94 protein-coding genes and 1 pseudogene (2 of these 95 only partly in view) are annotated in these 115,343 nt (G+C 42.2%); 39 read left to right on the forward strand and 56 right to left on the reverse strand.

All coding sequences use genetic code 11. The annotated features are described in order from the left end of the window. Nucleotides 1-206, forward strand: the 3' portion of a protein-coding gene (locus FD724_RS10725) for a two-component system response regulator (RefSeq protein ID WP_179072614.1). It extends 250 nt beyond the left edge of the window; the window shows 206 of its 456 coding nt (coding positions 251-456); the start codon falls outside the window, past its left edge; its stop codon occupies nucleotides 204-206. Between the two features lie 31 nt (nucleotides 207-237). Here the strand turns inward: FD724_RS10725 and FD724_RS10730 are convergent, their stop codons facing one another. Continuing rightward, nucleotides 238-1,455 (reverse strand): ABC transporter permease, encoded by a 1,218-nt coding sequence (locus tag FD724_RS10730; protein ID WP_179072615.1) that lies wholly within the window; start codon nucleotides 1,453-1,455, stop codon nucleotides 238-240. Between the two features lie 10 nt (nucleotides 1,456-1,465). Further along, on the reverse strand, nucleotides 1,466-2,932 hold the full coding sequence (locus FD724_RS10735; protein ID WP_179072616.1) for an efflux RND transporter periplasmic adaptor subunit: 1,467 nt from the start codon (nucleotides 2,930-2,932) through the stop codon (nucleotides 1,466-1,468). A gap of 545 nt (nucleotides 2,933-3,477) precedes the next feature. Between FD724_RS10735 and FD724_RS10740 the strand changes: the two genes are divergently transcribed. Continuing rightward, the gene (locus tag FD724_RS10740; RefSeq protein ID WP_179072617.1) at nucleotides 3,478-4,611 is read left to right on the forward strand and encodes a cyclopropane-fatty-acyl-phospholipid synthase family protein; all 1,134 of its coding nucleotides are present in this window, start codon (nucleotides 3,478-3,480) and stop codon (nucleotides 4,609-4,611) included. A gap of 288 nt (nucleotides 4,612-4,899) precedes the next feature. Here FD724_RS10740 and FD724_RS10745 read toward each other — a convergent pair whose 3' ends face one another. After that, nucleotides 4,900-5,850, reverse strand: a complete 951-nt coding sequence (locus FD724_RS10745) for an acyl-CoA desaturase (RefSeq protein ID WP_306297095.1) — start codon at nucleotides 5,848-5,850, stop codon at nucleotides 4,900-4,902. Further along, entirely contained in the window at nucleotides 5,822-6,274 is a 453-nt protein-coding gene (locus FD724_RS10750) for a hypothetical protein (RefSeq protein WP_179072619.1), read from the reverse strand. Before FD724_RS10750 ends, FD724_RS10745 begins: the two co-directional genes overlap by 29 nt. 44 nt (nucleotides 6,275-6,318) lie before the next feature. Between FD724_RS10750 and trpS the strand changes: the two genes are divergently transcribed. The 3 genes from trpS (at nucleotide 6,319) to FD724_RS10765 (ending at nucleotide 9,285) form a co-directional block, all read left to right on the forward strand. Beyond that, entirely contained in the window at nucleotides 6,319-7,329 is a 1,011-nt protein-coding gene (gene trpS / locus FD724_RS10755; protein ID WP_179072620.1) for a tryptophan--tRNA ligase, read from the forward strand. A 58-nt stretch (nucleotides 7,330-7,387) separates the two neighbouring features. After that, entirely contained in the window at nucleotides 7,388-8,308 is a 921-nt protein-coding gene (locus FD724_RS10760) for a methylenetetrahydrofolate reductase (protein WP_179072621.1), read from the forward strand. Between the two features lie 128 nt (nucleotides 8,309-8,436). Further along, nucleotides 8,437-9,285, forward strand: a complete 849-nt coding sequence (locus tag FD724_RS10765; protein ID WP_179072622.1) for an Rpn family recombination-promoting nuclease/putative transposase — start codon at nucleotides 8,437-8,439, stop codon at nucleotides 9,283-9,285. Nucleotides 9,286-9,382: 97 nt separating this feature from the next. On the opposite strand, the gene FD724_RS10770 is transcribed toward FD724_RS10765, so the two are convergent. Beyond that, the gene (locus tag FD724_RS10770; RefSeq protein ID WP_179072623.1) at nucleotides 9,383-9,622 is read right to left on the reverse strand and encodes a hypothetical protein; all 240 of its coding nucleotides are present in this window, start codon (nucleotides 9,620-9,622) and stop codon (nucleotides 9,383-9,385) included. Between the two features lie 90 nt (nucleotides 9,623-9,712). Between FD724_RS10770 and FD724_RS10775 the strand changes: the two genes are divergently transcribed. Further along, a complete protein-coding gene (locus tag FD724_RS10775) occupies nucleotides 9,713-10,180 on the forward strand; it encodes a hypothetical protein (RefSeq protein WP_179071339.1) in 468 nt (155 codons plus the stop codon). Beyond that, complete coding sequence (locus tag FD724_RS10780; protein WP_179071338.1) at nucleotides 10,177-10,905, forward strand: transposase; 729 nt, start codon at nucleotides 10,177-10,179, stop codon at nucleotides 10,903-10,905. The genes FD724_RS10775 and FD724_RS10780 overlap by 4 nt, the downstream gene beginning before the upstream one ends. A gap of 648 nt (nucleotides 10,906-11,553) precedes the next feature. Here FD724_RS10780 and FD724_RS10785 read toward each other — a convergent pair. Beyond that, nucleotides 11,554-12,102 carry a phosphate-starvation-inducible PsiE family protein gene (locus FD724_RS10785; protein WP_179072624.1) on the reverse strand — a complete coding sequence of 183 codons (549 nt, stop codon included), beginning with the start codon at nucleotides 12,100-12,102 and terminating at the stop codon, nucleotides 11,554-11,556. 87 nt (nucleotides 12,103-12,189) lie between these two features. Then, nucleotides 12,190-13,113, reverse strand: coding sequence for a lipopolysaccharide assembly protein LapB (locus FD724_RS10790; protein ID WP_179072625.1), 924 nt, complete (start codon nucleotides 13,111-13,113; stop codon nucleotides 12,190-12,192). Nucleotides 13,114-13,553: 440 nt separating this feature from the next. Between FD724_RS10790 and FD724_RS10795 the strand changes: the two genes are divergently transcribed. After that, nucleotides 13,554-15,602 (forward strand): elongation factor G, encoded by a 2,049-nt coding sequence (locus FD724_RS10795; RefSeq protein ID WP_179072626.1) that lies wholly within the window; start codon nucleotides 13,554-13,556, stop codon nucleotides 15,600-15,602. Between the two features lie 53 nt (nucleotides 15,603-15,655). Here FD724_RS10795 and FD724_RS10800 read toward each other — a convergent pair whose 3' ends face one another. Beyond that, on the reverse strand, nucleotides 15,656-16,132 hold the full coding sequence (locus FD724_RS10800) for a hypothetical protein (RefSeq protein ID WP_179072627.1): 477 nt from the start codon (nucleotides 16,130-16,132) through the stop codon (nucleotides 15,656-15,658). A 189-nt stretch (nucleotides 16,133-16,321) separates the two neighbouring features. On the opposite strand from FD724_RS10800, the gene FD724_RS10805 reads away from it, so the two are divergent. Next, nucleotides 16,322-16,972 carry a Uma2 family endonuclease gene (locus tag FD724_RS10805; protein ID WP_179072628.1) on the forward strand — a complete coding sequence of 217 codons (651 nt, stop codon included), beginning with the start codon at nucleotides 16,322-16,324 and terminating at the stop codon, nucleotides 16,970-16,972. Here FD724_RS10805 and FD724_RS10810 read toward each other — a convergent pair. Next, a complete protein-coding gene (locus FD724_RS10810; RefSeq protein ID WP_179072629.1) occupies nucleotides 16,969-17,754 on the reverse strand; it encodes a DUF4058 family protein in 786 nt (261 codons plus the stop codon). The genes FD724_RS10805 and FD724_RS10810 overlap by 4 nt on opposite strands. Before the next feature lie 385 nt (nucleotides 17,755-18,139). Here FD724_RS10810 and FD724_RS10815 point away from each other — a divergent pair, with 385 nt between their 5' ends. Both FD724_RS10815 and FD724_RS10820 read left to right on the forward strand, forming a co-directional pair. Further along, nucleotides 18,140-19,036, forward strand: a complete 897-nt coding sequence (locus FD724_RS10815; protein WP_179075475.1) for a prohibitin family protein — start codon at nucleotides 18,140-18,142, stop codon at nucleotides 19,034-19,036. 116 nt (nucleotides 19,037-19,152) lie between these two features. Continuing rightward, nucleotides 19,153-19,545 carry a nuclease A inhibitor family protein gene (locus tag FD724_RS10820; protein WP_179072630.1) on the forward strand — a complete coding sequence of 131 codons (393 nt, stop codon included), beginning with the start codon at nucleotides 19,153-19,155 and terminating at the stop codon, nucleotides 19,543-19,545. A 219-nt stretch (nucleotides 19,546-19,764) separates the two neighbouring features. Here the strand turns inward: FD724_RS10820 and FD724_RS10825 are convergent, their stop codons facing one another. Both FD724_RS10825 and FD724_RS10830 read right to left on the reverse strand, forming a co-directional pair. Next, nucleotides 19,765-20,604, reverse strand: a complete 840-nt coding sequence (locus FD724_RS10825) for a DNA/RNA non-specific endonuclease (protein ID WP_179072631.1) — start codon at nucleotides 20,602-20,604, stop codon at nucleotides 19,765-19,767. A 336-nt stretch (nucleotides 20,605-20,940) separates the two neighbouring features. After that, nucleotides 20,941-21,438 carry a DUF6174 domain-containing protein gene (locus tag FD724_RS10830; protein ID WP_114082578.1) on the reverse strand — a complete coding sequence of 166 codons (498 nt, stop codon included), beginning with the start codon at nucleotides 21,436-21,438 and terminating at the stop codon, nucleotides 20,941-20,943. Between the two features lie 422 nt (nucleotides 21,439-21,860). On the opposite strand from FD724_RS10830, the gene FD724_RS10835 reads away from it, so the two are divergent. Next, nucleotides 21,861-22,055, forward strand: a complete 195-nt coding sequence (locus tag FD724_RS10835; RefSeq protein WP_179072632.1) for a transposase — start codon at nucleotides 21,861-21,863, stop codon at nucleotides 22,053-22,055. Between the two features lie 78 nt (nucleotides 22,056-22,133). Here the strand turns inward: FD724_RS10835 and ctpC are convergent, their stop codons facing one another. The 3 genes from ctpC to FD724_RS10850 all read right to left on the reverse strand — a co-directional run bounded on the left by ctpC (nucleotide 22,134) and on the right by FD724_RS10850 (nucleotide 25,268). Beyond that, on the reverse strand, nucleotides 22,134-23,417 hold the full coding sequence (gene ctpC / locus FD724_RS10840) for a carboxyl-terminal processing protease CtpC (RefSeq protein ID WP_114082576.1): 1,284 nt from the start codon (nucleotides 23,415-23,417) through the stop codon (nucleotides 22,134-22,136). A 285-nt stretch (nucleotides 23,418-23,702) separates the two neighbouring features. Then, entirely contained in the window at nucleotides 23,703-24,929 is a 1,227-nt protein-coding gene (gene ispG, locus FD724_RS10845; RefSeq protein WP_179072633.1) for a (E)-4-hydroxy-3-methylbut-2-enyl-diphosphate synthase, read from the reverse strand. A gap of 168 nt (nucleotides 24,930-25,097) precedes the next feature. Next, nucleotides 25,098-25,268, reverse strand: a complete 171-nt coding sequence (locus FD724_RS10850) for a hypothetical protein (protein ID WP_159402477.1) — start codon at nucleotides 25,266-25,268, stop codon at nucleotides 25,098-25,100. 273 nt (nucleotides 25,269-25,541) lie between these two features. On the opposite strand from FD724_RS10850, the gene FD724_RS10860 reads away from it, so the two are divergent. The 4 genes from FD724_RS10860 (at nucleotide 25,542) to FD724_RS10875 (ending at nucleotide 29,253) form a co-directional block, all read left to right on the forward strand. Then, a complete protein-coding gene (locus FD724_RS10860) occupies nucleotides 25,542-25,826 on the forward strand; it encodes a HAMP domain-containing histidine kinase (RefSeq protein ID WP_179072634.1) in 285 nt (94 codons plus the stop codon). Beyond that, complete coding sequence (locus tag FD724_RS10865) at nucleotides 25,819-28,035, forward strand: PAS domain S-box protein (protein WP_179072635.1); 2,217 nt, start codon at nucleotides 25,819-25,821, stop codon at nucleotides 28,033-28,035. Before FD724_RS10860 ends, FD724_RS10865 begins: the two co-directional genes overlap by 8 nt. Nucleotides 28,036-28,408: 373 nt before the next feature. Continuing rightward, a complete protein-coding gene (locus tag FD724_RS10870; protein ID WP_179072636.1) occupies nucleotides 28,409-28,729 on the forward strand; it encodes a hypothetical protein in 321 nt (106 codons plus the stop codon). Between the two features lie 74 nt (nucleotides 28,730-28,803). Next, on the forward strand, nucleotides 28,804-29,253 hold the full coding sequence (locus FD724_RS10875) for a hypothetical protein (protein ID WP_179072637.1): 450 nt from the start codon (nucleotides 28,804-28,806) through the stop codon (nucleotides 29,251-29,253). Between the two features lie 242 nt (nucleotides 29,254-29,495). On the opposite strand, the gene FD724_RS10880 is transcribed toward FD724_RS10875, so the two are convergent. From FD724_RS10880 to FD724_RS10895, 4 genes are all read right to left on the reverse strand, one after another. Then, entirely contained in the window at nucleotides 29,496-32,435 is a 2,940-nt protein-coding gene (locus FD724_RS10880; RefSeq protein WP_179072638.1) for an NHLP bacteriocin export ABC transporter permease/ATPase subunit, read from the reverse strand. Nucleotides 32,436-32,442: 7 nt separating this feature from the next. Continuing rightward, complete coding sequence (locus tag FD724_RS10885) at nucleotides 32,443-34,659, reverse strand: NHLP family bacteriocin export ABC transporter peptidase/permease/ATPase subunit (RefSeq protein WP_179072639.1); 2,217 nt, start codon at nucleotides 34,657-34,659, stop codon at nucleotides 32,443-32,445. Then, entirely contained in the window at nucleotides 34,625-35,026 is a 402-nt protein-coding gene (locus tag FD724_RS10890) for a hypothetical protein (protein ID WP_179072640.1), read from the reverse strand. The genes FD724_RS10885 and FD724_RS10890 overlap by 35 nt, the downstream gene beginning before the upstream one ends. 101 nt (nucleotides 35,027-35,127) lie before the next feature. Then, nucleotides 35,128-36,567 carry an NHLP bacteriocin system secretion protein gene (locus tag FD724_RS10895; protein ID WP_179072641.1) on the reverse strand — a complete coding sequence of 480 codons (1,440 nt, stop codon included), beginning with the start codon at nucleotides 36,565-36,567 and terminating at the stop codon, nucleotides 35,128-35,130. Between the two features lie 722 nt (nucleotides 36,568-37,289). Between FD724_RS10895 and FD724_RS10900 the strand changes: the two genes are divergently transcribed. Together FD724_RS10900 and FD724_RS10905 are read left to right on the forward strand one after the other, a co-directional pair. Next, nucleotides 37,290-38,837: a hypothetical protein gene (locus FD724_RS10900; protein ID WP_179072642.1), complete on the forward strand. Its 1,548-nt coding sequence runs from the start codon at nucleotides 37,290-37,292 to the stop codon at nucleotides 38,835-38,837. Nucleotides 38,838-39,073: 236 nt separating this feature from the next. Continuing rightward, nucleotides 39,074-39,529: a hypothetical protein gene (locus tag FD724_RS10905; protein WP_179072643.1), complete on the forward strand. Its 456-nt coding sequence runs from the start codon at nucleotides 39,074-39,076 to the stop codon at nucleotides 39,527-39,529. Nucleotides 39,530-39,789: 260 nt separating this feature from the next. On the opposite strand, the gene FD724_RS10910 is transcribed toward FD724_RS10905, so the two are convergent. From FD724_RS10910 to FD724_RS10930, 5 genes are all read right to left on the reverse strand, one after another. Beyond that, on the reverse strand, nucleotides 39,790-43,098 hold the full coding sequence (locus tag FD724_RS10910) for a type 2 lanthipeptide synthetase LanM family protein (RefSeq protein ID WP_256874522.1): 3,309 nt from the start codon (nucleotides 43,096-43,098) through the stop codon (nucleotides 39,790-39,792). Between the two features lie 461 nt (nucleotides 43,099-43,559). Then, nucleotides 43,560-43,850, reverse strand: a complete 291-nt coding sequence (locus FD724_RS10915; RefSeq protein WP_179072645.1) for a Nif11-like leader peptide family natural product precursor — start codon at nucleotides 43,848-43,850, stop codon at nucleotides 43,560-43,562. A 240-nt stretch (nucleotides 43,851-44,090) separates the two neighbouring features. After that, nucleotides 44,091-44,372, reverse strand: a complete 282-nt coding sequence (locus FD724_RS10920) for a Nif11-like leader peptide family RiPP precursor (RefSeq protein ID WP_179072646.1) — start codon at nucleotides 44,370-44,372, stop codon at nucleotides 44,091-44,093. Between the two features lie 466 nt (nucleotides 44,373-44,838). Next, nucleotides 44,839-45,213, reverse strand: coding sequence for a response regulator (locus FD724_RS10925; protein ID WP_114082561.1), 375 nt, complete (start codon nucleotides 45,211-45,213; stop codon nucleotides 44,839-44,841). Between the two features lie 106 nt (nucleotides 45,214-45,319). After that, on the reverse strand, nucleotides 45,320-46,855 hold the full coding sequence (locus FD724_RS10930; RefSeq protein WP_179072647.1) for an ATP-binding protein: 1,536 nt from the start codon (nucleotides 46,853-46,855) through the stop codon (nucleotides 45,320-45,322). A gap of 205 nt (nucleotides 46,856-47,060) precedes the next feature. Here FD724_RS10930 and FD724_RS10935 point away from each other — a divergent pair, with 205 nt between their 5' ends. The 3 genes from FD724_RS10935 to FD724_RS10945 all read left to right on the forward strand — a co-directional run bounded on the left by FD724_RS10935 (nucleotide 47,061) and on the right by FD724_RS10945 (nucleotide 48,836). After that, nucleotides 47,061-47,513, forward strand: a complete 453-nt coding sequence (locus tag FD724_RS10935) for a cupin domain-containing protein (RefSeq protein WP_179072648.1) — start codon at nucleotides 47,061-47,063, stop codon at nucleotides 47,511-47,513. Between the two features lie 116 nt (nucleotides 47,514-47,629). Then, nucleotides 47,630-48,172: a hypothetical protein gene (locus tag FD724_RS10940; RefSeq protein WP_179072649.1), complete on the forward strand. Its 543-nt coding sequence runs from the start codon at nucleotides 47,630-47,632 to the stop codon at nucleotides 48,170-48,172. A 181-nt stretch (nucleotides 48,173-48,353) separates the two neighbouring features. Further along, complete coding sequence (locus tag FD724_RS10945; protein WP_163936003.1) at nucleotides 48,354-48,836, forward strand: hypothetical protein; 483 nt, start codon at nucleotides 48,354-48,356, stop codon at nucleotides 48,834-48,836. Between the two features lie 42 nt (nucleotides 48,837-48,878). Here the strand turns inward: FD724_RS10945 and FD724_RS10950 are convergent, their stop codons facing one another. From FD724_RS10950 to FD724_RS10970, 5 genes are all read right to left on the reverse strand, one after another. Then, nucleotides 48,879-49,130 carry a hypothetical protein gene (locus FD724_RS10950; protein ID WP_179072650.1) on the reverse strand — a complete coding sequence of 84 codons (252 nt, stop codon included), beginning with the start codon at nucleotides 49,128-49,130 and terminating at the stop codon, nucleotides 48,879-48,881. A gap of 250 nt (nucleotides 49,131-49,380) precedes the next feature. Continuing rightward, nucleotides 49,381-54,981 carry a PAS domain S-box protein gene (locus tag FD724_RS10955; protein WP_179072651.1) on the reverse strand — a complete coding sequence of 1,867 codons (5,601 nt, stop codon included), beginning with the start codon at nucleotides 54,979-54,981 and terminating at the stop codon, nucleotides 49,381-49,383. 217 nt (nucleotides 54,982-55,198) lie between these two features. After that, nucleotides 55,199-57,541, reverse strand: coding sequence for a response regulator (locus FD724_RS10960; RefSeq protein WP_179072652.1), 2,343 nt, complete (start codon nucleotides 57,539-57,541; stop codon nucleotides 55,199-55,201). Between the two features lie 308 nt (nucleotides 57,542-57,849). Then, entirely contained in the window at nucleotides 57,850-58,992 is a 1,143-nt protein-coding gene (locus tag FD724_RS10965) for an XdhC/CoxI family protein (protein WP_179072653.1), read from the reverse strand. Between the two features lie 525 nt (nucleotides 58,993-59,517). Then, nucleotides 59,518-60,204, reverse strand: coding sequence for a DUF4142 domain-containing protein (locus tag FD724_RS10970; protein ID WP_179072654.1), 687 nt, complete (start codon nucleotides 60,202-60,204; stop codon nucleotides 59,518-59,520). A gap of 632 nt (nucleotides 60,205-60,836) precedes the next feature. Between FD724_RS10970 and FD724_RS10975 the strand changes: the two genes are divergently transcribed. Beyond that, nucleotides 60,837-61,208 (forward strand): hypothetical protein, encoded by a 372-nt coding sequence (locus FD724_RS10975; protein ID WP_114082552.1) that lies wholly within the window; start codon nucleotides 60,837-60,839, stop codon nucleotides 61,206-61,208. 110 nt (nucleotides 61,209-61,318) lie between these two features. Here FD724_RS10975 and FD724_RS10980 read toward each other — a convergent pair whose 3' ends face one another. Genes FD724_RS10980 through FD724_RS10990 form a run of 3 tightly spaced genes read right to left on the reverse strand, consistent with a single transcriptional unit; the run spans nucleotide 61,319 to nucleotide 65,122 of the window. Continuing rightward, nucleotides 61,319-63,532 carry a xanthine dehydrogenase family protein molybdopterin-binding subunit gene (locus FD724_RS10980; RefSeq protein ID WP_179072655.1) on the reverse strand — a complete coding sequence of 738 codons (2,214 nt, stop codon included), beginning with the start codon at nucleotides 63,530-63,532 and terminating at the stop codon, nucleotides 61,319-61,321. Further along, nucleotides 63,529-64,512 (reverse strand): xanthine dehydrogenase family protein subunit M, encoded by a 984-nt coding sequence (locus tag FD724_RS10985; protein ID WP_179072656.1) that lies wholly within the window; start codon nucleotides 64,510-64,512, stop codon nucleotides 63,529-63,531. Before FD724_RS10985 ends, FD724_RS10980 begins: the two co-directional genes overlap by 4 nt. After that, nucleotides 64,499-65,122 carry a (2Fe-2S)-binding protein gene (locus FD724_RS10990; protein WP_179072657.1) on the reverse strand — a complete coding sequence of 208 codons (624 nt, stop codon included), beginning with the start codon at nucleotides 65,120-65,122 and terminating at the stop codon, nucleotides 64,499-64,501. Before FD724_RS10990 ends, FD724_RS10985 begins: the two co-directional genes overlap by 14 nt. Before the next feature lie 478 nt (nucleotides 65,123-65,600). On the opposite strand from FD724_RS10990, the gene FD724_RS10995 reads away from it, so the two are divergent. Beyond that, complete coding sequence (locus tag FD724_RS10995) at nucleotides 65,601-66,629, forward strand: cysteine hydrolase family protein (protein WP_179072658.1); 1,029 nt, start codon at nucleotides 65,601-65,603, stop codon at nucleotides 66,627-66,629. Nucleotides 66,630-66,779: 150 nt separating this feature from the next. Here FD724_RS10995 and FD724_RS11000 read toward each other — a convergent pair whose 3' ends face one another. Beyond that, nucleotides 66,780-67,673: a M23 family metallopeptidase gene (locus FD724_RS11000; RefSeq protein ID WP_179072659.1), complete on the reverse strand. Its 894-nt coding sequence runs from the start codon at nucleotides 67,671-67,673 to the stop codon at nucleotides 66,780-66,782. 282 nt (nucleotides 67,674-67,955) lie between these two features. Between FD724_RS11000 and FD724_RS11005 the strand changes: the two genes are divergently transcribed. After that, entirely contained in the window at nucleotides 67,956-69,164 is a 1,209-nt protein-coding gene (locus tag FD724_RS11005) for an HhoA/HhoB/HtrA family serine endopeptidase (protein WP_114082546.1), read from the forward strand. Nucleotides 69,165-69,419: 255 nt separating this feature from the next. Here the strand turns inward: FD724_RS11005 and FD724_RS11010 are convergent, their stop codons facing one another. From FD724_RS11010 to ispD, 3 genes are all read right to left on the reverse strand, one after another. Continuing rightward, a complete protein-coding gene (locus FD724_RS11010; RefSeq protein ID WP_012411319.1) occupies nucleotides 69,420-69,767 on the reverse strand; it encodes a DUF760 domain-containing protein in 348 nt (115 codons plus the stop codon). 186 nt (nucleotides 69,768-69,953) lie between these two features. Beyond that, nucleotides 69,954-70,496, reverse strand: a complete 543-nt coding sequence (scpB, locus tag FD724_RS11015; protein WP_114082545.1) for an SMC-Scp complex subunit ScpB — start codon at nucleotides 70,494-70,496, stop codon at nucleotides 69,954-69,956. A 213-nt stretch (nucleotides 70,497-70,709) separates the two neighbouring features. Continuing rightward, nucleotides 70,710-71,393, reverse strand: a complete 684-nt coding sequence (ispD, locus tag FD724_RS11020; RefSeq protein ID WP_179072660.1) for a 2-C-methyl-D-erythritol 4-phosphate cytidylyltransferase — start codon at nucleotides 71,391-71,393, stop codon at nucleotides 70,710-70,712. A 70-nt stretch (nucleotides 71,394-71,463) separates the two neighbouring features. Between ispD and FD724_RS11025 the strand changes: the two genes are divergently transcribed. Beyond that, nucleotides 71,464-72,423: a glycosyltransferase family 9 protein gene (locus FD724_RS11025; protein WP_179072661.1), complete on the forward strand. Its 960-nt coding sequence runs from the start codon at nucleotides 71,464-71,466 to the stop codon at nucleotides 72,421-72,423. A 266-nt stretch (nucleotides 72,424-72,689) separates the two neighbouring features. Here the strand turns inward: FD724_RS11025 and FD724_RS11030 are convergent, their stop codons facing one another. Next, on the reverse strand, nucleotides 72,690-73,175 hold the full coding sequence (locus FD724_RS11030) for a CRR6 family NdhI maturation factor (RefSeq protein WP_179072662.1): 486 nt from the start codon (nucleotides 73,173-73,175) through the stop codon (nucleotides 72,690-72,692). Between the two features lie 461 nt (nucleotides 73,176-73,636). On the opposite strand from FD724_RS11030, the gene FD724_RS11035 reads away from it, so the two are divergent. Continuing rightward, nucleotides 73,637-74,083: a Fur family transcriptional regulator gene (locus FD724_RS11035; protein ID WP_114082541.1), complete on the forward strand. Its 447-nt coding sequence runs from the start codon at nucleotides 73,637-73,639 to the stop codon at nucleotides 74,081-74,083. 106 nt (nucleotides 74,084-74,189) lie between these two features. Here FD724_RS11035 and FD724_RS11040 read toward each other — a convergent pair whose 3' ends face one another. Continuing rightward, nucleotides 74,190-77,198, reverse strand: a complete 3,009-nt coding sequence (locus FD724_RS11040; protein ID WP_179072663.1) for a pentapeptide repeat-containing protein — start codon at nucleotides 77,196-77,198, stop codon at nucleotides 74,190-74,192. Between the two features lie 145 nt (nucleotides 77,199-77,343). Between FD724_RS11040 and FD724_RS11045 the strand changes: the two genes are divergently transcribed. Together FD724_RS11045 and FD724_RS11050 are read left to right on the forward strand one after the other, a co-directional pair. Then, nucleotides 77,344-79,119: a DUF3685 domain-containing protein gene (locus tag FD724_RS11045; protein ID WP_179072664.1), complete on the forward strand. Its 1,776-nt coding sequence runs from the start codon at nucleotides 77,344-77,346 to the stop codon at nucleotides 79,117-79,119. A 155-nt stretch (nucleotides 79,120-79,274) separates the two neighbouring features. Continuing rightward, entirely contained in the window at nucleotides 79,275-79,994 is a 720-nt protein-coding gene (locus FD724_RS11050) for a diacylglycerol/polyprenol kinase family protein (RefSeq protein WP_179072665.1), read from the forward strand. Nucleotides 79,995-79,999: 5 nt separating this feature from the next. On the opposite strand, the gene FD724_RS11055 is transcribed toward FD724_RS11050, so the two are convergent. From FD724_RS11055 to pilM, 8 genes are all read right to left on the reverse strand, one after another. After that, the gene (locus FD724_RS11055) at nucleotides 80,000-80,245 is read right to left on the reverse strand and encodes a hypothetical protein (protein ID WP_179072666.1); all 246 of its coding nucleotides are present in this window, start codon (nucleotides 80,243-80,245) and stop codon (nucleotides 80,000-80,002) included. A 28-nt stretch (nucleotides 80,246-80,273) separates the two neighbouring features. Beyond that, nucleotides 80,274-81,728, reverse strand: a complete 1,455-nt coding sequence (locus tag FD724_RS11060) for an NAD(P)/FAD-dependent oxidoreductase (protein ID WP_179072667.1) — start codon at nucleotides 81,726-81,728, stop codon at nucleotides 80,274-80,276. 152 nt (nucleotides 81,729-81,880) lie between these two features. Continuing rightward, nucleotides 81,881-82,939, reverse strand: a complete 1,059-nt coding sequence (gene cobD, locus FD724_RS11065; protein WP_179072668.1) for a threonine-phosphate decarboxylase CobD — start codon at nucleotides 82,937-82,939, stop codon at nucleotides 81,881-81,883. A 26-nt stretch (nucleotides 82,940-82,965) separates the two neighbouring features. Beyond that, entirely contained in the window at nucleotides 82,966-83,250 is a 285-nt protein-coding gene (locus FD724_RS11070; protein ID WP_010998076.1) for an HU family DNA-binding protein, read from the reverse strand. A 697-nt stretch (nucleotides 83,251-83,947) separates the two neighbouring features. After that, a complete protein-coding gene (locus FD724_RS11075) occupies nucleotides 83,948-86,383 on the reverse strand; it encodes a type IV pilus secretin family protein (RefSeq protein WP_179072669.1) in 2,436 nt (811 codons plus the stop codon). 157 nt (nucleotides 86,384-86,540) lie between these two features. After that, nucleotides 86,541-87,317 carry a pilus assembly protein PilO gene (locus FD724_RS11080; protein ID WP_114085262.1) on the reverse strand — a complete coding sequence of 259 codons (777 nt, stop codon included), beginning with the start codon at nucleotides 87,315-87,317 and terminating at the stop codon, nucleotides 86,541-86,543. After that, nucleotides 87,314-88,090 (reverse strand): PilN domain-containing protein, encoded by a 777-nt coding sequence (locus tag FD724_RS11085; RefSeq protein ID WP_179072670.1) that lies wholly within the window; start codon nucleotides 88,088-88,090, stop codon nucleotides 87,314-87,316. Before FD724_RS11085 ends, FD724_RS11080 begins: the two co-directional genes overlap by 4 nt. Nucleotides 88,091-88,183: 93 nt before the next feature. Next, nucleotides 88,184-89,290 (reverse strand): type IV pilus assembly protein PilM, encoded by a 1,107-nt coding sequence (pilM, locus tag FD724_RS11090; protein WP_114085264.1) that lies wholly within the window; start codon nucleotides 89,288-89,290, stop codon nucleotides 88,184-88,186. 153 nt (nucleotides 89,291-89,443) lie between these two features. On the opposite strand from pilM, the gene FD724_RS11095 reads away from it, so the two are divergent. Further along, complete coding sequence (locus tag FD724_RS11095; RefSeq protein ID WP_179072671.1) at nucleotides 89,444-90,742, forward strand: sugar ABC transporter substrate-binding protein; 1,299 nt, start codon at nucleotides 89,444-89,446, stop codon at nucleotides 90,740-90,742. A 165-nt stretch (nucleotides 90,743-90,907) separates the two neighbouring features. On the opposite strand, the gene FD724_RS11100 is transcribed toward FD724_RS11095, so the two are convergent. The 3 genes from FD724_RS11100 to FD724_RS11110 all read right to left on the reverse strand — a co-directional run bounded on the left by FD724_RS11100 (nucleotide 90,908) and on the right by FD724_RS11110 (nucleotide 93,246). After that, nucleotides 90,908-92,191, reverse strand: coding sequence for a folylpolyglutamate synthase/dihydrofolate synthase family protein (locus FD724_RS11100; protein ID WP_179072672.1), 1,284 nt, complete (start codon nucleotides 92,189-92,191; stop codon nucleotides 90,908-90,910). 114 nt (nucleotides 92,192-92,305) lie between these two features. Further along, on the reverse strand, nucleotides 92,306-92,431 hold the full coding sequence (locus tag FD724_RS11105) for a photosystem II protein Y (RefSeq protein ID WP_012411301.1): 126 nt from the start codon (nucleotides 92,429-92,431) through the stop codon (nucleotides 92,306-92,308). Nucleotides 92,432-92,715: 284 nt separating this feature from the next. Beyond that, nucleotides 92,716-93,246 (reverse strand): gamma carbonic anhydrase family protein, encoded by a 531-nt coding sequence (locus FD724_RS11110; RefSeq protein ID WP_179072673.1) that lies wholly within the window; start codon nucleotides 93,244-93,246, stop codon nucleotides 92,716-92,718. Between the two features lie 240 nt (nucleotides 93,247-93,486). Here FD724_RS11110 and FD724_RS11115 point away from each other — a divergent pair, with 240 nt between their 5' ends. From FD724_RS11115 to map, 5 genes are all read left to right on the forward strand, one after another. Next, nucleotides 93,487-93,999 (forward strand): TIGR02652 family protein, encoded by a 513-nt coding sequence (locus FD724_RS11115; RefSeq protein WP_114085268.1) that lies wholly within the window; start codon nucleotides 93,487-93,489, stop codon nucleotides 93,997-93,999. A 274-nt stretch (nucleotides 94,000-94,273) separates the two neighbouring features. After that, nucleotides 94,274-94,720, forward strand: coding sequence for a VOC family protein (locus FD724_RS11120; protein ID WP_114085269.1), 447 nt, complete (start codon nucleotides 94,274-94,276; stop codon nucleotides 94,718-94,720). 142 nt (nucleotides 94,721-94,862) lie between these two features. Further along, nucleotides 94,863-97,703, forward strand: coding sequence for a pitrilysin family protein (locus tag FD724_RS11125; protein WP_179072674.1), 2,841 nt, complete (start codon nucleotides 94,863-94,865; stop codon nucleotides 97,701-97,703). A gap of 101 nt (nucleotides 97,704-97,804) precedes the next feature. Continuing rightward, nucleotides 97,805-98,329 (forward strand): cupredoxin domain-containing protein, encoded by a 525-nt coding sequence (locus FD724_RS11130; protein WP_256874523.1) that lies wholly within the window; start codon nucleotides 97,805-97,807, stop codon nucleotides 98,327-98,329. A 279-nt stretch (nucleotides 98,330-98,608) separates the two neighbouring features. Beyond that, nucleotides 98,609-99,436: a type I methionyl aminopeptidase gene (gene map, locus FD724_RS11135; RefSeq protein WP_094333161.1), complete on the forward strand. Its 828-nt coding sequence runs from the start codon at nucleotides 98,609-98,611 to the stop codon at nucleotides 99,434-99,436. A 149-nt stretch (nucleotides 99,437-99,585) separates the two neighbouring features. On the opposite strand, the gene FD724_RS11140 is transcribed toward map, so the two are convergent. Then, nucleotides 99,586-100,497, reverse strand: a complete 912-nt coding sequence (locus FD724_RS11140; RefSeq protein WP_179072675.1) for a fatty acid desaturase — start codon at nucleotides 100,495-100,497, stop codon at nucleotides 99,586-99,588. A 628-nt stretch (nucleotides 100,498-101,125) separates the two neighbouring features. Further along, on the reverse strand, nucleotides 101,126-102,523 hold the full coding sequence (locus FD724_RS11145) for a hypothetical protein (protein ID WP_256874524.1): 1,398 nt from the start codon (nucleotides 102,521-102,523) through the stop codon (nucleotides 101,126-101,128). A 285-nt stretch (nucleotides 102,524-102,808) separates the two neighbouring features. Between FD724_RS11145 and FD724_RS11150 the strand changes: the two genes are divergently transcribed. Beyond that, complete coding sequence (locus FD724_RS11150; RefSeq protein WP_179072677.1) at nucleotides 102,809-104,212, forward strand: amidase; 1,404 nt, start codon at nucleotides 102,809-102,811, stop codon at nucleotides 104,210-104,212. Nucleotides 104,213-104,214: 2 nt separating this feature from the next. Continuing rightward, a complete protein-coding gene (locus FD724_RS11155; protein WP_179072678.1) occupies nucleotides 104,215-104,916 on the forward strand; it encodes a Crp/Fnr family transcriptional regulator in 702 nt (233 codons plus the stop codon). A 461-nt stretch (nucleotides 104,917-105,377) separates the two neighbouring features. On the opposite strand, the gene FD724_RS11160 is transcribed toward FD724_RS11155, so the two are convergent. Further along, nucleotides 105,378-105,752, reverse strand: a complete 375-nt coding sequence (locus FD724_RS11160; protein ID WP_114085276.1) for a cytochrome c — start codon at nucleotides 105,750-105,752, stop codon at nucleotides 105,378-105,380. Nucleotides 105,753-105,962: 210 nt separating this feature from the next. On the opposite strand from FD724_RS11160, the gene petG reads away from it, so the two are divergent. Continuing rightward, nucleotides 105,963-106,076 (forward strand): cytochrome b6-f complex subunit V, encoded by a 114-nt coding sequence (gene petG / locus FD724_RS11165; protein WP_063721252.1) that lies wholly within the window; start codon nucleotides 105,963-105,965, stop codon nucleotides 106,074-106,076. Nucleotides 106,077-106,232: 156 nt separating this feature from the next. Here petG and rsmD read toward each other — a convergent pair whose 3' ends face one another. Both rsmD and hisH read right to left on the reverse strand, forming a co-directional pair. Next, the gene (gene rsmD, locus FD724_RS11170) at nucleotides 106,233-106,781 is read right to left on the reverse strand and encodes a 16S rRNA (guanine(966)-N(2))-methyltransferase RsmD (RefSeq protein ID WP_012411290.1); all 549 of its coding nucleotides are present in this window, start codon (nucleotides 106,779-106,781) and stop codon (nucleotides 106,233-106,235) included. Nucleotides 106,782-106,888: 107 nt separating this feature from the next. Beyond that, nucleotides 106,889-107,524 (reverse strand): imidazole glycerol phosphate synthase subunit HisH, encoded by a 636-nt coding sequence (gene hisH, locus FD724_RS11175; RefSeq protein WP_012411289.1) that lies wholly within the window; start codon nucleotides 107,522-107,524, stop codon nucleotides 106,889-106,891. A 592-nt stretch (nucleotides 107,525-108,116) separates the two neighbouring features. Here hisH and FD724_RS11180 point away from each other — a divergent pair. Beyond that, complete coding sequence (locus tag FD724_RS11180) at nucleotides 108,117-109,484, forward strand: DUF3370 domain-containing protein (protein ID WP_179072679.1); 1,368 nt, start codon at nucleotides 108,117-108,119, stop codon at nucleotides 109,482-109,484. Nucleotides 109,485-109,748: 264 nt separating this feature from the next. On the opposite strand, the gene FD724_RS11185 is transcribed toward FD724_RS11180, so the two are convergent. After that, a complete protein-coding gene (locus tag FD724_RS11185; protein WP_179072680.1) occupies nucleotides 109,749-111,083 on the reverse strand; it encodes a reverse transcriptase domain-containing protein in 1,335 nt (444 codons plus the stop codon). A 374-nt stretch (nucleotides 111,084-111,457) separates the two neighbouring features. Between FD724_RS11185 and FD724_RS11190 the strand changes: the two genes are divergently transcribed. Beyond that, nucleotides 111,458-113,503, forward strand: a complete 2,046-nt coding sequence (locus FD724_RS11190) for a recombinase family protein (RefSeq protein WP_179072681.1) — start codon at nucleotides 111,458-111,460, stop codon at nucleotides 113,501-113,503. Nucleotides 113,504-113,520: 17 nt separating this feature from the next. Here the strand turns inward: FD724_RS11190 and FD724_RS11195 are convergent, their stop codons facing one another. Then, entirely contained in the window at nucleotides 113,521-114,090 is a 570-nt protein-coding gene (locus tag FD724_RS11195; RefSeq protein ID WP_218651516.1) for a reverse transcriptase N-terminal domain-containing protein, read from the reverse strand. A gap of 634 nt (nucleotides 114,091-114,724) precedes the next feature. Then, nucleotides 114,725-115,343, reverse strand: a pseudogene (locus FD724_RS11200) (IS1 family transposase); it runs 97 nt beyond the window's last position.

Genomic DNA, 115,343 nt, shown 5'->3' on the forward strand with positions numbered 1-115,343 from the left:
CTATGGAAGCAGACAATGGAAAGCATATCCCAATTATTGTGACTTCAACATCTACCACAGATACTCATGACCTAATTCCAAATGTGGAGTTTGAAGAATATTTACTTAAACCATTCGACCTTGACAAATTTGTTTCTATGATTAGAAATCAAGTACAGGAAGATGTGTCACAAAACTTTTGCCCCGATGTATTAGTTTTACACTAGTACACTGTAGCGGAAGCGTATTGCCCGATTACTAAGCACTTCTCAAAGCCACAATTGGGTCGAGTTTAGCAGCGCGACGGGCGGGAACAACACCAAAAAATAAACCAATACCACCAGAGACACCAACTGCCATAGTAATTGCTACAGGCGAAAGACTTGCTTCTAAGGGAGTCAAGGCTCCCACTAATAGAATGCCACTGATGCCAACCGCAGTCCCAACTAAACCACCAGCTGCGGAAACTATTACTGCCTCAATGATGAACTGTAGCAAAATATCTTGCTCAGTTGCCCCGATCGCTTTTCTCAATCCGATTTCTTGGGTGCGTTCGGTGACGGAAACCAGCATAATATTCATAATCCCTATGCCGCCGACAAACAATGATATCCCTGCGATCGCTGCTAGCATAATTGTCAATGCACCTGTGATTTGACCGACAGTTTGCAAAGCATCCTTTTGAGAGCGGATAGTAAAGTCATCTTCACCATTAATTTTGTGCCGCAGACGCAGCAAATTAGCAATTTGAAATTCTGCTGCATCCACGCTCTCTGAATCACGAGCGGCAGCAACGAGATAATCTAAAGCAATACCATAAGGAGAATTCTTTCCCACAAGTCGGTTTGCTGAGGTTGTGATTGGTATGAGCGCTGCATCATCATAATCTGCTCCCACGCTGGAACCTTTGGCTATTAATATCCCAATCACTTGAAAGCTAGTATTTCCGATTCGCAATTGCTGACCAATAGCGTTACTATTACCGAATAGTTTTTCTGCCAAGTCTCCACCTAAGACAACGACTTGGTTATTTCGCTTGATGTCTACCTCACTAAAAAATCTGCCTTTAGCAGTTTCAAAATCCCGCACTAATAAAAAGCTGGGAGTTGTACCAATGATGTTGACATCAGTGTTTCGGTTGCTATATGTAACTACCTGTCTCCTGTTTAACTCTGGCGCAACTCCTACTACTGTTGGTACTTGAGAAGCGATCGCATCGGCATCTTGTAACACCAGAGTTTTTGGCACTTCAAAGGAGATACGCTGAGTTTCTTGATTACCTGGCAGTATAAACAGCACATTTGGCCCTAATGACTCTAGCTGTTTATTCACGTACTTTTGCCCACCTTCGCCAATACCAATCATGGCAATTACTGAGGCATTACCAATAACGATACCCAACATCGTCAGGGCACTACGCAGCTTATTTGACAGCAGGGTTTTACCCGCCATTTGGACACTTTCTAAAAAATTCATGTCTTAATAATTACGAATTACTCTTTTCTTTCGCCTTCTCGATTTTGTAGTCTTTGGGTGGATTAACAAAAACGCGATCGCCTTCTTTAACTCCCCCTAATATCTGAGTTTGGTCTTGAATCTGTGCCCCAACTGTAATTTCGCGGAACTGGGGTTTATTCTTTGCATCTGGTACAAGTACGCCAGTTTGACCCTTTTCAGTGACAATTGACACCGTTGGTAGCACTAAGGCATTATTGACGCGATCGCCTAAAAAAGTCAGATCCACATTTAAGCCAGAACGCAGTTTATCTGTACCAGTATCCAAAGCAACCCGCACCTGGAAGGATGTCACACCTTGTTCCACCACTGCTTCTGGAGCAATTAGGCGCACATGACCTTTAAAAACTTGATCAGGATAAGCATCAGCGACAATTTCCACCTGCTGTCCCGGTTTAATTCTGCCAATATCGGCTTCAGGAACTTGAGCTAATATTTCTAACCCACGTGCTACGGCGACAATTGAACTAGAAGTTGCCGATGCGCTAGTAGAAGCAGAAGTGGTGGGTGTCACAAACGCGCCCGGTTCGGCATACTTTTGGGTAACAATTCCCGAAAGCGGAGCGCGAATAATTGTATCTTCCAACTGCACTTGCACACCCTTCAATTGAGCTTCAGCACTGGCTACAGCCGCTTGGCGCTGGACAATTTCCTCAGAACGAGTACCATCTTGTAACAGTACCAATGCTGCCCGTGTTTCGTTAACAGCCGCTTGGCGTTGGTCGATTTCCTCAGTCCGACTACCACTTTGGACTAACGACAATCTTTTTTTAGCTTCTTCTAAATTCGCTCTAGCACTTTTGTCTTCGCTGAGAGCTTGATCGAATAATTGTTTTTTCTCTGCTCCCTCTTTATATAGGTATTGATAACGCTTTACCTGTTCATTGGTGTAATTCACCTTTGCTTGAGCCGCATCCACTTGGGATTGAGATTGAGCAATCTCTTGGGGACGATTACCAGCCCTAGCTTGGGCTAACTGGGCTTGAGCTTGTGCTAACCGCGCTTTTGCTTGAGCGATTTCTTGAGGACGACTACCAGCAAGGGCTTCGGCTAATTGCGCTTGACTTTGGGCTAAGTTAGCACGATACTGACTCCTTTGAGCCTCAATACCTGCACTATCCATGCGGGCAAGGATTTGCCCTTGTTGAATGCGATCGCCTTGTTGTACATATAATTGCGATAGCACTCCGGGGTTTTTCGGACTAATATTTACGCTCTGAATCGGTACGACTTTACCGCTAGCTGTAATTCTCAATGTGACGTTTTTCGCCGCCACTGGCACAGTTAATTGAGCAATATCTTCTTTTTTCCCTTGATTCATCAGGGTGTAGGTTGTGATAGTACCAACAACCAAAACACCCCCTGTTATCAGCCCCATCAACCAGCGAAATGGATACTTAACTTTGCCAATAACAGGAATTTCTATGTGCGTAGCCATATCTAAAAGCCTAATTAATCTTGCTTTATGGGAGTAGCCTGTAGTTAAAGGGCGAGTACAGGAATGGGTAATTGTTAAAATTTTTCGATTAAATCTTTATTAATAAGCTAACAACTAGACGCATAATTAGCTTTATAGTTGCTTAATATTACTTCATGATAGGTGTTACATCTCTGTATGCCTTCACCTGAATGGGTGACTTTATACCATTTCTGTTTAAAATAGGTGGGGTGAAGGCTTTGCGTAACCCAACATATATAAGAATAGCGATCGCAACCAACTGCCACTACAAACGGAAATGAGTTGAGCGAACAACATCCTGATGTCAAATAATTATGAGAAATAAACGCAGTTAATGCCAAGTTATAGGACGTTTGCCTTTGCTACGCTTACCTTTTATCAAGTTAAAGTGGCATCAGGTGTGTTGGAGATAAATATTCCTAAATGTATGTTACAACTTCTTACGTTTTGGTACTAAAAAGCTAAAAAAATTTAACTATTGTACTCATGTAGCATTAATTTTAATGCTTGTTAGGAGTATGAGTATGACTGCTAGTACCCTGCTGGAAGAAATAGAAAAGTATCTACCTATTGTGGGAGATATAAATATTAAGAGTCCATTTGCATATCAAGTAACTCGTGGGGCGGTTGAGGTAGTTAACACAGTCCAGATGGCAGTAGCAGAAGCTTATATCAACGGATTAGAAGTTCCTGATTCCGTTCTAGAATCGCTTTTCGATACCTGTATGCCAATTTTCTTTCAATATTTCCCATCCCTACTAGCACCGTATGAATGGGTATTAAAAGAAACTGATCATCTTGCCGAAGGATCGCGGGAATTAATGAAAATTCAGTACGACTTGCCTCAAGCCATGCTGAATACTATGTTGGGGGACGGGAAACTCATTTATCCTAAGTACAGCATGGGATTGTGGGAAAAAGGAGCATTAAACCTTGAGCAATCCCAGATGCAGATGATTGATGATGTGATTGAAAAACTAGACATCAAGGATGGAGACAATATCTTAGACTTTGGATGTGGGTGGGGATGTGTTCCTAATTACATTCTTTCTAAGTTCCCCAATGTCAGATTTACGGGTCTTAATTTGAGCCACGAGCAATGCGAATATATGCGCCGCAAAATGCAAGATCCTGAGAGTTATCTCAGTTCAGATCGGTTTACCCTATATGAAGGTGATTTGAATAATGCAAATTTCGAGACGAAGTTTGATAAAATTCTCTCGATTGGGGTTTTTTGTCATGTTGGTAACTTAACAGTAGCTTTTAAAAAATTAGCTTCGTTTTTGAAGGATGATGGCAAAGTTTTCATTCACATTATCACAGTCCGCATCCCTAACAATATGTCTAGCGTTTACACCCACAAATATATTTTTCCACACGGTCGGTACTGGAATTACGATGCAGTTCCAAGCCATAAAGAAGACTTGAAAACAATTCAAAAATGGTATCTCAATGGCTCTAATTACTCTAAAACACTAGCTAACTGGTTACAAAATTTTGACGACAATCAGGCAACAATAAAAACATTAAACTATGGCATAGACTATGCCAAGTTTCGCCGGATATGGAGGTTTTATTTGATATGGTTTATTCGTAATTTTGCTAGTTGTGATGGAGAATATAATGGTAATGGTCAATTTTTAATGGTTCATGCTTAACCGGACAAAGCTAGTGTTTTCCCTCATCGGGGATGAACATCCTGCCTTTCCTTATTTAACTAGCTGAAGATGCTTTCTTCACAAAAACATCTTCAGCCAGTTAAATCCTTAGATTCTTGACTGAGACGGCAAGGAACAGACTTTTCACAGCATCTGGAAAACCTCTCTCTAAATCTCTCTCCTAAAAGGAGAGAGACTTTGAATTTTCCCCCTTCCCGCATCGGGAAGGGGGTTAGGAGGTTAGGTTTTTAGTGGACTTTTTTCCTGAGCCATCTGTCAACCAAAATATCAGACGGATGTCTTTTCTTTTGCCTTGAACACTGAGTTTTGAAAGTTGCGGTTTCTGGCGCGAACAATAAGTTCTGGTTCAGAAGGCACTCTAATCTTTGACGCTAGCTTCAGGAACTCAAGGATTTTAATGAACCAAAATGTTGGGTCTGGAAGATAGACAACCTGGCCTCCTCGCACGGTTATGCCATGCCGGGCTGACCACTGGAATGCGTGATGAAGATTATGCCAGCCTTCACCCAAGGTTAGAAATGCTACGAGCCAATGATTCCGACTGTGATCATTGGTTATGAACGGTTGCTCGCCCAGGATGTGGCTGAGTGAATTGACGGTGGCGACACAGTGGAAGAGGACAGTCGTGCTGAGGAAAAAAGCGCCGAGATATTCAACTCCACCAATGTAGTATGAGAGCGCAGCAAGAGCAACGGTGGGAATGAAGTGCAAACGGTCAATAATCTTTAAAACCACATTACTCTCAACATCGCTGGGAAGGTTGGAGGGGAAAAACTGTGGGGAGAATAGCCATCCAGCTTGAGACCACCAGAATCCTTTGATAGCCTTGAAAGGCATATAGGGAGAATGAGGATCTTTTTCCTGATCTGAGTATTGATGATGCTCGATATGGTGAGCTTTCCACCAACTTGGCCCCATCTGTCCGGCTGAAGCAGCCACTATACTTCCAACGCATAGAACTGAGGTTGGAGCCTGGTAGCTCTTGTGGGTGAGTAGCCTATGATAGATGCCAGTAGTTGCAAGCATTCGTATTACATATAACAACACGGCCCACAAAACAGCACCCCACGATAAGCCAGTAACAATAATCAGTAATGATCCTAAATGACTCACCACGATCAAAGTAGGGCCTAATATGTAAGAAATAATCGTGAGATGAGAGTACTGCTTCATTAGTCTTCTAACGTCCTTAAGCTTCAAAATAAAAATGCACCACATCTTCGCCGCAGTAAAGCTTGCGGACAGCACGCCCACCCTTGTCAGCGTTAGTACATACACGCATATCTTGGCACAATTCGCTTGGAATATAAAAAGCAGTTTCAAACACAAGCGATGGCAAAAAACCAGTAAACCTTGATTTCTCACTTGTGAGCGGTTGAGGAGTGTGGGAGGATGGGGAAGAAATCTGACCCCGCACACTCCCCACACTCCCCACGCTCCCCACACTCCCCACGCTCCCCACACTCCTCTGCCTACAGTATCGTGAGAAATCCGGGTAAAGAGTTTCTATAGCAATCGGATTTGAGTTAAAATCTTTAATCCCGTAACAGCGAGTTGCACTGGAAAATGTCAAAATTAAATGAGTTTTGCGTAGGCGCATTCGCGCAGCGTCTCCAAAGAGTTGCGACTTTTCACCAGACATCGCCACTTTATTAGCGCAGATTTGAGATAACTTAGTTGAAATTTATGGGCAAGCAACGTGTTCTTTCTGGAGTTCAACCAACAGGCAATTACCATCTAGGTAACTACTTAGGAGCCATTCGCAACTGGGTAGAAGGTCAGAGTGAATACGAAAATTACCTCTTTGTAGCCGATTTGCACGCGATCACAGTACCACACGACCCGAAACAGTTGGCAGCTGATACCTACACTCTTGCTGCTCTGTATCTAGCTTGTGGTCTTGATTTAAATCACTCCACCATCTTTGTACAATCTCACGTTTCAGCCCACAGTGAACTCACCTGGTTGCTCAACTGCATTACACCGCTAAACTGGCTGCAAGACATGATCCAGTTTAAGGAAAAAGCTGTTAAACAGGGAGAAAATGTGAGTGCAGGTTTGTTGGATTACCCAGTCTTGATGGCGGCTGATATTTTGCTTTACCAAGCGGATAAAGTACCAGTGGGTGAAGACCAAAAGCAACACTTGGAATTGACAAGGGATATTGCAGCTAGGTTAAATCACCAATTTGGTAAACCAGATCAGCCAGTTCTAAAGTTACCAGACCCTTTGATTCGTAAGGAAGGGGCAAGGGTGATGAGTTTAGCCGATGGTACACGCAAAATGTCGAAGTCCGATCCTTCGGAGTTAAGCCGAATCAGTTTGCTAGATTCACCCGAACAGGTTCAATACAAGATTAAGCGTTGTAAAACCGATCCGATTCGTGGGCTGACTTTCGACGATCCAGCGCGTCCAGAGTGTAATAATTTGTTGACGCTGTATACATTGCTGTCTGGGAAGAGAAAGGAAGATGTAGCAGTTGAGTGCCAGGATATGGGCTGGGGACAATTCAAGCCATTGTTGACAGACACAATTATTGAGTCGCTGAAACCAATTCAAGAAAAATATCAGGCGGTAACGGCAGATAAAAGTTATTTGGAGTCTGTGTTACGGGATGGAGGGGAAAAAGCTAGAGCGATCGCAAATCAAACTTTATCACAAGTAAAAGCTGCTTTAGGCTACTCGCTTCCTCTTTAAGCTTTCGCTTTTAGGTGTGATTTGCTATACCATTTAAGAAATTGAAATTCTTAATTTTATGTATCACACCCATAGCCACACAGCCTTTCGCAGAGCTGTACAAGCAGGTGAATTTCTAGTTACCGCCGAGGTAGCACCCCCGAAAGGGGGAAATCCAGCGCACATGATTCAAATGGCGGCGACTCTTAAGGGAAGGGTTCATGCTGTCAATGTTACTGATGGTAGCCGCGCAGTGTTACGGATGTCTTCGTTAATCGCGTCGGTGATTTTGTCACAAAATGGTGTAGAGCCAATTTGTCAAGTTGCTTGCCGCGATCGCAACCGCATTGCTTTACAAGCTGATTTAATGGGCGCTCATGCTTTAGGTATCCGTAATATTTTAGCTTTGACTGGCGACCCAGTAAAAGCAGGCGATCATCCAGATGCTAAAGCAGTGTTTGACTTAGAAGCGGTGCGACTGCTGCAACTAATTCGAAAGATGAATCAAGGCGTTGATTACAACGAAAAACCTTTGACTGATGGAGCGCTAGATTTATTTGTTGGTGCAGCAGTAGATCCGCAATGTAAAAGTTGGTCGGGTTTACAAAGTCGATTTGAACGAAAAATCGAAGCCGGAGCGCAATTTTTTCAAAGTCAGTTGATTACCGATTTTGAATGCCTAGAAAAGTTTATGGATACCATTGCCTCTGGCTATAAAAAACCGATTTTGGCAGGAATTTTTCTGTTGAAATCGGCAAAAAATGCCCAGTTTATTAATAGATGTGTTCCGGGTGTCAATATTCCCCAACATATTATTGATAGATTGGCAAAAGCCAAAGAGCCTTTTGAGGAAGGGATAAAAATTGCCGCAGAACAAGTGCAGATAGCACGGCAATTGTGTCAAGGTGTCCATCTGATGGCAGTAAAGCGGGAAGATGCGATCGCACCAATTTTGGATTTGGCTGGGATTTCTCCAGTTAATCAGTTGGTATCTAAGTAAATGAGATAATGGATTTTTTTATTAAAGCAGATGATTGTGACTATCTGCTTTTTTTGATGCGTAATCAGACGTGCATACACGATTTTTGATAAACTTTGAATATCCAATTTCCGCTTGACTAAATCCAAGTGCAAACTGACAAAATATTTTATAGCTTATTTCAATCTTTCCCTAGCATATTTTTTGCAATAATTGGCGATAATACTGTCAACGTCAACGCATATCAATTTGTTTCAGTCGAACTAAAAGAAACGGCTTTTAGGATTGATGGGGTATTCATGCCCACAAGTGAAACCACAAATCAACCACTCTATTTTGTTGAAGTCCAGTTTCAATTATACCCGACTTTTTATAGACGCTTCTTTGCCGAAATCTTTCTTTATTTGCGTCAAAACGAATCAGTCAATTTTTGGCGTGCTGTCGTCATCTATCCACAACGAAGTTTAGATCCAAGCGATCAACTACCGTATCAATCGCTGCTAAACAGTTCACAAGTGCAACGCATTTATCTAGATGAATTGGATACGGCGGAGAACTCACTTCAAGTTGCGATCGTTAAATTAATCATCGAAAGGGAAGAGACAGCCGTTGACAAAGGTAGAGAATTAATTTTACAAGCAAGGCAACAGCTAGCGGATGAAGCAACCAGGAAGCAAATTGTAGAATTGATAGAGACTATCCTGTTGTACAAATTTACCCGGTTAAGCCGAGAGGAGTTAGCAGAAATGTTGGGTATAGACGACGAATTCAAAAAAACAAGGATGTATCAATCTATCAAGCAAGATGGCTTGGAGGAAGGTAGACAAGAAGGTAGACAGGAAGGTAGACAGGAAGGTAGACAGGAAGGTAAACAGGAAGCTAAGTTAGAAGCTATTCCCCGGTTATTGGCATTGGGGTTGAGTGTGGAACAAGTGGCGGTGGCTCTCGATTTAACGGTGGCGCAAGTACAGCAAGTAGCCCAGAATCAGTCTGGCTGATAGTGGGCGATTGTCTGAGTATTGCGCTTTATCTCTGGAAACACCGTGCTATATATTTCTTAAGCAAAGTGTGCAAGATATCAGTTAAAAAACTGGGTTACATCTTACCGTGTTGCAGCACTTGTTGTAGATGTTGGCGAATCTCTTGTGCGTGTTCAATATCAGATTGGCGCAATTTTTGGAACAACTCTACACAAGGCTGAGAACCTACTTGCTCTGCATCTTTGATGTAGGCATCGTAGGCTTTAACGGCTTCAGCTTTGTTGTGCAAAACGGTGACAAAATCATACTCCAAGTCGCTAATCGCTGTTTGAGACTGTCCGTTAGGGGCTTGCAAGAAAATAAAATACCAGTCATTCTAGAAGAATAGGAGGCGCGGATCTGCCCGCGTTTGCTCTGAATTTCTAGAATTGGAATCACAGGGTTCATGCTTACCGACACCATAAAATCTACCTTCAAAGATGCAGCCAAGAAACTAACTGGCAGCTGTAAAAGAGACTTCATGGCAAAAGTTACTGAAGATTACTTCGATAGTTCAGCACGCATTGCAGAAACAGTTTTAGGATGGAATCGCTCCTGTGTACAACTTGGCTTGCATGAACGGCGGACAGGGATAGTCTGTGTGGATAACTATCATGCAAGGGGACGACATAATAGTGTTGAGATTCTGCCCAATTTAGAAGCAGATATTTGTTCTTTGGTAGATGCTCAAGCCCAAGCTCCAAAATTTCAATCGACCTTTCTATATGCTCGTATCAGTGCCAGAGCGGTACGAGAAGCATTAATCAGTGAAATAGGTTATGACCACAGTCAATTGCCGTCTCGTCAAACTCTGGGGAAGATTCTTAATAGCTTGGGGTATCGCCTAAAAAAACACAAAAAACAAAGCCCTTGAAAAAGATTCCGCAAACAGATGCCATTTTCGACAATGTGTTTCAGGAAAATCAGGCATCGGATGAGAATCCCAAATCGTTGCGAGTCTCTATCGATACTAAAGCCAAGGTGAAGATTGGCAATCTTTCCAGAGGTGGTAAAGCTCGGACACTGGAAGCAAAAGCTGCGGATGACCACGATACACAGTGGGAGGCAGTCTTAGTTCCTTTTGGCATTCTCAACACACACAGTGAAAAGCTTACGATTTACTTAGGTCAGTCGGCTGAAACCAGTGATTTTATTGTCGATTGTTTAACTGCTTGGTGGTATGAGAATCAACACGATTACCAAGATTATGATGAATGGGTAATTGACCTTGATGGTGGTGCAGCAACTCGCAGTAACCGCACACAGTTTATCAAACGTATGGTTGAACTGTCTCAAGCAATTAATTTAAGAATCCGACTGATTTACTATCCTCCGTACCATAGCAAGTACAATCCCATAGAGAGGTGTTGGGCAGCCCTAGAGAACTATTGGAATGGCGCAATTCTGGATTCGATTGAAGTTGCCATCAAGTGGGCTTCCAATATGACTTGGAAAGGGATTGCACCCATTGTTCACCGTGTTGAAGCAACCTATGAAAAAGGAATCAAGGTTCTCTCACAAGAGTTAGAACACTACCAAACCTTCTGGCAACCTTCCGAAACTCTACCTAAATGGGATATCACAATTTTCCCCGTTTAATTGGTATCTTATTTTCTTGCAAATCCCTTACCTGTATTTGTAGCCATTGCTTGATCCTCTTTTAGAATTTCTAATTAACTTTATACTCACCCTTAAAGAGCGATTCATCTTCCAAAAAGAGTATATTTCAATACGTCGGAAGTACCTTGCGAGTGTAGGTTATAGTATTCAGTGCGTAGGCGTAGCCCGTCGTAGACATCGCTTTCCAATTACCTCAGCCTTATTCAATCTCGTTTTTCCTTTACTGGTACGCAAAAAATAAGATCCCTGACTTATTAAATAAGTCGGGGATCTGCGGGTTCCAATTCTCACCAATCAAATAGAATTGCTATACTGCTAAAGAATTAGATTTGAAACTCAGAAATAAGCAAGTCGTAAGCAGCAAGTTGGAGTTTTACTGGCTCTACACATCAGGGCAAACGCATCTAAAGTATAAGAATCCTTTAATAGCAAGGGTTTTGGCGTTTTTTAATTTAGCCTATTTTTTCATCAAGATCCTTGCCCAGCAAGGGTTTCAGAAATCCCGTGCGTTCGCCCTGCTCTACACATCTAAGAGGATATTTTATTAGTCAACATATAAATCAGGAGATAGGACAGACAAGGGAAAAAATTCTACCTCATCTCCCCACTCCCTATTTTCATTAGAATTTAGTCAAGCGGTTTATTTTCATCACATTGACGTGAATACTGGAATTCCAAATCATTTTGCCGTTCCCTACCTCCTCTATACACAACCGGACAAAACTTAGTGTTAGCGCTCATACAATCCATGTGTGGAGTTTTAGCACAGACTACGAGTAGTCCACCCAGAACAAATAACAAACCACAAATTGCAAGCGTATTAACCCAAGAAATTTCCAGCGCTCCATGAACTACTATTTCTCGTAGTAGGGATACAATTGTTACCTCAACTGCTACTCCCACAGAGATACTATGTTCTTGCAAGTAGACCATTAATAGCCGAAATAACTCGACTAAAATTAACACAAATAGTATTTTTGCAGTCACGTGTTTATAGTCTAGTGGCTGCGTGATGGCGATCGCTATCCCCCATAATTGGATCAGCATGACGGCGAATAAACCTAAACACAAGACAATCACAATTAAGTCTTGAAAGGCTTCCATGTTGCGAACAATTGAGTGCCGATCAAGCCAGCGATCGCTAAATAAAAATCGACTTTTCTGGCGCTTTTGCATGTACATTTTTCCAATCGGGACAAGTTCAGACAACACCAGCGAGTCAGCCCAATAGTTTTATGTTATGCAATATTAAGCGTTTGCGCCTCAGCGAGGTTTGTAATTTAAATTTTGTGCTTGTTGCAACAATTGCTCGGCATTTTTCGCCCACTGAGGATTCTTCTGAGTATTATATAAATCTCTAGCAAATTGCAATACTTGTACTGCATCCCCATATTGCTGTAACTGCATAAAAACTAACCCTGCACCATAATAAGCATTGGGATAGTTAGAGTTAGCTTCGGCTGATTTTCTAAAAGCCTCTAATGCTTCTTGTAACTTGTTTTGCTGAAACCAAATTGAACCGAGATTGTAGTAAGCTTCTGGATATTTCGGATTAATTTTTACTGCCTGATTAAAGGCATCCCTTGCTTGAGCGAGTTTGCCTTGTTGAAGATAACACATCCCTATATGGTAAGGAGGCTCCGGTGCATTTTTGCTATATTCTATGGCTTTTTTAAAAGATGCGATCGCTTTCTCACAATCTCCTTGTTGCTCTCTTACTAACCCAAAATTATAGTGGGCAAATCCCAATTTTGGATCGAGTTCTAACGCTCGTTGCAAATAATCGTTAGCTAACTGTAAATTATTGCCTTCTAATAGCGCACCACCTAAATTAGCAAAAGCTGGAGCAAATTTCGGATCGGCTTGCGTTGCTCGATAAAATGCGTCCGCGGAGGGTTGTAATTGTCCTGTTTGTCGGTATGCTAGCCCTAAATTATAGTACGCTGGTGCTAATGTTGGATCTAACTTGGCTGCTTGTTTAAAGGCTGCGATCGCATCTTTTACTTTGCCCGCCTGAATTGCCTGTAAACCTTGGTTTAGCCAGTCTATGGCTGTTTTCCCATTAGATTGTGCCAGCTTTGAAGGGACAGACCCAGAGAGAGAAAGAGAAGGGGAGGGAATGCTAACAACCAACAAAGTCAAACTGACTAACCCTGCTATGGGATATTTAGAAAATGATAATCTCATTGATTTTCTGATTCGCAACACTTTCAGTTAAATTTACTTCATAAAAAGTTATTTACAAAAATTTTAGATTCGCTATTAATCTTTACTAAGATTAACTTTTATTAAGCTAAATCTTACGACAGGCTACAATTTTTTTAACTTTCGATTAAAAGAAGGATAATAACAAATTAAAGAAGGGGTAATTTTGACTCCAGAGAACAATTTTTTTCAAATAGAATTCAGGAGTCAGGAGCCAGAATTCAGAATTCAGAATGAATTTTGTACGACTGGTGGATGAATAAATCGGTTTAAGACGTTCGCAGACTCGCTAATGTCAAGATTTATGAATCCTGTTAGCGGATAGCTAAGGTTTAGCCCATTCAGAATAGCTGGATTCTTCTTCAACCCTTGATATATACAGAATCATGCGGTTATAAAAGACTTACCGCAAGGAGGATTTTATGAACGAAAAAGTAAAATCGGGTTCGCGGAATGTTGCAATTGTCGGGCCTTATTTAAGTGGAAAAACCACTTTACTAGAAAGCTTGTTATTTGTCACAGGGGCAATTTCTCGTAAAGGCAGCGTTAAAGACAGCAATACAGTAGGAGATAGTTCTGCCGAGTCGCGCGATCGCCACATGAGTGTAGAAGTCAGCGCCGCTAGCACTGAGTATAACGGCATTTGCTTCACTTTTATTGACTGTCCGGGAAGCGTAGAATTTGCCCAAGAAACGTACAATGCTTTAATCGGAGTGGATGCGGCAATTGTAGTTTGCGAACCCATCCGCGATCGCGTCCTCACCCTCGCCCCTCTATTTAAATTCCTCGACGATTGGGAAATTCCCCACCTCGTCTTCGTCAACAAAATGGATCGGGCAAATATTCACGTTTTAGAAACGTTACACGCCCTCAAAGCAGTATCTAGCCGTCCCCTGGTAGCGCATCAATATCCCATCATGAACGGGGAACAACTCACCGGCTTTATCGATATGGTGAGCGAACAGGCATATAAATATCATCCAGGCGCACCTGCTGACCCCATTCCCTTCCCCGAAAATTTAAAAGAAGAAGAACATGAAGCACGGGCAGAAATGCTTGAAGCTTTAGCAAATTTTGACGATCATTTACTTGAAGAACTTTTAGAAGATATCGAACCACCCCAAGAGGAAATCCTCAAAGATTTAAAAATGGAATTAGGGGCAGATTTAGTAGTCCCCGTTTTCTTTGGTGTGGCAGAACAAGATTATGGTGTTAGACCTCTATTAGAAGCTTTGTTACGGGAAGCACCCGAACCAGAAACTACAGCAGAACGTCGCTTAAAAAACTTAAAAGGTGATACACCTTTAGCACAGGTATTAAAAACTTACTACACTCCCCAAGGCGGCAAACTCTCTCTCGTGCGTGTTTGGCGGGGTAAATTAACTGATGGCATTGTCCTCAATGGCATTCGTACTGGTGGAATTTACCGCCTCATGGGACAACAACAGCAGTTTGTTAACCAAGCTAATGCTGGTGAAATTGTTGCATTGAGCCGTTTAGAAGGAATCAAAACAGGCGATACAATCTCTATAGAACAACAGTCTGCAATAGAATTACCCAAAGCTACACAGTTAGAACCTGTGTATGCCCTCGCCATTACACCAGAAAAGCGTAACGATGAAGTGAAACTCAGCAGTGCCATTACCAAGTTATTAGAAGAAGACTGTTCACTTGCTTGGGAACAACACGGCGATACTCACGAAGTAATTCTGTGGGGTCAAGGTGAGATTCATTTACAAGTTACCTTAGACAGACTGCGCCGCAAATATAACTTGCCGATGACAACCCATTTACCGCAAGTGCCTTACAAAGAAACCATCCGCAAAACGGTGGCTTCAGTTCATGGACGCTACAAGCACCAAAGCGGTGGTCATGGACAGTTTGGTGATGTTTTTCTCGATATCAAACCCCTACCACGCGGTACAGGTTTCAACTTTAATGAAACCATTGTCGGCGGCGTGGTTCCCAAACAGTACATTCCTGGGGTGGAAATGGGCGTGCGGGAATTTCTTACACATGGGCCTTTGGGCTTCCCAATAGTGGATTTGGCGGTAACTTTGACTAATGGTTCGTATCACAATGTTGACAGTTCCGAACAAGCCTTTAAGCAAGCTGCGCGATTAGCAATGCAAACGGGGATACCCCAAGCAGAACCTACCCTGTTAGAACCAATTCTGCGGGTGGAAGTGACTACACCGAGCGAATTTACCTCCAAGGTGCTGCAACTGTTGAGTGGTAGACGGGGGCAAATTTTAGGCTATGAAGGCAGAAACGATTGGCAAGGCTGGGATAATGTTTCGGCATACTTACCACAAGCAGAGATGCAAAACTTTATTGTAGAACTGCGATCGCTCACTCTCGGCGTTGGTTCCTTCCACTGGGAATATGACCATCTCCAGGAAGTGCCGGAAAAACTTGCTGAACGCGTCATTCACAGCAATGGCAATAGTGGTAATGGCAACGGTAAGTAATTTTGGATTTCTCTAAAATCAATGCCCTGCACTTAAAGGTGCAGGGATATTTGTTAGTGAATATTTAATACACTTTGAACGTGCTGTTTAAATGTTAATTCTTGTGTACTCCAATATTCTCGGAATGCTCGTATTTTTTCCAATTTTATTGCTTTTCCAAATGCAGGAAAATGAATAGGACAAACAAATACTTTGTCGTTTTCTGGAGGATTATCCCAGTTATCAGTCATCCAAACTACTTGAACAAGACGATAAATATTAAATTCATCTTCAGGATTTTTATCAGGATAAAGCTGGTTATTCAGCATTTGAACAATGTGCGTTACTTTGCCACGTTGTCTTAAAATAATCAGTTCACCTTCTTCTGGAGTCTTGGCATTTATTTTGTCTCTACCTCTTAAATTTCTCCAATGTAAAGCAAAAATTTTTAAGCCTGGATGTATAGTAGGTATTCTGTAATCAGGATAAGCCCAAGATTCACCATTTAAAGGTTTTACGTTTTTAGTCCAAATTAATCCATTTAAATCCATAACTATTTTTCAATCTTGTTGTAATAGACAAGCTACAGTTATAGTTTTCCCTAAAATATCGCTAAAGCAACAAAAAGTTGTTTTTGCACATATCATAAATAAAAAGTTTGACAGTCCAAGATTATTTCTTGCTAGGATAGTTAGATATTGGCTTTTGCAAGCTAAAACATGAAATTTTAATGGTGAGTAATGGTAACACTTCAATTGCGACAATTAAGTGTTCCACCGGGACATAGAGTAATACTCCACGATGTTAGCTGGCAAGAATTTGAGGCGATTTTAGAAGAACTTGGCGACCATCGAGCCACTCGGTTGGCTTACAGCCACGGAACTTTGGAGATGAGAATGCCATTACCGAAGCATGAAAAAGCCAAAGTCATCATTGGGGATTTGGTGAAAATTCTGCTGGAGGAGTTAGAGATTGACTGTGAGACATTTGGCTCAACCACCTTTAAACGTGAAGATATGGCTTTTGGTGTAGAGCCTGATGATTCTTTCTACATTCAAAATCATGCTCAAATGATTGGTAAAGAACGAATAGATTTAACAGTTGATCCGCCACCTGATTTAGCAATTGAAGTTGATGTTACTTCTAAAACTCAACTTGATGCTTACGAAGCATTGGGAGTTCCTGAACTGTGGCGATATGAAAATAGTAAGCTACAAATTAATATTCTTCAGGATGGCAAATATATTGAGTCGGAAATTAGTTCTACTTTTCCCAACTTGCCCATTGTTGAAGTAATTCCCCGGTTTGTCGAACAGAGTCAAACTTTAGGTAGAAGTCCAACGCTTAGAGTATTTAGGCAATGGGTAAAAGAGGAAATTACTCAAACTTAACGTAACGACTGCTCTTTTAACAACTCACTCACCCAAGCCAAATAAACTTCTCCAAGGGGCGGAATTGGTTCACCACTATAATCTATAACCAAATCAAATCCGGCGCGATCGTATACGCCGTGTATTAATGCTTGTAAGTCTAATAATGGTTCTGTATCACCCTGACGTAGAGGTAACAAAAAAGTGGGAATCTGCTCTTGTAGTCCAAATGGATATAATTCTGCTTTAGGGCGATATTCACTCCGACTTACCAAAATACGATAGTCTGACTTTATTTGATTACCTAAAATTGGCATGGGTTCGCCGCCACGCAACAAGTCTATTTCTATTAGATGAGTCAAGCTACCTAATACTTGCTGACGTTTACTTTCGTATGCCTTTCTTCCTTCACCAGTTCGCTTATTTTTTGGTGATAAAATTTCAATTACTGTGACAACTTCTCCGGTTGCTACTTCTCGAACTTCTAGGTATCCTTCTCGCACTTCTTCTAGAATAGGAAGATTGACAGTTATTGGTTTTGTAAGCGGTGCTGCGATCGCAATATTAGACGCTTCTTTTTCTGTGTTTGTTAAAGAACGTCCGACAACCACATCAGGAATACCAACTAGAATAGAATTTTCATCTGTCATTTGATATACTCGTTTCTCAACCGCTACTCGATATTTGGGTCGTAGTTGAGGAGCAATTACATCTGCGATCGCAATTATCAACCGACTGTGAACTTCAGCCCAGTATTCGGGATTTTCTAAGTAGGGGTTCATCCCTGGAAACGGTGAAGGCATAAGCTTGGTAAACAATATTCTTACTGTTTATCCTAACAATCTGGGCTGCCATGAAGATTAATGAGTTAAAAGGGGTATCAACCCAATACTGATCGGGTAAAGCATTTTTAACTCGGAATTGGGTTTGGGGAAAAGGTTAAAGGTTTTTTCTTTCCCCTTTTCCCCTTAACCGAGAAGTATTGGGTATCAACCTTCTCAATGACAAAAGAGTTCCGCCCACAATAAATGGGGCAAATACCTCAGTGCAAGCATCAAGCACTCAGTACTGAGTTTTAGGAATTAATTCTGCAAAATTTATAGCTTGCTGCCCTTGAGCGAAAGTTTCATAAAAGCATCTGGGAATTATGTGATTAAGTATATCCGTCTTAACCACACAGAAAAACTCATGGGCTTTATAATCTCTCTTCTAACTAGCCTGATTGGAATCCTCGTTTATCTCAATACAAGTAGGATCTCTGGCGAAAAGTCACGTTTAGCAATACGCACAATTACGATATTGATTAGCAGTATTGCAATACTAAATTCTATTTCTAGACTTTTGGTGATTGTCCCACCAGGCAATATTGGTGTAGTCAACTTATTTGGTGAGGTTTCCGAAAGCACTCTTAACCCTGGTGTCCACTTATTGAACCCCTTTAACAAAGTGTTGAATTTTTCCACTCGCATTAAGGATCTCAAGGAAAACATAGATGTAACAACCCAAGAAGGTTTGAGTTTAAATCTTGATGTCAGTCTTCAGTACAAACTCGATCCCCAGAAAGCAGCCACAGTATATAAAACCATTGGAACTGATGAAACACAACTGGTAATTTCCAGATTCCGCTCTACCGTTCGCGCTATCACTGCAAACTACCCAGCCAGTGCTATTTACTCTACCAAACGTCAAGAAATCGCCCAAAAAATTGACCAACAACTCACCCAGGAGATACCCACTTTGGGTTTCATCGTTGAGGAAGCTCTTTTACGAAACGTCAAAATGCCTGATATTCTACAAGTTGCAATTCAAAACAAACTCAAGACAGAGCAAGAAAACCAGCAAATGAAATTTGTTTTAGAGAAAGAACGTCAAGAGGCAGAACGAAAGCGTATTGAAGCTCAAGGCATAGCTGATTCTCAAAAAATTATCTCCGTTGGACTTACCAACCAAGTGCTACAATTACGAGCGATTGAAGCCACAGAAAAGCTAGCTCAATCAAATAATTCTAAAATTGTAATTATTGGTTCTGAAAAAGGTGGAGCGCCTATTTTGATCCAGCCAGAAGCAGGAACTTCAAGACCCTAAAATTTTCTGATTAGCGATCGCTGCGGCGTTGCTTCCTCCTACATATCTCTCTTTCGGCTTCCCTCCTTGCTACTGGCTGAATGATACAGTATGAGCGTTGCTAGAAACTGATGACTATGAGCGGCGAGATTGTCGAAAAACTCAAGGAAGCTAGTACTGGCTTGTTAATGATGAGCGAGTCGGATTACCCTTTCGAGGTTGTTCAATGGGAAGGTGCTGCACCTGCAACACAAGAGAAAATATTACAACTAACAGGTTCTCAAAACCTGCCAGTCGAAGTAGTAGAGTTGGACTATTTCTTTCGTAATTGTGCATTTGAGCAAGAGTGGCACAATGAATTACAGAAAAAAGATGTTAAAAGATTTCAAACACTTATGCAGGCACTAAAAGATAATCTTAGTGACATCAGCGTTTATCGTATTGGACAAATAAATATTGACGCTTATATCATCGGACAAACTCAAGACGGTGACTTAGCTGGAGTAGTAACAAAACTGGTTGAAACCTAGTAAAGAGAGCAGCGTTAATAATTCAAGGTTTGTAGTGAGGACTTTAGTCCTCTCTACGAGACGCTACGCGAACGCTACGAACTGATATCAATATTTTTACATTACTTAATCTAGTTTGATTTATTCCCACCGACTGACTTAAACAGTTTGGAAATTTATTTAAATAAAAGCCTAGCCATCTGTGCAGCTAGGCTTTCTCATTTATGAAATCATCCAAACTTATAAATTATCTACTTGCGCTTCTATGACAGACTGAATAGATGTTGAAACTTGCGAGAGAAAATTGTATCCAGTTAGAGATTCTAATGAGTCAACGCTAACCCGATAGTTTCTCCAATTCGCTGTCCGCACGCCTTGGGCGTTGGGAATATTGACAGCAATGACTCTCGTGCTGGTTGTCACGCCCGCAAGACCTGAACCAGGAGTATTCAATACAACAATAATTTTCCAAGTTCTGTTTGGGACTTGAACCCGTCCATTAGCTATTGTATAGAACGTTCCGTTAGAACCAGTACCACCCATCCCATATCCACCAGATATGATGTAAAGTTCTTTACCCTGTCCGACTAAAGTTCTGGCATAATCCTCTAAGTTTGCCCAAATTCCCTGATTGTTATCTGGGGCTTGAGCAATCATATTACTCATCAAAAAGGTGGCAGAATTATTAGTAACACTACTAGTTCTGTCAGCGCTAGGTGTCATGTGACCGCGATCAAACCCACTTCCGCTAAAATCGGTAGATTGAACTTGATAACACCCTGAAGGAAGTGTTGTATCAGCCCGAAAAGTATCTTGCCTTGGTGTGCTACCTAACCAACTACTATTTAACTGCCAAGATACCCAATTTGGTCTACCTATTGAGCAGTTATAACCAATTACATATTGTGGTTTTACCAGCAAGTAGTTATTTTGGCTAGAAGTTCCAGCGTTGCTAGGGTTGCCAAGAGTTAGGTGAACACTTACTGATGACTGGGCTGGTACAATCTGTGCTAACCCAATTATGAATAAAGCCACCGTTAAAAATGGCAGTAGAAACTTGAAAATCTTGATTTTTTTCACGTTTTTGTGCTTTTGATTACCAAAACAGTGTCCAAGTTCTTCGTTTCAATATCAAGTATTCAGTGATACAAAAAAAATATTTTTTAATGATAAATATGTAGTGACACAATAGCTAAAAATTTTTATTCGTAAGAGTTAACAATTAAAAAACCGGCTTTCATGATGAGTGATGGCTTAAAATTTTGCATCTCTACACCAATATTTATACATCTAATTAGCAATGCCAATCTTTTTTCTTAAAGAAAATTTTATTCACACCATAAATTAGGGCGATGCCTGCGATGGAAAGCTACGCACTCGATCGCCTTAATCTCTAATTTTATGGTTCACTGGCGGCTATTTAATTTCCTGAAAATTCTCAATTGTGAGATATATTTCTTCATCAGCTATCTGACTGTTGTAATCTATCTCAATTTTGGTTGGATACCCGAATTTAGGGCTGTAACTCACATTCAGGCTGTAGGCTTGACGGTTGATAGCATCTTGAATCACATTAAACAGCTTAGGAATTGTTTTGTAGTTTTGAAAGAATTCTGGATTAACTGCTTGACCTGTAGCTACAGAAGTGATGGAAGTTGTTTGACCATTACGGACTTCAATGACTACTGGCCCCCTAGCGTCTGGTATACAAAAGCATCCATTACTAAATGTATAGCGATAGTTGGAAATATTTTGCTGATTCCACAAATAGCGATTAAATTTTAATCGTCTTACATCCAAATTATTATTTTTAGTTGACGATTGTGCTATCTCTATGGGAGATTTTGACATTACTGGTAGGTTAAGACCGAAAGATAGCAATAATCCGGCACTGATAATTATAGGTAAACGCATATCAATTCATTTAATTTCAAAAGTGCTATATACATTAATTCATGTACTTGTTTAAATAGACTTTATCTTTTGATTAAAATCTATCTATACTTAACCAAGATCAAATAACAAATTTGAGGATTGCTTCCCAGCGCATTTATCGCTTGTAAATTAATTCTATGGAAAAATAATATTGCCTAGCTGTGGTAGAAATAATTTGACTTGAAATTTAGGATAAGTGATGCCTGCGGTGGTAAACTACGCAACGCACCAAAATAAAATCAAAAACTCTGAGTACATAAAATTTGACACTGTTAGAGCCAATGTCTAAATCATGTCCAAATGACCTTAGAAATTAACTTCGATGCGATCGCAGATGTACGAAAATCTTTTCTCTATGCTGTAAAATCTTTACTGTAAAAAACAGATTTTTTGTTTCAAGCATGAATGAATTACAAACTTGGTATATTGTCAAGCATTCTGCTGGTAATTGCGAAATCGTCCCCAGCGACAAAATTGGCGACGATAATTTAGAGATTAAAGAAACTATAGAACAGTGGGGGCCTTTTAGTTCGCAAGGAGAAGCGATCGCTCGGCGTGTTGGACTTATTAGGGCTGGAAAGTGCCAACCAGTTTAAGTTAGGAGTTAGAAATGATGGTTTTTATTCCTAAATCCTTACTACTCACTCCTAACTCCTAACTTTATTCTTAACTCTTCATTTTTCTGCTGTGGCTGTGCCCTTAGCAGCAATCTTTTTACCTATCACTTCCACTGCTTTAGCGAATTGTGGGTCTTGTAGGGTAGCGAGTTTATCGCGTTCATGGAGCCATAATTCCTGCATCTGCTCTTTGGTCAACTCTACCTTCACATCTGGATTAATACCTTTGTGATTAATATCCGTACCATTAGGGGTATAGTAATGAGCAATTGTTACCGCCAATCCTGAGCCATCTTCTAAGGGACGTACCGATTGCACGAGTCCCTTACCAAAGGTTTGAGTACCAACCAAAGTAGCACGCTTGTTGTCCTTCAAAGCCCCTGAAAGGATTTCACTCGCACTGGCTGAACCTTTATCTACCAGCACCACCAAAGGTTTATCCGTTAAGGCGCGTCCGTTTGCCTCTTCTTTTTCTGCCTCTCCTTGGCGTTCAACGGTGGAGACAATCTTACCTTTATTTATCCACATCCGGGCAATGTCTACACTGGAGAACAGTAAGCCACCAGGATTACCACGTAAATCCAGAATATATCCAGCTACCTTTTTGCTTTCTAAATCCTTGATAGCTGTTTGCATTTCTTTACCAGCATTAGCGCTGAACTGGTTCAGGCGAATGTAGCCAAGATTACCTGCTGGAGTTTGTTTTTGGGAATATTTAACTGGATGAATTTCAATCCGCGCCCGTTTGATGTCTAATTGTTTTACCTGACCGTCGCGCTGAATCGTTAGGCTAACTTGCGTTCCGGCTTCACCTCGAATTAGGGATACTGCTTGATTAGTATCCATCCCCTTGGTGCTTTTGTTGTCGATTTTGAGGATGACATCTTTTGCCAAAACACCAGCTTTAAATGCTGGTGTGTCTTCGATTGGCGCAATTACAACCAGTTGCTTAGTTTTTTCATCTTGACTGATAGTGATCCCAATCCCGATCAATTCTCCAGAAGTGTCCACTTGCATATTTTTGAATTCTGCTGGGTCCATAAACCGGGTGTATGGGTCTTCCAGCTTTTTCAGCATTTCCCGAATAGACTTATAAGCATCCTGGGGATTACTGTAGGACTTGCTTAAATACTCCTTACGAACAGCCTGCCAATCTACCTGATTGAAAGTACCGTCTACATATTGGCGTTGAACAATTTGCCAAACTTCATCTACTATTTCTTTGGGACTTGCTTTAAATAAAGCCTGACCTCGCGAGTGAATGCCAAGGCTAGTAACTGCGATCGTGGAGAGTGTCACCGCCGTAGCACCCAAAACAAGCCTACTTTTTGTAATCACCATAATGACAGCTGCGTCAGAGGGAAAATATATAGTCAGTATGCTCAATCTAACACAGGCTTCCACTGTACAGATCGAGTATGTATTCTTAATTTAAACAAAATACTTGACAATCCGGCGACCTTGGTCGTTATCAATACAAAAGTTTTAAGATTGGGGATTGGGCAAGAGGACTTGGGGACAAGGAGAATTGGGGACAAGGGGAAAGACTTGTTTCAAATTCTCACCTCTTGTCCCCTTGTCCCCTTGTCCCCCTGCCCCTTGTCCCCAAGTCCCTCTCTGCTCCCCTTAAGGTTCTACCCAGCGTTCATCTGCCTTAATGAGGTTAATTAGTTCCTCTACACCTTTGTCTTCTGGGACTTTTTTAATTTCTTCTCGGCCACGATATAAGGAAATGTAACCAGGTGTTTTTCCAACATAACCATAGTCGGCATCTGCCATTTCGCCGGGGCCGTTGACAATGCAACCCATAACTGCTATGTCTAACCCAGTCAGGTGTTTAGTGGCTTCCCGAACTTTGTGTAACACTTCTTCTAGATTAAACAAAGTACGCCCACAAGAAGGACAAGCGACGTATTCCACCATCGTTTTTCGCAATCCCAAAGCTTGGAGAATGCTGTAACAGACGGGAATCTCTTTTTCTGGTGCTTCTGTGAGTGAAACGCGAATTGTATCGCCAATGCCATCAGCAAGTAAGGTAGCAATACCAGCCGTAGATTTAATTCGTCCATATTCGCCATCACCAGCTTCGGTAACGCCTAAATGTAGCGGATAATCCATACCCAGTTCATCCATGCGCTTGGCAATCAGGCGATAGGCGGCTAGCATCACAGGTACTCGTGAAGCTTTCATGGAAATTACCAAGTTGCGGAAATCCAAGGATTCACAAATGCGAATGAATTCTATGGCAGATTCCACCATTCCTTCTGGGGTGTCACCGTAGGTAAATAGCATCCTCTCGGCGAGGGAACCGTGATTTACCCCAATTCGCATTGATTTACCTTGATCTCGCAAAGAAACTACTAAAGGTTCTAGAGTTTCGCGGATTTTATCGCCAATTTCGTCAAATTCGGATTGAGTATACTCGGTTCGATTGACGTTGGGCTTTTCAAAGACATACAACCCCGGATTAATCCGTACTTTTTCTATGTGCTTGGAGACTTCCAGTGCGATTTTTAGCCCATTATGATGGACATCAGCCACAACTGGCACGTCTTGGTAAGTTTTTATTAATTTTTGTTTAATTTCTGCTAAAGCTTTAGCATGAGCCATACTCGGCACTGTAACACGGACAATTTCGCAGCCAATTTCGTGCAGACGACGAATACCAGCTACGGAACCATCAATATCAAGGGTGTCTTCGTTAATCATTGACTGCACTACAACGGGGTAGCCACCGCCAATGGTGACATTTCCTACCTTTACGGGACGGGTTTTACGCCGCTTGATAGTCGTATCAAAGATAGGTTGACTTGATGCAGTATTTGAAGTATCTACTATGGGCAGAGTTTGCATAACCTGATCGGGTAAATTTACAGTAGCTAAAAATATCAGATTTGATAAATCTCTGTTTCCCAGATTGCCACAGCTAGGGGATCTTTTGGAGGATTATGTAGAAAAAATTGGAGAATTGAGTCAGGCAAAGAATTAAAAACTTTTCTAACAGAGCAGTGTTAGTGAGGTTTAACGACGCGATCGCTCTTTTACTGAGTTATAAGTACTACTAACAATGGCAGTAATTATTTGTCTGGTATATTTTCGCTGTTGTGATAGTTGTGTAGCGATGTACCAATACGTTTGATACTTTATCAAGATAACTGATTTTGACCTTTGTAAGCTTAATGCCTTTGGCATATCGCAACTACGGCTTACCGAAGCGATCGCGATCGTGCAGTTCGTCAAAATCGATGATTGTCCCCTTGGGTACAATTCGATTTGGATTAATCTCGGTCATACTCATGTAATAGCCGCGTTTAGTATAGTCTAGATTGCACGTTGCTTTGAATGGCCACGCATCAGAAAGAGTTTCGCCCCCTGCACCCTGCCCAAATAATGATTACTACCTGAGATAGAACTGGCGTTAGCCATTTGGGAAGACTAAATATGAAAGCCTTCAATATTTAGTAGATGGTTAGTATTCCTGGATACCACGTAACTGAAGAAATCTCCAATGGTTCGAGAACCCTAGTTTATCGAGAGTATCGAGAAACTGACTTTTCCCTCAAAGATGATTTTGGTTTGGATCGGAGGCGATATGTCGGGTATTTAGAAGAGTTTTTAGCGATCGATCGAAAAATTATAGTGGAAAAAAATAGTGGTTCGATCCAATGCAACTCTTCTCCAGGGCTAGGTACGGAATTTGAGATATTAATTCCAGTTCAACAGTCAGCAGGAGAAACAAGTAATGCATAACACAGAATTCGAGCAAGAAATACTTTTTCTTCGTCAGCAAAATGCTCAGTTACAGCAACAACTGGCAAAATCCACCACAGAATTCAGTGCAGAAATCGCCCAATTAGAACAGAAACTTAGAGAATCAAAACAACTATTAGAAAGTAATTGCCAAGCAGAACTAACCTTCAAGGCTTCTCAAGCAGAATTACTAGCATTATTTAACGCCATACCAGATGTGATTCTCATGCTTGATGCCGAAGGACGTTACCTCAAAATTGCTCCTAGCAGTGCGCCTTTACTATACCAACCGCCTGCCGAACTAATAGGTAAAACCATGCACGAGGTTTTACCTTCTGCTTTTGCAGACTCTTTTCTCAACTGCATTCAACAGGCACTAGAAACCAAGAAAACTTTCAAAATCGAATATAGCTTGCCCATTGGCGATCAAGAAGTTTGGTTTGAGGCGAGTATTGCGCCAATGACCGAGGACACTGTTGTTTGTGTAGCTAGGGATATTAGTAATGTCTACAATGAGCTTCGTTTACGCAAAGCAGCTGAGGCAACCTTAAGTCAACAAGAAGATCAATATCGCAGCATTTTTGAGACTGTGAATGATGGCATCAGTGTTGTTGATTTAGATACAGGTAAGATTGTCGCTGCCAATCCCGCTTTTTGTCAGATGCATGGCTATTCTCAAGCAGAATTTTTCCACTTAAGTCCTACAGATTTCATCCATCCCGATTCTTTTCAGCAATTTGCGGAATTCATCAACACAATCAAGATGGGGGGTGAATTTCACACTCAGGCTGTAGATATTCGCAAAGATGGCACTTATTTTGATATAGAAGTTACAGGCAAACTCTTTAACTACAATGGCAAACCCCATGCACTTTCGGTAGTGCGAGATATTAGCGAACGTAAACTTGCTGAACAAGAGCAACGAAGACTGCTAACTATTTTAGAAGCCACAACTGATATCGTCGGTATGGCTGATGTAGATGGAAATAATTGCTATCTAAACAAAGCAGGGCAGAAGATTTTAGAAATTCCAGCATCAGAAACAAACAAATTTCATATTAGCGAGGTTACAGGACTATCAATATTAGAAAAATTCCAGAATGAAATAATACCTACCGTAGTTCGAGAAGGGATTTGGTCTGGAGAATCTATATTTCGCTGTCGCAATGGTGAAGAGTTTCCAGTTTCCCAAGTGCTGATTGCCCACAAAAATGAACAAGGCGAAATAGAATTCTTCTCAACTATTGCCCGTGATATCCGCGATCGCCAACAAATCGAAGCCCGGCTTAGACAACACGCAGAAGATTTAGCCCAAACTCTTCAAGAACTCCAACGTACCCAAGCACAAATGATTCAGGCAGAAAAAATGTCTAGTCTGGGTCAACTTGTGGCCGGAGTCGCCCATGAAATCAATAACCCTGTCAATTTTATCCACGGTAATCTCAGCCATCTTGAAGAACATACTCAAGATTTATTACGGTTAATTAACTCATATCAAATCATTAACCCGCCAGAATTTCAGAACGGTAATTGCTACTCTGGTGAAGCAAGCTACGCATTAGCAGAGCGACTCAACCCACTGCTGACTTTATGCCAAGAAATTGATCTGGAATACATTCAGAAAGATTTACCAAAAATCTTGAATTCAATGAAAGTGGGAACTCAACGCATCCGTCAGATTGTCCTGTCACTGCGTACTTTCTCGCGCATGGATGAAGCCGAGTTTAAAGCTGTAGATATTCACGAAGGCATAGACAGTACCTTAATGATTTTGCAACATCGCCTCAAAGAAAAACCAGAATTTCCCGAAATTAATGTCATCAAAAACTACGGCAGCTTACCTTTAGTAGAATGCTACGCCGGACAACTGAATCAGGTGTTTATGAATATTTTTGCAAATGCTATTGATGCCTTAGAACAAAAAACAGACAATGAAGTTTCTCCACCCACAATTACCATTCATAGCACGTTAAGAGATTCTCATTGGGTCAAAATCGCGATTGCCGACAATGGTTTAGGGATGCCAGAAGGAGTTGAAAAGCAGGTTTTTAATCCATTTTTTACCACCAAGCCTGTGGGTAAGGGAACAGGTATGGGAATGTCTATTAGTTATCAAATTATTACCGAAAAACATGGTGGTAAATTGGAGTGTTACTCAAAACTAGGTCAAGGAACAGAGTTTGTGATTAAAATTCCAATTCGGCATTAGATAGGCAATAGGCAATAGTCAAGAAGCCTCTTTGAGCTATACGGAATTTTTTCAAGAATCAAATATGAGTTTTATATTAATCAATTTAGTTTTTAATTTGGAGTGAATTAAATAAAATGCGATCGCTTTTGCTGAAAAACCTTTGTGAAAGTCAATTTTTTTAACTAACCACAGAGGCGCAGAGAACACAGAGAGAAGGAAGAAATGTTTAACTAAACTGTATTGTTTTTTAATTAGGTTTGCGATCGCCTGCGGTGGGCGGGTACGCGATTATAGTTTAAACCTGGATTTCTCACAAGTGAGAAATGAGCGTGAGTGTGGGGGGTGTGGGGAGTGTGGGGAGAAAGAGGAGGAATTGAATAACTGCACATCAATGAACGCTGCATTGCCTCCCACACCTCCCACACTCCCCACCCGAACCACACAATACGTGAGAAATTCGGGTAAAGTGGCCGCCCCAATCAAGCTGGAGTGGTCATTTTTCCGTCTAATTGCCCAAACGAGAGCTAGATGGCAGTTTGGGGGGATGCTTGAATTTTGGAAAAAAGCGATCGCACTGACGACGGTATTCAAGCGGACGCGAACAGCGCTTCGTAGGGAAGATAGGAAAAATCGAAGCTGCCATAAAACGACAACTCAGCCTAATGGTACCCTCAAGGGTACTATTAAATACGTTTTTTGGTTGATATCGTAGCTTTTGAGTACAGCGATGGAGACAATATTTCCTCTAGCTGGCATTAAAAATTACAGGTTCAACAAAAAATGATTATGAATTCACTCAAGAAGTCCATGCGCTTGACCAAAATTTTAGCATTTGCTCTATCATTTCTGATTTTCTGTTTCTCTACAGAGGCGATAGCAGCACCAAGCACCCTTGCTACTTTAATTATCACGGAAAAAGCGGCAATTACTGGAGGCAAGTTCAGTATTGACACAACAACAACACCTTTGCCAGCGACAACAGTTATTCGCTCTGCTAAACTTTTTTTACCAGCAGGTGAAACTGGAACAATCAATAAGATTCAAATTACTGGCCCAAATGGACTTGAATTTGGTTGTCAAGATATTAAGGTGAAGAACGGTGTTGATTTAATTAAAGCCTGTGGTGGCCCTGCTGTTTTAGAAGCTGGAGGAGCAATTACTTATGTAGCTGAAGGAAGTGGTTTTGCACCAAAGCTTAACACCAAATTAAAAGTAGTTTTATCGGATGAGTTTTAGACACTAATTTTAACCTGACTTAAAACCAAAAATTGTTAAATGAACTATTGGGGTAAAGGTTTTTTCTTTACCCCCTTTCTCTTTGCATTTTCCCCAAAAATCGACAAATATTGATTGCCTATTGCCTGTTGCTTTATCCCAACGAAAATTATTTACGCCCACTTACTTAGGTTTATACAATTTGTTTGTGGCGGCAATCAATCAGCATAGCAATGATTGTATTGTCTTAAGAATAAAAGGTGTTATGACTGCCGAACTACAAGTCGGGCAAATAACCCTTCTTCTGCAATCAATTTTGAGAAATTACCCATCTGCACTACATTACCTGCATCAAGAACATAAATGCGGTCTGCATGACGAATTGTACTGAGGCGATGGGCAATCACCACTCTGGTAGCATTTAATTTGGCTAAACTTTCAGTCACAATTGCCTGGGTGCGATTATCCAGAGCGCTGGTTGCCTCATCCATTAAAATAATTTTGGGCTTTGCAACTAGCGATCGCGCAATCAATAATCTTTGCCGTTGTCCCCCAGAAAGATTGGTACCACCTTCAGCAATGATAGTATGCATCCCCATCGGCATTTGCTTGATATCATCAGCCAAACCTGCCATCTGTGCGGCTTCCCAAGCTTCTTCTAGAGAAACCAAGGCTCCGGCGGTGATATTATCAAAAACTGAGCCAGTCCCAAATTTGCCATTTTGCAATACTACTCCCAACTGCCTGCGTACAGCCTGAAGTTCCAAATCTGCTAAGTCTTTGCCATCATAGTAGACACTGCCTGTTAGTGGAGTCTCAAATCCCAGCAACAACCGGAATATCGTTGATTTACCACTTCCAGAAGGGCCAATAATCGCCACAAACTCTCCTGGTTCAGCATGGAAACTGACATTATTGAGAATTAAGTTGCCATTTTCTGAGTAGCGAAAACTCACGCTTTCTAGGGCAATACGACCACTTAATTGACCAGGGTTAACTTTGGTTGAGCCATCTTCAGGCTGCGATCGCCAAATCGGTTTTGCCCGTTCCCATATTGGTACAATCCCCCAAATCTCAGATACAGTATTGCTCAGGTCAATTATCCCTTTGATGAAAATTGTCAAGGCATAGTTAAAAGCAACAAATATACCAAGTGTGAGGCGTGGCTGGATCAACAGCATCGCCAATCCGAAAAGCAATATAGAACTGACTAAGGGTAGTGCTTCATTGAATACAGACATACCATCTTTAATCTGTTGCCAATTCGCTTTTAGCCGGATTTGCTGGCTATACTTTTTTGCCCAAGCCGCAAATGCCCGTTCTTCTGCCATTGCTACCCGCAGTTTGGCAACACCGTTGATTAGTTGGACAGTGAGTCCCTGAATCGCGCCATTGAGTTCTTGCTGTTCGCGGGATTTCTTTACCAAGCGGAAACTTGCAACTGTCGTAACCACGGCAGCAAAGATTGCTAAACCCACTCCCACCAGCGCTAATTGCCAGCTGTAAATAAACATCAACACTAAATTGAGTAAGGCAAAAACCCCACTCAACAACGTTTTTTGGGTAGCACCGCTCAGTTTTTGATGAATTTCCCTCACCGCCATGACACGGTTAACTAAGTCTCCGGCAGTATATTGACGAAAAAACCTCGGACTTAATCTCAGCAGGCGATCCCAAATAGCTGGCTGCAATACGCTATCAGTGGCGCTTTCAACTCGGAGGGTAATAATACTTTGGGCAATTTGAAAAGCTAGCTGTCCAAAGGCGACTGCAAACATTACCAATCCTATCTGCCACAGTAAAGCGCGATCGCTATCTGGAATAGCATTATTGATTAAAATTGCTGTTGCTTGTGGTGCAACCATTCCCAATATCGTCCCCAGTAGCCCCACTACTAAAATACTAGCGATGTCTTTTTCATAACCTTTAACCCCAAACCGAAGTAAATCGATGGCTTTGAGTGCAACTTGGGGCAACGGTCGATACAGAACGTAGGCAGATGTTGTCAGTGTTTTTGCTACTGCCTCATTTACGGGGATGCGAGTTCGCGCAACTGGATCAAAGATCACATAATCCCGCTTATCTGTGGGTAACAAAGCTACTGGGCGCTTTTCTAATTGGGTATAAGCTAACATCGGCCCTTGATCTTGCTGCCACCAGCCACTTGCCAAAGTCACACGCCGGATACGAATTTGCGATGATTGGGCGATCGCTGCCACAGGGTCTTTAATTGAATTAAAATTATCTGCGGCTGGACGAATCTCAATTCCTAATGTCCGTCCAATTGCTCCCATTGCTACCAATAGAGGCGGCCCCTCTTGAGATACAGCTTCTTGCTGTGGTTGCAATACTGTTGCTAAGTCAGAGAGTGCGCCCTCAATTACTTGCTGATTAAGTTGCTCTCTTTGCTGAAACTGCCGAAATTCTGCTTCTGCTTGCTTGTTTGCTAGCAATCTCAAGTAGTGAAAAAAATAAGTATGTAAACATACTAAGCTACTGGGTATTTCTTCATAACTTGGTAAATCTGCGGTTGTTAATACTTGTCCAATAACTGCATTTTCTGCCTCCAGCCACATCGCACTCGTGAGGGGAAAAACTGGCGAGGCGGGATTCAACGTTAGTTTCTCAACTCCCATCCAGCTAACATTACCTTGCTGCAACTTCACCCACACAAATGTTTGTTGCCACAGATGTAGTGCCTCACCAGTGGATAATGAAAAATCCTGTCCTGATGTCTGCACAATGTTTAATGGTGTTGTCAAAACTGTTTGCTGGGCACTAAGAGACTGACTTAAATGATTTACCCAACCTTCTAAAAGCTTTATGGCTTGAGAGTCAGCCTCTGCAATTCCCTGAACCAAATCAACCATTGACATCTGGCATAATTGGGTAGGTTCAATTGCGATCGCGACAAAACTCCACTTACTTTCTTTCGGTAACAAAGCTGCACTAAACAATGCTTCTCCAGCGTTGACATGAAACAGATAGCGGCGCTGCTGCCTTAGTAAACTGTTATCAAGGAAAGCTGGACGTACAGGGCGGTCTTCCTCCAGCCTCCAGCCTCCTTCAATAACTCCAGTCGCAAACACAGCTAATGTTCCAGACTGCACTATCCAGAGTGTTTCTGAGTCATTTAACAATACTGGTTCGTTTGCCTGAAAGGAATACAGTTCAGAAGAAGGATTCACCTGCGGGCTACTCATTGCTAAACTATGCCTCTGCTGCGTGGAGTAGGCGAACATAAGTTCCGCCTTGCTGCCATAATTCCTCATGGGTACCACTTTGGACAATTTTACCTTGGTCTAGAACAATAATTTTATGGCAATCACGAATTGTACTCAGGCGGTGGGCTACTACAATACATGAGCAACCACGCTGTCGCAAGTTACGGTTAATAATCAATTCGGTTTCCACATCGAGGGCGCTGGTTGCTTCATCCAGTACTAATATTGTGGGATTTCTCACCAAAGCGCGGGCGATTTCTAGACGTTGGCGTTGCCCACCACTAATATTCATACCGCCTTCAATCAATTCAAAGTCATATTTGGCAGGCATAGAAGCGATCGCATCATGAATGGCTGCATCCTGACAAGCTTGCACCAAATCAGCTTCTGGCACAGTTGAATCCCAAAGAGTGATATTATCTCGCACAGTCCCCGCAAATAAAAAGATATCCTGCTCAACCATTGCCAATGAGTTAGCCAACACAGAACGCTTAATTTGCGATCGCTCTACACCATCAAAACAGATTTCCCCTGCCCAAGGTTGATAAAGACCACAAATTAATTTAGCAATAGTAGATTTCCCTGAACCACTTCCCCCCACAAGCGCTATGCGTTGTCCAGGTTGAACAGTTAAGCTAAAATTTTCAATTAAGGCAGGTTCCACCCGACTGTAGCCAAAGGTGATATTTCGTAACTCAATATGTCCCTGTAATTGCCACAGAGATGAAAAAGTAATTTCTCCCCCTGCCCCCCCTGCCCCCCCTGCCCCCTGCCTCTCCTCCACTTCCAAATCAACGGGATTTTGCAGCACATCATCAAGGCGGTTTAAATCAGCTTCTAAATCTTGGAGTGTACTACCGAAATTAACGAGGCTATTAACTGGCTCTAAGAAGCTCAGTGTTAAACTTTGGTAGGCAACGAGCATCCCAATACTGAGATTACCATTCATTACCTGAAAGCCGCCAACCAGTAGAATAGAAGCTGTGGTCAGGGCTGTCAAAATCGTTGGTAATGTGGTGAGAATTTGAGTTTTTAAGCCTAATTCCTGTTGGGCGTTGAGTGCTTTAGCGTAATAACCCGCAAACCGAGCAAATAAATCTGACTCTAGCCCAGAAGCTTTGATAGTTTCTATCGTTTGGATGCCACTAACTGTTACGCCGCCGACTTTGCCATATTCTTGAGCCAAGCGGATATTGGCATCGACACGAGTTTGCGATAAAAATAGGAGGGCGAAAATATTGATTGCAGCAAAACCAACTGCGATCGCACTCAATAATTGGTCATACTGAATCATTATCAGCAGGTAAAAAACCATCATTACTGCGTCAATTAATGTGGTTGCCAAAGGCCCTGAGAGTGCTTCCGCCACTCGGTCATTCAGTTGCACCCGACTACTGATTTCCCCTGCAAAACGTTGGTCATAAAACCCAATAGGCAATCGCAGGATATGCCAGAGAAATAGTCCTGATGTGCTGACTGACAACTTAACCATCAATCGCCGCAGATAAGTCAGCCGCAGTCTCGCAAGGAATGCCCGCAATATAGTAGTTAACAACATCCCTAACAACAAAGGTCGTAACCAATCTTGCCGGTCTTGGATTAAAATCTCATCGATAAACACTTGAGCAAAGGCTGGCACCGCTAACCGAGGCAATGTTAACAACAACCCAGCCAGCAGACAAAACAAGATAGTAACTCGTGAGTTTTGTAAACGGGTAGTTAAAGCCGAAATAATGTGATTTTTTTTGCCGCCCTTCTGGAAGTCCGCTCCTGGTTCCATTGTCAGCACAACACCAGTATATGCGCGATCGAACTCTTCCCAACTTACTGTTCTCCGACCATTGACAGAATCATTGAGGTAGACACGTTTTTTGCTATATCCTTCTACCACGAGAAAATGGTTAAAATTCCAAAAGGCAATGTAGGGAAGACGGGTAGCTGTCACCTTTTCTAGAGACAGTTTTAAACCTTTAGCATTGAGTCCATAGTTTTTGGCAGCTTTGATAATATTAAAAGCTTTACTCCCATCCCGCGAGACACCACATTCTTCACGCAGTTTAGCCAGTGGCACAATCCTGCCGTAATAGCTAAGAATTATTCCCAAAGCAGCCGCACCACATTCGACCGCTTCCATTTGTAAAAGTGTAGAAGTGCGAACACGATTTGGTTTAAATTTTTGAATTGGGGATTGGGGATTGGACATGGGGCATTGGAGAATTAAAACTTGAACGTTGAGCTTCCGAAGGTGAACATTGAGCCTCTGAGGGTGAAAGTTGAACTTCCGAGAGTGAACGTTGAACTTCCGAGGGTAAACGTTGAGCTTCTGAGGGTGGAAGTTGAGCTTCTGAGGGTGGAAGTTGAGCCTCTGAGGGTGGAAGTTGAGCCTCTGAAGGTGGAAGTTGAGCCTCTGAGGGTGGAAGTTGAGCCTCTGAGGGTGGAAGTTGAGCCTCTGAGGGTGGACGTTGAGCTTCTGAGGGTGAAAGTTGAGCTTCTGAAGGTGAACTTTCAAGTTTTAACCCCAATGCCCAAATTAACGCGATGTGCAACTTATCCTTAGAACCCCTCTCCAAACCTCTCCCCCACAGGGAGAGAGGCTTTGATTTTTGCTCCCCTTCCCTTGTAGGGAAGGGGTTGGGGGTTAGGTTTGAAAGAAAGTTGCACACAGCGTAAATTAATAAATCCCCGTCCAAGATCGCAGCATAGGAATAATATAAGAAATCGGTGCTTTTTCTCCAACTTTTACTTGAACAGAGGTAGTTGTACCAGAAGATATTTTTAAAGCTGGTCCGTCAGAAGATGACCATTTGTAGCCACTTATTGATGTCGGATTTTCTTGGAGTTGGACAAAAGCTTGCACCTGATTTTCACCTTTAGCGGCAAGGCTGGCGGCCATTTCTTTGTTACCAACGATCGCTGTAATATCTTGTGTAGTTACCGGAAATGAAGAAATATCTGCGATCGTTCCGACAATACCACCTTCGCGTTCACGTTTGGCAAAACTAGGAGTTACCTGTACAGCCATCCCCGGCTTGATTTGCTTACCATCTTTATTAGCAAAGTAAACAAGGCTCATAAGCTTTGAATTTGCTTCTTCAGCTTCGATTGACCCTAAGCGAGTACCCGGATTCATCATTTGACCGGGGACAGCACTCACTTCCAGAATATGACCATTGTATTTGCTGATGATTCTACTTTCTTGAGATAGTTGGAGTTCTAATTGGGCTATACGGCGCTTTACTTCCCGAATTTTATTTGTTTTGTCAATTGATTGCTTCAGGTCTTGCTCACGTAATTTAGTATTTTGAGTATTCAGGTCTTTAATTTTTGTTTTAATTTCGTCAATTCTATTAAGATTTTCCAGATATTCTCGTTGTGTGGTGGTTTCTTGGATTTCGAGATCCTTGAGTTGCACGTCAATATCTGACAGTTCGCTTTGAGTGTTAAAATATTCCTGTTCAGCTTGTACCAACATATCTTGGCTGATGACATGCTGCTCAAAAAGGTGACGACGATTATCAACTCGTCCTTTAAGAGTTTTAAGTAAATAATTAATTTGTTGTTTGCGAGAGTTAATGCTTTGACGTTTTTGAGCGATCGCTCTCAGTGTTTGATCGCGTAACTTTGGCGCACCTTGCTCTCGACGCAGATTATTTTCCAAATCCATTCTCTGCTGTCCAAGAGTAATGATTTGTTGGTCAATCAGCAGCTTTTGTAACCTGTCAGTTTCTTGATTTTGGGTTTGCAGTTGTTGCAACTTTACTTGCTCTTGCTGTAGTTGCTGCTTTAGCGCTGATTGGTCGATGATACCCAGCACATCACCTTGTTTAATAACATCTCCCGCCTTTACCTTCAGAGTTAGTAACGGGCCAGAACTGGGTGCTTGAAATTCTACAACATGGTGCGGTTTAATCAAGATACCTTGACCTGTGACAGTCAGGGGAATTCTGCCGAACACACTCCAAAGGCCAGCTACAGCAACCACAAAACTCAAAGTAGATAAAGTCAACCAAGCTTGAGGCTTGACTACATTTATCGCTTGATCTAGCTGTTCTGGTGAAGATAAGCGCTCTAGAGCTTCTTGGCGAAAGATATGGCTGTGTTTGAGTTGCATTGTTCTCCTTCCTGCTGATGGCACTCAGAGCCTCAAGTCTTCTAGACCTTTAAGATTAAAGTGCGATCGGGGAGAACTAGGGGAGAAATAAGGGAAGCGATCGCTTCTACTGCTTCAACCTGGATTTCTCACAAGTGAGAAATCCAGGAGTGTGGGAGGTGTGGGAGGATGGGGAAGAAATCTTACCCCCCACACTCCCCACACTCCTCTGCCTACAGTATGGTGAGAAATCCGGGTTCAACAAAACATTATGGACAGTCTACAACGCTGGGATGCCTATGACTTCGTTGATAGTCGCACCAAAACATATTTATAGCAAACTGTTATCAATTAATAAATAGCTCCATCTTGTCCCAATGCCAAATAGTTAGTCTGCGATCGCGATCATTGTCAATAATTGTTGATATTGCCAAGTAAATTCAATGCTCTTTTAGGGCATCCTGAAGGGGCAGAATTTGCAATCTTGACGGGTACAAGTGTCCGGCATTTTTATTAGAAAATATCCGATTTAGGTTAAGAATAAAACTATACCAATTTAAGGGCAGAGTTTTCACTTACCTCTTTCGATAGATTTTTACTTAAGTGTCTTATCTGTCTTAACTGTCCTTGTGTCACTTTTTCAGCCATGCTAAGTTTCGGGGTGAAATGAGCAACTGTGCAGAAAGTTACGCTCTAATTTCAAGTCTTAAACATAGAAATTCCCAAAACCAAGGTAATAACAAATGGCAACACCTAACCAAGAACTTTTTCCGGTTATCTTAATACATGGAATATCAGGATCTAGGCTCATCTCAAAACAAACAGTATATCCAATACTACCGCCACTAACCCCAAGAGTAGAAGAAGAATATCCAATTTGGCTGAATTTATTGATGAGTACAGTGCCAGCACGACCAATACCAAATGACGATGTAGAAATTAACAGCAACCCTGAAAAAGTAACTTTAAAAACACTTGGATGGAATCTACCAGATTCTACAATTTCTTCTAGGACTGTCCCGACGATTACTCCGGCTCCGTGGTGGAAAACACAAATGACATTAGGGGTTGATGGTATAACCGCCTCCAATGACGAGGATAATCATCCTGTAGAGGGATTTAAAGCAATTGAGAGGGTAGCTCCAGACACAGAGCCTGATTTTGACCCTGAGACTGGCAAAGACAATCGATATTTTGCCGCTTTAATTGAGAAGTTAGTAAGACAAGGATATGTGAAGAATGAAAATAATAATCAAGGTAACTTGGTAGCTTTTCCATACGATTGGCGAGTATCACCAAAAGGTCTGAACGAAAAGTATGGCTACTTTAATAAGCTCAAAGATGAAATACAAAAGCAACGCGAATATAACAAAAAACGTGTAGTGATAATAGCTCATAGTATGGGAAATCGAGTTACGCAGTATTTTCTACAGTGGGTTAAAAGTAAAGGGGAGTTAGGGGAACAGTGGATAGATGAAAATATAGAACGATATATAGCAGTTAGTCCACCGTGGCTTGGCGGCCCTTTAGCAATTCGTTTTCTAGGATCAGATGATCCAATAGTATTAGGAAAGGCAGCAATAAAGGATCTTAAATCAGTAATCCAAAGCTATTCGAGTGTTCCTTGGCTATTGCCCATAACAAAAGCGCCAGAGGCATTTTTGAACACTGAACATTTTGCGTTTGTCAAAGAGAAAAGCAAAGATGCATCAAGAATCAATGACTTTCAGCCAAAAATAATCAGAGACATATTAACAGATGGAGGAGCCGAACAAACTACACTGAAATATCAGCAGGAGCATTATCAAGACGATAATTTGATACGTAGTATTGTGGACGGCGACGGGGGTAAGCTGGTAGAGTGCCCACCTGTTCAGAAATTAGATGTTATCTATGCATATGGCACACCTACACATGTCGGTGCATACTACCTTTCTTCTGTAGAAGAGATAGACGGAAAACAAACAAAATCACTGAGAGTAGCAGCAGACCTGAACGACACAGACGGAAACTTTCTTGTAAAAGACGGAATCAGATTTGAAATAGAGGGTAAGACAGAACAACTGATAGATGGATCAACACATTCAGGAGATGGAATAGTTCCATACGGAAGCTTGGCATATCACAAGCATTGGCAGAATAACAAGTCGCTAAAAACCGAAATAGGAGATTACGGTTTTCATCTTAGCGATGCGGCTACATATCCAGGACATGAGGAAATTTTAAAGGTTAACCAAGGTACTAATAAAATCCTGGAGTTGTTAGGGCTAAGTACATTTAAGTTGGTGTAGATATAGCGAGGACTTACGCAAAACTACGCGTGGTAGGGGCAATTCATGAATTGCCCCTACCGTTAAATCAGGGTTTCGGCTATTGTTTGCGTAAGTCCTATGAAATATTCCCAGTCTTTCCTAGCTACCTCTTTTGATAGATTTTTTACTTAAGTGTCTTATCTGTCTTAACTGTACTTGTGTCGCTTTTTTAGCCGTGCTAGGTTACTTGAAATTTGAGATGGATACACAGAAATATGTCTGCAAAAATCATGGAAAGTGTTAATAGAATTACACGACGACTAATGTTAGTAGTCTTAATGTTGGTTGTAAGTGGAATGATGTTCTTATCATCTCCTGCGATCGCTGCTACTATAACAACTGTCAATCGAGAGAATTTTGAAACTGAAGTTTTAAAATCTGACAAGCCTGTTGTTGTAATTTTGGCAAATGATGCCGCATCATTAAATAATGAACTAGTATCAAAAGCTGAAAAATCTTTTGGAGATAAATACAAAATTGTTGTAGGTAAAATCGAAGAGAACGGACAAGCATATTCTGGTATAGCTGGGCCACGCATATATCCGCCACTTCCCGGCGCTGTAATCTTTAAAAATGGCAACATACCAACACCGGGATTTGTTTTTAATGTAAATGATCCTACAAGCTCATTTGAAGACATAAAAGAGACCTTTGAAGATTCACAAGCTTAAGAGGTTGTTTGAAAAGTCCTCTTCTTGGTAGCAAAACGTTCTAGATCCCCCTAAGTCCCCCTTAAAAAGGGGGACTTTGATTCCGGTTCCCCCCTTTTTAAGGGGGGCTAGGGGGGATCAGTTAGTGGCTAAAATCACAGCCAACCACTTTTCAAACAACCTCTAAGTTACCCTGTTCGTGATGCCCAAAAAAAGCCCTCCCCAATCTCGGTAGAAGGGCTTTCTTTTGATAATGCGGTTTTTGGGTACGAACAACAAGCTCAATCCCACAACAATATTGAAGGCAAGTCATTGTTAGCCAGACGCAGCAATTGATAAGCAATTCCAGATATGCCGGGTAAAAAGCCAGGATTAAATACAGAATTGGGTAAGTTGGGGAACAGTTGATAAGCTCCAGTTCGCTTGGCTCTAGCCACAACATTCGTTGCATTCTGGTGAGCAATTTGATGCCAATCAGGACGGGAACAGATTTTTGCACCGACTAACAGCACTTCCGCTCGACCGAAGTTACCACAGCACAAGTGATCGATCGCTTGTAAGCCAAAATTCTGAGTAGTTTGGAGAGCAATTTCAATTTCTTGTTGAATTTCCGGCGTTCCCACGATTCTCAAACTGCCTAAGCGTCCCAAACCAATGCCGGCTGCACCATGACACCACTTATTTGCAAAGTCAGGTTGTCCTGATTGTCCCATTCTACGGAAGTCTGGCCAGTTGGCAGTGGACTGGCAAAAGACGCTACGCTCATACTCGATTCCTGCTAAACCTGCTTCTAAGTACTTGCCCTTCAAGGTGGCGGCATAAAGTCTGAGCAAAGCATAAGAAATGCCTGCGGCTCCATGAGAGAAGCCAGTTAAGGGCTTATCCCAATAAGTATGCCAAGCTTTGGGCCCACCGTTGTGGCTAACTTGACGGTTGATTAAATGTTGTCCACAGGCGATCGCATTTTCTAAAACGGTTACTTCTCCTGTGGCTTGATGCAGGGACAATAACCCTAAAATTGCCCCGGCTGCTCCACTCATAATATCCAAGTGTTCATCGGCAGCAATTAGTTCTGGTGTCATCAAACCGGCTAATACTTGAGCGTCTGGCAACAGCGTTGCATCGTTGAGGAATTGACTAATTTTCACCAGGCTATAGATCATTGATCCTAAACCTGTTGCACCCCCAACACCCATGAAACGAGCCATACGTTCCCAAGTTTCGGGATCGATGGTATGGATTTGGCGACGCAGAGATTGCACTGTCCTCAATGCTAAATCACGGTAACGGGAATCACCAGTTTCTTGACTCAGTGCAGCTAAAAACAAGGCAACTCCAGAGCGTCCGTCAGAGAGACAATTATTCAATACTTGCAGTTGATATCGTTCGGCGCGAGGCACAAAGTCTAGGCCAATCCAGTTAACGCTGCCATCAGGGTCAGAAATGGCTCTGGTTTCCAGTTGAGTGGCGATTTCTTTGGCTTCGGCAATCAATTGTTCTGAATTTAGCAACGGTAACGATTCGCCTTGCCATTGCCCACCTTGGCGGCTGGAAGTGGTTGCAATCTTGGCATCGAAGGAGCCTTGAATAATCGCTACTTGTCGAGCTAAGTCGGTTTCATCTAGAGATTGTAACTGGTTGAGCAAATCTTGGTAACTGGATTGCTTGAAGTAGTTGGGAATGGAAGAAGAACCGTTTAAACTCAGTTCATCAACCACCGCGCTAGCCGTGAAAAAGGGAATATCCAATTGTTCCATTGCTCGGAGTTCTGCGCTTAAAACGGGAAAGGCATTCGGTTTATTTTGAGCAACTAGAAAAGCACGACTGAGAACATCGAGTTGAATGCTGTAATCTACGCCGTGTTTGAGGTAATCGGGTGCTAAAGCTTTTTGAAGGATGATGCCATAGATGCGGGTGTTGCGGAAGATAAAACGCACCTGCTGATTTTGCATAGCAGATAGCAAACTTTGGCGTGAAATTAAGAAATCTTTGTGCGCCATCAAAAAGCGATACATCTGCTCAAATCCAGTGGTGATTTGCATTTGATAATCGTTTGGAGACAGAGCAACTTCACCCAAGAACGGCACATTTTTCCCCATCGGCAAGGTTACAGGCTCAGACAACAGGTGCATATTATCTGTATTAATGTTCTGCCAGCGCGGGACTTTGCGGGGAGATAATCGGGGATCTGTGCTGCCTAATCCGCTAATATCATAAGCGACACTGCGATCGCCACTAAAGTCCCAACGCGGTAAAAGTCCGGTGCGGAGTACGGAATCCCAAAATTGTCGTGTGGCGGTTGTTTCTAAATCTTGGGTAAGCGGTGAGTCTTCAATGAGATTCGGTTCGTGGTGCAACAGCGTTTCCATATCAATCAGCACCAGATGTTCACCATTGGCAATTAAGTTTTCGTAATGGCAATCTGTTCCCCGCAAAGCGTAAAGCACACATAACAACATCCCAGAACGCTGATAAAATCGTTTCGCGGCTGCTTCATCCACACAAGGCAACTGTTCGACATATTCCACCCAACCGTAACCGTTGCGCTCTAACACCTGAATGACTTTAAAATCTAAAAGATTGCTGTGTTGATTGCACCAATCCAAAAATTGGTTAAAGACAACCTCTAATCCTAAATCTTTGGGTTTATAAACAAGTTTAAGTCCAGACTCAAAGGTGAGCAAAATCACCGTTCGTCCGCGCTTGTGTGCATCGGAAATGGATGTTTGAATTTCAACAACTTTGTTTTGATAAAATGGAGCGATCGCTTGATTAAAAGTTCGTTGAATATCTGTCCTATCTGCAACTAAACGTTGGAGAAATTCAGCAGTGAACTCAACCCAAAAATTGACTGCTGTTGCCACTAACCGACCGAGAACGGGATACTTCTGGAAGAACGCCAGCATTCCATCTTCCAAGAGTTGATTGACAAACTTGGTGTAGTGAATGTTATTATTTTCCTTCTCCAGTCCTAGTAAGCCGAGCAAGCTTTGACCAAAGGGACGCACCTGAGAAAATTCAAAATCTAATGTCTTAGTGCAAATTCCTGCTAATCGTTTCAGTAAACCACGTTCTAGAGAACTGTAAGCGTCGTGGGAAAGAATCGATAAGGGAAGACAATCTTGGGTGAATTGACTGTTGCAGCGAGTCAGTAATTGCTGTCTGGCTACCAAGATAGCAGGCAAAAGGATATCTTCAAAGGTAATCGGATTTTGTGAATCTATTGGTAGAAATACTTCGGTTGCAGAATTGAATCCTGTCGCGGTTTGGATGATTTGCTGCAAGGTTTCTGCCCACTCAGGCAAAGGTTGATCGGCAAGTAACTCAATGGCTCCCAATCTGGAACTAACAGTATCGAGGTCTAGCCCTTCCCACAGTAAGCGTTTGTGTAACGTATCCCATTTACCCTCTGCTGCAACTTCGCACCAGCGATGTCTACGACGGTTAATTTCTTGTTCATTTACTTGCTCGACATCAACTGCAAATCTGCTTTCATCAAGGCGTTCCCAGAGAAAGCTAGCATTGGCTGCGATCGCTCTTAAATCGTCTGATGTTTTCTGTTGGGATAAGCGAACAATTTGTTGAACCATAGCTGGATTTCTCATAGTGGGAGTTAAAAGGTAAGTATCAATTCTGGTCTACGTTTTAATAGTTGGCATTAAGAACAATAGCGTTCGTATGAAATAAGTTTTAAATTAAGTACTAATTAGGTAAGTATCTAGGCATAAATAAATTTAAAGTTTGTAGTAAGGACTTTAGGCCTGATAATCCTTGCTCTGAGCGATAAATCGCTCACTACAAATTAGGAGTTTATTTTATATTCAATTATGTCTACCTATCTTAGGCATAATTAAAATAACTTGTGATTATTAATTGAATTAGTTGGGGTACAAGTCCCCAACAAATAAAGACCAAACACTTGACTATTTGGTGTATTATTAGGACTCATATATTATAATTTTTGAACAAATTTAAGATAAAACTGTCTTTTCAGTTTCAGTATGTTTTCAAAAATCAAGTCAGAGTCCTATATTTCACCAAAAATTACGAATTACGAGAGATAGCAGTGTCCGCCACCACAGCCGGCTGTGTGACATAGTTTGGGCACACTATCAGCCATTGCACCGCCACTAACACTGAGTAATTCTTCTTCGCTCAGTTCGTTTGAGTCCACAAAGGTCAGTTCTGACAGCATTTGAGCTACGCTTTCGGCTGTGAAAGTATAACCTTTTTCTGCACTGGCAATTAACAACAGTTTGATGGCTTCTGTTTGGGTAACTGCTGCTTGTATATTCTCGCGTAGTTGGCTATTTTGGAGTAGGCTTTGAATTTGTGACAACATAATTGTATTTTCTCAGAGTTGGTGATATTAATTGTTAATTCAATTCCCTCTTTCTCTTGATTAAAAAAGTAAAGAGAGAACTGTTATGCAGCATCTCTTTCTGCGTTGAACCTCATTACCAAGTATGGAAATTATCCAAATTAAAATATTGGGAAAGTTGGATCTAAAAAGCTGTTTTAGAAAAACAACCTGACCTTGGAGGCTACAATGCCAGAGAGAAAGAGAAGCTACATACCTTTTTTAGCAGTGTCCGCCACCACAGCCCTCTGTATGACATAGCTTAGGCGCACTATCAGCCATCATCCCACCACTAACACTGAGTAATTCTTCTTCACTCAATTCATTGGAATCCACAAAGGTTAATTCTGCCAGCATTTGAGAAATGGCTTCAACTGTGAAGTTATAACCTTTCTCTGCACTAGCGATCGCTAACACTTTAATAGCTTCTGCTTGATTAGCTGCTGCTTTTACTTGCTGTTGTAATTGTGCGTTTTGAAGTAATTCTTTAATTTGGTGTAACATCCGTCTATCCTCCGTTTTTGTTGACTTATCTAAACCGCAGAGATTCTACACTTGTTTTGTGCGGTGTTCTCTGCTCTTCTGATTTGAATTTAGAGAAGAATCGGGGAGAAGTAGGGGAGATAGTTGCAATAGCAGAAAATTTTTTGGCGTTGCTGATTAGATATATAGATATTAGTGTAGAGACGTTGCAATGCAACGTCTCTACAAGGGTTTTGAAATCACGCAAAATTATTTTCATACCTGAATTCAGCAACGCCAATTTTTGGGTGGAAAATAATTGACGACATGGGAACTGGATCTTAGCCCTAACTATGTAACCAGAGCTAGAGCCTCTATAACGACGAGTTGAAAGGATTATGAATCTAATAGGACTTACGTACAGGTAACGGAAAACGAACTACGGAGGACGCAGAGGTCACTGAGGAATGAGAGTTTGAGAGGGTTTTTGCGTAAGTCCTATCTAAAACTAAAGGGCAACCAGTACTTCATTGATTTGCTCTGCTAGTTTCAATGGACGGAAAGGCTTGGCAAAAATAGCAGCGACATCCATATCAGTAAAACTCTCTCGATCTGATTGCTGGAGTTTAGCTGTTAATAAAATTACTGGAATTTTCTTAGTGGCGGGGTTAGCTTTCAGTTGTTGCAGAGTTGCACGCCCATCCATATCAGGCATCATCATATCTAGTAGGATGACATCTGGTTTATGGGTAGCAGCTACCTTCAAAGCTTCCTGCCCAGAACTTGCTGTCAATACATTCCAGCCAGCAGCCATTTCTAATCCCAACTTGGCGATCGCCCGCACATCTTCTTCATCATCAACAATCAAGATATTTCTGTTCATAATGGCACTCTTGCAAAATATATGTGCTGATTTGCTTGATCGCTCTTGAGCTATTCTAAAGCCAGATCGGGGAAAAGTAGGGAGAAATTAAGCTGTTAGAAGCAGTTTATTGCACTGGTAAAGGTAGCAGTACATAAAAAGTGCTACCTTCACCTAAAATGCTTTGAACCCAGATTTTGCCATCATGTTGCTGGATAATATCTCGGCAAATAGCCAGTCCTAAACCTGTTCCTCCTTTGTTGCGCGAGTCGGATGCATCCACCTGCTGAAAGCGCTCGAAAATTATTTGTAATTTATCTTCAGGAATTCCTCGCCCTTGATCTTTGATAGTAATCAAAAGGTATTTGGGTAATAAAGGCTGATTTTCTTTAGGATCAACGCCTTGAGATTCTGAGAGAGTGGCACTTATATACACCGTGTCTCCTGGTTCAGAAAATTTAATAGCGTTGCTCAGTAAATTAGTCAGGGTTTGCAGCAGGCGATCGGGATCTGCCCAAAGTTCAACTTCTACAGGATTTATGATCAATTTGACTTGAAATTGATCTGCCATTGCTTGCATCGCTTCTGTGGCGGTAGTTAGCAAGTCTGCGGCGTTGTACTTCATCTTCCGCGTGAAGATTTTGCCCGATTTCATCCGCTCTAAATCGAGAATATCGTTCACTAAACGAATTAGGCGTTCAGTATTAGTGGTGGCAATGCTTAGAACTTTTTGGCCTTGTTCATTCAGAGTTCCCAGTTGTTCTGAACCCAATAAATCTAATGCTCCCATTGTGGAAGTTAAAGGTGTACGCAATTCATGACTGACTAAAGAGATAAATTCGTTTTCTAGGCGTTTGCGTTCGGTGATGTCATTGGCAATTAATAAAGCACACGGTACTCCAGCTAAGTCAATCAATTCGAGAGATATTAGTATGGTTTTGAGTTCTGCACACTTAGTTGAAAATTCAAATTCTAGATTGTATAGTGACCCAGTTTCTGGTAGAAGTTGAATTGTTTGAGCGATCGCGACTGTGTTTTTACCCAAATTAAGTTCAGTAGCAGTATTGCCAATCACTTCGTCTAGAGAGTAGCCGCTCATCTTCAAGAAACTGGGATTGACATCAATGAAACGAGCATTCGAGACTGTAGCGATCGCGATTGGATTGGGACTAGAGCGAAAAACTTTAGCAAACTTCTCTTCTGCTTTGGCGCGATCGTGAATTTCCTGCTGCAACCGCTCATTTTGGGCTTGGAGTTGTTGTTGCAGCTTCCAAATCGTTAAGTGATTTTCAATTCGAGCTAAAACCTCTTCTAGTTGAAAAGGCTTAGTGATATAGTCCACTCCCCCAACTGCAAAGGCTTTCACCTTATCTAGCACATCACCCAAAGCGCTGATAAAAATTACCGGGATTTTGCGAGTGCGATCGCTTGCCTTCAAATGTTCGCAGACTTCATACCCATTCATCTCAGGCATATTCACATCCAGCAAAATTAGGTCGGGGGGAACTGCATTTGCCCCTCGTAACCCCGTAGAACCCTTAGTTACACTCCGAACTTTATATCCCTGTTCCGTCAACATGGCAGATAAGAGGTTCAGGTTTTCTGGCGTGTCATCAATCACCAGTATGTCTGCTTTGGGAAAGTTAAGCGGCTCTTTAGGCATGGCAATATCGACTTTAGCCAGAATAGGCTACTAATGATTTCTAGAAATTGTAACCTTAGTTCTATATCTTAATAATCGTTTACAAAAGAAATCCCAATTACTCATTTATCTACCCTAGTTCTCCCCGATTAATTTCTAATCTTAAAAGCATCAAATCAAATTAATAGCTCACACCTACCAAATTACACAGTACGGAGTAACTTGTATGCAAAGTTCAACCATGCGTAAACCAATTATTCTTGCACCAGGAGAAGGTAATCAATTCTCAATTCTTGGTGGACAATTTACCACCAAAGCAACTGGTGAAGAAACAAATCAAGCTTGGAAAATTTATGAAATTACAGACACAGAAGAAAATGGGCCACCACTGCACACTCACCCTTGGGAAGAGGCATTTTATATTCTCGAAGGAGAACTAGACATCCAAGTTGGTACAGAAACTATTTTGGCATCAGCCGGCTTTTTTGTTAACATTCCTCACAATGCACCACACGCCTTCAAAATTCGTTCTGCTACCGCTAAATTTCTGGTTTTAATCTCACCTCAAGGCGCGAAAAACTTTTATGAAGAAATGGGTCAAGTCGCAGATAGCCTACCGCCAAACATGGAAAAAGTGCAGCCTGTTTTGAACAAATATGGATTGCAGTTTCTGGCGTGAATCTTTTGTTTGGATGTAGGTCTTACAGCTAGCTGTACGCCCTTACGGGGAAAAGCTATACATAAACACGCAGAATTTGCACTTGTTGATAAATAAATCTATTTCTAGAAAGCAATATGTACTCAATAACAAAATCAAAAGCTGCTCACCTTTTAACTACTAGTGCGTTTAGTTTGGGAATTATCGCTAGCCTTGTTTTTTACCCAAGCGCAAGTCAAGCTGGTAAAAATGATGCTGGAGTACCTGCCGAACTCCAGGGCGAGTGGCGGTATGGTCGAATCTCGTCTATCCAATACCAAGACAGCTACACAGGTCGGCCAGCAGCCCCAAATGGTTCAAGCGATCAATTTCAACTCGCATCTAACGGAAACTACCAGCGAAATCGGCTGCTTCAAATCACCACTTATAACTGTGAATCTAATCTCTTCATAGAGGAAAAAGGCAAAGTTAAGATTGAAGGTCAACGTCTGACTTTCCAACCTAGCGACAGCACATCCAAAGGGCAAATCTGCAATAGCGGGCGCACCTACTCCAGCCGCAATTCGGCAAAGGCTGAGACTTATGAGTGGTCGATTGAGACAAATGAATCCGGGCAGCAAGTTCTATTGCTTGCGACCCCCGACGGCAAGGGTCTAGCTCACTATGGGCGACCTCAATAGATATTGTTTAAAAAGAATGTAGAGACGCGAAAGCGAGTAGCGAAGCCCAGCCCAGTCTAATTTCGCGTCTCTTGCTTTAACCGAACCCTATTGCAATACATCTTGGATTATCCATTTTTTCTCTCCCCTAGTTCTCCCCGATTGCTTTGTAATCTATAAAATATCGAACTGAGGTTATCCCATGATTCACCATATTTCAATTGCTGTTAAAAACCCTAGCCATGTTGCTCAAGTTCTAGCGGAAATCTTAAAAGCACAAGCTGTTCCATTTCCTCCTAACCCTGGAAGCTATATGGTTATACCTTTTGATGAATACGGTACAGCCATTGAACTCTATCCTTTAGGCTCTCAAATTGAACCTGGTGAAAATGATGAAGAATGCGTATTTGTCCGTACTGCAATTACTTCTATGTACACAGATATTCATGCAGCTATTTCTGTACCCATCAGCCAAAAAGAAATTGAACAAATCGGTGTCCGTGAAGATTGGCGTGTAGTGCGCTGTAACCGCGATTCTTTCTTTGATGTGATTGAGTTCTGGGTGGAAAACAGATTAATGATTGAATTGCTAACACCAGAAATGGCATCTCAATATTTGAAATTCGCCACTCAGCAAGAAAATCTGAAATATTTTGTGGCAGAACCTGCTTTAGCAACAACTTGATAAATATCTATCGAACAGAATTCAGGAGTCAGGAGTCATAATTCAGTTGGGTATTCTGTACAACTGGTGGATAGCGTTAGCGAGTATACGTTCGCGCAGCGTCTCGTAGAGAGCGTCGCGTCTTGATTCTGACTCTTGAATTCGTTTATTCAAAGAAGTTGTAGTTACTAAAACTTCTTCGTTAGTAACTCCAGAAGGAGTTGTAGTTACTAAAACTTCTCTGTTAGTAACTCCAGAAGGAGTTATAGTCACTAAAACTTTTTCGTTAGTAACTCCAGAAGGAGTTGTAGTCACTAAAACTTGTTAATTAATAAGTCAAAAAAGAGTTTTGTTAACTAAAACTTCTTTTTAATTTATCATTCAATAACTTTTTATAATTAACAAATTAATTTATTTAATACAAATTTGGTTTTACTTATCAAATATGCGATCGCACAATCAAAGAAAATATTAACAGGCGAAAATTGAGTGTTTGAAACCCACCTCCGTGGGTAAAGCCTCGTTTAGCTGCGGTTTCTAATCGCCCATTTAACGTTAAGTTGACTCAGTTACAATTTTCTTCCGTTACATCAATAATTTCATCAAAGCAGAAACTTCGGACTAAATTTGCCAATTTGTCTGCCAAAGTAGAATGTGTTGGTGGAATTTGCTCAATTAGTTGGAAAATCCTTTCGGCATCGACTTCAACGGCTGCCTGATTAAGTTCTGTTATCCATTGGGCAGGCATAATGGTAATTGCAGAGCGAAGATCCAAAATGGAAAATTGAATATTCTTTAGGTTGTTGTCTGTTGCATCTTCACTGCTTTCTTCTGTACAGATATAGCGCACCTGCAAATATTCAGCTATCTTTTCAAAAATTACCTGCTCACGAAATGGCTTACGAACCAAGTCGTTGCAACCTGCGGCTAAGATACTCGCTTGTTGTTCTTCAAAAGCACTGGCAGTTAAGGCAATAATTACAGTGTGGTGATTTGTATTTGTATTTCTTTCCCTGGCTCTAATCTCTTTAGTTGCATCGTAGCCGTTCATTACAGGCATCCGCATATCCATCCAAATAAGATGAGGCTGCCAAGTTTGCCACATTGCGATCGCTTCTTGTCCATTATTCGCAGCCTTAATTTCAAAGCCAATGCTACCAAGAAGTTGCACAATTAAATCGCGGTTTTCTTTACGGTCATCCACTACCAGAATCCGGTAAGAGGGTTGGCCTGCTGCTAGCTCGATGACACGTCCCTTATTCAACCTTGGTGAAACTTTCAATGCTGCGGCTAAATTTACTTGGATGTCAAAGCTAAAAATAGATCCTTGTCCAGGACTACTAGTTAAGTAAATATCACCACCCAGCAACCGCACAAATTGACGGCTGATTGTCAGTCCTAGTCCAGTTCCTTCCTTGGTTTGGATACCACTTGTTGTCTGAACAAAAGGCTGAAACAAGTTATTCATTTCTTCTGGTGCTATTCCCCGTCCAGTGTCTTCGACTTCAAAGTGAAGGGATGGGGAAGAGGCAGAGGGGCAGAGAGGCAGAGGGGCAGAGGGGCAGAGGGGCAGAGGGGAAAGACTTACTGCAACTTCTCCCCTGCTCCCCTGCTCCCCTGCTCCCCTGCTCCCCTGCTCCCCGCTCCCTAAGCTCACTCGCAACGTTACTCCCCCTGTTTGAGTAAACTTAACGGCGTTACCCAAAAGGTTAATGAGAACTTGGCGGAGTTTCCCCTCATCTGTCTGGATATAACGGGGAAGATTGGGAGCAATTTCAAATCTGAGGAATAATTGCTTTGTTTGTGCCTTTACCTGAAACATTTCTTGTAATGTTTGCAACAGCAGATAAAGATCGAAGTCTTCAGGGGTGAAAATGATTTGTCCAGCCTCAATTTTGGACATTTCGAGGACATCGTTAATCAGGTTGAGCAAGTGTTCGCCACTGCGGTTAATGGTTGCTAAAGATTCACGTTGGTTTGAGTTGAGGCTAGCATCTCGTTCCATTAACTGAGAAAAACCCAGGATGGCATTGAGAGGCGTGCGGAGTTCGTGGCTCATATTAGCGAGGAAAGCACTTTTAGCTTGGTTGGCAGTTTCGGCTGCTTCTTTGGCAATTCTCAGCGCTTCTTCTGCTTGATGTCTGGCTCGACCGATCGCAATTATTTCACCTACCAACTTCAATAGATTAATATCTTCTTGACTCCAGGCTTTACATAAGTGAATCATCGCTGTACCGACAAATCCAACTACTTTGCCAGAATGAAGCATGGGTACAGCAACTACAGACTGAAATGACATCCCCTCAAATAGCTTTCTCTCTGCTGTATCAGGCGGCAGTTCTGCCACAGAAGGGATTTGTATATGGTTGCCACGCAGGATCGGAGTATAGAAATAGGGAAAACTTTCAATAGGCGATCCTTTGGCAACATCGATCAATGGCTCGACATTTTCACCACACCATTCATGAATCAAGTCGAATCGCCTTTGATCTTCGGATAATTCAAAGATGCAACTGTGTTCGGCACTAATAAACTGAGCGATCGCTTGGAGTGTAAAATTAATTGCTGTTTCTAAATTTTGGTCAATAAATTGGCGAGAAATGCTACTGAGTAAACTTTCTGCTTGAGTCCGACGTTGCAGGGCGGCTTCTGCTTGTTTGCGATCGCTAATATCACGCGCTACACCCACAATCTGGAAGTTACCTTGGGCATCTTGTGTGCGGACTGCATTAGAAGTTAGCCAAACCCAGCCCTTAGTGCGATGTTTGGCGCGGTACTCAGTACCAGAAATTCCTTCACCGGTTGCGAAGATAGTTTGGGCGACTTCTTGACATTTTTGCACATCGTCAGGATGAGTAAATAATCCCAAAGAATTACCCTCCATTTCGCTGGGGGCAAATCCGGTAGTATTCAAAATATTAGGGGAAATATAGTTGAAAACCCCATCAGGACTGATCGCGAATAGCACATCATTGACCTTTTCAACGATAGTGCGAAACTTTAACTCGCTTTCTTGTAGGGCTGCTTCTGCTTGTTTGCGTTCTAATTCGGCACCGGCACGGGCTGCAAAGATTTTGATAATCAGTTCCCGTCCCGGATCGTGCTTCATTGGTTTGACATCTATCACTGCTAGATGTCCAATGATTTCCCCAGAGGAACTGGTGAGAGGAACGCCAAAAAAACTTTCGGCATTCATCCTCACTAAATCTGCATCTTCAGGGAAAGCAGCTTGCACTCTTTGGGGGTAGTGGCACATATTGCCTTCCAAGGTATGTTGACAAGGAGTGCCGTGCAAATGGTATTCCAAATTTTCGTTAATCGCCCCGCAAGACCAAAATGCCAAAGTGCGGACTTTAGTTTTCCGCTCATCATCAAACTCAGTGACTAGGGCATATTGAACTTGCAATACTTCAGCCAGGTAACGAACGCAGGAATTGAAGAATTCATTACCTGTTTTTGCTGCTGTACCCTCAACAATTAAGCGTAAAGCCTGTTCTTGTTGTTTGCGATCGCTAATATCTGTAAAAACAGAATCCAAACAGGATTCTTCGGCGTTGAGACGGAGTGACAACAGTAACCAAACAAACGAACCATCAAACCGCTGTAGTGCTACTTCAAAATTACGAACTTCACCGTCTTTTTCTAACTCTGCTAACATCCGCGTGCGATCGCCTGGATTAGCATATAAGTCAGTTGTGAAAAACTTGCCAATCAAGTCAGCAGCAGAGGCAAAACCTAAAATATCGGCACCGCGTTGATTAGCCTCGATAATCAATCCATCTTGTTGCCGAGTGCGGAAAATACCCACTTGAGAATTTTCAAAGATATTGCGGTATTTCATTTCACTACGCCGCAAAGCTTCTTCTGTTTGCTTGCGTTCTGTAATGTCACGCCCTACACCCAAAATAGCAACTGTGCCACTCTCAGAATTAATTGTCGAAGTATTAAAGTTGAACCATCGCCAGTTGCCATTTTTGTGTCTTAATCGCACCTCAATATCAGTCAGTTTTTCTCCAGTGGCAGCCCTTTGTAATGCTGCGGCGCTAGTTGCTAAATCTTCCGGTTTGGTAAACTCCGCCACAGAATGGCCCTCTATTTCCTCTAGGCTGTATCCCATAATTGAGGTAACATTAGGCGAATGATAGGTAAAGATTCCATCTAAGTTAAGGACGAATATCAGGTCATTGGCATTTTCAACGATGCTACGGAACTTTAACTCGCTTTGCTGGAGGGCTGCTTGAGCGCGTTTGCGTTCTGTGGCATCAGTGCCGACTGAAAGAATTTCGATTAAGTTTCCTTGTGCATCTAATATGGGTTTATTTGCCCAGACTATCCAGACGCGATCGCCATTTTTGCATAAGTTCTCATTTTCGTTGAATAGATAGTTTTCTGGGTGTTGACAAATATCAACCATTAATGTCTGTAAGTCACGCCCAGAAGTCTCGGTTTCTGGAACAATTGTGCCGATGACATTATGTCCAATAATTTCATCTAAATCGAAGCCAAAAAGCCTTTGACCGTAGTCATTTAAAAATATAATGTCACCGTTGCCGTCCCAACGTAGAATAATACAGTTGGCTGTTTGCACCAAATCTCGATACTGGACTTCGCTTTGTCGTAAGGCTTCTTCGGTGCGCTTGCGATCGCTAATATCGCGCACCACTGCCAAGATGTGTGGCTTACCGTTGTAAATGCAAGTCGTTCCTTTGACTTCCACATCTATTAAAGTACCATCTTTGCAGATATCAACTGCTTGCCCATAAAATTGCTCACCAGATCGCGTTGTTTCAAGAAACTCTAGAAAAACCGAATGTGAGCTTGGGTGAATATAGACAGATGGATGTAAAGCGAGAAATTCTTCATAAGAATAACCGTGCATTTGATAAGCCGCAGGATTAACTTCAGCGACTTGTTCAGTTTCTATATCAGTAATAAATAGTCCATCATTGATTGCTTCAAAAATAGTGCGATATTGCAACTCACTTTGCCTTAGTGCTTCTTCTGACCTTTGGCGTTGGGTAATATCGCGGAAAGTCCACACTCTGCCAATAATCTGTTCGCCAATGCGCTGAGGACAGGAGTATCGCTCAAATATCCTACCATCTTGTAGTTCTAAGCAATCATAACTAACTACTTCCGGCTGTGAATACAATTCTCGGACTCGTTGCAAAAACGCATCGGGGTCTTTTAGCTGATTTGCCAAATAGGCCAGTCGCTGAGGATGATCTGGTTCTGTCAAAAGTTCTGGTGGAATTGACCACATTTCTAAGAACTTTTGGTTATGAGTAGTAATATTACTTAAACTATCAACTACTAAGATACCGTCTTGAATCGATTCAAAGATAGCGCTTAACAAAGACAAAGAGTTTTCTAAGGCTATTTGAGTTTGTTTGCGTTCGCTCAAATCTCTACCTAAAACCACCAGAGCCTTGCGTCTACCATCCTGGTGAAATAGGGGAGCTTTAATCATATCGACACTGCTGATTGTTCCATCAGGTCGAGGTATAATTTCTTCTACCCGATGCACACATCCCAACTGCCAAGCTTGTTCATCTGTTTGGTTGCAGTTGAGTAAAGCATCGTGATAAAAATTGCTAAATTCTGCCAGTTCGGAATCTGTTTTACCTTGATAATCAACCCCCTGTATCTCTAAAAATTCTAGGTTAGCCTGGTTTGACAGCAACCATTTTCCCTCGCCGTCCTTTAAACAGATAATATCGGGTGTAGCGTTAATTAATGTCTGCAATCGCTCCTCAATCTCTTGCAAGGATTCTTGAGTTTGTTTCGCTAGCGTGATATCCCGAATCACCAGTATTGCACATCGATCGTCAGCCAGTTCGGTACAGCTACCAGAAATTTGTAGTGTTAAAGTTCGCTCACCCTGCTGGTACTGATAATTTGCTGTTTCATACTCCCCATTGAGTATCTGCACATCAGGATAGGCTGGCTGTCCTGCTTGTGATAAGGGTAGCAAGCCAGTTAATTTTGCGCCGCAGATATTGCCGTGGGGTTGATTTACCAGAGATTCAAAATGAGAATTGCACCATTCAATGCGTCGGTCTTCTCCTACCCAGACTACAGCATCAGCGATCGCACCTAATGTTACTTCCATCTTGGTGAGGGTAGCTTGCAATTGCTTCACCTGCTCCAATTGTTTAGCGCTCATCACCCACTCCTTAATGTCTCCTGGTGTAGATAGAACAACTTGGTATAGTGATTGTATCTATAGTTAATCGTTAAGATATTTAACCATAGCAAAACTACATACTGCCTTTAAATGTTACAGCAGTAATACGGTTATCAGCATCATTGAGGGTTAAAGGGGAAAGGTTTTGAATACATGCTTTACCCAATACTCAAAAAGCTTTCTTTCCTATTGCCTTCTAGCTCTGCTTCAGCATAGAATTAGCAACTTGGTATAGAGATTGTAACTTTAGTCCATCATTAGGATACTCAACCACAGCAAAGTTACAAGTTACCTGGAAGCGATCGCCATTTGAAGCTGTAAATACTTGCTGGCGAAGCTTAATTAAAATTTCACTGAGGCGATGTTTGACGACAAGCTGCTCTGTGTTTACACTTACTTCTGTTTCCGTAAAACCAGAAACTCCTACCACAAATTCTCCGTTACCCCAATAGCCTAATATTTCGCCACTGCAAAATGCTGATTGGAATAGACGACTCCATTGTTGCAATACTTGATTACCAGCCTCATGACCGTACTGGATATTAATTTGGCGTAAATCGCTGATATGCAAGATCATCAAGCAAAGCGATCGCTGATTTTTTTCAGCTTGAGCAATCAGGCGCTGTAAGTCGCGGCTAGACTGAAATTGATTTGCCAGTCCCGTTAAGGGATCTTTGGTAGAGAGCGACTGTAGTAGGCGGCTGCGTTCTAAGCGATGGGTAATCCTGGCCAGCAGTTCTGCCCCTACAACAGGTTTCACCACATAATCATCTCCCCCAGCAGCAAACACCTGCTGCACCGTTTCCATCTCTCGGTGAGCCGTCAGAAAGACAATTGGCAATTCCTGCCATTGGGGATCTGTGCGAACTGCCTGGCAAAGTTCTATACCACTAATTTGGGGCATTTCCACATCCAAAATCAACAAATCTGGTGCAGTAGATTGTAATACTTCCCAGAAACGTAGGGGATCGTCCAATCCGGTGATTCGCATTCCCCAAGGTTCTAACATTGGGCCTAGTGCTGCTAAAATAAGCGGGTCATCATCAACGACTAATACATTTACTTTTAAAGAACGGGTAAACTGTAATATTTGTGAGGCAGTTTCCCAAACTTGATTTGCGGTGACAGGCTTGAGAAGAAAACCCCGCGCCCCAGACTGAGCCAAAGTTACACGATCCACTAATTGATCGGTAACAGCAAGCGCCAGAACAGGTATAGGAGGGGTGTGTGTTGCTAAGTCCGACATTAATGCTAAACTTTCCTCTCGTTGCCCGAACTCATCTACATTTAGCACTACTAAATCTGGTGATGTGGTTTGCAAGAAGTTCTTTGCACCTTCTAAGGTTGTTATTTGCTGCCAACGCATTCCCATAGAATATGCCACTTGTTGCAACTGTGAACCCAGTTGTAAATCAGGGTCAATCAGCAGTAACTTAGAACTTATCTCTTCCTCAATGGAGGTAGCAGTTTGATTTACTAGCTTTTGTGCCATGAGATTTAACAATTCGCCTAACTCTTGTATTAGCGATCGCAGTTGGCGTTTTTGGGCTGCTAATAAATCCCCTTCTTTGGCTAAAATCTGTTCAATTTCCCGCGCTATTTGAGTTCCTATTTCTTGCTCAAACATTCCCAAAACACCAGCTAGCTTATGCGCTTCCAGTTTTGCCGAGTTACGTAATTCTATAGTTAGTGTGTCGCTAGAGAGTTCTGCTGCTGCTTGTTGCAATACCTCCATTCGCTGTGTCATTAGCCCCTGATATTGACTCCACAGCCCATTCATTGCTTGCTGAAACTGCTGTTCAACGGATGGAGAATTCTGAACTGGATTTTTTTGAGTTATTTCTTTGCTATTTCCACTACTATTAGTTTTTTGGGATTTTAAGCGATATCCCAAACCATAAACGTTTTCAATCCAGTCCACGGCTCCAACTACTTTCAACTTGTGTCGTAACCCCTTAATATGAGACTTCACAGTTTCCTCTTGGGGTGGATCGTCAAATGTCCAGAGATGTTCGATAATATCTCCCCGACTAAAAACCCGCAATGGATTCCGCAGTAATATCTCCAGCAGACTATATTCTTTAGGTGTCAAATCCAGAACTTGATTGTCGTATGTTACTTCGCAAATACTTGGATCTAAACGCAATGCTCCAACTTCTAGCACTGGAGGACGGGGAGTATCGCCGCGACGTAGCAAAGCGCGTACTCTTGCTTGCAGTTCTCTCAAATTTAAAGGTTTAATTAGATAATCATCTGCTCCAGCATCGAGTCCACGAATGCGATCGCTAGTTTCATCTTTTGCTGTGATCAATAAAATAGGAGTGGAACAGCCACTAGAACGTAAGCGCTGGCATAAAGTAATTCCATCCAGTTTCGGCAGTACCACATCTGTTAATATCAGGTCGTAGTTCGTAGCTTGGGCATATTCCCAGCCAATTTGTCCATCTTCTGCTATTTCAACAGCATAGTGTTGTTGGGTAAGAGACTGCAACAAAACACTTGCTAAAACTTCGTCATCTTCGATCAGCAAGATTCTCATCGCAACACTACCTTTTTTTGCATATAGAAATCCTATTGGGACTTAAACAAAAATTAGACCAAATTGGCTTTATAAGCAGTAAATACATAACGATAAACATCAAGCAATCGAAAAACTAACTTGAAGGAAAATTACTTATGGGCGAATATCATAACAGATAAGCACTATGTCGCTAAGTAGGTAGACATAATTAAATATAAAATAGACTCTTAGTTTGTAGTGAGCGATTTATCGCTCAGAGCAAGGATTATCAGGACTAAAGTCCTTACTACAAACTTTAAATTTATTTATGCCTAGATACTTAGTCACTAATTAAAATTGTCTTGATAACTTTTATGAATTGGTTGATTACGATTTTTTAAAAAATTACTATTGCGGTTTCTCAGCACTGCTTGAATTTCTGCAATGATGGCGATCGCTATTTCTTCTGGTGTCTCTGCACCGATATCAATACCAACAGGACTATACAATCTATTTAATTGTTCACTAGTAGGAAGTATCCCTTTGCTGGATAAATCTTGCAGCAATCTTTCTGTGCGATACTTTGTCCCTAAAACGCCAATATAACGCGCAGGAGATGGTAGCATCATTTTTAAAATTTCTAGATCGTCAAGATAATTATGCGTCATTACTACAGCTATTGTTTGAACATCTATAAAAATCTGTTTATGTATAATGTCTCGATTGCTAAGGATCACATCACAAGCTAGAGGAAATCGCGCTCTAGTTGTCTCATTAGCTCGACAATCAACTACAGTAACATCCCAACCTAATGCTTGAGCAAACTTTGCTACGGGTAAAGCGCCATAACCTGCACCAAATATTACTAAAGGTGTGGGTGGTTGAATGACTTCGATGAAAACTTCTGCACTGCCTAAAGGTAACTGATAGTTGTTGACGCTTGACTTTTGATTAACAAAGGCCGCTTGAACATCTGCACTCAGAGATTCAATTAAATTTGGATCTTTAATGTCAGTGACAATTTTACCATTTGGATACAGCAGCAAGCGCGACCCAAGTTTTACATCTACCTCGCCTTCAAAAGCAAAGACTGTAGCAATGATACCCAAATGTTTTTTATGAAAGCACTCTTGTGTAAAAGCGATCGCATTGGGTATGCTTTTTCTCTCAAGCCGTTCGATGAGAACTTGTACTACGCCATTGCATCCTAAACCAAAACCCCAAAGAATATCTTCCGAGGCGGTGCGATCGTAAGTCACAAGAATTGGTTTGCCGTCTGACATTCGTTGCTGAGTATACTCAAATACGTCATTCTCTAAGCAACCAGCGCTGATTGTTCCGATCATCCGACCTGTATTTGTCATAAACATTTTAGCACCAGGTCGGCGATAGGTTGAACCTTGAGTTTTAACTACAGTGGCAAGAAAAGTGATTTCACCACTTTCTTGACTGGATTCAAAGCCTTCTAAAATTGCTTGTAATTCATTCATTTGATTGCTTATTTTTCTATTTATAGTAGTTTTGAAGCTTGAGGATATGATAGTGACAATAAAAACTAATAGAGTTTAGTTAAGGCTATAACTCAATACACTTCATTCAAGGATAATCGTAGCTTGGGTTGAGGAAAGAAACCCAATATTTTCGTTAGTTTTTGACGCTAACTGAACTTTATTGAGCTATAACTATTTGTGAAAGTCAATTTTTTTAACGAACTGCTTGAAGATTTAATTTTATTTAAATGCAGAGGAGCGCAAAGGTAAGCGCAGGAAATTCGTTACAAATTAATGAAATGTTGTACTAAGTTAAATTAATGCGTTCCTCTGCAATGCTAATGCGTCCCCCTGCATTTAAGAAACGCTTCAATTTTAATGAAGCATTCTAGGAGCGGGGTCACGAGTGGCATCCAGTCCTGATAATACACAAGGTAGAGAGATTGTTTTGCCTGTTTGTGCGGCTTCGTAAATCAAGGTTATTAGTTTTTGCTCTTGTGGTTTTTTAACGATGAAATTTGGGATTTATGGGGTGCTGGTTGGAGTTGGGGTGCTAGTTGGAGTGCTAGTTGGGCTGCTATTTGAAGTTCCACCAGGATTAACAATGGAACGAACCTCTTCCAAGTGTTGTTGGAGGGTTGGTAGCGTTTGAGCCGCAAATGCCTTCACATCTGGATCTTGTCCCTGTTGAGCTTCAGTTTGAAATGCCGCGACATCCTTTTCATGAGCTTGAAGCATCTGATTCAGATATTGGCGATCGAAGTTACTACCAGAAAGCCTAGATAAACGTTGCTTGATTTGCTGATTATTGCTGCCGATACTAGTTGGTAGCGTGACACCTTTTTGAGCTGCCAACTGTTTGAGTTGCGCGTTTGCCTGGGTATGATCTTGAACCATACGCTGTCCATATTTTTTAACTACATCGCTCTTTCCACGTTGTGATGCAAGTTGTCCTAATTGGACTTCTGCTAAACCATCTTGAGCCGCTTCAGTGATAAATTGTCTGTCTGAAGAACTAAGATTATTTTGACCTGATGTAGTTGGTGACACAGTTGGGGAAGCAGTTGGAGATGGACTCTCAGTTGCTTGCACAGACTGAGCAGATGGAACTTCCGATGTATTCTGGTCGCGGGGAGTAGTTGGTGTGCAACCAGTTGCGACAGATAAAGCGATCGCTGCTAAACCAGTAGAAAATATTTTGAAGTTGGACATAATCAACGTTTTCCTTAAACAAAAGTGTATTTTGAAATGCAAAACTGTCGCGATCGGATAGTTAGGTGCGATCGCTAATTTAATGACGAGTTAAAATCTAATATTTACCCCAGACAATCTGGATTCATTGCTGTAGTGTCGTTTTGCTTTAATCCCAAAGCGGAAGCAGTTTATTAAAAACTGCGTTTACCGATCTCTATAATTGCCTCCTACAAGCAATAACAGGAATAAGCCGAATAGTATCACGACAATTTGGCATAGAGAATCTAACTAAGGTGTGTTTTGAAACTTACTCCGTAAGACGCATTCACAATGCAAGCCGATGTGTTGATAATGCAAGTCGATGCATTCACAATGCAAGCCGATGTGTTGATAATGCAAGTTGATGCATTTACAATGCAAATCGATGCATTCACAATGTAAGCCCATACATGCACAATGCAAGTTGATACATTCACAATGCAATGTAAAGACACGAAATTCGACTGGCTGGGCCCGATACGCTAACGTCTCACTACGCGCTTTTGCGTCTATAAATTATTGTTCACTAAATATCTATCTAAATTAATCTTACTGATAGATTTTAAGTTGTAATGGGTACGTTAAATGTACAGAATAATACTTATACATCTATGACTATCCAAGATACAACACGCCGTTTGCGTCCTCAAACTATTAGTCAAGATATTAGCTCATTCCACGGTTTGCAAACCGTCAGCACCTACAATACAACCCGTGTTGATGCGTCATCAGCAAAGTTACAGGAAGTTTATCAGGCGATGTTAATTTCTCAACAAGCTGAAACTGAGAAACTAGCTTTATACCGGGCTGCTGCTGATGCTGCCCGATTAGCAGAATGGGAATTTCATAATGCTGTATTAGCGATGAAAGAAGTCGTGCGCGGGCAATATGGCTCAGATAGCGATCAAGCCCAAGCAGTGGGATTGAAGAAAAAATCAGACCGCAAACGTCCTTCTCGTAAAAAGGCCGTTGCGATCGCGTAACCGCACTATGGAGGGCAGGGGGAGTAGGGGAGGCAGGGGAAGAAGAACTATTGATTCTTGAGCTATGCCCAATGCCCAATGCCCAATGACCAATGACCAATGACAAATGACTACAGCAGTTTATCTAATGTAATTGGCAAATCACGAACGCGCTTACCTGTGGCATGATAAACAGCGTTAGCGATCGCCGCAGCAACACCGGTAATGCCAATTTCCCCAATCCCCTTGACACCAAGCGGGTTGATATGTGGATCGTGTTCATCGACAAACAACACCTCAATATCAGGAACGTCTGCATTTACTGGTACGTGATATTCAGCTAAATCATGGTTGACAACGCGTCCTAGATTCGGGTCTATAACCGTATGTTCCATCAGTGCCATACCGATACCGTAGACAATCCCACCAATGAGTTGACTGTTGGCTGTTTTAGCATTGAGTATGCGTCCAACACCAAAGCTTCCCACCCAGTGCGTTACTCGCACTTCGCCGGAATCAGGGTTAACGCGGACTTCGGCAAATTGCGATCCAAATGCGTGCATTGAGAACTTCTTTTGTTCGTCTCCCAGCTTGGCATCTGCACGTGCTTCGATCATTTTCATTCCATGTCGTGCCAAGATTGCTTGATATGTTTCGCTTACAGACGATTTATTTTTTAAGAAAAAGCTACCATTTTGGGCAATCACATCTTCAGCGTTTGAACTATAAAGCGGCGATTTTTGATCGGCAAGTGCTAGTTGCAAAAGTTTACTACGAGCTTGATTGCCCGCTAAATGTACAGCCGAACTTACACTAGCTGCTGTTTGCGAACCACCGGAAATGGGAGTTTCTGGCATCTTAGTATCGCCTAGTTCAAAGCGAACTTTCTCAACTGCTAGACCAAGCGCATCAGCTGCAACTTGAGTCATGACAGTATAAGTACCCGTACCAATATCTTGAGAACCGCTTTGCACTACGGCTGTACCGTCTGCCATAATCTGAGCGATCGCTGATGCCGGAGAACGATTGGTCGGATAAGTTGCCGTTGCCATACCCCAACCAATCAAATAATTGCCGTCTCGCATCGAACGGGGTTTAGGATTACGCTTTTGCCAGCCAAATTTTTCTGCTCCTGTCTTGTAACACTGGATGAGTGACTTGCTTGACCAAGGCAGTCCTTTACTAGGATCGACATCAGCATGGTTACGCAGGCGCAGTTCCACCGGATCGATATTGAGCGCATAAGCGAGTTCGTCCATTGCCGACTCTAAGGCGAACGATCCAGAAGCTTCACCTGGGGCACGCATATAGGTTGGTGTTCCCTGATCTAGCTGAACCAGACGATGGCTAGTTTCGATATTCGGGCAAGCGTAAATCATCCGAGCGCTTTTACCAACAGGTTCAATGAATTCATCAAAAGTTGAAGTCTGTGAAGTGCCAGTGTGTCGGAGTGCAGTTAATTTTCCGTCGCGGGTAGCACCCAAAGAAACCTGTTGAATTGTCTCTGGTCGGAAGCCGACAGGCCCATACATTTGTATTCGTCCCAGAACTAATTTGACTGGGCGATTTACCTGCCGTGCTGCGATCGCTGCTAGTGGTACGTGCGACCAAGCCGACCCTTTACAACCAAAGCCACCGCCCACAAAGTAAGACATAATGCGGACTTTCTCAGGCTTAATTCCTAATACCTCCGCAACTTTTTGTTGAGCCGAAAATATTCCCTGAGTTGCGTCATACAGCAGCAGTTCATCGCCTTGCCAAACTGCTGTTGTCGCATGAGGCTCCATCGGATTGTGATTTTCCACTGGAGTGGTATAAGTCTGCTCGACGCGCACAGCAGCATTCGCTAGTCCCTGCTTGACATTGCCGTGAGATGAATCGGGCGATTCCTCTCTAGGGATTTTACCTTTAGGAAAGTATGCCTTAGCGAGATTCTCGCGCATATTGATGGTGGGTTTTTCTTCGTCATAGCGAACTTGTACGAGTGAGGCAGCATACATCGCTCGTTCAAAGGTATCGGCAACGACGACACCAATATGCTGACCGCTATACAGTACAGTGTTATCTTGTAACACTTGCACCTTATGACCGCCGCCCTTTTCTCCATCAGCTTTGGGCGCGTTGAGGTGGGTAATAACTGCTAATACACCCGGTACTTGCTCCGCCGCCTTTGTATCAATTTGGGCAATCTTCCCTTTAGCGATCGCACTTTGAATTGTGACTCCATAAGTCATTTTTGCGACTGGAAACTCTGCTGCATAGCGTGCTTCACCCGTCACCTTCAGATGGCCATCAACTCGGTTGAGTGGTTTGCCGACAACTATATTTGTATCCCCTGCATTCATGCCATCCCTCCTACTGTTGTCAGCGCCTTAACAATGGTGCGTTTAGCCAGTTCGACCTTAAACCCGTTGTATTTTTGAGGTTTAGCTCCAGCAACGGCAGCATTTGCTGCTGCTTGAAATGCTGCCTGGTTTGCTGGCTTATTCACGAGGGCTTTTTCTGCATCGTAGGCACGCCAAGGCTTTGTCCCTACCCCACCAAGGGCAATGCGAGCCGAGCGAATGATCCCATTTTGAATATCTAGCGCTGCCGCCACTGATGCCATTGCAAAAGCATAAGAGGCGCGATCGCGAACTTTTAAATAGTGCGATCGCGCTGCCAAGGGTGAAGCAGGTAAGTCAACGGCAACAATTAACTCTCCATGTTGGAGAACTGTTTCCCGTTCTGGTGTCTCGCCAGGGACAAGATGAAAATCTACAAGTGGAATACTCCGCTCTCCATTCGGCCCCCGTGTTTGCACAACCGCATCAAGTGCCACCATTGCCACCGCCATATCAGAAGGATGAGTGGCAATACAGCGATCGCTACCGCCGAGAATTGCGTGAATCCGGTTGTAACCCTCAATTGCCGCACAGCCGGAACCAGGAACACGCTTATTGCAAGGCATGGAAGTATCACGGAAGTAGTAGCAACGGGTACGTTGTAGCAAATTTCCGCCCACTGTTGCCATGTTTCGCAGTTGCGGTGATGCTCCAGACAACAACGCTTCTGACAGCACAGGGTAACGCTGTTGAACTATCGCATCATAAGCAACGTCGCTATTGCGTGCCATTGCTCCAATCCGCAGATTGTTACTTTGCATTTCTATCTTGCTTAATGGGAGTGGGTTAATATCAACCAACTCTCTTGGCGTTTGCACATTCAACTTCATCAAATCGATTAGGCTAGTACCACCAGCAAGATACGAGGCTTCGACATCTGGAGCCACCAAAGCCACGGCATTTTCCGCTTGTCGCGCTTTTTGATAGTTAAACGGCTGCATCTTTTTTTCCTTCTAAGACATCGCGGACAGCAGCCACGATATTTGGATAAGCACCACAACGGCAGATATTACCGCTCATCAATTCCCGAATGTCGTCATCTGACTTAGCGTGCCCTTCGTTGACTAAACTCACCGCCGAACAAATTTGTCCCGGTGTGCAATAACCGCACTGAAATGCGTCGCGGGCAACAAATGCGGCTTGCATCGGGTGCAGATTGTCTCCTTGCGCCAGACCTTCAATAGTTGTAATGGCAGCATCTGTGTGCATGATGGCAAAAGTCAGGCAGGAGTTAATTCGCTGTCCATCAACCAGCACTGTACAAGCACCACATTGACCGTGGTCACAACCTTTTTTACTGCCAGTTAGCCCTATATATTCACGAAGTGCATCAAGTAAGGTGACACGCGGTTCAATTTGCAAACTATGTTTTGTTCCGTTCACCTGTAATATTACCTGCATAGTTTCAGATATCGAACTTTTCAGCATGGGGGTAGTTTTTTTTATCGGAGTTTGTGCCACAGTTTGCTGTGCAAAACTACTGAGCGTAGTCGCTACTGTACTGACGAGCATCAATTGGCCCAATCTACGCCGTCTTAGGCGAAACTTCATCTTTTTACTCCATTCTGCTTTTGTTGAGTAATAATATTCAGTAATTCTTCTGGCTTAAATTCTTAGTAAAAATCATTTTTACCTTTTAAATATTTACCTCAAAATAACATTGTTAACAGAATACAATTTCATCTTGTTCTCGTCTCTCTACCAGAAGATTTATGTCCTAAGTATCATCCCTAGTTAAATAAGTTGGCACAATAAAATCAAACTATGTAAAGAAAAACGAACTAGGCTAAAACCCTCATATATATTGCCTGTTGCCTATTGCCTTATCCAACAAAAATTATTTATACCCACTTACTTATCATCCTGTTCTAGAACTAAAAATATTTTTATTTATTGCTGTATTAATAATTGGAGGTTAGGGTTGAGTAGAGTATTGTTACTCAACCCATGACATCCAAAATCGTGCTTTGCTCAAAGAATAATTCGTTGAATGTCGGTAAATCCTAATATAAAATCGAAAGCTGAAATTATGAATACCCAAACAATAACCCAACTACCAATTCCCCCACACTTTAACCCCGATAAAGTAGGAGAGGTCTGGCGTGTACCTTACCAACAAATTGCCGCAGCAGCTGAAGTTTGGATAAAACAACATGACATCAAACCAGCATCCTCAGATGCAAAGCGTACTTGCCTATTGTTAATTGATGTTCAAAATACTTTTTGCATTCCCAATTTTGAACTATTTGTAGGTGGAAAATCTGGGAATGAGGCGGTGAATGATAACGTCAGATTATGTGAGTTTATCTATCGCAACTTGGGAGTCATTACAAAAATTGTACCTACTCTAGATACCCATACAGCAACGCAAATCTTCCATCCTATCTTTTGGGTGAATGCTGCCGGAGAACATCCTACTCCAGCAGCAACTAACATCACCTTGGCAGACATTGAACAAGGTATCTGGAAGGTTAACCCAGCAGTTGCTGACAGTATTACTAATGGGGATTATGAATTATTAGAAAAACACGCTTATCATTACGTTAGAAAACTCAGTCAAGATGGTAAATATCCTCTCACAATTTGGCCTTATCATTCTATGTTGGGCGGTATTGGTCATGCTTTAGTTTCATCGGTGGAGGAAGCAATATTTTTCCATAGTATTGCTCGTCAAAGCCAAACACAATTTGAAATCAAGGGTGAAAATCCTTTAACAGAAAACTATTCGATCTTACGTCCAGAGGTGTTGGAAGATTTTGAACAACGTCCACTTGGTCAAAAGAACACTCGTTTAATTAAGCAACTTTTAGAATTTGATACTGTTATTATTGGAGGTCAAGCTAAAAGTCATTGCGTTGCCTGGACAATTGACGATTTATTAACAGAAATTAAAGAGGTAGATGCTACCCTTGCTCAAAAAATCTATCTCTTAGAAGATTGCACTTCTCCCGTTGTTGTTCCAAATATTGTGGACTACACAGAACAGGCAGATGCAGCATTTGCAAGGTTTGCAGAGGCAGGAATGCACATCATAAAATCTAGCGAATTTGGGAATTAAGTATTGGGAATTGGGAAGAGGACTTGGGGACAAGGAGAATTGGGGACAAGGGGAAAGACTTGTTTCAAGTTCTCACCTCTTGTCCCCTTTCCCCTTTCCCCTTGTCCCCTTGTCCCTCTTGCCCCCTGCCTCCCCTGCTTCCTGATTTCCTCATTTCTTCAAATAACCCTTTGGGTCTTGTGCTACCCAACCCAGAGATGAGCTAGAACGCACTTCAAAATGGAGATGCGGTTGAGTGGAAGTTGGTTTGCCAGTTGTGCCTACTGTTCCTAGTAAGTCTCCTTTTTTTACTTGCTGACCAACAGTAACCTTAATAGTGTCAAGCTGGGCGTAGCGGCTTTGAAGCCCGCCACTGTGGTTAATGATGACCAACTTGCCATAAGAACCTTGGTCATTAGCAAAGGCTACGGTTCCAGGAGCGATCGCTAACACATTACTACCAACTGGTGCTAATAAGTCAACACCACTGTGGAAGAAAACTTCACCTGTCGCCGGATTAATTTGCCATCCATAAGCTAATCCTACATTTGCAACTTGTGCCAAGGGATATCCCGACAGGGATGCACGGTTTGGTGTACCTGCATCAGTAGGTAAAGGGGACTTAGTTACAACGCCATTGGGCGACCAATTTACCCCCGGAACAAACACGATTCTGGGGTCTTGTTGGCAGCCATTCACCTCAAAAAGGCTATCAGCACGAACTTTGTATTGTGCTGCCACTTGTCGCCAAGTTTGACCACGAGGTACTTCAACTACAATCCCATTGTAGGGAGGAATTTGAAGCACACTACCAACGGCTGCAAGTGCGCCATTCTGCAAAGCTGGATTCATGCCAATAATAGTTGTAGGTATGAGATTGTAGCGCTGCGCTATGCTCTCCAAAGTTTCGCCACGAACAACTTTATGGCGTTGGAAGCGAGATAGGGCTGGAATCGGGCAACCACCTACAGCAGCGTTAGCACTGTTAAAGTTTGGCAGTATGCTTACTAGGCCCAAGGCGCTAACTAGGCTACAGAGAAACAGTTGACGAAAGGGTAAAGTCATGTATATAGATCAAGAGCGCATTAACTTTAAATTTTAGATGGAGAGTGTGGGAAGTGGGGAGATCGGGGGGCAGAGGGGAACGGGAGCAGGGAGCAGGGGTAGAAGGGGTGAGAACTTGAAACAAGTCTTTCCCCTTGTCCCCAATTCTCCTTGTCCCCAAGTCCTCTTCCCAATTCCCAATGCCCAATACTTAATTCCTCGTAAATTGATCTGTCCACTTGCCGTTAGCTTGACTACACTTAGAAATTAGCAACTGCATTGTTGTCCTTAAGCAGAATTGTTATGAAGTTATCTTTAAAGCAACTAGGTGTTTATTTGTTCTTAGTGGTATTTGGCTGTGGTGCAGGTTTGTTTGGCAGTCGCTATCTCCTGCTACAAAATTCCTCATTCCAACAGTTAAGAAATGTGACAATGGCTTCGCCTCCAGAATCTGTAATGCCAAATTCTCCTAGCGGGGCAATTGGGGCTACTGGAGGCGATAATGTGAATTTTATTGCGACGGCAGTGCAAAAAGTTGGCCCGGCTGTGGTGCGAATTAATGCCACTCGCAAAGTTGCCAATCCCATCTCTGATGCCTTAAAAAATCCGCTCTTACGGCGATTTTTTGGAGAGGATGAGCAACCAATTCCCGAAGAACGGATTGAGCGCGGTACAGGATCGGGATTTATTTTGAGCGAGGATGGGGAATTACTCACTAACGCTCATGTAGTAGCAGATACAGATACAGTACAAGTCACCCTCAAGGATGGTCGAAGTTTAGAGGGGAAGGTGGTAGGTGTTGATTCTGTGACAGATGTGGCAGTGGTGAAAATAAAAGCGAATCATTTGCCAACTGTAAAACTGGGCAATTCGCAAAACTTAATACCAGGACAGTGGGCGATCGCAATTGGCAACCCTCTGGGTTTAGATAATACTGTCACTATCGGCATTATCAGCGCTACTGATCGCACCAGCACTCAAGTTGGTGTACCAGATAAGCGAGTCAGCTTTATCCAAACTGATGCTGCAATTAACCCTGGTAATTCCGGTGGCCCCTTGTTAAACGCTCAAGGCGAAGTGATTGGTGTTAATACTGCCATCCGCGCTGATGCTCAAGGACTCGGTTTTGCGATCCCCATTGAAACCGCCGCCCGCATTGCCAATGAACTTTTTACCAAAGGGCGTGTAGAACATCCCTTCTTGGGTGTTGAAATGGCAGACCTTTCTGCCATCAAAAAACAGCAGATTAATCAAGAAAATCAACTGAACATTCAGCAGGATGTTGGGATTGTGATTAAAGGAGTCACAGGCGATTCTCCAGCCAAGCGCGGAGGATTGCTTCCTGGAGACGTGATTCAAAAAGTTAATGGTAAACCAGTCAAAACCTCGGCCCAAGTTCAAAAGCTGGTAGAGTCCAGCAAAGTTGGGGACATCATAGCTATCGAAGTCAATCGTAGCGGGAAAATTCAAACCTTCAAAGTACAATCAGGAGCTTATCCTGAAAGGAAGTAGTCAAAATAATTCGTAATTGATAATTCGTAATTGCAAGACGCTCTCTAAGAGATCCTGCGCGTAGCTTGCTTCTTTGCAGGAATCACCGAATTTGCTACCGCTACGTTATCAGTGGAAGCTTGAACTCTCTAGAAATGTCTTGTTAACCACTGAATTTTTAATCCAGTGTGGGTTGCTGTAACTTTTTGAATTACGAATTACGAATTACGAATTAGTAATTATTTGGTCAATAGTCCCAGAATGTTTGACTATTGACTATTGACCATTAGACAAATGCTCTAACTGCATTCTTTGTTCCATCTGGCGCAGAAAATACCCTGTCATCATGGCCGACGCTAGAAGCCCAGCTAAGTTATCCCGATCTGTTGTGATTTGGACGTTGAAATTTTCTGCCGGGAGCATTCCCACTAGCCCTTGGACATTTTGCGAGATGATTTGTTTAATTTCGGGGCTAGCGGATTGAGCAATCCTCGCTAGAACATCAGGAGACTGATGTTGTAGATATTTGAGTAACTGATTGGGGTATTCCTCAGCGTGGTCGGAAAGAAGTTGATTAGGGTGTTCCTCGGAGTTGTCATTTAAAAAGTCAGGATTAAACACCATTGGCAGTTTTATTTAGCTTAATTGCTAACTCTACTCTAAACCATAGTACAAGGCTAGCGCATTCACCACGGGTATAAGTCATTGGGATTGGGAATTGGCAAGAGGACTTGGGGACAAGGAGAATTGGGGACAAGGGGAAAGACTTGTTTCAAGTTCTCACCTCTTGTCCCCTTGTCCCCCTGCTCCCTATTCCCCATTCCCTATTCCCTTTAGTTCTAGTTCTAGTTCTAGTTGTTCTTCCTTTTGGTTGTTGGAAAGTATTTGTGGGAGTTGTTCGATTTGGAAATACTGATGGAATTTTGGGGTTACTTGGAGTGAGTAGGAGCGAGAATCGCTGTCTCGGCGTTTGCGGATAAAACCAAGTTCTACGAGTTCGGGAACGTGTTGATATACTCCTGAACCGCGCAAGTTAATTAAGTCGCTCTGGAGTATAGGACTATTGAGGGCGATCGCAGCTAAAGTCCGCAATGCACCTACACCCAATTCTACTGGTATCATCGTTTGCACTAAATCCTGAAAATCAGACCGTAGTTGCAAACTATAACCATCAGGGGTTTCTATTACCTCTAGGGCGCTATCTCGGTGGGCATAATTGTCCATGAGTTCAATTATGCCTTCTTTGACAGAGGCGCGATCGCACGCTGCATACTCGGCGATTTCGCCGAGCGACAAGGGTTTACCCTTTAAATAGAGAATTGCTTCTATCTTCGTCGCTGTGGCTGTAATCATTTAGTCATTTGTCATTAGTCATTGGTCATTAGTCATTAGTCATTGGTCATTAGTACATGACAACTAATAATCAACAAGTGTGTGGCATTATATCGTAAATTGTCAAAATATTGTTTGATACTCTCAAATTGGGCATGGGGATTAGGGGAGAGGTGACAGGTTACAGAAAATAATCTGTACCCTGTACCCTGTACCCTATTACCTATTCCCTTCTCAAAAGCCTCTAGTTGTAAGAATAAATTCTGCGATCGCTAAATCTTGTGGAGTCGTCACTTTTAAATTTGTCTCTTCTCCCTCGACAATTCGGACTTCGATGCCGCACTTTTCAAATAAAGCGGCATCGTCAGTTACTTCCCAACCTTGCCGGACTCCCTCAGCATGGCACTGTTTCAACAACTTGACATCAAATCCTTGGGGAGTTTGTGCCGCCCACAATTTTTGTCTGTCGGGTGTTTCTTGAATTATGCCTTGTTCATCGACAACTTTGATGGTGTCTTTGACGGGTACACCAGCAATTAAACCGGGACAGTGGCGAATGGCTTGGGCACAAGAGTTAAATAAATCTGGTGTGGCGAGACATCTAGCGCCATCGTGAATCAACACTTGTTCTGCGGCTAGCGGCAAAGCCTGCAAGCCGTTGTAAACAGATTCTTGACGCGTGGAGCCGCCTTGAATAAATTCCACTGGTTTAGTGAGCTTGAGATCGGCGAGAATTGCTCTGAAGTCTGGCCAATCAGTAGGCTGAGAAATAATCCCGATCCAACTGATTGTATTGGCGGCTTCTGCGGCTAATAGAGTCCAAGCAATAATTGGTTGCGATCGCACTTTCAGCAGGAGTTTATTGCGGTTACTACCCATTCTTTTTCCGATTCCCGCAGCTGGAATTAGTAAATACACAGAATTCCTCAATCTTTAAGCTATATATTTTCCCCTAAAATAGGGAGCGAGTTAAGCGTCAATAAATATTATGCGAGTAGTAGCCCTTGTACCTGGCGGAATTGGCGACCAAATTCTCTTCTTTCCGACTCTAGATGACCTGAAGCGCAATTACCCTGACGCTCAAATAGATGTCGTTGTTGAACCCCGGTCAAAGGCTGCCTACCGAGTGAGCAAGTCAGTTCACGAGGTGCTGAACTTTGATTTTAACGACCGTAATAGTCTGGCAGATTGGGGTAACTTGGTGGGGACAATTCGCGATCGCGAATACGATGTTGTGATTGTTGTTAAGCAAATTTGGTTGCTTAGTCTTTTGCTCTGGTTGACGGGAATTCCCATACGTATTGGCTACAAAGGCAATGGTTCGGTTTTTCTGACCCACACTGTGCCATTTAAAGCATCCCAGTATGCGGCGGCAGCATATCACGATTTGCTGCAACCATTGGAAATAAATAGTCCTGTCCCAGAGTTAGCAGTAAATGTGCCCAAACCAGATATTGAGTGGGCACAAAAAGAACAAAAACGCTTAGGGGTGCATGAAACAGGCTATATCTTGATTCATGGCGGTTCTGGCCAGTTATCTCAGGCTAAAGAACTGGATAAAATCTACCCTGTCGAAAGTTGGCATCAAATTATTCAAGGTTTCCAAGACAAGCAGCCTGAACTGCCTGTGGTGGTTGTTAAGGGAATTGGCGATGAACAGTTTGTGCGATCGCTTCTGGGGTCTTCTCCAGATATCAAAGTGACTGCCCCAGATGATATTGGCAAGTTAACTGCTATGATCGCCGGGGCAAATTTGATGTTGTCTACTGATAGTCCGGCACTACAACTGAGTGTTGCAGTCCAAACCTATACCATCGCCCTATTTGGGCCCACCGATCCAGCTAAATTGTTGCCGAAAAACGATAAATTCCTGGCCATTGCATCCCCCACGGGAAAAACAGCGGATGTTTCACCAAACGCAGTTTTAGAGAAAATCTGGGGTGGCTAAACCAGCAGTTTGTCCCAATTTCTGCAATTAGTCTATTGGATATCTAATGTAGTCATGCGTTTGTTGAATGACCGCAAAACCTGGTTGTGACAGCTAGATTTTGCGGTTATTTCAGTATTTAAAGAAGAATTCAGAATTCAGAATGGGCTAAACGCCCCGCTACCGCTAACAGAAGTTAGAATCAAGACGTTCTCTATGAGACGCTACGCTATCCACCAGTTGCTTAACCCTGTTCTGAATTCTGGCTCCTGACTCCTGAATTCTTATTAAAATATCTCAAAAAAAGCATCATCTAATTCATAACCCAGCATTTGAGCCATAGACTTTAACCGCGAGAGGCTAGGGATATCTTGCTGTTTGAGCCAATCACCTAAAATAAAGATTTTGTGCATCAAAAATATTTCTAAGGCTTCAGGATTGTACTGAATGCCATCTTGGGAACTGAACTGGTGTGGTACTAGCATGGCGGCATAACGAGCAAATTCTCCAGCTTTCCAATCTAGTAAAAATGCTAACCAGGGGTATTTGGCATCTAGGCGCACAAACCACAGCCGGATTTCTGGAATTTCTGAGAGTTCCCGTGGATCGCCAGGTTCGAGATCGTAATTGATATCAAAGCGTAGTTGCTGTTCATGGGATGCGGCCCCATCTTGCAGCATTTGTTCAATCACCGTTGAGGCAGGTGACAGATCCAGATTGTTAATGAAGTCATTATTGAGTGCGATCGCAATTGTCTTTGACTCAGCAGCCACTTTCTTTTTGCTCAACTTTAGGATCGACAATCTACAGTAGCAGCTTTCAGGGATTGACGCTACATTGACCCTTACTAGCACAAAGTATTTTTTACAAAGCAATTAGTATTTAGTGATACTAATTCTTTTTAAAATTGCATTTTATACTTACTATTCATCCGATTTACATAGTATGCCTTGAGAATCACACTACTTAGGAAAGCCAATGCCTGCCCCAAAGTGGACATTTACATCAATTTTAAGTTAAAGTTGTAATGAGTTTGTTTTAGATTAAGGTCTGACAAAGTAGCCATCAACAAGCAAGCAATAGGTCATTATTTAACCTCACCTGTTACTTCCGCAGCATCACAAGCCAAAACACAAGTACAGGTAGAACAATGGTGTGCAATATTATTGCATATATTAAATAACCAATAAAAATTGAAGTGGGAAAATTCCCTTAACAGTTAACAAGCTGTAATATGCAAAAACAAACAATTTCAACAAAACCAATTCGTTCTCTAGAAGATGCGCTAGATAGGTGTCAAATCTTGGGTATGCGCGTCAGTCGTCAGCGTCGCTTTATTCTGGAATTACTTTGGCAAGCAAATGAACATCTTTCTGCTAGAGAGATTTACGATCGCTTGAACCAAGAAGGTAAAGAGATCGGCCATACCTCTGTTTATCAAAATTTAGAAGCATTATCCAGTCAAGGCATTATTGAATGTATTGAGCGCTGTGATGGCCGTTTGTACGGCAATATAAGTGACTCTCACAGTCATATTAACTGTGTCGATACAAATCAAATTCTTGATGTTCATGTGGAACTACCAGAAGATTTGCTCCGCAAAATTGAAGAAGAAACAGGAGTGCGAATTACTGACTACAGTATTAACTTTGTTGGCTACCGTAACCCTGAAGAAGGGTAGGGAGCAGGTAGCAGGGAGCAGGGAGCAGGGACAAGGGGACAAGGGGACAAGAGTGAGAACTTGAAACAAGTCTTTCCCCAATTCCCAATTCCCAATGCCCAATGCCCTATTCCTCAATAGAATTATCGCCAAAAACTGTTTCATCATCGACATCATCATCATAGAAACCTACGGGTAAAATTGTGCCTTCGGAGCTTTCAATTAGCCCGCTCACAGGGGGTTTATTCCAATTTCTATCTGTGTTTGGCGTAATTTGGATGGTGTTTAAAAAGGGTTGTTGCGATGAGCGCAAATTTTTCAGTCTTTGAAACGACTCTTTAGAGAAAAAAGCACCATTATCAGCAGCTAATTTTTTGCCAGCCTCAGTAAGGATGGCATCAAAGAAGCAAGCTTTGGTGAGATCGGCCGAATTAAGATTTGCTCCGGTAAGGTTAGCTTGTTGAAGATTTGCACCTGTCAAGTTTGCCTGTTCGAGGTTTACGTCTGTAAGGTTAGCTTGTTGAAGGTTTGCACCTGTCAGATTAGCCTGTTGCAAATTGGCTCCAGCCAAATTAGTTCCAATTAACTCCGCATTGGATAAGTTTGTCTGCTCAAGATTTACCCCAGTTAACATTACTTGCAACAAAGAGGCTCCCGATAAATTGAGTCCAGCCAGAGACTTGATTCGGGTTGCAAAGGCACTTTTGTGAAGAACGTTTGTTCTAGCAATTAGCGCACTTAAAGCTTCTGGATTGAATTCTGTTAAATTGAGCGGATTCCCACAAGGCCAAAAAGGAATTTTGGTTTCTCGATAGCAAGCACAAAGCAATAAAAATACATTCAATCCCACCGCAGCATTGACTTGCTCAACATTCACGGGGTTTTGTAGTGTGTGGAAATGAGTCCAAGCTTTATGGGCTATCCCTTCGTCTAACCAATAGCCTTGACAGTAAGCACGCCAGAAAGACAAAAGACGTTGAAATAAAACTTCAAAAGAAAACTTGTGCTTTTGTTCGCGGCGTAAAATTGCGATCGCCAATTCTTCAATTTCCTGGCTCAGTATCCCATAACCTAGTAAATTATAAATATGCTGGGCAACGCTACTGGGAGAATCTACTACAAAAGTGAGAGAACCATAAGCCTCATTTTGACACTGAGTTAATAATTTCAACTCAGCAGTCACAGCTTTAGCACAAAGAAATTCTCCTAACTTAATATGCGAAAACTCAATTAAACTAGTTTTTTCTGGGCTTTCTAAGTCCCGAATTTTAAAATAAAATCCTGGTAGAGTGTTAAATTCACCAGCCAAATTAATTTGATGACGTTGTGAGTGTAAAATTTTCAGAGCGATCGCTTGCATTTGATCGAGTAAATCTTGGGGATGACGATTAGCAAGTAAATTAGCGATCGCTTCTGGAGTCCGGTGGATATGAGCCGATCCTGAGCGCAGCAGCATCGTTTTAATCCCACCAGTTAGCGGATAACCCAACAACCATCGACTTAAGCGGTGATAAATTTCCCATAGTACAGAAGACTTTGGGGTATTAACAGCTAGTTGTAATACTTCATCATTTAGCAGTCCTTCGCGGTGTAAAATCCCCAATAAATGCAACATTAGGGGTTGACGAACAAGGGTAGATAATTCTGAAAACCTTGATTGGCTGGCAAATAAGCCTGACTGTTTTAAGAATGTAAAGAAATTTTGAGCGATCGCCAACGATTGTACTTTTGCCCACTGCTGAAACCATTGTTTGAATTCGTCCACATCCAACGGTTGAATGATAATTCGCTTCAATGATAGGGGGATCTCTGGGGCGATTTCCTGTAATGTTGTTGAGCGGCTCGTTAACACAATTTTGTGTCTATGTTGAGATTGGAAGTTCAGTAGTTGCTGAACAAAAATTGCTTTTGCCCTTACACCATAAGCAGAAGGGGGCAGTTCATCCAAACCATCCAGCAGCAACAGACAAGGAATATTTTCTTGCTCTAACCAGGTTGAAAGATTAACATCAAAAGCAGAATTTAGAGTTTCGATTAAAGTTTTGCCATATTTTACATCCCTTAACCTAATTACTATAGGCATCCAAATAGGGTAAACTTCTTGCGCTATCTCTGCTGCCCAAAGTTGGCAAAAACTGGTTTTTCCAAAACCAGGTTCCGACTCAATGACAGCGATCGTTTCTAAATCAGCTAGCTGTTGCTGCGCCCATGTTTTTAAATCAACTGACTTAACAGCTTTTTTATCCACATCAGAAATACTTTCCTCTATTGGTAAGCCTTTTTGTGGCACATAGATATCCTTGAGGGTAAAGGATTCTATAAGTAAAGGCATACTGAGGTTTTTAATCAAACTTGCACGGTAGTGTTCTCGGTGCAAGTCAATTTTCTCACCAACTGTAGCACCAGCTTCTGGAGCGATAAAACTGGGGGCTAATGAAATTCCCAAACGGAAAAACTTTTGCAGTTGGGCTAAAGGGGCAGCATTTTCAGTAACCACTACGAGTATGTCACCAGGAAGTGAGTGAACTAAACGCTGTGTTAAGAGTTTAGCTTCATATTCTTCTGCACCATTGGCAACAAACCAAGCGATGACAGCATGATTTATTTGTTGCACTAGTAAAGAATCTGCAACCAGAGACAGTGCTTGTTCCGCTTGTGTATCAGTTAATTTACCTGGGCTGAGAGTTTTCAGCAATCCTTGCAGTTGCGAATCTTGGAGGATGAGTTTACCAACGTCTTCTTTAAGTACTTGCGCTTGGATTGGTATACTTGCCCGATCTAACCACGGTCTTTTTAGGCTTGCTTCCTGCTCTAGAATTGCTTGCAAAGCCTGGAGATAGGCAATTTGAAACGCTAGCCATGTGCCCTCATTACGTTTTAACGGTTTTTTCTGGCTGAGGCTACGCAACAGGTTTTGTGTTAACTGCGAAATCAGACTGATTTCTTCCCAAACAATCCCTAAAGGCAGTTCTAAAACCTCAACCAAGGTACAGATATCAAAAGGCATGAGGCTTTTGACTTCCATATCCTGAACAATTCGGTAGGCAATACCTGCCAATTGCCCCGCCGAAAATCCTCTGATTTGATTGATTGCGATATAGCGTTCCGCTAACCAGTTCCGAATACTCAAGTTCATTTAATTACACAGTGACAGCTGCTTATGGCAATTATGATCGATTTATTCAGTTTGCAAAAACAGGTAACAATAGGTGGAGACAAAGTTTTGTATCAAAGCTGTTTTCTGATTGGTAAAAAACAGTGCTTGTGTAATTGAGTAGACTATGAGCGATCGCCCTTTAAAATTATTGTTATTCGACCAAGACCCAATTTTTCGTTTGGGATTACGGGTAGCTTTGGAAGCAATTCCTAACCTGGAAGTAACAGGAGTAGTAGAAAGTGATACCACTGCCTTGCAGATTTTAGCAGAAATTGCCCAAGAAGACCCTAAACAGGTGAATTTGGTCGTTTTGGAATTCGGTAATGGTCGCTCCATCACCAGCCAGCAGCTAGGTTTACAATTCTGTCGGCAACTCAAAGCCTTATATCCCAACCTGCCAATTCTGCTTCTTAGTTCTGTGCAAGAACAAGGACTGCTATTAGCGGCCAAATCTATTGGTGTAAATGGCTACTGCCCCAAGGGTGCACCACTTCCTGAGTTAGTCGCTGCCATGCAAGAAGTTGCAGATGGTGGTGAATATTGGTTTCGAAACACGGAAGCGATCGCAACTCCTCACTCCTCACTCCCTATTAGAGATGCGATTAATCGCGTCTCTCCCAACTCCCCACTCCCTTTTTATAGACAGCGAAATAATTTACGTTTGTCAGGAATTGCTTACATTGACGTTACCCTAGCCGTAGTCACAGCACAATTACAAGTTCCTGGATTACCAGTATTAGATCGGGCAGTTTTAGCTGGACAGAGGCGAGAACTGCTAGCGGCTCGTTGGTTGTTAAATCGGTTGTTAGTTTCATCACAAGAAAGGCAAGAGGAAGATATTCCGGTTGCTGATGAGCCACCTCTTACCCCTTCATTGAGTAGTGCTATTCAGCCACGGCAAACTGTTTTACCTTTACTTAGTCTGGGAACAGTACAATTTAACTTGTTTGCATCTTGCGTTACCAAACTTCAATTCCCTTTACGAAATGTCACAGATTTACCTTTAGAAATTGATATCTTTCGTGAAGATAAAAAGCGGGAATTGCTTTATCTTATCCTGCAAAAATTGACTGAACAATTGGATGAATTGCGTGCTTCTCAACTTGATGTAAATCAATTGTATGAGGTAAAAAATATATTATTGCGCGATTTATGGCAAGCAGCGATTACAGATTTTTTTGGAAAATTTTCTCAAATAAAAATAGGAAATCAAAATATAGGAATTGTTAATTTTTTGCTGCAAAATATAGAAGTTGTGCAAAGAGATATTCTCAACAAGATTCCGCTAGTTTTTGAGTTATATTCTTATCTAATTTTTCAAACAGAATTGAGAATTGATAATACGTCATATCCTGTATTAGGGACTGAAGCGAAGTCGCAAGCATTAATGATTTTAGAGAACTTGTTGATTCAGGTAGCGAATGGAGTAGTGCAACCACTGTTAAATTCTTTAGCAGATGTGGAAATCATGAAGCAAAATTTATATGGCAGACAATTTATTTCCACCAGAGAGATTGAACGTTTTAGAAATGATTTATCGTGGAAGTATCGTCTAATTAATTATATAGAGGAGCCAAAAGCAGTTTTTGAAAGTCGCTACGATCTATTTGTTATTGCTCCTCGTGGTATTGCCAAAACTTCAGTTTATGCTCCTCGGAATCAGGAGTTAGCAAAACTTTCTAATATTCCTTTAATAGTAACTTTACTTTTAGAATTTAGTGATGCGATCACACCGCGTTTAAAATCACTATTATCTTTTTTAGGTAGCGGTATAGTCTTCATCCTTACCCAAATAATTGGTCGTGGTTTAGGTTTAATCGGTCGTGGTATTCTTCAAGGTATTGGTAGCGTTTCGTTACTAGAAAAGAATCTGAGACGCAATAGCGATCGCACTAAGTGAAGAAGGAAGGGGGCAGGGGAGCAAGGGGGACAAGGGGGCAAGAGGTGAGAACTTGAAACAAGTACTTTCCCCTTGTCCCCAATTCTCCTTGTCCCCAATTCTCCTTGTTCCCAATGACCAATGACAAATGACAAATGACAAATGACAAATGACAAATGACAAATGACTTTATCGGACTAGCAATTTCTTATATTTACGCGATTAGTTTGCTTGTGATTGGCGAGGGACTGCGTAGGCTGTTTGGTGTAAAGCCGGATTTGACCCGCAAGGTAATCCATATTGGTGCAGGGATGTGGGTTTTCGGTGTCCTGCTATTGTTTAATCGCTGGGAAATCGGAATTATACCTTTTGCCACCTTTATAGGGCTTAACTACCTGTTCTACCGCTACCGATTCATTGGGGCAATGGATACTCAGGATAGCTCACCTGGTACAGTTTATTTCGCTATCTCAGTGACATTGCTTTTCGGGCTACTGTGGCGACCAGACGGGCCAGTAGATAGCGTTGCGATCGCTGTTGCTGGGATAATGGCGATGACCTGGGGTGATGCACTAGCAGCATTAATCGGTAGACGCTTCGGGCAGCATAAATACCAAGTAGGAAATTCAGTGCGTTCCTGGGAAGGTTCGGCAGCAATGTTTGTGGCGAGTACGGTAGTGATTTTCTTGGTGCTGTTGCTGCTACCTGGTTCATCACTGAGTCCTCTAGGAACGCCTTTAGGTTTTGGGTTAGCATTGTTGACGGCGGTGGTAGCTGCTACTTTCGCCACCCTAGTAGAGGCAGTCTCACCCCACGGCACAGATAACCTCAGTGTGCCTTTAGTCACGGCTGGCGTAGTGTGGGTAATAAAACAAAATCTTCACCTGTTCTCTTAAAATTTTCAAAATTCCGTGTTCAAAGGTGCAACTTCCGCCTTCAAAGGTGCAACTTCCGTGTTCAGAGGTGCAACTTCCGAGTTCAGAGGTTCAACTTCCGTGTTCAAAGGTGCAACTTCCGTGTTCAGAGGCTCAACTTCCGTGTTCAGAGGCTCAACTTTCGAGTTCAGAGGTGCAACTTCCGTGTTCAGAGGCTCAACTTCCGAGTTCAAAGGCTCAACTTCCGAGTTCAGAGCTAGTAATGAATACAAAACTCACCTTGACAGCGCCACTTTGCATTCATAAATTCCAATTGCGGCGGAAATGGAAGAAACCTTCTAAAAACTCTTGCCAAGCAATATCTCTATTTAACTTCTGCTTACTCCACTCTCTTCCAGCTTGTTCCAAAATTTCTGAGAAACTGGGATAGACAGGAGATAGATTTGCTAAATCTTTGACTTTAATTTTTTGGGACATTGCTAAGGCAATCAAATTAATCAATTCTCCAGCTTCTGCCCCTAATATCGAAGCTCCCACAATTTCGCCATTGCGTAGCACAATTAATTTACACATACCAGTGGTTTCGTCCCGAAGTTGCGCTGCTGCCACTGTTTTAAAATATTGACGCAAAACTAAAACTTCATCTCGACTAAATAGACGTTTTGCCTGTGCCTCTGTCAAACCCACTTGCGCCACCATCGGCACAGAAAACATTGCCCAAGGAATAGAGCGATAATTTACTCGTAATCTGGGGAAAAAGAGTGCATTTTTTAGGGCAATTTTTGCTTCATAATTAGCGATATTGGCAAAGTCGTAACCACCAATTACATCACCACAAGCGTAAATGCGGTGGTTAGTGGTTTGTAGTTTATCATTTACCACTAAACTACGCTGATGCCATTTCACGCCTACCGTTGCCAAATTTAGGGATTCAATATTCGGCTGTTGTCCAGTCGCCACTAAAATTTCATCAGTTTCAATGGCTTTATCTCCTGCTTGAATCCACTTTTTATCCTCAATTAGCCTCACCTGAGTTACTGGTTTATCGGTGAGGACGCGCACACCTTCGACTTCCAACTGTGCCTGAAGCAATATGGCTATTTCATGGTCAATATGGGAGAGAACATAAGGATGCTTGACTACTAGCGTCACACTGCAACCAAATCGCGCTAAAGTTTGAGCAATTTCAATGCTTTGAGGAGTTCCACCGATAATTACCCAATTTTTGGGTAATGTCTCTCCCTGTAAAGATTGCCAAATATTAGAAAGGGTTAGATAGCCAGTACCTTGCAATCCCTCAATCTCTGGAATTTCTGGACGCGAACCACTCGCTAGCAAATAAGTACGGGCGTGTAATAGGCGATTGTTAACGGCAAAAGCCAGTTGGGGCGAAGATTGAAATTGACCACTGCCAACAATCACATCTACCCCCAGCGCGGCTAGGACGGCGGGAGAATGCTGTTCTTTGAGATTTGCGGCGACGCATTGAGCATACAGCATCGCTTCTTGCCATGCCATAGATATGTGGCATTCTTCTGAAATATCAGTCTTTGTGGCATGAATACCAAAACTAGCGGCATCATTCAACTTCTGCGCCAGTTTACCGATTTCGGTAAGAGCATGGTGATGAGTAAACCCATAGTCTACTTTAGGTTCCACCAAGGCAACCGTAGCACGTAGTTGGGTTGCAGCAAGAGCAGCGTAGTATCCAGCAAGACTGCCGCCAATAATTACAACATCGTAGTCAATTGTCATTTGTCATTTGTCATTTGTCATTGGGCATGGGGCATGGGGAATTGGGAATTGGGAAGAGGACTTGGGGACAAGGAGAAAGACTTGTTTCAAGTTCTCACCTCTTGTCCCCTTGTCCCCTTGTCCCCCTGCCTCCCCTGCTCCCCCTGCCTCCCCTACTTCCCACTCAGCGCTGTTAGTAAGCGTTGGTTATCAGACTCTTCACGTACAGCAACCCGGAAAAAGCGATCGCCTAATTCTTTAAAACTAAGGCAATCACGGATTAAAATCTGGTGATACTTGAGTAATTGGTGCTGTAACTGCGAAGTCGACTCTTGAGACTCAACCAGTAAAAAGTTAGCAGCACTTGCTTGGGGTTGCAATCCCGGTATTTCAGCCAAACCCTGAAAGAGTTGGTTTCGTGCAGGTGGTAGCCATGCCCAGGTTTGCTGCTGAAACTCTGTATCCTGGAGGGCTGCAATTGCTGCTGCCGCCGCTAGAGTGTTTACGGGCCAGGGGTCACGCCATTGCTGCCATTTAGCTAGGCAGTCGGGGTGGGCGATCGCATATCCCAATCGCAATCCGGGGAGACTGTAAAATTTGGTTAGCGATCGCAATATTACTAAATTCGGATATTCCTGCACCACCGGAATTAGGCTTTGTTCCTCATTAGGCGGCACAAAATCCATAAATGCTTCATCCACCACAACCAAAGCAAATTGCTCCAGGTAGGGCAAAATAGAGTCCCGTGAAAATATCTTTCCGGTTGGGTTGTGGGGATTATTCAGCAATAATCCTTTGTCCTTTGTCCTTTGTCCTTTGTCAATGAATAATGACCAATGACCAGTGATTAATGACAAAGGACACTCCAGCACATTAGCGTTATACGCTGCCAAGGTTCGGTAATAGTCACCAAAGGCTGGAGTGATTAAAGTTGTCGCGGCTAATTGAGCCAATTCCCTACCTATTAAAGTGAGTAATTCTGCGGAGCCGTTACCCGGCAGAATCCACTCAGGAGGCAGTTGATGGAAGTGACTGAGAGCTAGTCTCAGTTCACTATAGTTTGGATCTGGATAGTGCTTAAGATTACCAAGTTGGGACAGTATAGCAGCGATCGCGCTGTTTGGAGGCCCCAACGGGCTGATGCTAGCAGAAAAATCCAGAATAGCATCAGGGGGACAGCCAGCCAGTGCTGCTGCCCAGGCTAAATTCCCCCCGTGTGCAGGTTGCCGCATTAAAAAAGGGTTCCCGAAGACAGAACCTATGCTTTTGGGGGTGCTACCTTTTCTCTAAACAGTTTGCCTGCGGAGAAAGCAGGAACTCTCGTTGCGGGAATTTCCATTTTCTCATTTGTTTTCGGGTTGCGACCTTCGCGGGCTTTACGTTCGCGTGATTCAAATGAGCCAAATCCCACCAATGTCACCTTATCACCAGAGGAAACTGCTTCAATAATCGTTTCCAAAGCGGCAGTTAAGACTGCATCCGCTTGTTTTTTGGTAACACTAGCTTTTTCAGCTACGGCATCAACTAATTCACCTTTGTTCATGTCAAACTCCTGAAGGTTTACTTGAGATTCTTTACGGATGCACCCTGGTACACCTGTACTGAAATCTTTGTTAGCGGGAATACAAAAATCATCCTTTGGGAGTATGTTTACTCAAAACGGCTGTACATCCCATCGGCTCGACTTTTCAATGAATCATTCTAAAGCGTTGTAGCCTGATGTGGATAGATGAAACCATTAATTTATATAGATTTCAGGATTTTTTGTAGTTTTAGGGTAGTTGTTTCACTAAAAACCACCCCAAAAGTAGGAAAAAATACCTAGTAAATCCCGCAATCGCCAAGAAAACAGGGGAGTGAGGAGGTGGGAGATGGTGAGGATTTGTTGGGATTAATTACCGATGTTGAAGAGTTATTGCTGAGATTAACCAATTTTTATGGAAATCAAAGACTCATGTTCCCGATTTCTCTAAAAAGTCGGGTATTTTGCTTACTTTTCATATCATCTGAAAAATCCAACACGAAATTTAACCCCCTAGCGAGCTTTTTTAGTAGGGAAGGGGGAAAAATTAAAGCGTCTCCCCTACAAGGCTATTCATTAGTTACATCTTTCTTAACATTTGTTAGCGATCGCTGGGACAATTTGTTCTAGTGCGTCCATTACGCAAGAAGATCCCCGACTTCTTTAAGAAGTCGGGGATCTGAGCCTTTGCCAAATGTAACTTACCTACTTTTTATCTTTATTGCCTACCGGGAAGCTTCAACCCTCGACGTTCAAGGATTTGCCGAACTTCTGGGCTGGGATTGTAGTTATAACCATAAGAGGAGTTTTCAGAGTCATCCATAATTTGAGGTGTGAGTAATACAATCACCTCATTGCGCTGGTTGGATCTATTTGTTTTTCTAAACAGCGCACCAATCAGTGGAAGATCGCCCAAAATAGGAATCTTGGAAATACTTGTTCGGTCTTGGTCTTGAATAATCCCTGAGAGAATTAGTGTCTGACCATCTCGTAAGCGAATTAAGCCAGAAGTAAGGGAACGCTCAGAGACTAAAACAATTTGTCCATTTCCTGTATTTTGTGAGCCTGTGGGAGCGCTGACAGTAGGAGCAACCGATAGAGAAACGAACCCATTATCGTCAATCCGGTCAATTTTCACACTTAAGGTTAAGCCAACTTTTTGTTTTTCAATTGTTCTTTCTGTCCTAGAACCACCAGAAGTATCCGTTGTTTGGAGAGTTATATTTCCCACTACTTCCTGAGTCAGATTGACAAGAGCCTGTTGACCTTCTTGGACAATTAAAGTTGGGTCAGTCAAAATCTTGGCATTGCCATTTGTAACTTGAGCTTGCAAACTACTGAGAAGACGTTTAGGAAATTGGTATAGAGAAGGCAAACTAAATGTAGATGTTGCACGAGTGCCTGGTGCATAGGTACTAGTTTGTCTTCCAGTTACGGGGTCAGTAGTAATCGTTACCGTGTCTGGTGTTCCTGGAGTGAAATCTGAAAGGCCAGGGGTCGTTGGATTGCCATTTGCGGGAGAAATAGGTTGGAGGAAGGTCGCATCACCTGGAATTTCTTGTACAACTTGGCCATCTCGTATAACTCTCAAGCCAGAACCTCCATTTGGCACCGTGAACGTACCATTTTGGTTAAGTAAAGGCTCGCCTGTGATTGGATTGGTAATAGTAGGTGTACTAGTCACACTGTTTGCTACTTCAGAACTAGTAGCTGGTCTGGAACCACCGAAATTAAGAGACGCTGCACCACCATCATTGCTGAAGTAGTTGTTGCCAATCCCAAAAGAGAAGCTAGTGTTGTAGTCCTGAGTGTTATTGAGATTAACATCGATAATCTTGACGTTAACTACCACTTGACGACGGCGAATATCAAGCTGAGTTAGTTGAGCCATTGCCATCTGAACTAGCTTGGGAGGCCCAATCAAGGTTAAAGAATTAGTGCGTTCATCTCCTAATGCCTGTAAACCTCTCAGTAATGGGTTAGAATCTTTGAAATCAACGCGTTGAGTTTCAACCTTGGTTTCTGTAGTTGTCTGAGCTTGTGTGATGGGAGCAGATGCATTCCCAACAGCTACAGCACTAACACTGGTGACTTGTCGTTCGCGGCTGATGGCACTTTCTGCCCCCAAGCCAACCAAAAAGTTGATGGCGACTCCCACCGTGACCTGATTGAGTCGCAGGTTACGCATAACCATGTCACGGGTGGAATTAGGTAGTTTAGGCCCCACAAAAACTGTGCGATTACTGCGGTTAGCTTCTAAACCACTCAAACGCAAGACGTAGTTGAACACATCTTGCACTGGCTCGTTTTCTATATCTAAAGAGATGGTTTGAGAAGTTGCTTGTGCAGCAGCACCTGGTTGACCTCCACCACCTTGCTCACCTCCGATATAAGCCAGGTTTAAATTAGCAGCACGAGCAAGCAATGACAAAACCTCACGCACCGGCGCATCTCGCAATACTAAGCGGGGTACACGTTCCTGAGTTCCTAAGTCAATGGTGCTAGGAGAAGCATCAGTGGCGGAAACAGCAATATCTCCTACCGGTGGGGCGACGGCTCTGGGTAAAAAAGGTGGAGCCTGGCTTAGGGGTTGGCCAGGCCCTGCGGCTTGTGCAGGTTGTCCGTCAATGGTGACTTCTGGGTTGGGAACAAGAACACCTGAATTTTGACCAGATTTGGCTGGAGTTGTAGCAGGCGGTGCTGTGGGTGTTGGCACTGTTGGCGTTGGTGCTGATGCTATAGTGCCTGCCGAAGGGCTAAAGCTGAGTGTAATTCCATTTTGCGATCGCACCACGGGTTGACTGCTAGGTATATTGCTGCTGCCAGTTACCGTTACCCGAATGCTGTTGGCATCAAGCTGGCTAACCTCGACAGATGCAATTCCTGGTGCTGGGCTATCTTGACGAAAACTATTACCTTGTGGTAATCGTAATTGAGTATTGATAATATCTGCAACTAAAGCCTTACCTCTTTTTGTCGTGAAAACTTGGGGGCGCGAGCCTGAAGAAGTTTTCAAAGCAACACTAATTCCACCATTAACTGGATTTAACTGGACATTAGTAACTTGACTAATTTGTGCCCAAACTGGTTGAGCTGCCAAAAATACAAAAGCGGCAGTACCTAATATAAAACTATTACCGTGAAGCTGTTTCACAGTTCATTCCTCACCTAATAAAACCTTGTTTACAAACAATTTTGAGTAGTTCGTTAAAAGTAAGAAGTTATGAATGAATAGTTAGGAATGATAACTCCTAACTCACAATTCACAATTCATAACTACTAATTCAAAACTCTTAACTACTCATTCCTAACTACTTTTTCGGGGTAGCTTTAGCTGCGGCAGCAGCTTTAGCTGCTATTTCTTCAGGACTAAGCGGCATCAATACCTGTAACTGGAATGACGTATTAATCGCTACTGGCCCAACCTGTACCGGTGTTTTGTCTAATGGGGATCTTGATTCTAATGGAGCCAAAGTTGCTTGATAATCTTTAATTATTAACAAAGGCTGTAATCGCTCAATGTTACGAATTATCGATTGTGTTTGCTCATAAGTTCCTGTAATTTCGGCATTGATAGTGCTGCGTTGCAGCTTGCCGTCAACCTTTAGTCCTAGAGATCCATCAGTAATCGGTTCTGGTTTTTGGGAAACTGGCACAAATTTCTTCAGTTTGGCTCTGACTGCATTAATAGAAGTTGGAGTATTGCCAGACTCAACTAAGCGGTTCATATCTAACAACAATGTGTCTAAGGTTTTCTCGTTAGCAAATAAACCTAAAACCTGAACTTTTTGCTGTTTAGCCTGTGCTAGTTCCTCTTTAACTTTTTCAATCTGTTTGATATTGGCTTTTTTTTGCTCAATTTGCCCTTGCAGTTCAGAGCTTTTTGCTTGCTGCTGCTGATAGCTTTCCCAAGCTGGCATCAGCAGGTTTAACAATATATAACCTGCTCCCGCTAAACCAATTACCCCTACCAAGATGCCAATGATTTTTGGCGTGAAGGCAATACCAAATAGCACAGGGGACGCTGGCGTTGCCTGATCGAATTCCCCACCTTGTTCAGCAAAATTTAAATCATCACTCAGCGTCATTTTGGAATGACTCCTGTTTGTTGCATACTACGAATTCGAGTTACTAACCCCACTGTGCCTTTTTTTTCCAACTCCCGGATTAATTCCGAAGCTGGAACGTCACTCATACCAGATTGGATAGTGTATTTAACTACTTGTGGAGGCTTAATTGTTACACCACTAGGAGGTTGAGCTGCACCTGGTATTGAGGGAGCATCTACTAACGTTGCCGTTAGAATTCTGCTTTCTGTGGACTTCAAGAACCGAGACTGTTGTAAACTCAATAAGAAATCATTGACATCGTTAAAAGAACGAGCAAATCCAGTAATTTCTAATCCCCCCGAGGGATTGCTTGGAGGCAGCCCTTCAGCTACCGCAATTGGTGGGATTTGTCTGATGGTCTCGATTTGCACTGCCGTTGGGATGCGATCGCGCAAATCTTGTAGCATTGCTGACCAAGGTCGAATCTGGTCAAATACAGTTACTAAAGCTTGAGTTTCTCCTTTAACTGCACTCGTCTCGGCTTTGATTTTGTTCAGATTTCCTATTTCAGTATCTAATTTCTTGCTTTCCTGATCGAGTGTTGCTATTTGAGCATCTAATTCAACAATCTTCCCTTGCAACAAGAACCAACTAACTCCCAATAAAGCTGGAAGAACTATACCTACTGCAACTCCCACATACACTGGTGTCAAATTACCCGTAGGGAAGTTTAGGGATATTCCTCCTTTTCTCTCCGGCTTTTGCTGGTATGCTGGGCGATCTTTAAGAAAATTAACATCCAAACTGTACATTTTCTCACACCAAGTAGAAACAAATATTTATGGTTTGAGAATTCTCAAACAGCGTAACTATCAAAACAGACAATCCAAAATCTAAAATCGGTATTACACCTCCCGCATACCTAAACCAAGTACAATCGCCAAGCCAGAGCGTTGTACCTGTGGATATTTATCAGTGTCAACTTCTAACGACAAAGACCCAATTGGATCTATTTGGGTAGTTGGTAAGCTCAATCGTTGGGTAAAGAATTCATCTAGCTGTTGGAGTCCGCCTCCTGGCCCAGCTAATAAAATCTGCGCTACCTCCAAATTTTCACTTTGATTAAGGTAAAAATCGATTGAACGGCGCAGTTCATCCGTTAGTTCTCCCAATACTCTTAATATGGCTGCCATACCAGGATCGATTTCGGTAACACCGGTTTTCCCCCCATCTAGGGGAGTTGGGGGAATAATCATTCCGTGTAACAGTTCCATATCTCGTGATGTGGGTAAGCTCATTGCCCTTGCTAACGCAGTTTGCATTTGATAAGTGCCTATGGGCACTGTGCGCGAAAATTGCGGTACTCCGTTAACAATGATGGCGATTTCTGTACTGTCGAACTCTATATCAACTAGGACTGCTGCTTCTTGCGGCCCAAATTGTCGCAGTTGCTCACGAATAGTCCTAATCAGGGCAAAACTGTTAATTTCTAAAACATCAATTTGTAGTCCTGCCTGTTCGAATGTACTTATATAGGTATCCGTTATTTCCTTGCGAGTGGCTACTAGAAGTACATGTACTTTTTCAATGCCATCCTCATCTACAAAGTAGTCAAGTTTTTGATAATCTACATCAGCTTCTTCACGAGGATAGGGTAAATACAAACCTGCTTCATGGTTTAGCACCATTTCTCGCAGTTCTTTGTCATCTAACTCCGTTGGTACAGGTATAATCCGAACGATGGAATCTCGCCCTGGTACACCAGTGGCAACACGAGTAGTTTTGATTTTGCTTTCAGCTAGCGCCTGCTGGATTAATTGCGCCATTGCTGCGGGATCGGTGATTTGACCATCGGTAACTACGCCTTCTGGAACTGCTACCGATGTAAAGGTTTCTAGTTTCAAGCCTTGACGCTGTTTGCGTAGCTGAACTACATTTACCCGTTCGGGAGCAAGTTCAATGCCGACCCCTTTATTCGATTTGCCAAACAGACGATTGAATTTTTGTACCACAGTTGTGCCCGATGGACTGCTAAATTGAAAATTTAAATTTGTTGTGGATAGAAACGTAATATATTACGTCTCTACACGTAATTTATTTAGCCTATAATCTCGACAATTCTGTCTAAGCTTTTCACACTGATCAAGCGTAAAAATACTGGGAAAATGATTCAATTGCGAAAATTTAAACAACTTCTTGCTTTGGCACTGCTTGGCTTATTAACCAGTTGGATTGTAAGTTGCAGCACAGGTAATGTTAGTACAAATACAAAACAAGCTAATTCAGGAGGGTCAACTATTGAGTTTTGGACAATGCAACTCCAACCTCAATTTACCGACTACTTCAAAAACCTAATTGCAAATTTTGAATCACAAAATCCAGGTATAAAGATTAACTGGGTTGATGTGCCTTGGGCAGCTATGGAGAACAAAATTTTAACAGCTGTCTCAGCAAAAACGCCACCTGATGTAGTTAACCTCAATCCGGGTTTCGCTTCCCAACTGGCGGGTCGAAATGCCTGGTTAGATTTAGATACGAAAGTCTCAAACGATATACGTTCCTCCTATCTACCGAATATCTGGAAAGCCAGTACGCTTAATGGCAAGAGTTTTGGGTTTCCCTGGTATCTCACCACAAGGTTAACCATTTATAACACTGATTTATTAAAACAGGCAGGTATCAATAAGGTACCCGCAACCTACGCAGAATTAGCACAAGCAGCACAACAAATTAAAGATAAGACTGGCAAATATGCCTTTTTTGTAACTTTCGTACCGCAAGATTCCGGTGAAGTGCTGGAATCTTTCGTGCAAATGGGAGTCAGTCTAATAGATGCTGAGGGGAAAGCAGCGTTTAATTCAGCACAAGGTAAGGCAGCGTTTCAATACTGGGTAGATTTGTATAAAAAAGGGCTACTGCCTAAAGAGGCTTTAACACAAGGACATCGCCATGCGATCGATTTATATCAATCTGGAGAAACTGTGTTTCTAGCTTCTGGGCCAGAGTTTCTGAAAACGATCGCTAATAATGCCCCAAAAATCGCTCAAGCTACGGGAATAGCACCTCAACTCACTGGTGACACAGGTAAAAAAAATGTCGCGGTAATGAACATAGTTATTCCCCGCGACACGAAACAACCAGATGGCGCTGTGAAGTTTGCTTTATTTGTCACCAATGACGAAAATCAGTTAGCTTTTGCGAAAGCTGCAAATGTTTTACCTTCTACAGTCAAGGCATTGTCTGATAGTTACTTTAAAGATGTTCCAGCTAATGCTTCAACAATAGAAAAAGCGCGAGTTATGAGTGCTAAAGAACTACAAAAGGCAGAAATATTAACCCCTAATTTGAAGGATTTTAACAAACTGCAAAAGGCAATTTATGAGAATTTACAAGCAGCAATGTTAGGAGAGAAAAATGTAGATAAAGCTGTAGAAGATGCGGCGCAGGAGTGGAACAACAGATAAATTTGGGAATTGGAAATTGGGCATGGGCAAGAGGACTTGGGGACAAGGAGAATTGGGGACAAGGGGAAAGACTTGTTTCAAGTTCTCACCTCTTGTCCCCTGGCTCCCTGCCCCATTGCCTCTATAGCGATGGTATATTTTTTTATTTGGATGTCCCTTATCTCACTACTTACTCCCCATCTGTAAAAAATCACCTACTAGATAAAGGGAACCACATAAAACGATTAAATTGTCTGTGGTGGTTGAGATTGCGGCTTCTAGGGCTGTAAATAAATCTGGATGGATTTGGCGATCGCTTAATTTGGGACAGATGCTATAAGCTAGGTTTGCTAAGGAGTCTAGATCGGCAGAGGTTCTACCTGGCCAGGATTCTACTGGTATTGGTACTAAAAAAAGGCGATCGCCGGGGCGCAGTAGGGCGGCAAAAATATCAGCATGATCCTTATCGGAAAACATTCCCATAACCCAAGTGATGGGCTTGGGATTAACAGCGTCTAAGCTATCAACATACTGACGAAGAACTTGGGCGGCGGCAGTATTATGAGCGCCATCAAGTAATATTTTATGGTTGTTCCACGTAGCCCACTGCATCCGCCCTGGCCATTGAGTTTTTGCCATGCCCTTAATTATGGCTTCTTCAGAAATCTGCCAACCCTGTTGTTGGAGAATTTCTAAAGCTGCTATTGCCAAAGCTGAATTTGCTAATTGAATTTGTCCGGCTAATGGCAAAGGATATTTAATTAATTGAGAGTTTTGAAGTGTTTGATATTCTGCCCATCCTGTAGCGATTTGACGGGCAGGTTGAGGCGTAAAAATTGGACATTCTAATTCTAAAGCGCGCGATCGCACAACTTCTTCTGCATCTGGCGGCAATTGCCCAACTACAACGGGACATCCAGGTTTGAGAATACCTGCTTTTTCTCTAGCAATATCCGCGACGGTGGGGCCAAGTTGCTGCCAATGTTCTCGACTGATGGAAGTGATGATAGTAACTATGGGTTCCAAGCAGACATTGGTAGCATCTAAGCGCCCTCCTAGTCCGACTTCTACCACAGCCACATCTACTTGCTGCTGGGCAAAATATAACCAAGCAGCCGCCGTAATTACTTCAAACTGAGTTGCCGATTCGTCTTCAGGACGAATCACTCCTTGAACTTTTTCTAATAATTGGCTCAATTCCTCAGAAGAAATTGGCTGTTCATTCAGACAAATACGTTCTGTCCAATCGACTAAATGCGGTGAAGTGTAGCGTCCTGTACGATAACCAGCCTCAGTAAGTACGGAGGAAAGATAGGCACAGACGGAACCTTTGCCATTAGTGCCAGCAACATGAATTACCGGGACTTGCTGATGAGGATTGCCGAGATTTGCCAATAAGTTGACAATGCGATCGAGTCCCAGATGGACACCAAAGCGTTGAAGAGGTTGTATTACAGAATCGATATTCAAAGAAGGGGAGTGGGGAGTGGGGAGTAGGGAATGGGGGCAGGGGAAGCAGGGGGAGAAGAACTATTATTATTGTTCAATGCCCCATGCCTTATGCCCCATGCCCAATTAATGAATTTAGGCTTCCCGATCCAAAAAGCCTTGAATTTGTCTTAAAGCCGCAGCGCCAATATTAAACACTGCCCAGCTAGCAGCAATGACAACTGGTGCTAAAACGATCGCTATCCGGTAATCGATATCCATATCTAGAACCCCTCTCTTAAGTAGAAATTAAAGTTTTGTCAACTGCTCTCATTTTTATTTTTAGCTGAAGTGGGTAACTTTTCCCAACATATATGTAAAGAATGTTTAAATTATTGGGAATTGGGAATTGGGAATTGGGCATTTGCAAGAATATTAGTATTGCCCAGTCCCTAATCCCTAACCCGGATTTCTCACGCATAGTGTAGGCAGAGGAGTGTGGGGGGTAAGACTTCTTCCCCCCACACTCCCCACACTTCCCACACCTCCCACACCCCTTGGATTTCTCACTTGTGAGAAATAAAGCCAATATCAGTCCCTTTCCCAGCATGAACTAAAGCTAACTTTTGGTAACGTTTAGCGTGTTCAATTAGTTCTGCGGCTTCAGCTTCTGTTAATTGTCGTAACACTTTGCCTGGAACACCTACAACTAGTGACAAAGGCGGTATATTTTTAGTTACGACTGCGCCAGCACCAATAATGCTACCAGCACCCACTCGTACCCCGTCTAAAATAACCGCACCAATGCCAATCAAACTTCCACGCTCAATGTAAGCGGAATGTACCACAGCGCGATGCCCTACGGTAACATGATCTTCTAAAATTGTCGGAAAACCAGGATCGCCATGTAGAATTGCACCATCTTGAATATTTGTGCATTCGCCAATTTCAATTCGTTCTACATCTGCTCTAACTACTGCTCCATACCAAATGCTCACCCCTGCTGCTATATTTACCGAACCCATAACAACAGCATTGGCTGCGATGAAAGCAGCTTGAGAAAAATCAGGAGATGTCCAGTAAGAAGCGGTAGACACGATAGAATATGAATAATGGTACCAAGGAACACTGGAGAAACTCCAACCTTTGAGGCTGGTTGCACGACCAGGATATCACAGCGTCAAGCCTCTACGCTGAGTAAAACACTAGTGAACAATGTTATTGCCGCAACTCTGTGTCTGTGCAGCAGTCAACAAGTAACCCAAAGTGGTAGAGCCGCAGTGTATAATCCAATACGCTGGTGCTGGTGAAGACAAAATTATGTTTGTACGCACTTCATGATGAATCCAGGCTTTCAGTACCCGATGTTTGGGCCGGAAATACAGTGTCCCCATTGTCGCCAGACTATTCCGGCGCTGACATTAACAGATACCTATTTGTGTCCGCGTCATGGCGCTTTTGAAGCTAATCCTCAAAATGGAGAGTTAATCCATTTGCAATCAGGCCGTCATTGGCGGAGGTGGAATAATGACTGGTATAGGCAGCATACTCATCCCGATGGTATTCGGTTTGAAATTCACGAAGCATTAGATAAGCTCTATACCCAAGGTTATCGAGCCACAAAAGTGATTATTGCTCACCGCTATCAGGAATTGATGAGTGGCTATTTAGAACGCAGTACACCTTGGCGTTCTGGACAACCAGAAGTTACGGCTGCTCGACTATACGGCTTACCGGTAGAGTTTAGCCCCGATACCTCAGAAGATCCCTGTTGGGAAGTGATTAATTTTGACTTGGAAAAAGAGCCTGGTGTCCCTGTACGCTACCCTTATTTCAGGTTGTTTGAGTAATGATCATTTGTCATTAGTCATTTGTCATTAGTCATTTGTCATTGGTCATTGGTCATTAGTGAATCAGGGATTACCAAGAAAAAAATTATCCAATCTTGTGGGGTGGACATCTTGTCCGCCCTTGGTTATGGGTGGGCGAGACGCTCTGAATTGATACTTACGAGCGGGCTGCACCAATGGCGGAAACCACTGCTCATAGTTCTCTCGTCCCCATAAGAAGAATTGGATTTAGTTAAAAGTGCCTAAACAAAGGACAAAGGACAAGTGACAAATTATGCACCACGCTTCTATTCGGACTGCGAATATTCATCGAGCGATCGCTTTCTACGAACATTTAGGATTTACAATTTCGGAACGCTTTACTACAGGCTACACGCTAGCTTGCTGGATGGAAGGATTGGGCGGCAGAATTGAACTGATCCAAATTCCTGAGCCAAAGCCAGCCCCAGATGCCTTTGCTGACGAGCATTATGTGGGGTATTATCATCTCTCGTTCGATTTAACTGAGATTACACCAGATTTACCTAGCTGGTTGACTAATTTACAAGAACGTGTTTTAACTGCGGCGACTGAGAGTCAAACCGAAGAATTACAACCGTTAAAGGTACTTTTAGAACCGACACAACAGCAAATAGGCGATCGCATTTACGAAGTAGCTTTCATCGCTGATACTGATGGCTTACCTCTGGAATTCATTCGGGTTCTACCAAAATTGCCATAATTTAGCTTTTTTATTACCTTTATTGCTAATATATTGTTTTTCTGTATTGTTGCCGAGGTAACAGATTTTTTTGCCATATTTAACTATGGTCACTCACCAAAATAATTATGTAAATTAATTTACAGGTATATTTCCTAAGTACATGTATGGATTGTCTAGATTTTATAAATACTTCTTGCCGTTATTAATTTTAAGCTTATGGCTAGTAGCGGTTTTTTTGTTGAGCGATCAACCTGCTAATAGTCAACATACAGCCATATCTAACAAAGAAAAATCCCAGTCAACCTTGCTAGCAAAAAGAATAATGCCCTCAACACTGACAGAAAACGTCCATAAGACAGTGCTGGAGAATGGTCTAACTGTCCTAACAAAGGAAGTGCATACTGCGCCAGTGGTGACGGTGCAGGTGTGGTACAAGGTTGGCTCACGCAACGAAGAACCAGGGGTGAATGGCATTGCCCACCAATTGGAACACCTGATGTTTAAAGGCACGAAAAATCGTCCGATTCAATTTGGCCGTTTGTTTAGTGCTTTAGGTAGTGATTCCAATGCTTTCACCAGCTATGACCAAACTGCATATTACGGTACTGTGGAGCGTAACAAGCTAAAAGCGCTCTTAGTGCTGGAAGCAGATAGAATGCAAAATTCTCAGATTGAGCCAGAACAACTAGCGAGTGAAAAGCGAGTAGTAATTTCTGAGTTGCAAGGTTACGAAAATAGTCCAGAATATCGTCTCAATCGCGCTGTTATGCAGGCGGTGTTTCCTAATCATGCTTATGGGTTGCCTGTAGGTGGTACTAAAGCTGATGTCGATAAATTTGAAGTTGAGCAAGTACAAAAATATTACCGTAATTTTTACAGCCCCGATAATGCTGTCTTAGTGATTGTTGGAGATTTTCAAACTGCAAATACTCTCGAAACAATTAAAGAAGTATTTGGCAAACTACCAAGGAGGCAGGGGGCAGGGGGCAGGAAGCAGGAGGTAGAAGGCAGGAGGCAGGAGGTAGGAGTTATTTCTTCGTTATCTTCTTCATCTCCTATAGTGTTGCGAGAACCGGGAGCAGGGCGACTATTACAAGTTGTTTATCCGCTACCAGATGCAAATCAACCAGATGTGCCTGCATTGGATGTGATGGATTACATCTTTACAGAAGGACGGAATTCTAGACTTTATCAGGCATTGGTGGAATCAGGTTTAGCTAGTGAAGTTACAGCATCTGTTACCAGTTTGCGAGAATCTGGCTGGTATGAGGTTTTGGTGACGGCTGGATCTAAAAAAGATTTGAAAAAAATTGACTCAGTGTTGAGTCGCGCGATCGCAAATGTAGCAGAAAAAGGCGTGACAACTGAGGAAGTAGAACGAGCCAAAACCCAATTAACAGCAGATGTGATTTTAAGTAACCGTGATATCACCTCTCAAGCAATGCGATTGGGCAATGATGAGACAACTGTTGGTGATTATAGCTACACTGACCGCTATTTGGCTGCCGTTCGTCTGGTGAAGCCGACGGATGTTGTCGCTGTTATTAACAAATACCTTACTAAAGAAGCTCGGACAGTAGGCTTTTTTGAACCAACTCAAAAGCAGATAGCAGGGGTTGGGGATAAACCAGACTCAGCCCAAACTACAGAAAATTTCTCTCCTGGCGTGCCTGTGCTTCCTTCTGAGGTGGTGAAATACTTACCGCCTGTGGATTTGGCTACAGATGCGATTGCTCAAGTTTTACCACAGGAATATAAACTTACCAACGGGCTGCGGATATTACTGTTACCTGATAATAGTACTCCCACCGTTACTTTAAGCGGCTATATTCAAGCCGGGACAGAATTTGATCCAGAAGATCGGGCAGGACTGGCTGCTTTTGTAGCAGATAATTTGCTAAATGGTACTAAGAGTAAAGATGTCTTAACTATTGCCAAAATATTGGCAGAACGAGGGGCGAGTCTAAACTTTGAAGTCCATCGTGAAGGGGTGCATATCGAGGGTGATAGTTTAGCAGGGGATTTGCCAATAATTGTGGAGATATTGGCAGATGTTGTTAAAAATAGTACCTTTCCCGCACAAGAATTGGAATTACATCGCCAACAAACTTTAACCGATTTGCAACTGGAATTAGATGAGCCAGCAGAAGTAGCCAGAAGAATATTTGTGCAGTCAATTTACCCGAAAAAACATCCTCTACATACTTTTCCCACAGAGGAGAGTTTGCAGCAGATTCAACGCCAGGATGTGATCGATTTCAAAGCTAAACATTATCGTCCAGATACGACAGTATTGGCGCTGGTGGGAGATTTTGATATAGACAAAGTGCGATCGCTCATTAAAAATGAGTTTGGTAACTGGGAAGTTAGCGGCCAAGCACCCACATTAAAATATCCTCCGGTATCAATGCCGGAGAAAATAGTGAGTGTCAACCCAGTTTTACCAGGTAAAGCCCAAGCTGTGACATATATGGGTTACACAGGTATTAAGCGTTATGATCCTCGGTTTCACGCAGCCTTAGTATTGAACCAGATTTTGGGAGGCGATACTTTATCTAGTAGACTTGGTGCAGAAGTACGCGATCGCCAAGGTTTGAGCTATGGAATTTATAGCTACTTCCAAGCTGGGAAGAATGCAGGCACATTTTTGATAGAAATGCAAACTAGTCCAGAAGATACTAGTCAAGCGATCGCTAGTACTCGCCAAATACTACAGCAAATCCATCAACAAGGTGTCACTGCGCTAGAAGTAGAAACAGCTAAACGCACCCTCATCAGCAACTACAACGTTTCCCTGGCCAACCCAGAAGAATTAACAGATAGAATTCTGATGAATGAGGTGTATGGACTAGATAAAGTCGAATTGCACACCTTTACTGACAAACTCCAGAAAGTCACCTTTGAGCAAGTTAATCAAGCGGCTCGTGAATTACTCCACCCAGATCAAATCGTAGTGGTTACTGCTGGGCCATCTGTGTTAGCAGAGAAAAGCATTAGGTAGAGATGGGCGCTGGGCATGGATAATAAAGAATAGGTAAAGCGGTTTTTCCCGCTACCTATAAATTGTTCCTGCTCATCAGCATTGCCTTTTGAGAACTACCAATGAAAATTTACAACCATTTATACCAAATTTTAATTACATCTCTGGCTTTTTCAAATATTGCTTGGGTGCAAATATTACGGCAGAGCTACGTAATATTAGCGTTGCTCCTGAGCTTAAATTTAATCACTGCGACTCCAGCAATGGCGGCAAATTTATCTGGTGATTTGCTTAAGCAACCAGCTACAGAAATTACAATTAGCTTAGGTAATTCGGCTAACGAACTCAAATTTGAGCCAAATCATCTGGAATTCGAGGCTGGCAAACGCTATCAACTTCGCCTTACCAATCCCAGCCAACTGAAGCACTATTTTACTGCTAAAGACTTTGCCGATGGCATCTGGACACAAAAAGTCCAAGCAGGCAAAGTAGAAATTAAAGGAGCTATTCACGAACTGGAACTCAAGCCGGGTGCTGAGGCAGAATGGGTATTTGTACCCTTAAAATCTGGAACTTATGGCTTACGTTGTTCAATACCAGGACATACGGAAGCAGGTATGACTGGAGAAATTGCCATTACTAATTAAAAATTATTCGACTCAGTATTTAATAGCCCTCTAGTGTTTCAATTAAAGATAATTGAGCTAAATCCTATAGTGGGGAGCAAAAATAAGTTAGGGCGATTTTGTTTGAAGTCTAAAATATCATGAGTAAGTGAATATGTTATTCTGTATACATTAGTGACTAAACTGCAATAATCCCGATCGTGGATTGAAATAACTTAAATTATAGATATTATTTCTCAATTAATCTTGAGAAAGCATTCATACTTCATCGGCAAAGCCACCAGTAATTATTAGTTTCCCATGAACATTTTCAGTAACTTACTTTCTCAAACAACTCAGCCTGCAACATCAAAAAAAAAGGGACGAGGAATTGAAATTAAATCGTCGCGTGAAATTGAAATCATGCGACAATCATCGGCAATTGTGGCAACTGTGTTAAAAGAAATTTCCGAGCTAGTAAAGCCAGGAATGACAACGGCTGATTTAGATGCTCACGCAGAAAAACGCATCCGCGAAATGGGAGCAACACCGAGTTTTAAAGGATATCACGGTTTTCCTGGTTCTATCTGCTCCAGCATTAATAATGAAGCGGTGCATGGCATTCCTAGCCCTAAAAAAGTGATTCGTGTGGGGGATGTATTAAAAGTAGATACTGGCGCTTATTACCAAGGCTTTCATGGTGATTCTTGCATTTCAATTGCTGTCGGTGAAGTGACAGAAGAAGCTGCTAAATTAATTCGCGTAGCAGAAGAAGCTTTATTTAAGGGCATTGAACAAGTAAAGGCTGGTGTATACCTGCTTGACTTGGCTGGAGCAATTGAAGACCATGTGAAAGCGAACGGCTTTAGTATAGTCGAAGAATTTACTGGACACGGCGTTGGTCGTAACTTGCACGAAGAACCTTCAGTATTCAACTACCGTACCCGCGAGATGCCAAATGTTAAACTCCGTGCGGGGATGACGCTGGCAATTGAGCCAATTTTAAATGCGGGTTCTAGACACACCCGGACATTATCTGACCGTTGGACAGCAGTCACTGTGGATAATTCTTTGTCGGCTCAGTTTGAGCATACAGTGTTAGTTACAGACACTGGCTATGAGATTTTGACTGACCGTTCTAAGGTGTAATTGTTAGTTGTAATTATCTGTTGTTAAGAGAGTCGAAGCAATTCTGTAACCTTTAAATGATAAAAAGCATAAGGGAGATAAGGAAAAAATTTCTACCTTATCTCCTCAATGCTTGAAAATTTTAAAGGGGTTGTCTAATTCTTGCTTACCTATTCAATATTAATAATTAGACATTTACCTATAAGCATATCTTTGAGGATTACTAAATATTCACTAAATGAAATATATACTGTTTCGTCTGTTAGAGCATTTGTTTGAGGAAATGGTAGAGTGTAAATATTAGATGGAGAGTGATGTAATGAATGTTCTAAACAATGGTTATGGGTGATAAATAGAAAGAATCTTTCTAAAATACCAGAAGATTTCAAGTTTCTGGTTTTTAAACTACGCTCTTTTAAATTACCTTCTATAATAAGGTTTCCATGTTCTATGAGTTCACAATGATGAACCACAAAAGATCCCATCCAACAGGTCATAAGATAAGAGATTAAAATTTGACTTGTAGTTACTCCTAATATTACGTGCGAAGTGTAACCAATCCCACCCCAAATAAAAATCCGCATCCAAATAGAAATTATTAGTTTCTTAAAGCAGTACTGCTGTTTAAGTTTTTTGTGCTTCAATATTTGGAAGTCTGCCACAATAAAAACAAATATTTTCCCTAAACATATTTCCAAAAAGTTATAAATAATTCGCAATAATTTATTCTTAATCTCTCCTAAGGGATGAAACTCCATATCGTTGTAAGTATTCACTTGAGTATGATGAGAAGGATGTACTATATCAAAGGTTTGCGGCTCGATAAAAATCAGCCAAGATAATATTAAATAAAAAAACTTATTGTCGATGCCAGGTAAATATTCATGCCAACATTCATGCATAAACTGTGCTAGTAAACATAGAATATAAACTCCTGGAAAAAACATAAAAAAGATTGAAAAAATATTTATTGAAGCATAAACATAAGGCAACAAAAATAGATATACCACCCAAGCCACTAAAGTAGTAAAAATTTTTACAGCTTGTTTATTCACTAATTTAGTATTAGCAATAATTGCCATATTTATTTCCTCGTAATAACAGGTTTAAAAAGAATTTACACTTTTTTAAAAGCCTTTTCAGCTTTCATCGTTCATTAGATAGTAACTATAAAATCTACAAATATACTATCTAAATTCAACAATATTTCACAATTATTAGACATAATACTGAATACTTCAGCTAGAAAATATAAGTTTTAATCTTTACACTATCTAAATTTTTATAGACATAATACTTGGTGAATATTAAACCTGTCTTATAAAATAGCGAATTATCTTTGAAAACTCTGCGTAGCTAACCTGCCAATACTTTTCGAATAAGTACCACCAGTCTTGAAATATAGGGCTGAAATCCCTGAAACTTTATGAGTAAAAGTCACTACAAAACCTTAAACGGAAGGTATGTAGAAGGCGAAGTGCCTATCCATTTACTTTGCGTCCTTCGGCTTTTAAAAACACTACTATTTTACGCAAAGCTGTACTAATGAATACAGACCAATACGGTTAAGTTAGCGCCAAAAATCTTAAACTGCGTAGGTTGATTTGAGGAACGAAACCCAACATTTTCGCTAGTTTGTTGGGTTTCACTTCGTTCAAAACAACCTACAATTATCCGTAACTGAACCATGTTGGAATATAGACGGGAAGTTTAGTTTTGTATTATTTGACTGATAGCGGTATAGTTAGTTTTATAAATAGGAAGTGTTTCTTTAGCCTGTACAGAGACAGATGTACTCTCTGGAATAGCTTGTAATAAATTTATTGCTTGCACCCATTTATTTTTTGCTCGCTGCTTAATTAGTGGCGAATGAGGTGAACTATTTACAAAAAGATTAGCTTCTATTGCTAGTTTTTGGGCTGATTCTAAGTTTGCTAAGGCTTGCTTTTCTACTAAGATTCTTTGACTGATAGATTTATAGTTAATCTGATAGTAAGCTAATTTCTTCTTTGCCCTGTCATAAACGGATGTTTGATGAGGAATACTATCTAATAAGATTATTGCCTGATGCCATTTAGTTTCTGCTTGTTGCCAGACTTTTAGAGGATGCGGTGGTTTTTGAACTAGAGAAGCAGCCTCCATACCGAATTTTTGAGCAGATTTAAACTTAGCATTTGCACTTTCTTCTTGAGTTAAACTTAGATTCATCTCCTGCCATTGGAGACTTTGTTCTTTAATTTTCCAGCTACTAAAACCCAAGATTAATAAACTTGAGACTATGATCAAAACCGAACTTACTATCTTGGGTGTCGAAAACTTTGGTAATATTTGTATATGCTGGCTAATAGTTTCTTTATTATGATTTTCTTGTTCTATGTTTTTTAGGGCTTGTTCTGCCTGTTCCCTTAAAGTGTCACCCTGAATAATTAAAACAGCAATTTGTTCTTGGAGATGATCACAATCATTAAGAATATCGGTCAATTCTTGAAATTTACTGTCACTCGATATAATTAATTCGTGGTCATCATCTAACCATTCTAAGGCAAAGCCAGATTTCCCACAAAAAGCAGACACTCCTAATAAAATATTTAATAAGCTACGACTATTTTTAATAGTATTAAAAACATAATTTAATTCCTGTCTTAATTGTAATAATTCATTTTGATAATTATTAATTTTTTGAATTTGATTTTCTAAAATATGAGATTTTTCAAAGACTAAGTTAATTTTTAAATTTTCAGAAATTATCTGAAATTGTGCAAATAAGCTGAGATGATTAATATCAGAATTTAGTTGATTCACTAAGCTATCATCACTGAGAATATCAGCAGCTATTGCTTGCAAAAAATAACCCCATTCTATCCAGTCCTCGATTTTGGATTGTAAATCAGTTAATGAGATTTTAGTTTTTGAATGTCCAAATTTGTCTGCGATCGCTGGATCTACTAATCCAACACTAGGTAGAAACAAACTAGCTACAGTATCTATTCGAGGAAGTGTAGCGATCGCAGAATTTTTGACGTTCTCCAATCTCAATTCCTGAGCAATTAATTTTTTAATATTTCGTAGTTGTTCTTGAGCATTATTGATCGAGATAATTTGTTCCATGATTTTATTAGAATCGCCAATAGTCAGTTTTAGATTCTGAATTAGTGTTGGCAATTCGCTAACAAGTATTTCTAGGTTAGCCATAAATACCTCTTAGGGATTTGTCGAAAGTTTATGCGAAACAATTAAAATAGCTGGAGTCAGAACATAACCACACATCTAAGCATCCTAGTTGAGTGACAAATCTTAGGATCTATAAAATGTATAATTCCCGTAAATCCTGGTAAAGTAACAATTTCAGTTTAAAAATCCCAGAGAAAGACAAAATTACCCATTCACTAACCTATGAATGAAGTTGATTTAGCATTTACCCCAGCACTAGAGTTGGCGCAATTAATTCGTCGCCGGGAAGTATCTCCCCTAGAGTTGGTAGAAATATATTTAGAACGGATTGAGCAATTAAATCCCCAATTAGGAAGTTATTTTACGGTGACAGCAGAATTAGCGATCGCAGATGCCAAAGCCAAAACAGAATTATTGACAACTACCTCAGAACTACCGCCATTTTTTGGCGTGCCGATTTCCATTAAAGACCTCAACGCTGTAGCTGATGTTACCTGTACTTATGGAAATCCAGTGTTACTGAACAATATACCTAACTATGATGATGGAGTTGTAACGCGGATTAAGCAAGCCGGGTTTACTATTCTTGGTAAAACAGCCACTTCTGAACTAGGTTCATTCCCTTACAGCGAACCCACGGGTTTTCCTCCAGCGAGAAATCCGTGGAATTTAGAATATACCCCAGGCGGTTCTAGTGGTGGCGCGGCGGCGGCGGTAGCAGCAGGATTGTGTGCGATCGCTCAAGGTTCTGATGGCGGTGGTTCAATTCGTGGCCCTGCGGCTTGTTGTGGTTTGGTGGGACTTAAACCATCCAGGGGCAGAGTGAGTAAAGCACCCGTAGGCGAACGCCTCGCTGGAATTGCCGTCAACGGCCCCATCGCCCGGACTGTGGCTGATGCTGCTGCCCTTTTAGATACTATATCTGGCTATGTTACAGGCGATCCTTACTGGTTGCCAGATCCCGAACCATCATTTCTCGCTGCTACTCAGACAAAATTGGGTGCTTTGCGAATTGCTTTTGACACTAATATTTCTCCTTTGGGAGAAGCTGATGCTAACTGTCAGCAAGGTGTCTGTCAAACAGTCCAGTTATTAGAACAACTCGGCCACCATGTTGAACAGAAATCCCCAGATTTTAGCGGTTTAGTTGAACCATTTCAAATCGTTTGGCAAGCTGGGGTAGCTGCGTCAGGACTTCCTGTTGAAGCCATGCAACCATTAAATCGTTGGCTATTTGCACGCACAGGTTCTGTTGCTGACTATCTCAAAGCAGTTTCCCAAATGCAGATTGTGGCACGACAGATTGTAGCCTTTTTCGATACTGTGGATGTGCTGGTATTGCCAGTTTATCTCCATTCACCTATCCGCGTTGGGGAATGGGCTTCGCTGAGTCCAGAAGAGACATTCCAAAATATTATTGAGTGGATTGCCCCTTGTCCACCTGCGAATGCAACTGGACAACCTGCGATCGCAATTCCTGTCGGTTTTGATAGTAATGGTTTACCCATAAGTGTGCAACTAATTGGTAAACCTGCGGCTGAAGCTACCCTCATCAACCTAGCAGCACAATTAGAAGCAGCGAACCCTTGGATTCATCATCGTCCAGCCTTTGCGATATCAGGCTAATCATGCAGGCATCCCTGGAACAACTTTCGCAAATTATTGTGTTTGCAGGTTTAGAAACAGCAGACAAAGTAAATTTGCAACCTCACACTCAGGTGCAACGCCATCGCAAAGGAGAGATTATTCTCCATGAGGGTGATGTCTTACCAACAAAACTCTATGCTGTTGCCAGTGGAGCAATTCAAGTTACCAAAATAGCAATGACGGGGAAAGAAACGATTCTCCGCACCTTAACGGCTGGGGAAATTTTTGCGGCTCCTGCTTTATTAGGCAATGGAATTTCCCCAGCAACCGTAACTGCTGAATCTGATTGTGAAATTCTCACTATAGAAAGAGATGCTTTATTAAAAGCGATTGGACAAAACCCTGAGATTGCATTACGAATGCTGATGGTGTTTAACAGTCGGATTCAGCAATTGCATGAAACAGTCCACGGATTAGTTTCTGAAAGAGCTATTGTTCGCCTTGCCAGATTAATTCAATATTTTGCTGCCGAATCAGGAACTGAATTAAATCCACAAGGCGAGTCTTTAAAAGTCAAATTGTCTTATTATCGCATGGCTCGCAGCAGTGGCATTACTTACGAAGAATGTGTGCGGTTAATTAAAAGTCTCAAGTCAGTAATTGACTATCGTCGTGGTGGGACGATTATCATACTCGATCCTAAGAAATTAGATGCGATCGCTTCTGGAAATATAGATCATTGAAGAAGAATTCAGGAGTCAGAATCAAGACGCTCGTAGAGAAGCCATGCCGTTGGCGCAGCCTCTCGTAGAGAAGGCTTTACCTGCGCTATCCGCTTTTTCGTTCAGAAGTCAGAATGAATTCTGAATTCTGTTCGATAACATTTGTTACAAGTTTCCAGAGATCCAGGACTTACACAAAAAATAGCCCAAACCTTTATTCTCTGGTAGGGGCAATTCATGTAGACGCGAAGCAGCTTCCCGCGTGTAGTTTTGCGTAAGTTCTAAGATCGAAAAAGGTAACATTTTGATGTATTGCCTTTTTCCATAAGGGATTTACAACAGAATTTAAGAGTCATAATTGAGAATGGGCTACGCAAAACGGAAGTAAAACACGCTTTATTCCTGGCTTTGAAACTTAGCTTGTATACAATACCCAACTTGAAAACTGCTGTACGTACCCCGCAACCCGAAAAATTTAACGTCTACAACGACTCTAAATAGCTCAAAAGATCGGCCATTTCTTGGCTGCTAGGCTGGAATTTTGGCATTGGCGGGGTTTCGCCACTGATTACCTGGTGAATCAATCCATATTGAGACTTATGCTTGGAAACAGCTTGCAAACTCGGCCCTACTCGCCCGTCTGCTTCCAAACCATGACAACCAGCACAGTTAATTTGAAAGATCGCGTGTCCTTGAACTGGGTTTCCTGTTAGAGATAAAACACTCTTGACATAAGGATCGGAGGCTTGAACCAACTGAACACCAAAAAAGCCCAAAGGGACTGATAGCAGTATGGCCAGCGTCAATAAAACGATGCGCTGAATCAAAATTTCAGGTTTGGTAATCTGGTTATCCAAAAGGTTTGCGGTGAAAGTCTAGGTGTGCTAAAAAGTTTTCTTTTCCTACACATAGCTTAAAAGTTCTTGATCGTGTCTGCAAGCACAGAAGACTATTTTTTTCTGAGCAGTTGCCCTTCAAAAAGTCTATAGGACGCAGGATTCATACTAAATTTGGTAAAATCAAAAACAGGCAACGAATATTTAATCATTACAAAGAGGAGATTTCCAGTGGTTGAACCCCTGCTATCAGGTATTGTCCTTGGTCTAGTTTTCGTCACCCTCGCCGGACTGTTTTACGCTGCCTATAAGCAATACAAGCGCCCCAATCAGTTGGGCGGTTGAGGCAGTTTTGTTAGCTGTAGCGGGGCATTTAGCCTGTGCTGTTAGCGGATAGCTAAGGTTTAGCCCGTGCTGAGTAGGGGAGACAAGGGGACTAAGGAGGACAAAGAAGCAATTTTTCTCCCCTCTCTCCCTTATATTTTTCACTCCCTTCTCATCTCATTGCACAATTCTGTAGAAAGTAAGTGATGTGTTGCCGTAAACCTTCTCGCGGCAAATTTCCCAAGAGGGAATCTCTGGCGGTGTCCAACCTTGTGAGGCGTGTTCAACTGCGATTTCGCCACTAGGATCTAAAAGTTGATAGTGAGCGATCGCTTCTAATACTGGTTGGAACAATCCACTGGCATAAGGTGGATCAAAGTAAATTCTATCGAATTGCTTGCCTGATAAAGTCTTTAACTGCTGCGTAATATCTCCCCGCAATACCCGAAATTCTTGCTCGTCGGCATTAGCTACCTGCTGCCAATTTTGTTGGATGGTGGCACAGGCTCGGCTCGATTGTTCAATTCCCACTGCTAGGCTGGCTCCTCTACACAAAGCCTCTGCGCCCATTGAACCAGTACCGGCGCACAAATCTAGCCAGCGACAACCTGCAATTTCTCCCTGCCAAATATTAAAGACTGCCTCCCTTACCCGCGCACTGGTAGGTCTCGTTTCTTTCCCTGGTAAAGTTTTTAGCTGGCGATTCCCGTAAATTCTCAGGCTCATTGGTTATTAGTCATTGGTCATTAGTCATTAGTCACTTGTAATGAGCGTAGTCGAAGTATTAGTCATTAATTTTAGACAAAGGACAAAGAACAAATGACAAAAATAGATTAGGCAGGAATTTTTTCACGGACTTGAGCAACAAAATTAGACAAGATTTGCAATCCAATATTAGAGGATTTTTCGGGGTGAAATTGAACTGCCATCAGATTTTCGTGAGCGATCGCAGCTGTGACGGTTTGAGTACCGTGGGTGATGGTTGCTGCACGGATTAGCGGGTCTATTGGGTCAACATAGTAAGAATGGACAAAATATACCCAAGGATCGGACGGCAAATGCTCCCACAAAATACTTTTTGCCTGAGTCATTTCCAGCTGATTCCAACCCATGTGAGGAATAGTGATGTCAGGTTCTGGACGAAATCGGCGCACTTTTCCTTTGATAATTCCTAGTCCTGGTTGGGTACCTTCTGCACTTGATTCAAAGAGAATTTGCAATCCTAAACAAATTCCCAAAAAAGGTTTACCAGATGCGATCGCATCTTTAATAGGTTGTTCCAAACCACGCGCTCGCAGGTGTTGTACTGCTGGATCAAATGCTCCCACTCCCGGCAGAACTATTGCATCTGCCTGCTCTAATTCCTTTGGAGAATAAGTAACATTAGGAGTTGCCCCAGCTTTTTCCAACCCTTTACAGACTGAGTGCAAATTTCCCATCTCGTAGTCTACGACCGCAATTACTGGCATTTACCTGCTCCTTGTAAATTTATTAATGGAGGGTTTTTCTATTCTAAATAATATTTGTTATGAAGAAAAGAATTCTATTAACTTCTTTTGACATTTGCCTAAAATATCAACAGTCAAAATTCTTCTGATGATTTATTACTTGAAGTTACCAAACTCGATCTGATACCAGATGACTTAAATTTTTTACGCCAGTTACCCGTAGATGTCCAACTTGCCAATACTCAGGTAATGGAAAAAATCAATGCAATTCAACCCGAAGACATTATCTGTTGTGAGCAGGCTGCAATCCTTACACAATTAAGTGTGGAAGCATTTGCTAGCTGTGGAGAAATTAGAAGTTGATATAGAAAAATTAGTGGAGAAAGAAGCATCAATTTAGATTAGCCACGACTGCGGTCAATTTGTTTTTACTATTTAGGCTTGGACTACTTAGACCAAAATCAACTTACGATCCGTTGTCTTTTTACCCACGTCCCGGTTCTAAATCAAGAAAATTTGATGGGAGTTCTTGCAAATTTCGTATTAATTATTAACAAACTGGCACTTTCATCAAGTTGTTAATGTCTGTATGGTGAAAGAAATATCTAAGTATATGTTGCCATTGTTACTAATTTTCCCAATTGCTCAATCAACTCCTATCACACCACCACCTGAAGAAGTTGTACAAACACAAGAAGTACGTGCTTTACCAGGTCAATTGGATACAGTGCCAACTTTTAACAGTAATAGTCCAGAATTGGTGTTGAAAGAAGGAATTTTACTCTCCACTTTTCCACCAGATGGCAAAAAAGTGCCAACAGCGCATTTAAATTTTCCCTTTCGGGGACGATTTGATATTTTTGCCCATCACGTTGCTAGGGCTGAACCATCAGAGAATTTGAGATCGCTCTATTTAGGGATAATTTTGCACAACCCTAGTTCGGAAGCAGTAAAGGTAAATATTTGGCAGGCGGCGAGTTATTTGAGTCAACCGGATGCACCATTTATTCAATTACCATCTTTTAGCCAAAATCCTTTAGGGACAATTTTTGCTGGCCCAGGCGATCGCGTCATGTCTGATGTGCTGCGGGGACGACGACAAGAGATTTTCCCTGCCCAAATTGAGATTCCAGCAAAGCAAAGTCGGATGTTACTAAATTTACCAATCCCTGTACAGGGATTGACACCACCTCTGAATGGTCGGTCGACATTGCTCCGATTGCAAAGTAATGGCACTGTCTATGCAGCTAGCCTAGCGATGTTTGCACGGGTGAATTCTGATGGCAGCGAGCGATCGCCTACTTTAGAAGAGTGGCAGAATTTACTAGATAATGGTGATTTAGCTGGGCCACGAGATAAAGCACCCACTCCCCTAGAGGAAACTGGTAAACCAAGAATTTATGGGCGTGTTGCTGGAGTAGCCGGTGGTTCAAGATGGAGAGCCTTATTAGTAGATAATCCTAAAGCCAGGTATCTAACTATTCCCCAGCCTGGTCAAGTGTTTTCCTACGCCCTGAGTACCCTACATGGCGGTATGTTAGGAACTGGTCAAATTCAAAGTGCTACTATGCTGGTGCGCTATCCTGACACCGCATATCGCGCTCATGGCAACTATGGAATTCAATATAATCTCAAGTTGCCGTTATACAACAATACTCAAAGTCCTCAAACTGTAAGTGTGTCCATACAAACCCCACTGAAGGAGAATCAGTTAGTCAAACCGGGGTTACGCTTTCTGAGTACACCAGCCCGTGAAGTATTCTTCCGGGGGACAGTGCGGGTACGTTACAAAGATGAGCAAAATCAGCCGCAAACTAAGTTTGTACATTTAGTACAAAAGAGGGGTCAACCAGGGGAACCCTTAGTTTCATTAAATATGAAAGCTGGCGATCGCTCCTTAGTAGAAGTAGACTTTCTCTATCCACCAGATGCCACACCACCGCAAGTATTAACAGTGTCAACTCAGGCACAAAGTCGGTAATAAATGATGGGTAATTGGTATAGCTTTTCTCTAATTACCAATTACCTTGGCAATTTCTGGCAACTGTGACTCAATAATTTAGCCATCAAGCTTCTTTTAAACTAGATATAAGACATCACACAAGGTCATTACAGATGGTTGCAACTCCAAATTCTAGCTATATTTCTCCAGAAGACTATCTCAAAGGAGAGGTAGGGTCGAGGTGTGCATTACTGCATCACCCCTCCCATCCGAAACCGTGCGTGCGACTTTCACCGCACACGGCTACTCAGTGTGTTGTCCATTTGTCATGTCGGACTTCCTAACAGCATGACCAAGGAAGTTTGGAATATCGTTTAGCCATTCCCAGTCGAATTTCCCCCAAAATTTAGAGAGCAATTCTTGGAATTTGGAGTGGTCTTTATTCCGAATTTCTTTAAGGTCAATTGCGGTCTTTTCGTCATGACAATGCCGATGTAATAGGTGCAGGTTTTTCCATTCATCCTTACCGCCTAGTGCTTTGGGGATTTGATGGTCTATTTCAATTACATCCCATTCTTGGAAGCTTAATCCGCACCAGGGACATTTACCCTTTTGAAGCTTTAGCAACTTAGCCTTACGATTGGGCATTTGGGGGTGTGTCCCTAGTCTTGAACTCCAGTAAACCAGGTCGCCATCGTAAGGGCTTTTTTCGCCTTTGACTTTTACATAGTCAGTGCTACTGCAACTAATCTCACTATGTTTTAGTAACCGAAGGGGGTTCGCTTCCCCAACCCTTGTTGCAAATACCCAGTTATCACCGCCTATGGAAATCCAGTATTTGATGTGTCCATCATTTATATTTCCACATCGGCGTTTTGCCCACCGTCGAAGTTTCAGGTATGTGAGGTAATCTTGTTTCGATAGTTCTCTGACGGTTTTGGCATCGGAGTTTGTGTAGAAAGAAGTCCATCCCCTTATTACAGGATTAAGGTCTTTTATGAGAGCCGCTTGGGGCGTTGACCTATGTTTTCTAATGATTCTTCCGATTTCCTCAATATGTGCCTTACTCGACTTCGCGGATGGGGTGATGAGGGTGTTAAAACCTAGTATTCTACAGTAGGAGTCTGTATTACTCCGGTATTTTCCGGCAAGGTATTGCTGAATATGATGACCTAGAAAGTCGAATCCAGCTTTTCCGTCCTCACTTAATTCTGATTTGAATGTGTGAGTTAACCGGGTTTTTTCAGGTTTTAACTCAAGTCCTATGGCTGCTAACCATTCCGAGACAATCTCTCGACATCTGTGGACGACGGCTTTATCTTCATGAAGAATCACGAAGTCATCGGCATAGCGGATGAAATCAGGTACAGTGGAATTTATTTGAGAGCCACTTTTCCTTTTTCCTATCTTTCTTCGGGGGAAGCTTTGCTTTATCCGATTTTCTAATCCGTGGAGGGAAATATTTGCCAATAACGGAGAAATGACCCCGCCCTGTGGTGTTCCCTCAGATGTGGCAGTAAATGCTCCTTTGTCTATTACCCCGGATTTTAACCAGGCTTTAATTTGTTGCCTGACTTTACCCTTGATGTTCAACTTTTGGAGCAGTACTTCATGGTTGATGCGGTCAAACGAAACCATTACTTAATACCCATCTCAATAACCCATCAGCAGACTTAACTGAGATCGAAGTAACTGATGTGATGCACCCACTATTTGGGCGAAGGTTTGCAGTGATATCTATATCAACCCCGCCAAGTGGTGAAGGTCATGTGGTAGTAGCCTATCAAGGTCATATGCACTTACGCATTCCAATATCTGCAACCCAATTAGCTCTCCCAAAACAGTATTTATGTACTAAGCTCACATTAGAGAGTGTGACCGAGTTGGTCACGTTAGTTAAACAATGTGAGGTTTTATGTCAATCCCACCCCGTGAAATCTGGGAACGCCTCACCCCTTCCCTCCAAGAAGTAATCACAGGCGAACTGCAAACGGTATTCCAGGAGGTAATTTATGAGTACCTCAGAACTAGTAACACTCCAACACCTGAACCGCAAAGCGATAATCTACATTCGTCAGTCTACCCCGCATCAATTAATCAGCAACCAGGAGAGCCTGCGTCTGCAATACGCTCTGCGCCAACGAGCTATAGAACTGGGCTGGTCGGATAATAACATTGAAGTAATTGACAGTGATTTAGGAATTACCGCCGCAAGTGCAGAGCAAAGACCAGGCTTTAAAGAATTGTTAGCCCAAGTAACCCTGGGATTAGTTGGAATTATCCTCTCTTATGATGTTACTCGCCTGTCACGTAATTGCTCAGACTGGTATCCCCTACTGGACTTGTGCGGTTACAGAAGTTGTTTGATTGCTGACAGAGATGGGGTTTATGATCCAAGTAGTGCCAATGGTCGATTATTGTTGGGACTCAAAGGACAAATCTCAGAAGTAGAGTTGCATACGATTCGTTCCCGTTTAAATGCCGGGATTCTGAGCAAAGCTGGGCGTGGTGAACTGGCACTGACCTTACCCGTGGGTTTAGTTCGGAATGAACTGGGAGTGGTAAACAAGCACCCAAATCGTGAAGTGATTGACCGAATTAACTTAGTGTTTGAGATTTTTGGACAACGCAAGTCAGCGTCCAAAGTCTTGGAGACGTTCAACGGTGAAGGGTTGCTGCTGCCGCGAAGGAACCGATTCGGCGATATTGTCTGGCGTAAGCCGAGCATGGCAAGTATCATCTCAATCCTGAAAAACCCTGCCTACGCTGGTGCGTTTGTCTATGGACGTACACGTACTCTTAAACGTGGTTTGGTTTCAAATCAACCACAACAAAAGCAGTTGCCAATGGCAGAATGGAAAATCCGAGTCAATGACATATATCCAGCTTACATCAGTTGGCAAACCTACGAGCATAATCAGGCACAGCTTATGGACAACTATGCTGAGTATGACCGTAATAAAACCCGTGGTATTCCTCGCCCTGGTGCAGCATTATTGCATGGGATAGTTTACTGCGGCGAATGTGGCCACAAGATGGTTGTCCAGTATAAAAACGCAATCCGCTATATTTGTAACTCCTTACGGCAGCAGTATCGTGTGCCAGTTTGTCAGTATATTCCGGCTTCGGCAATTGATGAGTACGTAGTCAATGCATTTTTTGAAGCACTGTCGTCAGTGGAGCTTGATGCTTATCACAAAGCTATCAAAACCCAACAACAGTCACAAGAGACAGTGGAACGGGCGCATTCTCAACAAATACAGCGTTTACAGTATCAAGTAGCACTAGCCGAAAGACAGTTTAATCGAGTTGACCCAGATAACCGATTGGTAGCCGCCGAGCTAGAACAGCGTTGGGAAAACGCTTTACGCGAATTAAAGCTGGCTAAAGATTACTATGCTAAACATCAGCAGCCTCAAACGGTAGACCAGATCCCAAAAGAACTCAAAGCGGCTTTCATTGCCATTGGGCAAAAACTCCCTGAACTTTGGCACAGTGGTAGCTTGACACAAGTCCAAAAAAAATCTCTGCTACGCTGTCTTATTGATAAGGTCGTTATTCATCGTGTTGTCCGTGATCTAGTTCGGACTCGGATTATTTGGAAAGGTGGCGACTCTACTACTGTTGATCTGACTATTCCAGTTGGTTCATTTGCTGAAATGACGGGAGCGACTGAATTAGAAAATCGCATCATCGCTATGAGCCAACAAGGTATTGACGACCAAACTATTGCTCTGACCCTGACTAAACTTGGTTATCGCTCACCACTGTGCAAAACTCTGTTGCCTAGTACGGTCAAAACTTTGCGGCTCAAACATCACATTTTTCACAATCGTAGCCAGTCTCATCCTCGCCGCATTTCTGGTTATCTGACAATTCCCCAAGTTGCTACAGCTTTGTCAGTTCCACCATACTGGATTTATGATCGCATTCATAAGGGCGCGATCGCTATTAGCAGAGACGAGGCAACAGGGCTTTATCTTTTCCCAGACTTACCTGAGACATTGAAGCAACTCCGAAAGCTCAAGGTTGGAGAAATCTGCAACTTACGTTTTTGATAGGAGTATCAAGATGCCTAATCAAAACATTTAGATATATCCGCGTCTAGCACGAATTTTGCCTTGTTTTGAATACAGAGTTTAATCTGTTTTATCGCATCGTGACATGACCTTCCGGGTCTAAAACCATAGGAGTTTGGCTCGAATATCGCCTCCCATTCTGGCTCAAGTGCAGCTTTTACTACAGCTTGTAGTGCGCGGTCGTACATTACGGGTATTCCTAATGGGCGTTTTTCCTCTCTTCCTGGTTTTGGAATCCATACTCTACGAGTAGGTTTGGATTTGCCAGTTAGCTTTAATTGCCCTGCCAGTTCAAGACGTGCTTTTGGGGGCAGTGACTTCACACCGTCCACTCCTGCCGTCTTTTTACCCTGGTTTTCAACTGTTACCCTACGTACCGCTAGCACCCTGTTAGACCAAGACCTCATCAGCGTCTTTTGGAGTTTGCGGCATCGCTTGACATCACCACGGCGGGAAGCAGCGTAGATGCGTTTTTGCAACTTGAAAACATATCTTTCAGTTTGTCGCCAATTGATTGTTTTCCATCCCTCGGTATTCATTTCTGAATCCGAATTAGGCTTATACATTACTACTGTTACCTCTAGCTTTCCCACACTGCGGCTTACGTCGGCTTATCCCGGCAGTTACGCCATCCCTTTTTAGGCATTACCCGTTGATTCAGGTTGGGCATTAGCTTCTTAAACCATCCCATCCCATCGTTGCTTATGGATTGACTCCTACCTGTACTTTCACAGGAGCATACGAGGGGGTTACTTCGTTCCCACTATCCATTGATTGAGTTTTTAGGGCGTGTCTTTCCACCGGGGTTCTAGGTGGTGCGCTATCTCGGTTTTATAATCCTGATAGTCCTTACCCTTATCAGATATTTCTGATCCAAGAGGTAGACTAATGTCTACTAGCTTATATCCCTTGGCAGGGTCTGACGATGGTTCAACGACACTTTGTCTGCTCTACCCGTAAACTCTTGCTTGCAGTAGATGCTTTCAGCTATTACCACCTATTCCTGCTTTCACCCCCGCTTTACATATTTGATAGTCAGTCTCGGATGTAGGGGATACCACATGTCTGGTAGTTTGTGTGCTTTTAGTCCCGCACCGGGATAGTAGGACTTGGTGTATTTTAAATTTTGGTTATAATTCAAGTGGAATTACTTAAATCTTTCCCTTCATTTTCTAGGGCGTTGCATAAATGCGGGATGATTTAATTCAATACGGGTATTTCCCAATACTTTAAATAATGAAGTAATAATCGAATTGAATATTTCAGCATATCTACTGACTTTGAATAGCACAATGTTTTGCGGTGTAGTCGGGCTAAATAGTGACGCAAGCGGGTATTTTCGCCTTCAACTCTAGTCATATATGTTTTACTCACAATTTGGTCTCCATTGGGGATAAAACTTGGGTAAACTTTCCAGCCATCTGTGATATAAAAATAGCTCTTCCAATGTTTAACAATTTCCCACAATGGCTCAAAGGTTTCAGCACTATGATCTCCTAAAACCCAGGCTAAAATACCCTGAGTAAAGTGATTTACTGCTGTCCAAAGCCAAATTTTGTTTTTTTTGAACCGATGAATGTCTCTAATTCATCCAGTTCTCCAACTTCTGGAATGATATCTTCTTTTGGCACGTCTGGAAGTTTTTCTCCTAATTTTTTGACCCAATAAATGATGGTAGTATGATGCACACCTTTAACTCGCTCAATCCCGCGAAAACCCATGCCGTTCAGGTACATTTTTAAACATTCTTGTTTCACCTCCTCTGAATATCCCTTCGGCGGATTGTACACATCTATAAATTGGCGTTAGCGAAGCGGGG

The sequence above is a fragment of the Nostoc sp. C057 genome (genome assembly GCF_013393925.1).
In the GTDB taxonomy this organism is placed as follows: Bacteria; Cyanobacteriota; Cyanobacteriia; order Cyanobacteriales; family Nostocaceae; genus Nostoc; species Nostoc muscorum_A.

Excerpts from the sequence above, each read along its gene's own strand:
- FD724_RS11130 (WP_256874523.1), top strand. The coding sequence starts at position 97,805 with ATGAAAATTTACAACCATTTATACCAAATTTTAATTACATCTCTGGCT.
- scpB (WP_114082545.1), bottom strand. The coding sequence starts at position 70,496 with ATGATTACAGCCACAGCGACGAAGATAGAAGCAATTCTCTATTTAAAG.
- FD724_RS10850 (WP_159402477.1), bottom strand. The coding sequence starts at position 25,268 with ATGCCAAAGGCATTAAGCTTACAAAGGTCAAAATCAGTTATCTTGATA.
- FD724_RS10910 (WP_256874522.1), bottom strand. The coding sequence starts at position 43,098 with ATGGTTCAACAAATTGTTCGCTTATCCCAACAGAAAACATCAGACGAT.
- FD724_RS10970 (WP_179072654.1), bottom strand. The coding sequence starts at position 60,204 with ATGTCCAACTTCAAAATATTTTCTACTGGTTTAGCAGCGATCGCTTTA.
- FD724_RS11040 (WP_179072663.1), bottom strand. The coding sequence starts at position 77,198 with ATGAACTTGAGTATTCGGAACTGGTTAGCGGAACGCTATATCGCAATC.
- hisH (WP_012411289.1), bottom strand. The coding sequence starts at position 107,524 with ATGCCAGTAATTGCGGTCGTAGACTACGAGATGGGAAATTTGCACTCA.
- FD724_RS10965 (WP_179072653.1), bottom strand. The coding sequence starts at position 58,992 with ATGAATGAATTACAAGCAATTTTAGAAGGCTTTGAATCCAGTCAAGAA.
- FD724_RS10920 (WP_179072646.1), bottom strand. The coding sequence starts at position 44,372 with ATGTTACACCAAATTAAAGAATTACTTCAAAACGCACAATTACAACAG.
- FD724_RS10925 (WP_114082561.1), bottom strand. The coding sequence starts at position 45,213 with ATGAACAGAAATATCTTGATTGTTGATGATGAAGAAGATGTGCGGGCG.
- FD724_RS11150 (WP_179072677.1), top strand. The coding sequence starts at position 102,809 with ATGAATGAAGTTGATTTAGCATTTACCCCAGCACTAGAGTTGGCGCAA.
- FD724_RS10990 (WP_179072657.1), bottom strand. The coding sequence starts at position 65,122 with ATGAAGTTTCGCCTAAGACGGCGTAGATTGGGCCAATTGATGCTCGTC.
- FD724_RS11060 (WP_179072667.1), bottom strand. The coding sequence starts at position 81,728 with ATGACAATTGACTACGATGTTGTAATTATTGGCGGCAGTCTTGCTGGA.
- FD724_RS10745 (WP_306297095.1), bottom strand. The coding sequence starts at position 5,850 with ATGTGGTGCATTTTTATTTTGAAGCTTAAGGACGTTAGAAGACTAATG.
- FD724_RS10815 (WP_179075475.1), top strand. The coding sequence starts at position 18,140 with ATGGGCTTTATAATCTCTCTTCTAACTAGCCTGATTGGAATCCTCGTT.
- FD724_RS10740 (WP_179072617.1), top strand. The coding sequence starts at position 3,478 with ATGACTGCTAGTACCCTGCTGGAAGAAATAGAAAAGTATCTACCTATT.
- FD724_RS10820 (WP_179072630.1), top strand. The coding sequence starts at position 19,153 with ATGAGCGGCGAGATTGTCGAAAAACTCAAGGAAGCTAGTACTGGCTTG.
- FD724_RS11155 (WP_179072678.1), top strand. The coding sequence starts at position 104,215 with ATGCAGGCATCCCTGGAACAACTTTCGCAAATTATTGTGTTTGCAGGT.
- FD724_RS10915 (WP_179072645.1), bottom strand. The coding sequence starts at position 43,850 with ATGTTGTCACAAATTCAAAGCCTACTCCAAAATAGCCAACTACGCGAG.
- FD724_RS11080 (WP_114085262.1), bottom strand. The coding sequence starts at position 87,317 with ATGACGCTGAGTGATGATTTAAATTTTGCTGAACAAGGTGGGGAATTC.
- FD724_RS10980 (WP_179072655.1), bottom strand. The coding sequence starts at position 63,532 with ATGAATGCAGGGGATACAAATATAGTTGTCGGCAAACCACTCAACCGA.
- FD724_RS10895 (WP_179072641.1), bottom strand. The coding sequence starts at position 36,567 with ATGCAACTCAAACACAGCCATATCTTTCGCCAAGAAGCTCTAGAGCGC.
- FD724_RS10860 (WP_179072634.1), top strand. The coding sequence starts at position 25,542 with ATGGTTAGTATTCCTGGATACCACGTAACTGAAGAAATCTCCAATGGT.
- FD724_RS11095 (WP_179072671.1), top strand. The coding sequence starts at position 89,444 with ATGATTCAATTGCGAAAATTTAAACAACTTCTTGCTTTGGCACTGCTT.
- FD724_RS11005 (WP_114082546.1), top strand. The coding sequence starts at position 67,956 with ATGAAGTTATCTTTAAAGCAACTAGGTGTTTATTTGTTCTTAGTGGTA.
- FD724_RS10960 (WP_179072652.1), bottom strand. The coding sequence starts at position 57,541 with ATGAGAATCTTGCTGATCGAAGATGACGAAGTTTTAGCAAGTGTTTTG.
- FD724_RS11180 (WP_179072679.1), top strand. The coding sequence starts at position 108,117 with ATGTTGCCATTGTTACTAATTTTCCCAATTGCTCAATCAACTCCTATC.
- FD724_RS10945 (WP_163936003.1), top strand. The coding sequence starts at position 48,354 with ATGATTCACCATATTTCAATTGCTGTTAAAAACCCTAGCCATGTTGCT.
- FD724_RS10995 (WP_179072658.1), top strand. The coding sequence starts at position 65,601 with ATGAATACCCAAACAATAACCCAACTACCAATTCCCCCACACTTTAAC.
- rsmD (WP_012411290.1), bottom strand. The coding sequence starts at position 106,781 with ATGAGCCTGAGAATTTACGGGAATCGCCAGCTAAAAACTTTACCAGGG.
- trpS (WP_179072620.1), top strand. The coding sequence starts at position 6,319 with ATGGGCAAGCAACGTGTTCTTTCTGGAGTTCAACCAACAGGCAATTAC.
- FD724_RS11070 (WP_010998076.1), bottom strand. The coding sequence starts at position 83,250 with ATGAACAAAGGTGAATTAGTTGATGCCGTAGCTGAAAAAGCTAGTGTT.
- cobD (WP_179072668.1), bottom strand. The coding sequence starts at position 82,939 with ATGCGGCAACCTGCACACGGGGGGAATTTAGCCTGGGCAGCAGCACTG.
- ispG (WP_179072633.1), bottom strand. The coding sequence starts at position 24,929 with ATGCAAACTCTGCCCATAGTAGATACTTCAAATACTGCATCAAGTCAA.
- FD724_RS11120 (WP_114085269.1), top strand. The coding sequence starts at position 94,274 with ATGCACCACGCTTCTATTCGGACTGCGAATATTCATCGAGCGATCGCT.
- FD724_RS10785 (WP_179072624.1), bottom strand. The coding sequence starts at position 12,102 with ATGCAAAAGCGCCAGAAAAGTCGATTTTTATTTAGCGATCGCTGGCTT.
- FD724_RS10865 (WP_179072635.1), top strand. The coding sequence starts at position 25,819 with ATGCATAACACAGAATTCGAGCAAGAAATACTTTTTCTTCGTCAGCAA.
- FD724_RS10930 (WP_179072647.1), bottom strand. The coding sequence starts at position 46,855 with ATGCCTAAAGAGCCGCTTAACTTTCCCAAAGCAGACATACTGGTGATT.
- FD724_RS10730 (WP_179072615.1), bottom strand. The coding sequence starts at position 1,455 with ATGAATTTTTTAGAAAGTGTCCAAATGGCGGGTAAAACCCTGCTGTCA.
- FD724_RS10900 (WP_179072642.1), top strand. The coding sequence starts at position 37,290 with ATGGCAACACCTAACCAAGAACTTTTTCCGGTTATCTTAATACATGGA.
- map (WP_094333161.1), top strand. The coding sequence starts at position 98,609 with ATGAACATTTTCAGTAACTTACTTTCTCAAACAACTCAGCCTGCAACA.
- FD724_RS10775 (WP_179071339.1), top strand. The coding sequence starts at position 9,713 with ATGCTTACCGACACCATAAAATCTACCTTCAAAGATGCAGCCAAGAAA.
- FD724_RS10870 (WP_179072636.1), top strand. The coding sequence starts at position 28,409 with ATGAACGCTGCATTGCCTCCCACACCTCCCACACTCCCCACCCGAACC.
- FD724_RS11025 (WP_179072661.1), top strand. The coding sequence starts at position 71,464 with ATGCGAGTAGTAGCCCTTGTACCTGGCGGAATTGGCGACCAAATTCTC.
- FD724_RS10935 (WP_179072648.1), top strand. The coding sequence starts at position 47,061 with ATGCAAAGTTCAACCATGCGTAAACCAATTATTCTTGCACCAGGAGAA.
- FD724_RS11085 (WP_179072670.1), bottom strand. The coding sequence starts at position 88,090 with ATGTACAGTTTGGATGTTAATTTTCTTAAAGATCGCCCAGCATACCAG.
- FD724_RS10800 (WP_179072627.1), bottom strand. The coding sequence starts at position 16,132 with ATGGATTTAAATGGATTAATTTGGACTAAAAACGTAAAACCTTTAAAT.
- FD724_RS10790 (WP_179072625.1), bottom strand. The coding sequence starts at position 13,113 with ATGAGATTATCATTTTCTAAATATCCCATAGCAGGGTTAGTCAGTTTG.
- ctpC (WP_114082576.1), bottom strand. The coding sequence starts at position 23,417 with ATGGTGATTACAAAAAGTAGGCTTGTTTTGGGTGCTACGGCGGTGACA.
- FD724_RS10875 (WP_179072637.1), top strand. The coding sequence starts at position 28,804 with ATGAATTCACTCAAGAAGTCCATGCGCTTGACCAAAATTTTAGCATTT.
- FD724_RS10880 (WP_179072638.1), bottom strand. The coding sequence starts at position 32,435 with ATGAGTAGCCCGCAGGTGAATCCTTCTTCTGAACTGTATTCCTTTCAG.
- FD724_RS10955 (WP_179072651.1), bottom strand. The coding sequence starts at position 54,981 with ATGAGCGCTAAACAATTGGAGCAGGTGAAGCAATTGCAAGCTACCCTC.
- FD724_RS10795 (WP_179072626.1), top strand. The coding sequence starts at position 13,554 with ATGAACGAAAAAGTAAAATCGGGTTCGCGGAATGTTGCAATTGTCGGG.
- FD724_RS11000 (WP_179072659.1), bottom strand. The coding sequence starts at position 67,673 with ATGACTTTACCCTTTCGTCAACTGTTTCTCTGTAGCCTAGTTAGCGCC.
- FD724_RS11145 (WP_256874524.1), bottom strand. The coding sequence starts at position 102,523 with ATGGAACAAATTATCTCGATCAATAATGCTCAAGAACAACTACGAAAT.
- FD724_RS11140 (WP_179072675.1), bottom strand. The coding sequence starts at position 100,497 with ATGGCAATTATTGCTAATACTAAATTAGTGAATAAACAAGCTGTAAAA.
- FD724_RS11050 (WP_179072665.1), top strand. The coding sequence starts at position 79,275 with ATGACAAATGACTTTATCGGACTAGCAATTTCTTATATTTACGCGATT.
- FD724_RS10905 (WP_179072643.1), top strand. The coding sequence starts at position 39,074 with ATGTCTGCAAAAATCATGGAAAGTGTTAATAGAATTACACGACGACTA.
- FD724_RS10975 (WP_114082552.1), top strand. The coding sequence starts at position 60,837 with ATGACTATCCAAGATACAACACGCCGTTTGCGTCCTCAAACTATTAGT.
- FD724_RS11010 (WP_012411319.1), bottom strand. The coding sequence starts at position 69,767 with ATGGTGTTTAATCCTGACTTTTTAAATGACAACTCCGAGGAACACCCT.
- FD724_RS11115 (WP_114085268.1), top strand. The coding sequence starts at position 93,487 with ATGATGAATCCAGGCTTTCAGTACCCGATGTTTGGGCCGGAAATACAG.
- FD724_RS10810 (WP_179072629.1), bottom strand. The coding sequence starts at position 17,754 with ATGCCTTCACCGTTTCCAGGGATGAACCCCTACTTAGAAAATCCCGAA.
- FD724_RS10835 (WP_179072632.1), top strand. The coding sequence starts at position 21,861 with ATGAATGAATTACAAACTTGGTATATTGTCAAGCATTCTGCTGGTAAT.
- FD724_RS10760 (WP_179072621.1), top strand. The coding sequence starts at position 7,388 with ATGTATCACACCCATAGCCACACAGCCTTTCGCAGAGCTGTACAAGCA.
- FD724_RS11125 (WP_179072674.1), top strand. The coding sequence starts at position 94,863 with ATGTATGGATTGTCTAGATTTTATAAATACTTCTTGCCGTTATTAATT.
- FD724_RS11035 (WP_114082541.1), top strand. The coding sequence starts at position 73,637 with ATGCAAAAACAAACAATTTCAACAAAACCAATTCGTTCTCTAGAAGAT.
- FD724_RS10750 (WP_179072619.1), bottom strand. The coding sequence starts at position 6,274 with ATGTCTGGTGAAAAGTCGCAACTCTTTGGAGACGCTGCGCGAATGCGC.
- FD724_RS11045 (WP_179072664.1), top strand. The coding sequence starts at position 77,344 with ATGAGCGATCGCCCTTTAAAATTATTGTTATTCGACCAAGACCCAATT.
- FD724_RS11105 (WP_012411301.1), bottom strand. The coding sequence starts at position 92,431 with ATGGATATCGATTACCGGATAGCGATCGTTTTAGCACCAGTTGTCATT.
- FD724_RS10940 (WP_179072649.1), top strand. The coding sequence starts at position 47,630 with ATGTACTCAATAACAAAATCAAAAGCTGCTCACCTTTTAACTACTAGT.
- FD724_RS11185 (WP_179072680.1), bottom strand. The coding sequence starts at position 111,083 with ATGGTTTCGTTTGACCGCATCAACCATGAAGTACTGCTCCAAAAGTTG.
- FD724_RS11190 (WP_179072681.1), top strand. The coding sequence starts at position 111,458 with ATGAGTACCTCAGAACTAGTAACACTCCAACACCTGAACCGCAAAGCG.
- FD724_RS10830 (WP_114082578.1), bottom strand. The coding sequence starts at position 21,438 with ATGCGTTTACCTATAATTATCAGTGCCGGATTATTGCTATCTTTCGGT.
- FD724_RS10735 (WP_179072616.1), bottom strand. The coding sequence starts at position 2,932 with ATGGCTACGCACATAGAAATTCCTGTTATTGGCAAAGTTAAGTATCCA.
- FD724_RS11195 (WP_218651516.1), bottom strand. The coding sequence starts at position 114,090 with ATGTATAAGCCTAATTCGGATTCAGAAATGAATACCGAGGGATGGAAA.
- FD724_RS10805 (WP_179072628.1), top strand. The coding sequence starts at position 16,322 with ATGGTAACACTTCAATTGCGACAATTAAGTGTTCCACCGGGACATAGA.
- FD724_RS10985 (WP_179072656.1), bottom strand. The coding sequence starts at position 64,512 with ATGCAGCCGTTTAACTATCAAAAAGCGCGACAAGCGGAAAATGCCGTG.
- FD724_RS10885 (WP_179072639.1), bottom strand. The coding sequence starts at position 34,659 with ATGTCCAATCCCCAATCCCCAATTCAAAAATTTAAACCAAATCGTGTT.